Consider the following 113,953-nt stretch of genomic DNA (forward strand, 5'->3'; position numbering starts at 1 on the left):
GGTGGTCAGCAGCAGGCTGCCCACCGCCAGCAACACCATGGACAGCAGCGAAGGCGCTCCGGAATTCTGCAGCGGATGGGAGCGTCGCGGCAGCGACAGCCAGACGCACACCGCCACCAGCGCGCAGGCCAGCGCCGGCACCATGAAGATGGCGCGCCACTGATGACCTTCCAGCAATTCCGCGGTGGTGAAGGACGCGAGCGCACCACCCAGGGGCACGCCGGAGGCGAAGGCGCGGATCCCGGTCGGCAACTGCGGACCGGAGAAATACATCTGCACCAGTACCCGCGCCCCGGCAAAGAAGGTGGCGGCACCGGCGCCCATCAGTACTCGCCCGACGATGAAGGTCGGTAGATCGGTGGCCACCAGGCAGCACACCTGGCCGACCAGGTGGATGCCGACGGCGGTGAAGATCAGGTTGCGATAGCCCAGGCGCTGGGCGAACCACTGGTGCGGGGCGCTGGTGACGATGACCGCGGCGCTGTAGCAGGCCGTGGCCAGGGTGTAGCTGCGCGGGTCGATACCCAGGCCGCCGTAGACATAGCGGTTGGCCAGGGCGATTGACAGGTTGTCGAGAAAGTACACCAGCACCATCAGGGTGATGCTCAGCAGCAACAGGCCGCGGTGGTGAGGGCGATCGGTGTCGTCGGCGTACATGAAGACCCATGCTGGCACTAAGGGGGCCAGTCGTGGACCCTGCGTCCGGGCGGGGTTCAGAGACCGCGTTGTCGCAGCCTCCTTCAGGTGATACGGATCGCGTCCCGACTCAGCCGGGCAGCAGGGCCCGGACGTCGGCCAGGAGTTCGTCCGGCACCTCCACCCAGCCACGGGTGGTGTTACGAGTCCGTGCCTGATAGCGGCGCTGCGACGGCAGGCGGGCGCCCTGGGCCTCGATGCCGGCGAACAGCTGCTCGGCGCGCTGCTGATAGTCGGCTACCGCGGCGCCGAGAAAGCGCTGGGGATCGAAGGCCAGGATGAGTTCGCCGTGATAGGGCAACCCGCCCGCGCCGGCGTCGACCACGGAGGACTCCGGACTGGTGAGATCGCCGATCAGGGGACCGGCGAGCAATTCGATCATGGCCGACAGCGCCGAGCCCTTGTGGCCACCAAAGGTGAGCATGGCGCCCTCCTCCAGCACGGTGCGGGCATCGCTGCTGGGAGCACCCTCGGCATCCACCCCCCAGCCCTCGGGCAGGGCCTTGCCGGCGCGTCGATGCAATTCGATTTCGCCGCGGGCAACGGCGCTGGTGGCGAAGTCGAAGACGAAGGGCTGCCCTTCCGGCCGTGGCCAGCCGAAGGCGATGGGATTGGTACCGAACAGGGGACGACGCCCACCGGCCGGGGCGACATAGGCCTGGGTCGGATTGCAGGCCAAGGCCACCAGGCCCCTGGCGGTGAGGGCTTCCATCTCCACCCAGAGCGCCGAGAAGTGCACGCAGTTGTTGATCGCCAGGGCTGCCAGACCGCACTTGCGCGCCTTGGCTTCCAGCAGCGGCAGACCCGTATGAAAGGCCAGCGGCGAGAAGCCGCCCCCGGCATCGACCCGGACAATGGCCGGTGCCACCTCTTCGACGCGAGGCTCGGCATCTGCCACCACCTTGCCGGCCTTGAGCGTCTTGACGATGCCCAGGAGCCGATAGATGCCATGGGAGGCGCAGTCGTCACGCTGGCCGGCCACCATCATGGCGGCGATGGCCGCGCCCTGCGGCTGACTGAAGCCATGGGCCGCGAGCACCTCTTCGGCCAGGTGCTGCAGTTCTTCCGGGGTCATCTGGGCCATGGCGGCGCTCCGTCGGGAAAACCCCGACTATGCCGTAACCGGCCACGCCCCGCTCGCTCGACTTGGGACCGGTCGTGCCGATCCCGGCACAGTCAGCCTTGGTGGTAGCGCCCCGACAACTCGTGGACGGCTTCGATGAAGGCACCGGCATGGGCCGGATCCACCTCGGGGGTGATGCCATGGCCCAGGTTGAAGACGTGGCCGCTGCCCTGGCCGTAGCTTTCCAGGATGCGCCCAACCTCGGCGCGGATGGCCGACGGCTTGGCGTAGAGCACGCTGGGGTCCATGTTGCCTTGCAGGGCAACCTTGGCACCCACACGGCGGCGCGCTTCGCCGATGTCGCAGGTCCAGTCCAGGCCCAGGGCCTCGGCCCCGCTGTCGGCCAGGCTTTCCAGCCAGAGACCGCCATTCTTGGTGAAGAGGATCACCGGTACCTGGCGCCCTTCATGCTCGCGGATTAGCCCGGCGACGATCTTGCGCATGTAGGCCAGGGAAAATTCCTGGTAGGCCGCGGCGGACAGGTTGCCGCCCCAGGTATCGAAGATCTGCACCGCCTGGGCGCCGGCGCGGATCTGGCCGTTGAGGTAGGCGGTGACCGCCTGGGCCAGCTTGTCCAGCAGCAGGTGCAGGGCCTCGGGGGTGTCGTAGAGCATGGCCTTGGCCTTGCGGAAATCCTTGCTGGAGCCGCCTTCGATCATGTAGGTGGCGAGGGTCCAGGGGCTGCCGGAAAAGCCGATCAGGGGTACCCGGCCGTCCAGCGCCGTGCGGATGGTGCGCACGGCGTCCATCACATAGCCCAGGTCGGATTCGGCATCGGGGATCGGCAGCGCCTCGATGTCGGCAGGCGTGTCGATCACCTTGCGAAAGCGCGGCCCCTCGCCGGTCTCGAAATAGAGGCCCTGACCCATGGCGTCGGGATGGTGAGGATGTCGGAAAAGAGGATGGCGGCATCCAGCGGATAGCGCTCCAGCGGCTGCAGGGTCACCTCGCAGGCGAATTGTGGGTTCTTGCACAGACTCATGAAGTCCCCGGCGCGGGCCCGGCTGGCGCGGTACTCGGGCAGATAGCGCCCGGCCTGGCGCATCATCCACACCGGGGTGACGTCCACCGGCTGCTTGAGCAGGGCACGCAGGAAACGGTCGTTCTTCAGGGCAGTCATGGCGACATCCGGCAGCAAAAGTGCCGGCATTGTCGCAAAGCGGCTGGCAAAAGGCACGGCAGCGGGTCGTGCCTTTTGTCTATCGGGGCGATGGGGTGGCGGTTGTGACTGGCAAGGGATAGCCGCGTGGAAAACGCTGTGCGGTTTTCCACCCTACGCATCGGTGGCGGCGTGAAGCCGTAGGGTGGGTAACGGCGCGGCCTTACCCACCGTCGAGCCCAGCACATTACAGCCACCCTCGAGAGGACGGATTCAACGAGCTAATCGCGGCCATGCCGGTGCGCCGTAGCGACCGCTCCTACAAGAGCGTCATGCCAGGCAGGAGCGGTCGCATCGGCGAACCGCCATGGCCTCGATAATCTTTCAGCAACAAAAAAGCCGACCGGCTTCCACCGGTCGGCTCCTGTCCAGCGGCCTGGGCTCAGACGCCCAGGTAGTCGAGGATGCCCTCGGCGGCGTTGCGGCCTTCGAAGATGGCGGTCACCACCAGGTCGGAGCCACGCACCATGTCGCCACCGGCAAAGATCTTCGGATTGCTGGTCTGGTGCTTGAATTCGTGCAGCCCTGGCGCGACCACGCGCCCCTGGCTGTCGAGATCGATGCCGAACTGCTCGAACCAGGGCGCGGGACTCGGGCGGAAACCAAAGGCGATGACCACCGCATCGGCCGGCAGGATTTCCTCGGAACCGGGAATCGGCTCGGGACTGCGGCGACCACGGGCATCGGGCTCGCCCAGACGGGTCTCCACCACCTTGACGCCTTCCACCTTGTCTTCGCCGATGATGGCGATGGGCTGGCGGTTGAAGAGGAACTTCACGCCCTCTTCCTTGGCGTTCTTCACTTCCTTGCGCGAGCCCGGCATGTTGGCGGCGTCGCGGCGGTAGGCGCAGGTCACGCTCTTGGCGCCCTGGCGGATGGAGGTGCGGTTGCAGTCCATGGCGGTGTCACCACCGCCCAGGACCACCACGCGCTTGCCCTTCATGTCGACGAAGTCGGCCGCATCCTTTTCGAAACCCAGGTTGCGATTGACGTTGGCCACCAGGAAATCCAGGGCGTCGTGCACGCCGGGCAGATCTTCGCCGGGGAAGCCGCCCTTCATGTAGGTGTAGGTGCCCATGCCCAGGAAGACCGCATCGAATTCCTCGAGCAACTGGTCCATGGTCACGTCCTTGCCCACCTCGGTGTTGAGGCGGAATTCCACACCCATCCCGCCGAAGACCTCGCGGCGGCGGCTGAGCACGGTCTTTTCCAGCTTGAATTCGGGGATGCCGAAGGTCAGCAGGCCACCGATCTCGGGATGCTTGTCGAACACCACCGGGGTCACGCCGTTGCGTACCAGGATGTCGGCACAGCCCAGGCCGGCCGGACCGGCACCGATCACGGCGACGCGCTTGCCGGTCGGCTTGACCTTGGACATGTCCGGGCGCCAGCCCATGGCGAAGGCGGTGTCGGTGATGTATTTCTCCACCGAACCGATGGTCACCGCGCCGAAACCGTCATTGAGGGTACAGGCGCCCTCGCAGAGCCGATCCTGCGGGCAGACCCGGCCACAGACCTCGGGCAGGGTGTTGGTCTGGTGCGCCAGCTCCGCCGCCGCCAGGATGTTGCCTTCGGAGACCAGCTTGAGCCAGTTGGGAATGAAGTTGTGCACCGGGCACTTCCATTCGCAATAGGGGTTGCCGCAACCCAGGCAGCGGTGCGCCTGCTCGGCGGCCTGCTGGGGCTTGAAGGGATCGTGGATCTCGACGAATTCCTTCTTGCGCTGGCGCAGCAGCTTCTTCTTCGGATCCTTGCGACCGACCTCGATGAACTGGAAGTCGTTGTTCAGACGTTCAGCCATTTCCAAACCTCTTGAAGCGGCGCCCCTTCAGCAGGGCGCCACGAGCTATCACGGTGAAACCGGCGCCTTGCGGCGCCGGCATCGAAGTCGTTATTCCGGACGGGCGCGGGTGCTGACCAGCAGCGACGCCAGGCTGGCCGCCTTGGGCTTCACCAGCCAGAACTTGCGCAGGTAGTCGTCCAGATTCTCATGGAGATGGCTGCCCCAGGCACTGCCGGTCTCGCGCACGTATTCGGCCAGCACCCCTTCCAGGTGGCTGCGATAGGCTTCCATGGCCTCGCTGTTGATGCGCTGGATCTCCACCAGTTCGTGGTTGACCCGGTCATAGAAACCGTTGTCCAAGTCCAGCACATAGGCGAAGCCGCCGGTCATGCCCGAGCCGAAGTTGTAGCCGGTCTTGCCCAGCACGCAGACGAAGCCGCCGGTCATGTACTCGCAGCAGTGGTCGCCGGTGCCTTCCACCACCGTGTGGGCCCCGGAGTTGCGCACCCCGAAGCGCTCACCGGCGGTGCCGGCGGCGAACAGCTTGCCACCGGTGGCGCCATAGAGGCAGGTGTTGCCGATGATGGCCGATTCCTGGCTCTTGAAGCCCGCGCCCTGGGGCGGGGTGATGACCAGCTTGCCGCCGGTCATGCCCTTGCCCACATAGTCGTTGGCATCGCCTTCCAGATACATATGCAGGCCGCCGGCGTTCCAGACGCCGAAGCTCTGGCCAGCAGTGCCCTTGAAGCGGAAGGTCAGCGGCGCCTTGACCATGCCCTGGTTGCCGTGACGCCGGGCGATTTCACCGGAGACACGGGCACCGATGGAGCGGTCGCAGTTGCCGATGCTCAGGCTGAAGTCACCGCCTTCGAGCTTTTCGATCCCGGGCAGCGACAGGCGTACCATTTCCTCGGCCAGCAGGCCCTGGTCGAACGGCGGGTTCTTTTCCACCTGACAGTACTGCGGCTTCTCGGCCGGAATATGATCGCTACCCAACAGCGGGGTGAGATCCAGGTGCTGTTGCTTGGCGGTCTCGCCCGGCAGGATTTCCAGCAGATCGGTACGACCGATCAGCTCGCCCAGGCTGCGCACGCCCAGCCTGGCCAGCCACTCGCGGGTTTCCTCGGCGATAAAGGTGAAGAAATTCATCACCATCTCTACCGTACCGATGAAGTGTTCCTTGCGCAGGCGGTCGTTCTGGGTGGCGACGCCGGTGGCGCAGTTGTTCAGGTGGCAGATGCGCAGGTACTTGCAGCCCAGGGCGATCATCGGCGCAGTACCGAAGCCGAAGCTCTCGGCGCCGAGGATGGCCGCCTTGATCACGTCCAGGCCGGTCTTCAGACCGCCGTCGGTCTGCACCCGCACCTTGCCGCGCAGGTCGTTACCGCGCAGGGTCTGGTGCGCCTCGGCCAGGCCCAGTTCCCAGGGCGAACCGGCGTACTTGATGGAGGTCACCGGCGAAGCACCGGTGCCGCCGTCGTAGCCGGAGATGGTGATGAGGTCGGCATAGGCCTTGGCCACACCAGCCGCTACCGTCCCCACGCCGGGCTCGGACACCAGCTTGACCGATACCAGCGCCTTGGGGTTGACCTGCTTGAGGTCGAAGATCAGCTGCGACAGGTCTTCGATGGAATAGATGTCGTGGTGCGGCGGCGGCGAGATCAGGGTCACGCCGGGTACCGCATAGCGCAGCTTGGCGATCAGGCCGTTGACCTTGCCACCGGGCAGCTGGCCGCCCTCGCCCGGCTTGGCGCCCTGGGCCACCTTGATCTGCAGGACCTCGGCATTGACCAGGTACTCGGGGGTGACGCCAAAGCGGCCGGTGGCCACCTGCTTGATCTTGGAGCTCTTGATGGTGCCGTAGCGCGCCGGGTCCTCGCCGCCCTCACCGGAGTTGGAGCGCCCACCCAGGCGGTTCATGGCCTCGGCCAGGGCCTCGTGGGCCTCCGGCGAGAGAGCGCCCAGGGAGATGCCGGCCGCGTCGAAGCGGGTGAAGATGTTGGCCAGCGGCTCGATCTCGTCCAGCGCCAGGGGCTGGTCGCTGGTCTTGACCTTGAGCAGGTCGCGGATCATGGCCACCGGACGCTGGTCCACCAGCGCGGTGTATTCGCGGAACTTGGCGTAGTCGCCCTGTTGCACGGCGGCCTGCAGCAGATTGACCACGTCCGGGTTGTAGGCGTGGTACTCGCCGCCATAGACGAACTTGAGCAGGCCACCCGGCTGGATCGGCTTGCGGTTGTTCCAGGCCTCGCCGGCCAGCAGCTTCTGCTCGGCTTCCAGGTCGACGAAGCGCGCGCCCTTGATGCGGCTGGTGACCCCGGGGAAGCAGAGGTCGGTGACCTCGTCCGCCAGGCCCACGGCCTCGAACAGCTGGGCGCCGCGATAGGAGGCGACGGTGGAGATGCCCATCTTGGAGATCACCTTGAGCAGGCCCTTGGTGATGCCCTTGCGGTAGTACTTGAACACCTCGTAGAGATCGCCCAGCACCTCGCCGGTGCGGATCAGGTCGCCCAGCACCTCGTAGGCCAGGAACGGATAGACCGCGGTGGCGCCAAAGCCCAGCAGCACGGCGAAGTGGTGCGGATCGCGGGCGGTGGCGGTCTCCACCAGGATGTTGCTGCTGGTGCGCAGCCCCAGGTTGACCAGGTGATGGTGCACGGCGCCGGTGGCCAGCACCGCGTGTACCGGCAGCTTGCCCGGCTCGATGTGGCGGTCGGTCAGCACCAGCAGCACCTTGCCGGCGCGCACGGCCTCCTCGGCCTGCTCGACGATGTTGCGCAAGGCCGCCTCGAGGCCCATGGACTCGGGGTAGTTGAGGTCGATCTTGACATGCTCGAAGCCGGGCTTGGGCATGTTGAGGATGGTCCGCCACTTGGCCGGCGAGACCACCGGACTGCTCAGGATGGCGCGATCGGCGTGCTCGGCGGTTTCCTCGAAGACATTGCGCTCGGCGCCCAGGCAGGTCTCCAAGGACATGACGATGGACTCGCGCAGCGGGTCGATCGGCGGGTTGGTGACCTGGGCGAATTGCTGGCGGAAATAGTCGTAGGGGGAACGGATGCGCCGCGACAGCACCGCCATCGGGGTGTCGTCGCCCATGGAGCCCACGGCTTCCTGGCCCTGCTCGCCCAGCGGGCGCAGCACCTGATCACGCTCCTCGAAGGTGACCTGGAACATCTTCATGTACTGGCGCAGCTGATCTTGGTCGTAGAAGGCCGAACCGTGATCGTTGTCGTCCAGGGTCGCCTGGATGCGCATGGCGTTCTTGCGCAGCCACTGCTTGTACGGATGACGCGCCTTGAGGCGATTGTCGATGTCGTCGGTCTGCAGCACCTCGCCGGTCTCGGTGTCCACGGCGAGGATCTGGCCCGGGCCGACCCGACCCTTGGCGATGACGTCGTCGGGCTGGTAGTTCCAGACGCCGACTTCCGAGGCCAGGGTGATGTAACCGTTCTTGGTGGTCACCCAGCGCGCCGGGCGCAGGCCGTTGCGGTCGAGCAGGCAGACCGCGTAACGACCCTCGGTCAGGACCACGCCGGCCGGACCGTCCCAGGGCTCCATGTGCATGGAGTTGAATTCGTAGAAGGCGCGCAGATCGGCGTCCATGGTCTCGACGTTCTGCCAGGCCGGCGGAATGATCATGCGCACGGCGCGGAACAGATCCATGCCGCCGGTCACCAGCAGTTCCAGCATGTTGTCCATGCTGGAGGAGTCGGAACCGACGCGGTTGACCAGCGGACCGAGCTGATCGAGATCCGGGATCAGTTCGTTGACGAACTTGGTCCGCCGCGCCTGGGCCCAGTTGCGGTTGCCGGTGATGGTGTTGATCTCGCCGTTGTGGGCGAGATAGCGGAAGGGCTGCGCCAGCGGCCACTTCGGCAGGGTGTTGGTGGAGAAGCGCTGGTGGAAGACGCAGATGGCGGTGGCCAGACGCGGATCGCCGAGGTCCGGATAGAAGGCGGCGAGATCCGCCGGCATCATCAGGCCCTTGTAGACGATGACCCGGGACGACAGGCTGCAGATGTAGTGCTCGGCGTCCTCGGCGTTGCGCACCGAGGAACGGCGGCGGGCGGAGAACAGCTTGACGCCGAACTGCTGGTCGTCGAGACCCGGACCGGCGACGAACACCTGCTCGATGCGCGGCAGGCGGGCCAGGGCCAATTCACCCAGCACCAAGGTGTCGATGGGCACCTTGCGCCAGCCGACCAGGGTCAGGCCGGCGGCCTCGATCTCCAGGTTCATGTTGGCACGGGCCCGTTCGGCACGGGCCTCGTCCTGGTTGAAGAACACCACGCCGGCAGCGTACTGCTCGGGCAATTCGGCACCGAACTGCTCCTGGGCGATGGCGCGCAGGAAGGCGTCCGGCTTCTGCATGAGCAGACCGCAACCGTCACCGGTCTTGCCGTCCGCGTTGATACCGCCCCGGTGGGTCATGCAGGTCAGGGCTTCAATGGCCGTTTCCAGCAGGTCGTGGCTGGGCTCGCCCTGCATATGGGCGATCAGGCCGAAGCCGCAGTTGTCCTTGAAGCTATCGGGATTGAACAGGCCTGCTTTCATAGCGCTCTCACCGGCAATCAGGTTATTGCGAAGGCATCACAAAACGGTCCGCTTATTTGAACTTTTTTCGGACAGTCAAAGGCTGACCAGTGTAGCGAAAAAATCGCTTACGACAAACACTGATGACACCTGATGAAAATTTGGTGACGCAAAAAAGAAAGCCCCGGCATCACGCTCGTGATAGCGCCGGGGCTTTATTTGCATTTCAGGCAAGAATCAGCGACTGGTGGCGATGTCCTGCTGGATGCTGGCGAAGGTCCGCGGCCAGGGTTTGCTGGCCTGCACCTTGGCCGGCAGCTGCTTGACCGCCGCTTCCGCCGCCGCCCGATTGGCGAAGTTGCCGTAGGTCACCACATAGAGCGCCTTGCCCTGGTAGCTCTTCTTGAAATAGCGGAAGTTGCCACTGTCGGACTGGCCGGCGATGAAGTCCTGCGCGGCCTTTTCGGTGCTGGTGCCCACCACCTGCAAGGCGTATTTGCTACCGGACTGGCTGCCGTACCAGCCCGCCGCGGCACTGCCGGCGTGGGCAGGCGCCGCCGTCGGGGCCGGCTTGGCCGGTGCCGGCGCGGCGGTAGGCGCAGGCGCGGTATGCCGGGGCGCCGGGGCAGCCACTGCCGGCGCACTGGGCGCTGGCGTGCGTGCCGGTGTCCGGCTGGGCAGTTCGTCTTCGTCACTGACCGGCGGGGCCTCGGTGGTCACGGTCGGCGGCACGCCGCCAGCGCCCATGTCGTTACCGGCCGCGGTACCCGCCTGCCGGCCACCAGCCGCTTCCGCCAGGGGTTCACGGATGACCGGCTGCGACTCACCCACCAGCGGCAGGGGCAGCGGCTTGGAAGAGCCGTCGAACTGGATGGGCGCCCCTTGGGCGTCCTTGCCGGCAGAGGCGGTGTTCTGGCCACCCATGGGCAGGTCCTGTCCGGCCGTGCCGGTGGCCGGGGCCTCGCTCTTGCCGCCCTTCAGCGACAGCGCCGCGGCGCCGACTGCCAGCACCACCACCCCGAGAATGACCAGGTGCTTGCGCGGCAGCGCCGCCAGCAGATTGCGCGAGCCCTTCGCCGGTGCGGCGGCCTTCTTGCGCCGGGCGCTCATGCCCGCCACCAGGACATCCCGGGCTTCTTCGTTGAGCCGACCGGGCCAGCCGCCGGAGCGCTGGTGGATGGTCGCGAGTTGCTCGTCGGTAAAGATCTCCAGGCCCTGGCCGGCACCCTCCAGGCGCTGGGCCAGATATTCCTCGGCCTCGCTCTCGCTGTAGGGCAGCAACTCGATGGCGTGATAGCGCTCTTCGCCCTGGGCGATGTCTTCCAGGCGCATCACCACTTCCGCTTCGCCGAACAGGAAGACGTGCAGGCGCTCCTTTTCGCCGCCACCGGCCAGTTCCAGCAGGGCTTCCAGCGCGGGGGTGGCCAGCGCCTCGGCGTCATCCACCAGGATGTAGACCTCCTGCCCCGCCAGGCGCACTTCCGCCGCCTGCGCGAGAATGGCCGCCGGCGTCTGGCTGTCGGCGCCCACGCCCTTGGCGACCTGGGCCAGCACGGTACGGGCGTCGCCGCCGTTCTGCGCGGAAATCACCACGCAGTGCACGGCCTCCTTCTTGGTACTGGCCGCCAGCGCCTGGCGCAGCAGCGTCTTGCCACTGCCCTCAGGGCCGCTGACCACCAGCAGCAGCTGGCTGTAGCGGGCCAGATGATGCAACTGGCCCAGCACCGGCTTGCGCTGCGCCGGAAAGAATTTGAAACCGGGAACGCGGGCGGCGAACGGGTCGTGAGTGAACTGATAGTGACCGAGGAAGGCTTCGTCGGCGTGCAGATTGGACATGGGACTCTCTTGTTCTCCTTACTGGGCGGTCAGCGCTTGGTAATCGGTACGCAGCGTCTGCTCGAGAATGTCGCGGGCGAAGTCGGCGGTCACCACGGCCTGGCCCAGGTCACTGAGCAGTACCAGCCGGAGTTGTCCATCCAGGACCTTCTTGTCCACCGCCATGAGGCGTTCGAAATCGGCCGGCTGCATGTCCGCCGGCGGTACCACGGGAAGCCCCGCCCGGACCAGCAGGCGCAGGGCGCGGTCGCGCTGGGCAGCCGTGAGCCAGCCCAGCAGCAGGGACATCTGCAACGCCATGACCATGCCGGCGGAAACCGCCTCGCCATGCAGCCAGACGCCATAGCCCTGGTGGGTCTCGATGGCGTGACCGAAGGTATGGCCGAGATTGAGGATGGCACGCAGGCCCGACTCGCGCTCGTCGCTGCCGACCACCTGGGCCTTGGCCGCGCAGGAACGCTCGATGGCTTGGGTGAGGGCCTGCTGGTCCAGCGCCAGCAGCGCCTCGACATGCTCTTCGAGCCAGCCGAGGAAGGGTTCGTCGCAGATCAGGCCGTACTTGATGACCTCGGCCAGACCCGCCGACAGTTCGCGCGCCGGCAGGGTCGCCAGGCTGTCGGTGTCGATGACCACGGCCTTGGGCTGGTAGAAGGCGCCGATCATGTTCTTGCCCAGCGGGTGGTTGATGCCGGTCTTGCCACCCACCGAGGAATCGACCTGGGACAGCAGCGTGGTCGGCACCTGAATGAAGTCCACCCCGCGCTGATAGCAGGCCGCGGCGAATCCGCCCATGTCGCCGATCACCCCGCCACCGAGGGCGATGAGGGTGGTCTTGCGATCATGGCGATCCTGCAGCAGGCCGTCGAAGATCAGCTGCAGGGTTTCCCAGTTCTTGTGCGCCTCGCCATCGGGCAGCACGATCGAGCTGACCTGGCGGTCGCCCAGGGTGCGCAGCAGGCGCTCCAGATAGAGCGGCGCGATGGTTTCATTGGTGACGATCGCCACCTTGCGCCCGGCGAGATGGGGCAGGAAGCAGTCCCGCCGATCCAGAAGGCCCTGGCCGATGTAGATCGGGTAGCTGCGCTCACCGAGCTCGACGTGAAGAGTCCGCATGCCGTCACCTTGATTCAAAGGGCGCCTAGCATAGCGCAGAACGCTTGCGGCTTTAATGCGGCGCCAGGGCTTTCAGACGGTCGAGTATCTGCAGCACGACCAGCCGGGGTGGCCGCTCGTCGGTCTCGATGATGATATCGGCGATCTCGCGGTACAGCGGGTCGCGCATGGCCATGAGATTGCGCAGCACCGCCGCAGGATCGGCGGTCTGCAGGAGGGGACGGTTGCGATCGCGGGAGGTGCGTTCGATCTGCTGCTCGATGGAGGCATGCAGATAGATGACCCGTCCGCCGTGCTTGAGCGCCTGGCGATTGTCCTCGCGCAGCACGGCGCCCCCGCCGGTGGCCATTACCAGGCCGTTTTCCGCGCACAGCTCGGCGATCGCAGCGCGTTCGCGCTCGCGAAAGCCCTGCTCGCCTTCCACATCGAAGATCCAGGGGATGTCGGCACCGGTACGTTCTTCGATTACCTTGTCGGAATCCTTGAACGGCAGCCGCAATTCCTTCGCCAGGAGCCGGCCGATGGTGCTCTTGCCCGAGCCCATCGGTCCTACGAGAAACAGATTACGCACTTATGTCATCGACCAACCGCTATCGCCTGGTTGTTCATGATACGCGGCGTGAGGAAGATCAGCAGCTCGACTTTGCTGTCGGTGACCGAATCCCGGCGGAACAGTCGGCCGACATAGGGAATATCCCCCAGCATCGGCACCTTGGTGGTGGACTTGGTCTGGGTATTGGAGAACACCCCGCCCAGCACGATGGTCTCGCCATCGCTCACCAGCACCTTGGCATTGACCTCGTTCTTGCTGATCGGCGGCACGCCGTTGAGGGCATTCTGGTAGTCAGGGGCATCCTTGTTGACCTTGACCTCCATGATGATGCGGTTGTCCGGGGTGATCTGCGGTGTGACCTCCAGCGACAGGGCAGCCTGCTTGAAGCTGGTGCTGGTGGCACCGCTGGAGCTGGCTTCCTGGTAGGGGATCTCGGTACCGCGCAGGATCTTGGCGGTCTCCTTGTCCGAGGTCACCACCTTGGGCTGGGAGATGATTTCGCCATTGCCACTGGATTGCAGCGCGGACAGCTGCAGGTCGAGCATCTTGCCACCGACCATGAAGCCGACGCCGATGCCCGAGGTGCTGCCGGAAACGCCCATGTCGACGAAGGGCGTGGGCGCGACGCCGTTGGTAGAAGTGAAATTACCCACGGTACTGGTGCCCGGCAGGAAGGCCTGACCGGTAGTAGGATCGACCGTGGTGGCGCCGTCCTTGCCATAGACCGCGAAGTTGCCCGAACTGGCGTTACCGCCCCAGCGCACGCCCAGCTGCTTGCTGTAGTCGACGTTGGCCTCCACCAGCCGCGCCTCGATCATCACCTGGCGCACCGGGATGTCCAGCTGCGAGACGATGCGCCGGAGTTCGTCCAGGCGATTCTGGGTCTGGTAGGCAATGATGCTGTTGGTGCGCTCGTCCACCGAGATGGAGCCGCGCTCGTCGGCGGTCTTGTCGGCGCTGGTCACCGACTGGAACAGCTTGGCGATATCGGCGGCCTTGGCGTAGTTGACCTGGATCAGGTCGCGACGCAGCGGGGCCAGCTGCTGGATCTGCTTCTGGGATTCCAGCTCCTGACGCTCGCGGGCGGCGATCTCGTCGGCCGGTGCAACCAGCAGCACGTTGCCGATCTGGCGCTTGTCGAGACCCTTGGTCTTGAGGATCAGATCCAGCGCCTGGTCCCAGGGCACGTTCTGCAGGCGCAGGGTGATGTTGCCCTGCACGGTGTCGCTCGCCACCAGGTTGAGATTGGTGAAATCGGCGATCAGCTGCAGCACCGAGCGGACGTCGATGTCCTGGAAATTCAGCGACAGTTTTTCACCGGTATAGGTGAAGCGATCGGCTGCGCGCTTTTCCTTTTCCTCGGTGGTGAGCGGCTTGACGCTCAGGGTCAGACGATTGTTGGTCTGGTAGGCCAGGTAGTCGTAGGTCCCGGTCGGTTCGATGACGATGGACGCCCCGCCGCTGTCAGCGGAGGCGTTGACGAACTGCACGGGGGTGGCGAAGTCCTTGACGTCCAGGCGCACGCGCAGCTCTTCGGGCAGCTGGGTACCGGCGAAGGTCAGGCGGATCTTGCCGCCCTGCTCCTGGATGTCCGGGTTGATGCCGGTCTCGCTCAGGTCGATGACCACGTTGCCCTCGCCCTGGGGACCCCGCTGGAAATCGATATGGCGGATCGCCTTGCCGCGCAGTTGCGGCCGCGGCGCGGTCATGGCCGCTACGGTGGAAGTGGCCTGGGTCGGCGGCAGCGGCGTGCGGGCGACCGCACCGGGCAGGGGGGCGGACGAGGGTGCGGTCACGGTGGCCGGCGCGGCGGCGCGCGGCAGGTTGGGCGTCAGATTGGCCTGGGCGCTGGCAGTCTGGCGACCGGCGGTGCCGCCGATGGTGACGAACAGGTTGCGGCCGTCGGCCCGGGTGTCGTAGCTGGCCAGGTTGGTGAGGTTGATGATCAGGCGGGTGCGATTTCCCGCCTCGACCACCGTCACGCTGCGAGCATTGCCATTGCCCAGCTCGCGGCTCTTGGTACCCAGCTTGTTGGCCACGCCGGGCAGATCCAGGGCAATCCGCGCCGGCTGCTCGATGGTGTAGCCCTTGGGCACCGGCACCGGCTGATCGAAGGTCAGCTTGAGTTCGATACGATCCCCGGGCAGGGAGGCGACGTTCAAGGCCTGCAGATCGGCTGCCAGGGCCTGACCGGCCAGGCTGCTCAGCAGCAGGGCCAGTCCCAGTCGTCCCGCGATAGTAGTGTTCACAGTGCTCGCCCTGCCCATTTAAGTCTTTTCCTTCAAGGTGATGGTGCGCGGCCGTTCCAGCCAGCCACCCTCGCCATCCGGGACGATTTCGATCACGTCGATCTCGCCATCGGTAATCTTGGTGATGCGCCCATCGTTGCGCCCCAGGTAGTCCCCCACCTTGACGCGATGCACGCCCCCGGCACCGTTGACCAAAGCATAGCGGCCGCTGGCATTGGCCAGGATGCCGACCATGCTGAAGGTCTCGATGTTGAAGCCTTCGAGAAACTGCTTGGGCCGATTCGCGTCCGGCTTGATGTTGCCGGTTCCGCGCTGGCGCACCGTGGGATCGATGCGCACCGGCGCCTGGAAGGGGCTGCGCAGGGCCGCGGCGGCGTAGGTGAAGGGTTCGTAGGCGCGAAACTGCGGCAGCGGCTCGATGGAACCGCGCGGCTTGGCCCGGGTTTCGTCCATGAAGGCCTGCAGATCGCTGGTATCGCTGGAACCACAGCCGACCAGCACGCCGGTCAGCAGGCAAAGCAACAGGGGCGTCCTCATTTGCCGAGCCCCTTGTCGTTGTACCTGTAGGTCTTGGCCAGGACGTTCATGCGCAACTTGCCGCCGCCTCCGGAGACCGTACCGCCACCATTGGCATTCTTGTCGTCCACCGGCTTGAGATCGAAGTCGTGCAGGGTGACGATGCGCGGCAGGCTGGAGACGCTGCTGACGAAGGTCGCCAGGTCGTGATAGTTGCCCACCACGGTGATCTGGATCGGCAACTCGACGTAGAACTGCTGGGTGACTTCGGGCAGCAGCTTGATCTGCTCGAATTCCAGACCGCTGCCGAGACCGGTGCGGGTGATGTCTTCCAGCAGCGCCGGCACCTCGGTATCGCCGGGCAGTTGCCGCAGCAGGGCACCGAAGGACTCCTCCATCTCCACCATCTGCTGCTTGTAGGCATCCAGATTGGCGGCCTGGAAGGCCTTGCTGGCGTATTGCTGCTTGAGCGTCTCTTCCTGATTGCGCTGACTGTCCAGCTGGGCCTGCATGTCGCTGAGATGGAACTGATAGCCGAGCAGCAGCACCACCAGCATGATCAGCAGGCAGGCGATGACCTTGACCGGCTTGGGCCAGGAACCGAGGTTCTCCAGGCTGAGTTCGTTGATGTCAACCTTGCGCAGGCTGGCCAGGGAATCGGCGAGACTCATGGTTTGCCTCCCTTGGCGAGCGGGGCCGGGGCAACGGGGGCGCCGGGCTGGGTCTGCTTGACAGTGAGCTGGAAGGTGTTGGCCTGGTCCACCGCTCCGGCAGTGGTCGCCTTGACCTCGATCAGCGTAGGCGACGCGAACCAGTCGGAGGCATCCAGGTTACGCATCAGGTTGGAGACGCGGTTGTTGGATTCCGCCTCGCCGCTGATCGACAGGGTGTCGCCCTGCATCTTCAGCTCGCGGAAGTAGACGCCGTCCGGCAGGGTACGCACCAACTGGTCGAAGACGTGGCCGATGACCGGGCGGTTGCCTTGCAGGTCCTGGATGATCTTCATCCGCGCCAGCAGTTGCTGACGACGGGTCTTGAGTTCGCTGATCTCCTTGATGCGCACGTCCAGCTGGGCGATGTTCTGTTGGATGAAGGCGTTGCGCGCCTCCTGCCGGGCGATCTCGCCGGACAGGTACTGATCCCCGAGAAACACGGCGCCGCACGAGAGCACGAAGATACCGCCCAGGATCACCAGGAACTGCTTGCGCCTTTCTTCGCGCAGCTGCTCCCGCCAGGGCAAGAGGTTGATGCGGGCCATCTAGTCGAAACTCCTCATGGCCAGGCCGCAGGCGATCATCAGCGCCGGGGCGTCACCCGCCAGGGCTGCCGCATTGACCTTATTGCTGACGGTCATGTCGGCGAAGGGATTGGCCAGGACCGTGGGGGTGCCGATTTTCTGCTGGATCAAGCGGTCGAGTCCGGAAATTGACGCGGTTCCTCCAGCAAGCAAGATGTAGTCCACATCATTGTATTGCCCGGCGGCGAAAAAGAACTGCAGCGAACGCGCCACCTGCTGCACCACGGCCTCGCGGAAGGGCGTCAGCACCTCGCTCTGGTAGTCGTCCGGCAATCCACCCTGCTTCTTGGCCAGACCGGCCTCCTCCACCGAGAGGCCGTAGCGGCGCTGGATTTCCTCGGTGAGCTGACGACCGCCGAACAACTGCTCGCGGGTATAGATGGTCTTGCCGTTGTGCAGCACGCTCAGGGTGGTCATGGTGGCGCCGATGTCGACCACCGCCACGGTCAGGTCGTCGACATGGCCGCCGAGCTGGTTGGCCAGCAACTGGTAGGCGCGCTCCAAGGCATAGGCCTCGACGTCGACCACCTTGGCCGCGACACCGGCCAGCGCCAGGGCCGCCTCGCGAACCTCGACGTTTTCCTTCCGGCAGGCGGCCAGCAGCACCTCGACGCGCTCGGCGTTGCGCGGCGACGGCCCCTGCACCTCGAAGTCGATGGCGACCTCGTCCAGCGGATAGGGAATGTACTGGTCGGCTTCCAGCTTGATCTGGTTTTCCAGCTCGTCGTCGGTCAGGCCGGCATCCATCTCGATGGTCTTGGCGATCACCGCCGAGCCGGAGACGGCCACCGCAGCGCTGCGCGCGGAGCTGCGCGCCTTGACCAGCACCCGGCCGATGGCCAGGCCCACGCCTTCGAGTTCGGCGATGTTCTTTTCCACCACGGCATTGGCCGGCAGGGGCTCGACCGCATAGGCCTCCACCCGGTAGCGTCCGCCTGAACGGCTCAACTCGATGAGTTTCACGGATGTCGAACTGACGTCGATACCCAGCAGCGTATTCGCCTTCTTTCTGAATAGCCCTAGCACATCAGTTCCCTATGAGCGACGGTGGTCTTCCGCGGACGGGCATTAGATAACAGACTTGACACCCGAGCAAATAGCGGCCAACCGCCAAACGCGCCTATAATGGCGACGCCGTGTAGGCTGACCCTCACCTGTCGCCCTTTCCTTCTTTCCATTCGAAAAGTCTCTTGATGCGTGTTCTGAAATTTTTCTGGTGGTCGTTGGTCGCCCTGGTCTGCAGCCTTTTGCTGGGTCTCAGCGGTGCCTTCCTCTACCTCAGCCCCAGCCTGCCCTCCATCGACGCCCTGCGAAACGTGCAACTGCAGATCCCTCTGCGGGTGTACAGCGCGGACGGCAAACTCATCGCCGAATTCGGCGAAATGCGCCGCTCGCCGCTGCGGTTCAACGAGATACCGCCCAACTTCATCCATGCCCTGCTCTCCGCCGAGGATGACAACTTCGCCAATCACTATGGCGTGGATGTGAAAAGCCTGGCGCGCGCAGTGAGCCAGCTGGTCAAGACCGGACATATCCAGACCGGCGGCAGCACCATCACCATGCAGGTCGCCAAGAACTACTTCCTGACCAGCGAACGCAGCTTCTCGCGCAAATTCACCGAGATCCTCCTGGCGCTGCAAATCGAGCGCCAACTGAGCAAGGACGAGATCCTCGAGCTCTACGTCAACAAGATCTACCTGGGCAACCGCGCCTACGGTATCGAGGCCGCCGCCCAGGTCTACTACGGCAAGTCCATCAAGGACCTGACCGTCGCCCAGATGGCGATGATCGCCGGTCTGCCCAAGGCGCCGTCGCGCTACAACCCGGTCGCTAATCCTGAGCGTAGCCTGGAAAGACGCAACTGGATCCTCGAACGCATGTTCAAGCTCGGTTATATCGATCAGGCGGCCTACCAGGCCGGCATCGCCGAGCCGCTCGAGGCCTACCACCACGTCGCCGTGCCTGAACTCAACGCTCCCTACATCGCCGAAATGGCGCGGGCGGAAATGGTCGGGCGCTACGGCGGCGACGCCTATACCGACGGTTATCAGGTCTATACCACCATCGACAGCCGGCTGCAGACGGACGCCTTCAACGCCGTGCGCGACGGCCTGACCGACTATGACCGCCGCCATGGCTATCGCGGCCCCGAGGCCCAGTGGCCCAACCGCAGCCGCCCCGAGTGGACCGCGCTGATCCAGAAGCAGCGCATTGTCGGCGGCCAGGATCCGGCCATCGTCACCCAGGTGGAGAAGAGCGGCATCCTGGTCCTGACCCGCGAGGGCAAGGAAGAGGCGGTCTCCTGGGACTCGATGAAGTGGGCACGCCCCTACCTCAGCGCCAACAGCCTGGGGCCGCGCCCGAACGGTCCGGCCGACGTGGTCAAGGTCGGCGACCTGATCCGGGTGCAGCGCCAGGACGATGGCAGCCTGAAGTTCTCGCAGATCCCCAAGGCGCAGAGCGCCCTGGTGTCGCTTGATCCCCAGGATGGCGCCATCCGCGCCCTGATCGGTGGTTTCTCCTTCGAGCAAAGCAACTACAACCGCGCGACCCAGGCCCGCCGCCAGCCCGGCTCCAGCTTCAAGCCGTTCATCTATAGCGCGGCCCTGGAGAAGGGCTTCACCGCCGCCAGCCTGGTCAACGATGCGCCCATCGTCTTCATGGACGAGAATCCCGACGAAGCCTGGCGACCGAAGAACGACAACAACACCTTCCTCGGCCCCATCCGCCTGCGCGAGGCGCTGTATCGCTCGCGCAACCTGGTGTCCATCCGGGTGCTGCAGGCCATCGGCATCGACTATGCGCTGGATTACGTCAGTCGCTTCGGCTTCGAGCGCGATCAGTTGCCGCGCAACCTGTCCCTCGCCCTCGGCACCCCGGGCCTGACGCCGCTGGAGGTGGCCACCGGCTGGTCGGTGTTCGCCAACGAAGGCTACAAGGTGACGCCCTACGTGGTCGATCACGTGACCGATCGCGACGGCAAGGTGGTCTATCGCACTGCCGCGCCGCGGGTGCCCCAGCAGGTGCAGGCCAAGGCCGCAGCCGGCGTCGAGGTCACACCGGTGGCCGATACCACCGCTGCCGATCCGGCCAATCCGCCGCCGGTGTTCGCGCCCCAGGTCATCGACCCGCGCAACGCCTTCATCATGAACAGCATGCTGCAGGACGTGATCAAGCGCGGTACCGGGCGCAAGGCGCTGGAACTGGGTCGCAACGACCTGGCCGGCAAGACCGGCACCACCAACGAATCCAAGGACACCTGGTTCTCCGGCTACAACGGCGACTACGTGACCACGGTCTGGGCCGGCTTCGATCAGCCCGAGACCCTGGGTCGCCAGGAATTCGGTGGCACCGTGGCCCTGCCGATCTGGATGAGCTACATGGGCGCGGCGCTCAAGGACAAGCCGCCGCATCAGCTCAAGGAACCGGACGGCATCGTTTCCATCCGCGTCGATCCCACCACGGGTCGCGCCGCGCCGCCCGGCACGCCCAACGCCTATTTCGAGCTGTTCAAGAGCGAGGACACCCCGCCGAGCCTGGACGAGCTGCCGCCCGGCGTCGCGCCCGGCACGCCACTGCCCTCCAGCGAAAACGTGCCCATGGACATCTTCTGATCCGCGCCCAATAAAAAACCCCGCCTTGGCGGGGTTTTTTTTGCTTCGGGCCTTACTTGGCGAAGACGTCATCCACCGACTTCAGCGGATAGTTCGCCGGATAGGGCAGCGTGGCCACGCCGGTCTCGATGGCGGCCTTGGCCACGGCATCGGATACCAGGGTGATCAGGCGCGCGTCCATCGGCTTGGGAATGATGTACTCGCGACCGAAGCTCAGGCTGTCGACGTTGTAGGCGGCGCAGACTTCCTTGGGCACCGGCAGCTTGGCCAGATCACGCAGGGCCAGGGCCGCGGCGATCTTCATCTCTTCGTTGATCACCCGGGCGCGAACGTCCAGGGCACCGCGGAAGATGAAGGGGAAGCCCAGCACGTTGTTGACCTGGTTCGGATAGTCGGAGCGACCGGTGGCCATGATCACGTCGTCGCGGGTGGCGTGGGCCAGCTCGGGGGTGATTTCCGGATCCGGGTTGGAGCAGGCGAAGACGATGGGGTTGGCCGCCATGCGCTTGAGGCCTTCCGCCGACAACAGGTTCGGACCGGACAGACCGACGAAGACATCGGCGCCTTCGAGGGCGTCGTCCAGGGTGCGCTTGCTGGTCTCGGTGGCGAAGGCCGCCTTGTACTGGTTCAGGTCGCTGCGACCGCTGTGGACCACGCCCTGACGGTCGATCATGTAGATGTTCTCGACCTTGGCGCCCATGCTGGCCAGGAGGCGCATGCAGGAGATGGCGGCAGCGCCGGCACCCAGGCAGACGATCTTGGCGTCCTCCAGGCGCTTGCCGGCGATTTCCAGGGCGTTGAGCATGCCGGCGGCGGTGACGATGGCGGTGCCATGCTGGTCATCGTGGAAGACCGGGATGTCGCACTGCTCGATCAGGGCGCGCTCGATCTCGAAGCACTCGGGCGCCTTGATGTCTTCGAGGTTGATGCCGCCGAAGGTGATGGAGATGCGCTTGACGGTGTCGATGAAGGCCTGGGGGCTCTCGGCGTCCACCTCGATGTCGAAGACGTCCACACCGGCGAAGCGCTTGAACAGCACGCCCTTGCCTTCCATCACCGGCTTGGAGGCCAGCGGGCCGAGGTTGCCCAGGCCGAGGATGGCGGTACCGTCGGAGATCACGGCGACCAGGTTGCCCTTGCCGGTGTAACGGTAGGCCAGTTCGGGATCGCGACCGATCTCGCGGACCGGTTCGGCGACGCCGGGACTGTAGGCCAGGGACAGGTCACGGGCGGTCGCGGTGGGCTTGGTCAGCTCGACGCTGAGTTTGCCGGGGCGCGGTTGGGCGTGGTATTCGAGGGCGGCGGTTTTGAGATCAGACATTATTGGTATATCCGCGTGGTGTGGGTCTTGGGTCGGGCGAGAATACGCAAAGACTCAAGGTGCCACAAGCAATCGGCCATATGCCTGAAATCAATCGCAATACGACTTTCGGCTAAAACGATTCAACCCGCAAACCCAGCATGTGCGGGTCGCTCAGGGTCATCTGCCAGCGCCCGCGACCCGCTTCCTGGCGCCGACTGCGATCGACGATCCAGCCTCGGGCTTCGAGGTCGCGCCCTGTCCATTGGCGCAGCGGCACCTCGTCGAAGGCCGCGACGAAGCGCTCGGGGACATTGACCACCAGATCGCCTTCGAACTGCAGCCAGAGGCCGCCACGATTGCGCTCGACGTCCAGCAGACGCCCCCGCACCACGGCGAAACCACTCTCTTCCAAGCGGGTCGAGGCGATGGTCGGATCCTGCTTCCAGACGCCCCGTCGCGCCTTGCGCGCCTGGCTTTCCGCGGCGGCCTGACAGGCGGCCAGCCGGGTATTGGGCGCGATGGCGACGGCATAGCCGAAGCCCTCGGCTATCAGCCGGGCTTCCAGGTTGCCGCCCTGGCGATCATAGAGATGCGCCAGGGTGCGACCATAGTGGTCGGTCGCCTCGCTGCCCGGCACCAGCCGCAGGCGCTGGTCGCTGGCCGCGACCAGCTCAAGCAGCCGCCGACGCGCCGCCTCGGCATAGGGCTGGGCGGTACCGCCGGACGTGCCCAGCTCCGGAGCATTGACGCCGATCAGGCGCACCGAACGGCCGTCGACCAGGCGCAGGGTATCGCCGTCGACCACCTGGCGGACCACGACCTCCTGTCCGCCCGGCAGCAACGGACAGTCCGCCGCCTGGGCCACCGGGGCGCCAGCTAGGCCACAAACAAAAAAGGCGCCCCAGAGGGACGCCTTTTTCAGTGTCGAACCATGCAGAGATGGCCGACGGCAGCGCATTACTTGTTGCTGCCGAACACGCCGAAGCGCTGCTTGAAGCGATCGATACGGCCGCCAGCGTCCAGGACCTTCTGCTTGCCAGTGTAGAACGGGTGGCATTCGGAGCAGACGTCCAGGTGAATGTTCTTGCTCAGGGTCGAGCGGGTCTTGATGACGTTGCCGCAGCTGCAGGTGGCTTCGATGGCATCGTACTGCGGATGGATATCAGCTTTCATGGGACTATCCTCGGGGTCTAGCTGTGCCGCCACCCGGCGCCATTGCCGGATACCGCACAGATTTGGGCTGCAAATCATACCAGAGCAGATAGGAGGTGCAAGCAGCCCCCTCACCGCCCGTCTGCTACCATCGGGCTTTCCTCCTGCGAGCCCTGCCGTGCCCCTGATCCTGCGCCTGGCGCTGCCCTCCCCACTGCGCCGCCTGTTCGACTATCTGCCGCCCAAGGGAGTGGTCGAGGAGCAGTTGCGCCCGGGCGTGCGGCTGCGGGTACCCTTCGGTCGCCGCGAGGTGGTCGGGGTGCTGATCGAGGTGGCCCGGGAAACCGAGGTGCCGCCGGACAAGCTGCGCAAGGCACTGCAACTGCTCGACGAGCGTCCGCCGCTGCCCAGCGCGCTGTTCGAGCTCTGCCAGTGGTCTGCCCAGTACTATCAGCACAGCCTCGGCGACACCCTGAGCTGGGCACTTCCTGCCCTTTTGCGTCAGGGGGAGCCGGCCGAGCGACGACTGCAGCGCTTCTGGATCGCCCAGCCCGATGCGCGCCCGGAAGATCCACGCCTGGCCCGCGCGCCGCGCCAGCGCGAGGCACTCAAGACCCTGCGCCAGCACCCCCACGGGGTGCTGCACGAATTGCTCGGTCAGCTCGGCCTGGTCAAGGACAGTCTCGATCTGCTGCAGGCCAAGGGCCTGGTCACGGTGGAGACCCGCTATCACCAGCCGACGCGGCACCAGGGTTCCTGGCTGGCCCAGGCCGAGTTGCCACTCAACAGCGAGCAGCGCCTGGCCTACGAAGCGGTCCGCGCCGGCAGCGGCTTCCACTGCCATCTCCTGGAAGGGGTGACCGGCAGCGGCAAGACCGAGGTCTATCTGCAACTGATCCGCGCCACCCTGGAAGCGGGGCGCCAGGCGCTGCTACTGATCCCCGAGATCAACCTGGGCCCGCAGACCCTGGGGCGTTTCGAGCAGCGCTTCAATGCCCGCATCGCCCTGCTGCACTCGGCGCTGACCGATCGCGAGCGCATGGATATCTGGCTGGCCGCCCGCGATGGCGAACTGGACATCGTGGTCGGCACCCGCTCGGCGCTGTTCACCCCACTCAAACACCCTGGGCTGATCATCGTCGATGAGGAACACGACGCCTCCTATAAACAGCAGGAAGGCCTGAGGTACCACGCTCGCGACCTGGCGGTGGTTCGCGCGCGCTTCGAGAATCTGCCGGTGGTGCTGGGCTCGGCCACGCCCTCGCTGGAAAGCCTGCACAACGCCGACCAGGGGCGCTATGCCCACCTGCGCCTGTCGCTCCGTGCCGGTGGCGCCCAGCCGCCGCGCTTCGAGCGCCTGGACGTGCGCAGCCGTCCGCTGGACAGCGGCCTCTCCCAGCCACTGCTCAAGGCCATGGGCGCGACCCTGGAGCGCGGTCAGCAGGTGCTGGTGTTCCTCAATCGTCGCGGCTTCGCCCCCACCCTGCTCTGCCACGACTGCGGCTGGCTGGCCCAGTGCCCGCGCTGCGATGCGCGCATGACCTATCACCGCGGCTCCGGCGAATTGCGCTGCCACCACTGTGATCAGCGCCAGACGCCGCCGCGGCATTGCCCGTCCTGCGGCAAGCTCGACCTGCGCCCGGTGGGTGCCGGTACCGAACGCGCCGAGGAACGCCTGCAGCTGCTGTTTCCGGACGTCCCGGTGCTGCGCATCGACCGCGACACCACGGCACGCAAGGACGCCTTGGGCAAACTCCTGCGCACCATCCACAGTGGGGTGCCCTGCATCCTGGTCGGCACCCAGATGCTCGCCAAGGGGCACCACTTTCCAAAGGTGACCTTGGTGGCCGTGCTGGACGCCGACAGCGGGCTGTTTTCCGCCGACTTCCGCGCCAGCGAGCGCATGGCCCAGCAGATCGTCCAGGTGGCCGGTCGCGCCGGTCGCGCCGAGGAGCCGGGGCAGGTGCTGATCCAGACCCATCTGGCCGATCATCCGCTGATGGTGCAGCTGGCCGAGGAGGGTTATCCGGCCTTTGCCCGCCAGGCTCTGCAGGAGCGCCGCGCCGCCGGGCTGCCGCCCTTCGCCTATCTGGCGCTGCTGCGCGCCGATGCCCATCGCCAGGACCAGGTGGAGAATTTCCTGGAGGCGGCCTATCACGTCGCCGAGGGCCTGGCGGTCAATCTCGCCCTGCCTCAGGTGGAGTTGCTGGGGCCGGTACCGGCGCCGATGGAGCGCCGCGCCGGTCGCCACCGGGCCCAGTTGCTGCTGCAAAGCAGCAGCCGCGCGCCTCTGCATCGCCTGCTGGGCATCTGGGTCGTCCAGCTGGAAAGCCTGCCTGAAGCCCGTCAGGTGCGCTGGTCGCTGGACGTGGATCCCATCGATCTCTTCTAGTGGCATTGGCTTACCATTGGCAAGGCCGGGCTCGCCACGGATAATGCCGGGTTTTCATCGCAGTGCGCGCTCGGCGCACGCCGAAGGCCAATGATCATGAAAGACAGCATCCGCCAGCTCATCCAGCACGCCCTCGACCGCCTGATCGCCGACGGCACCCTGCCGGCCGACGTGGCTCCGGCCATCCAGGTCGAAAACACCAAGGACAAGAGCCACGGCGACTTCGCCAGCAACGTCGCCCTGCTGCTGGCCAAGCCGGCCCGCGCCAAGCCCCGCGACCTGGCCGAAAAGCTGCTCGCCGCCCTGCCCGCCGATCCGGCGGTCAGCAAGGTGGAAATCGCCGGCCCCGGCTTTCTCAATTTCTTCCAGAATCACGCGCAACTGGCCGCGCGCCTGGATGCGGCCTTCGCCGATCCGCACCTGGGGGTGCCCAGGCACGAGCCGCGTCAGCGCGTGGTGGTGGACCTCTCCTCGCCGAACCTGGCCAAGGAAATGCACGTCGGTCACCTGAGATCCACCATCATCGGGGACGCGGTGGCGCGGGTGCTGGAATTCCGCGGCGACGAAGTGATCCGCCAGAACCACGTGGGTGACTGGGGCACCCAGTTCGGCATGCTTCTGGCCTACATGGAAGAGCAGCCGCAAGCCGCCGAAGGCGAGCTGGCCGATCTCGAGGTGTTCTATCGCGCCGCCAAGGGTCGCTTCGACGCCTCGCCGGAATTCGCCGCCCGCGCGCGCGAACTGGTGGTGGCGCTGCAGGCCGGCGATGCCCACTGCCTGCGGCTCTGGGAACGCTTCAATGCCGTCTCCCTGTCCCATTGCCAGGAAGTCTACGACCGCCTCAACGTCTGCCTGACCCCGGCCGACGTCAAGGGCGAGAGCGCCTACAACGACGACCTGGCCCAGGTGGTGAGCGATCTGGACGCCGCCGGCCTGCTCACCGAGAGCGATGGCGCCCGCTGCGTCTTTCTCGACGAATTCAAGAACGCCGAGGGCAATCCGCTGCCGGTGATCGTGCAGAAGGCCGGTGGCGGCTATCTCTATTCCACCACCGACCTGGCCGCCATGCGCTACCGCAGCCGCCAGCTGCACGCCGATCGGGCGCTGTACTTCGTCGACCAGCGCCAGGCCCTGCACTTCCAGATGGCCTTCGAAGTGGCGCGCCGCGCCGGCTTCGTCGCGCCGACCATGCAACTCGAGCACATGGGCTTCGGCACCATGAACGGCGCCGACGGCCGTCCGTTCAAGACCCGTGACGGCGGTACCGTCAAGCTGGTCGACCTGCTCGACGAAGCCGAGGAACGTGCCTACCAGCTGGTCAAGGAGCGCAATGCCGGTCGCGCCGAGCGTGGCGAGGTACCCTTCAGCGAGGACGAACTGCGCCACATCGGCCGCGTGGTGGGCATCGCCTCGGTCAAGTACGCCGACCTGTCCAAGCACCGCACCAGCGACTACAGCTTCAACTTCGAGCAGATGCTCAGCTTCGAGGGCAATACCGCGCCCTATCTGCTGTACGCCTACACCCGCGTCGCCAGCGTGCTGCGCAAGGCCGAGCAGAGCGAACCCGCCGGCAGCATCCGCCTGGATGCCCCGCAGGAGCAGGATCTGGGCGGTCGCCTGGCGCAATTCGGCGAAATCCTCGCCAGCGTTGCCGACAAGGGCACCCCGCACCTGCTGTGCAGCTACCTCTATGATCTGGCCGGCCTGTTCTCCAGCTTCTACGAGAATTGTCCGATCCTGACCGCCGAGGACCCCGCGCTGCGCCAGAGCCGCCTGCGGCTGGCCGCCCTCACCGGGCGCACCCTCAAGCAGGGTCTGGAACTGCTCGGCCTGCACACCCTGGAACGCATGTAAGAGACGGATCACCGCCTGATGGCCACCAAGAAAGCCCCACCCAAGCGCGGCGCCAGTCGCAACACCTCGGCCCCCAAGAAACAGCCCCTGCCCGGCTGGGTCTGGCTCGCGTCGGGTCTGGCCATCGGGGCCTTCGTGGTGTTCCTGATGAAGCTCGAACCAGGCAACAAGGCGGTGCAGCGTGCCAAGCCGGAAGAGGGCCGCCCGGCCGCCACGGCGGGCAATGGCAAGTCGTCGACCGCTACCGGCAAGACCGAGGGCACGCCGCCCACGCCGATCAAGCCCAAGTACGACTTCTATACCCTGCTGCCCGAATCCGAGGTAATCGTGCCGCCGGACGCCGTGCCGCGCAATCCGGCCGCCAAGCCGACCACCCCGGCCAAAGCGGATGCCGCCGCGACCCCGGCGCAACCTGGCCAGCCGGCGACCGCGACGTCGGCCACGCCCGCGACCACCCCGGGCCAGCCGGCCGCCACGCCGCCCAAGGAAGCCACCACCAAGGCCCAGCCGCCGGTAACCCTGTTCTTCCTCCAGGCCGGCTCCTTCCGCACCCAGGCCGATGCCGACCGGGTCCGCGCCCAGATCATCATGCTCGGCCAGGACGTGCGCGTGGAATCGGGCAAGGTCAAGGACGACACCTGGTACCGGGTACTGGTCGGTCCCTACAGCGATCGCGACCAGCTGACCCAGGCGCAGAAACAGCTCGCCGGCAGCGGCTTCAAGAATCTGTTGCTGCAGCAGCGACGCGGTCACTAAAGAGTCTGCCCATGGCCTGCTGCGCGTCGGCCAAACAGCGCTGAAAATTCTCTCGGAATGCTCATTTACCACGCGTAAACTGCGCTTCCTCGAGAATTCTCGCCTGGTTTGGCGCTAGCTCGCGAGGCCGTGAACAGACTCTCACCTGCCGAATCCCCCCGCCGCGACGCTTGAAGGGCGCCGCGGCCATCCCCATATCTCCGCTTAACCGGGCCGACGCCCCAAGCAACGCGGAGAGATTCCCTTGACCACCATCGTTTCTGTACGCCGCAACGGCAAGGTCGTGATCGGCGGCGACGGCCAGGTTTCCCTGGGCAACACCGTCATGAAAGGCAACGCCAAGAAAGTCCGGCGGCTGTACCGGGGCGAGGTGCTGGCCGGTTTCGCCGGCGGTACCGCCGACGCCTTCACCCTTTTCGAGCGCTTTGAGGCGCAACTCGAGAAGCACCAGGGCCATCTGGTCCGCGCCGCCGTCGAGCTGGCCAAGGACTGGCGTACCGACCGTGCCCTGCGCCGTCTGGAAGCCATGCTGGCGGTCGCCAACAAGGACGCCTCCCTGATCATCACCGGCAACGGCGACGTGGTGGAACCCGAAGAAGGCCTGATCGCCATGGGCTCCGGTGGCGCCTATGCCCAGGCCGCCGCTCGCGCCCTGCTCATGCACACCGACCTCAGTGCCCGCGAGATCGCCGAGACCTCCCTGAATATCGCCGGTGACATCTGCGTGTTCACCAACCGCAACCTGACCATCGAGGAGCTGGACGCGCCCCAGGCGTGATCCGGTTTAGAGACTGCCCATGTCCATGACCCCCGCGAGATCGTCCACGAACTCAATCGCCACATCATCGGCCAGGACGACGCCAAGCGCGCCGTGGCCATCGCCCTGCGCAACCGCTGGCGGCGCATGCAGCTGCCCGTCGAGCTGCGTCCCGAGGTCACCCCCAAGAACATCCTGATGATAGGTCCCACGGGTGTGGGCAAGACCGAAATCGCCCGGCGCCTGGCCAAGCTGGCCAATGCGCCCTTCCTCAAGGTGGAAGCCACCAAGTTCACCGAGGTCGGCTATGTCGGCCGCGACGTCGAGTCCATCATCCGTGACCTCGCCGACGCCGCGGTGAAGATGCTGCGCGAACAGGAAATGGTGCGTAACCGCCATCGCGCCGAAGACGCCGCCGAAGAGCGCATCCTCGATGCCCTGCTGCCGCCGGCGCGGCCGTCGGTGGGCTTCAGCAACGAGCCCCAGCCGGCATCGACCGATAGCAACACCCGTCAGCTGTTCCGCAAGCGCCTGCGCGAAGGCCAGCTGGACGACAAGGAAATCGACATCGAGGTGGCCGATGCCCCGCTGGCGTCGAGATCATGACCCCGCCCGGCATGGAGGAGATGACCAGCCAGCTGCAGAATCTCTTCGCCGGCATGCACAAGGGCAAGACCAAGCAGCGCAAGCTCAAGGTCAAGGAAGCGCTCAAGCTGGTGCGCGACGAAGAAGCCGCGCGCCTGGTCAACGAGGAAGAACTCAAGGGCCGCGCCCTGGAAGCCGTCGAGCAGCACGGCATCGTCTTCATCGACGAGATCGACAAGGTCGCCAAGCGTGGCAACACCAGCGGTGCCGATGTCTCCCGCGAGGGTGTGCAGCGTGACCTGCTGCCGCTGATCGAAGGCTGCACCGTCAACACCAAGCTGGGCATGGTCAAGACCGACCATATCCTGTTCATCGCCTCGGGCGCCTTCCACCTGTCCAAGCCCAGCGATCTGGTGCCGGAGCTGCAGGGTCGTCTGCCGATTCGCGTCGAACTCAAGGCGCTGACGCCGCAGGACTTCGAGCGCATCCTCACCGAGCCGCATGCCTCCCTCACCGAGCAGTATCGCGAACTGCTCAAGACTGAGGGGCTGCTGGTGGAATTCGCCGCCGACGGCATCACCCGCATTGCCGAGATCGCCTGGCAGGTCAACGAGAAGACCGAGAACATCGGTGCCCGGCGCCTGCACACCCTGCTGGAACGCCTGCTGGAAGAGGTGTCCTTCAGCGCCGCCGACCTCGCTGGCCAGCAGAATGGCGAGCCCATCGTCATCGACGCGGCCTATGTGAACGGCCACCTGGGCGAACTGGCGCAGGACGAAGACCTGTCGCGCTATATACTGTAACGGTAGGTTTGGTGCATTCGTAATCGCGGCCATGGGCCGCTCCTACAGGGTTCGATGTCTCCTGTAGGAGCGGCCCATGGCCGCGATGGCCTCAGGCAAAGACTGCAAAACCGCTCAGAGAACCTCACCATGCGTACTCCCACCGCCATCCAGCTCCACAAGGCTTCCAAGACCCTCAGCGTCAGCTATGGCGCGGAAACCTTCGAGCTGCCCGCCGAATTCCTGCGGGTGCACTCGCCTTCGGCCGAGGTCCAGGGACACGGCAATCCGGTATTGCAGTGGGGCAAGCAGCAGGTCGGCATCAGCGCCGTCGAACCGGCGGGGCGCTACGCCATCAAGCTGACCTTCGATGACGGCCACGACAGTGGTCTGTTCAGCTGGGACTATCTCTATGAACTGGGCAGTCGCCGCGACGAACTCTGGGCCGACTACCTGGAACAGCTGGCCCGCGCCGGCAAGACGCGGGACCCACACGTCAGCGCGGTCAAGCTGATGCTCTAGCCCTGGCTCAGGCCGCCAGGGCCTTGTCCAGCTTGCGCTCGATCTCTTTCTCGATCTGGCCACTGAGCATCGAGAACATCATGCCCAGGGTCGCCAGCACCCGCACCCGGTCTTCACCGACCTCGATCCGTCCATCCACGCCGCTGCGCGTGAATGTCAGGGTATCGCCTTCCCAGGCGCAGGCCACCCCATAGTCACGCGTGAGTTTTTCGGCCAGTTGATCGGCCTTCTGGCGAACGCCTTCCAAGCCAAGCGAATGGCTGCGTTCGATGGTGATCTGGGACATCGGGGAACTCCGGATAAGGGGCCCTGACTATAGCGAGGGCCCGCCACGTCGCCAATCGCGAGAACCGAGCGGTCAGCCCCGGTTTTAGCCGGGCATGCCGGGCGATCGGCCTGCTAGAATGCCCTCTTGTCCCTGTCCCAGGTGTAGCCCCATGAGCGATCCGCGCAAAGGCCCCGAGGCCGAATCCCAGACCCACTTCGGCTACCAGAGCGTTCCGGAGAGCCAGAAGGCTTACAAGGTCGCGGAGGTCTTCCATTCGGTGGCGGCCAAGTACGATGTGATGAACGACCTGATGTCGGCGGGCATCCACCGGCTGTGGAAGAGATTCACCATCGAGCTCTCCGGCGTGCGCCGTGGCAACCGCGTACTGGACATCGCTGGCGGCACCGGCGACCTGACCAAGCAGTTCGCCCGTCTGGTCGGCCCCACCGGCGAGGTGGTCCTGGCCGACATCAACGATTCCATGCTCCGGGTCGGCCGCGACCGCCTGCTCGACGAAGGCGTCGCCAGCAATGTGCGCTTCGTCCAGGCGGATGCCGAGAAGCTGCCCTTCCCCGACAACCATTTCGACTGCATCACCATCGCCTTCGGCCTGCGCAACGTCACCCACAAGGACCAGGCCCTGGCTTCGATGCTGCGCGTGCTCAAGCCGGGTGGCCGGCTGCTGGTGCTGGAGTTCTCCAAGCCCACCAATCCGCTGGTGTCCAAGGCCTATGACGCCTACTCCTTCGGCTTCCTGCCCCTGATGGGCAAGCTGGTGGCCGGTGACGCCGAAAGCTATCGCTACCTGGCCGAATCCATCCGCATGCACCCCGATCAGCAGACCCTCAAGGCCATGATGGAAGAGACCGGTTTCGCCCGGGTCACCTTCCACAACATGACCGGCGGCGTGGTCGCCCTGCATCGCGGCATCAAGCCCTGATGGCCCTCGTCACCCAGGCATTGCTGGCCGCGCTGGAGCGTGGCCTGAATCCACTACTGGCGCTCGACCCCGTGGCCTTGCCGCGGCTGGCCGGCCTGACCGGCCGGGTGATCGCGGTGCAGACCCGGCAACCGGCGCTGCGCCTGTACGTCCTGCCCGCGGGTGACGGCCTGCATTTCGCCGCCCATCACGAAGGCGATATCGACTGCACCCTGAGTGCCCCGGCGACACGTCTGGCCGAACTGGCCCTGGCCCGTGACAAGCAGCGGGTGCTGCACCAGCCGGACGTGCGTCTGGAAGGCGACAGCACCCTGCTGATCGAGCTGGCCGACATCCTGCAGAAGCTGGAGCTGGACTGGCAGCACGAGGTCAGTCGCTGGCTCGGCCCGCTGCCGGCGGCGCTGCTGGGCGATCTGGCCCGGCGCGGCCAGGCGCTCGGTGAACAGAGCCGTGACAGCCTGCAACTGACGCTGTCCAACTGGCTGAACGAGGAGAGCCGCCAGCTGGTGGGTCGTCTCGAAGGTGAGGCCCGCTTCGCCGAGATCGATGCCCTGCGCCTGGACGTGGATCGTCTCGACGCCCGTCTCGCCCGCCTGGGCACCGCCCGCAACACCAGGGATAACCCCGACGAATGAAGCTGTTCGCTGCCCTCAACCGCCTGTTGCGGATCTTCTTCGTGGTCATCCGCTATCGGCTTGACGACATCGTCTATGCCCTGCCGCTGCCCTGGTACCTGCGTGCCACCCGCTACGTGCTGCCCTGGCGCTGGTTGCCACGTCCGAGCAAGACCCTGCCGCGCGGCGCCCGTCTGCGCCTGGCGCTGGAAGGTCTGGGACCGGTGTTCGTCAAATTCGGGCAGATCCTTTCCACCCGGCGCGACCTCATGCCGGAGGATATCGCCGACGAACTGATGTTCCTGCAGGACAAGGTCCCGCCCTTTCCGCCGGAAAAGGCCGTGGCGCTCATCGAGTCCCAGCTCGGCGTACCCATCAAGCAGGCCTTCGCCCGCTTCGATCACCAGCCGCTGGCCTCGGCCTCGGTGGCCCAGGTCCATGCCGCCCAGCTGCGGACTGGCGAAGAGGTGGTGGTCAAGGTGGTGCGCCCGGGGCTTAAGAACATCATCAGCCAGGACATCGCCTGGCTGTTCCTGCTGGCGCGCCTGGCCGAACGGCTGTCCGCCGAAGCCCGCCGCCTGCACCCGATGGACGTGGTCAGCGACTACGAGAAGACCATCTACGACGAGCTGGACCTTTTGCGCGAAGCGGCCAACTCCAGCCAGCTCAGACGCAATTTCGACGGCTCCGAGCGCCTCTATGTGCCCCAGGTGTACTGGGACTGGTGCCGCGAGCGGGTGCTGGTCATGGAGCGCATCTACGGCATCCCGGTAACCGACCTGGCCGCCCTGCGCGACCAGGGCACCGACTTCAAGCTGCTGGCCGAGCGAGGGGTGGAGATCTTCTTCACCCAGGTCTTCCGCGACAGCTTCTTCCACGCCGACATGCACCCGGGCAACATCTTCGTCAGCACCGCCAAGCCCTGGGATCCGCTCTACATCGCGGTGGACTGCGGCATCATCGGCAGCCTGACCCCCGAGGACCAGGACTATCTGGCGCGCAACCTCTGGGCCTTCTTCCAGCGCGACTACCGCAAGGTCGCGCAGTTGCACATCGACTCCGGCTGGGTACCGGCCAACACCCAGGTCAACGAACTGGAAGCGGCCATCCGCACCGTCTGCGAACCCATCTTCGAGAAGCCGCTCAAGGACATTTCCTTCGGCCAGCTGCTGTTGCGGCTGTTCCAGGTGGCGCGCCGCTTCAACATGGAGATCCAGCCGCAACTGGTGCTCCTGCAGAAGACCCTGCTCAACATCGAAGGCCTGGGCCGCCAGCTCTATCCGGACCTGGATCTCTGGTCCACCGCCAAGCCCTACCTGGAAAAGTGGATGCGCAAGCGGCTGAGTCCGCCGCAGGTCGCCCGCAATATCCAGCAGCAACTGGAGCAGATCCCCCATCTGGCGCAGATGGCGCGCGATACCCTGGAACGCATCACCCAGCCGCATCGCAAGGATCCGCCCAATCCCTGGGGCAGACGCAACGACGACTGGATCGTGCGGGTGGTCGGCGCGGTCCTGCTGGTGGGTGCGGCACAACTGGGTCTCGAACCCCAGCCCCACGCCTGGCCGGCCTGGGCCATGCTGGTCGGCGGCCTGGTTCTGGTGATCAGGCGCTGAACTCCTTAAGCTGTAACCGTCCTGTCATTTTTATCGGGCGAAATACACGCCCTCAGCCACTGGTGCCCTGCCGCTGTATTCGAGTTGCGTCTTGTGCGAGGCTAGGGCCTGTCTGAAAAGTCGCCGAGCGAAGGTCAGGCAAGGCGCAACGACCAACGGGAGTAACAGCCAAGGGCTGGCCCGAAGGGTGAGCGCCAGCGAATCAAATCCGTGAGGAAGCGGAGTTTACGAACGGTAAATGAGCATTCCGAACGGATTTTTAACGCCACATGACCGAGCGCAGGCAATTTTCGGACAGAGCCCAGTACCCTAATTCGTAGTATTGAACAGACTCATGAGCGACTGGTTAGACGAGATCCACTGGAACAGCGACGGCCTGGTACCGGCTATCGCCCAGGACCCCACCTCGGGGCGCATCCTGATGATGGCCTGGATGAACCGCGAATCCCTGGCCCTGACCGCCGCCGAAGGCCGTGCGGTCTACTGGTCGCGCTCGCGCAACCGCCTGTGGCGCAAGGGCGAGGAGTCCGGTCACGTACAGCGCGTCATCGAACTGCGCCTGGATTGCGACGCCGACGTGGTGGTGCTGCAGGTGGAGCAACTTGGCGGCATCGCCTGCCACACCGGTCGGGAGAGCTGCTTCTATCGCGTGCTGCGCGATGGCGAGTGGACGACCGTCGACCCGGTGGTCAAGGATCCCCAAGCCATCTATGCCGGAGGGCACGGCCATGACTGACACCCTGGCGCGTCTGGCGCAGGTACTGGAAGAACGCAAGCAGGCCGCCCCGGATTCCTCCTATGTGGCCAGCCTCTATCACAAGGGCCTGAACAAGATCCTGGAAAAGGTCGGCGAAGAAAGCGTCGAGACCATTCTCGCGGCGAAAGACGCCGCCATCAGCCAGCAGTACGACGACGTCATCTACGAGACCGCCGACCTCTGGTTCCACAGCCTGATCATGCTCTCGGCCCTCGGCCAGCATCCCCAGGCCGTGCTGGACGAACTGGATCGTCGTTTCGGCCTCTCCGGGCACGCCGAAAAGGCCGCCCGCACTCAATCCTGACCCCAAGCTTCGCAACGAGGAAAGACCATGGGTATCTTCGACTGGAAACACTGGATCGTCATCCTGCTCGTCGTGGTGATCGTCTTTGGCACCAAACGCCTGAAGCATCTGGGCTCCGACGTGGGCGAGGCCATCAAGGGCTTTCGCAAGGCCATGCACACCGACGAGGACGACAAGGCCGAACAGCCGACGCCTACCACCAGCACGGCCAACCCGAATGCTCCCCTGAATCGCCCCCAGACCTTCGACGCCGAGCACCGCAAGGTCGAAGAGCCGGTGGTACGCAAGGACTAAGGCCCCGCCATGTTCGGAATCAGCTTTCCCGAAATGATGCTGGTGGGGTTCGTCGCCCTGCTGGTGCTGGGCCCGGAACGCCTGCCGGGTGCCGCACGCACCGCGGGGCTGTGGATCGGTCGCCTGAGGCGCAGCTTCAACAGCATCCGCCAGGAAGTGGAGCGCGAGATCGGTGCTGACGAAATTCGCCAGCAATTGCGCAACGAGCATATCCTGTCCGTGGAACAGCGCGACAACCGGCCCAAGCCTGCCGCTTCCACGCCGGAAGTCCAGACACCGCCCGCCGCCGCTGCTCCGCCCATGCCCCAGGACGTGGTTGCCGAACGCCCGCAGGATCCGCCCCAGACGCCGCCAAGAGCACCATGAGCGACAAGCCCTCCGAACACGATGACCAGGAAATGCCCCTGGTCTCGCACCTCACCGAATTGCGCACCCGTATCCTCAGATGCGTGCTGGCGACCTTTCTGATCTTCCTCGGCCTGTTCTACTTCGCCCAGAAGATCTATGCCTTCGCTTCCGAGCCGATCCGCCGCGTCCTTCCCGAAGGCGCGACCATGATCTCCACGGACGTCACCTCGCCGTTCCTCGCACCCTTCAAGCTGACCCTGGTGGTGTCGCTGTTCATCGCCATGCCGGTGATCCTGCACCAGGTCTGGGGCTTCATCGCGCCGGGTCTTTATCGTCACGAGAAGAAGGTCGCCATCCCGCTGTTGATCTCCAGCATCGTGCTGTTCTACACCGGCATGGCCTTCGCCTACTTCCTGGTGTTCCCGATCATCTTCCACTTCTTCAGCAGCATCACGCCGGAAGGCGCTGTGATGATGCCGGATCTGAATGCCTACCTGGACTTCATCCTCACGCTGTTCTTCGCCTTTGGCGTGGCCTTCGAGATTCCGGTGGCCACCGTGCTGCTGATCTGGATCGGCGTGGTCGACGTCGCCTACCTGAAGAAGATCCGCCCCTACGTCATCATCGGCTGCTTCGTGGTCGGCATGATCCTGACCCCGCCGGATGTCTTCTCCCAGACCATGCTGGCCGTACCCATGTGGCTGCTGTTCGAGATCGGCCTGCTGTTCGGTCGCTTCGTGCAGAAGCGCGAGCGCCCGCTCAGCGACGAAGATGCCAGTCCCGACGTCCAGCCGCCCGCCGAACGCCCGTGAATCTGATCCTGCTCGAGGCGGCCGACTTCACGGCCGCTGACCGGGTCGTGCTGCGCGATCCGCGCCGTCTCGCCCATCTGCGCGAGGTCCACCAGGCGGCCGCCGGCGACCGGATGCGCGTTGGCCTGCTGAACGGCCTGATGGGTACCGGCCACATCGAATCCCTCGATGCCGGCCAGGCCTGCCTGATCGTCACCCTCGATCAGCCGCCGCCGGCCAAGCTCCCGCTCACCCTGCTGCTGGCCCTGCCCCGCCCCAAGATGCTGCGCCGGGTGTTGCAGACCGTATCCGCCATGGGCGTCGCGCGACTGGTACTGCTCAACAGCTATCGCGTGGAAAAGAGCTTCTGGCAGACGCCGTTCCTGGCGCCCGAGGCCATCGAGGAGCAACTGCGTCTCGGGCTGGAGCAGGCCCGGGACACTGTGCTGCCGGAGGTTTTGATCGAAAAGAGATTCAAGCCCTTCGTCGAGGATCGCCTGCCCGCACTCGCCGCCGGCACCCGTGGCCTGGTCGGGCATCCGGGCAGCTATCCCGCCTGCCCTCGTGCCCTCGAAGAGCCCGTGACGCTGGCGATCGGGCCCGAGGGTGGCTGGATACCCTACGAGGTCGAGAAGCTGCAGGAAGCGGGCCTGGCGCCCGTGCAGCTCGGTGAACGCATCCTGCGCGTCGAGAACGCGGTACCCGCCCTCCTCGCCCGTCTGTTCTAGCCGGATCACGTACAAGAAAAAGCCCCGGTGTCCTGCGACACCGGGGCTTTTTCGTGGGCGGAGCGCCTCCTCAGGAGGCGGGCCGCGGGATCATGCTGGCCGGACTGGCTGGGGCATCCGCAGCGGAATCGCTGTGGGAGCGTGGCCGCAGGGTGGCATAGGCTTCTCGCCAATTGCGGTGCTCTTCGGCCTTCCAGACCTGCAGGTGCAGTTGCGCCATGCCATCCGGATCGCTGAGCAGACGCCACTGGTCGTCGCCCTTGGTCTTCTCGGGACCGGCGGCCAGGACCCGCGCCACCCGCTCTTCGCGCAGCCGACGGGCCGGCTCCACCACCTTGCCATGGCGACCGCGGGCCATGCCGATGGCCAGGGCATTGAGCACCGGATCGACAGTGGCGCGCAGGAAGCCCTTGGTCAGGGCGTTGCGGTTGTTCAGGTGCAGGTACTCGTCGGTCGCCACCAGTTCGCGCGGCGGTGCGTACTCTTCCGGGATCAGGAACAGATGATGACGACGACTGCCCAGCCCTAGGTTGGTCCGACTGGAGATCACCGACACCGGCGCCGACAGGATCAGCGACACCACGATGGGCGACAGCCACCAGAGGAAGCGCGGGTCCAGCCAGGCCACGCCGGCGGTCCAGATCAGGCCGAGCAGCATCTGCGAACCATGGCGGCGGAAGGCTTCGCTCCAGGGCGTGTCGTTGTCGTCCCGCTGGGGCGAATTCCACTGCACCGACCAGCCGAGGAAGGCGGCCGTCACGAACACCGTGTGGAAGAGCATCCGTACCGGTGCCAGCAGCACCGAGAAGAGCATCTCCAGCATCATGGAGAGGAACAGCCGCAACCCACCGCCGAATTCCTTCGCGCCCTTGGCGATGATCAGCACCACGCTGAGCAGCTTGGGCAGGAACAGTAGGATCAAGGTGGTGGAGAACAGGGCTATGGCCTGCTCCGGATGCCACTGGGGCCAGACCGGAAACAGCTGGCGGGGCTGGAAGAAGTACTGGGGCTCCAGCAACTTGTGGATCGCCAGCAGCGCCGTGGACAGCACCAGGAAGAGGAACCACAGCGGCGCCGACAGATAGGACATCACCCCGGTGAGGAACACCGCACGATGCACCGGGTGCATGCCCTTGACCAGGAACAGCCGGAAGTTCATCAGGTTGCCATGGCACCAGCGGCGGTCACGCTTGAGTTCGTCCAGCAGGTTGGGCGGCAGTTCTTCGTAGCTACCCGGCAGGTCGTAGGCGATCCACACGCCCCAGCCGGAGCGCCGCATCAGGGCGGCTTCGACGAAGTCGTGGGAGAGAATCGCACCGGCGAACGAACCCGTGCCCGGCAGCGGAGCCAGGGCGCAATGGTCGATGAACGGCTTGACCCGGATGATGGCGTTGTGGCCCCAGTAGTGGGATTCACCGAGTTGCCAGAAGTGCAGACCGGCGGTGAACAGCGGTCCGTACACCCGGGTGGCGAACTGCTGCAGACGCGCGTACAGGGTATCCATGCCGGACGCCTTGGGCGCGGTCTGGATGATGCCGGCACGGGGATTGGCTTCCATCAGCCGGACCAGGCTGGACAGGCATTCGCCACTCATCACGCTGTCGGCGTCGAGCACTACCATGTACTTGTACTGGCTGCCCCAGCGACGGCAGAAGTCGTCGATGTTGCCGCTCTTGCGCTTCACCCGACGGCGGCGGCGGCGATAGAAGATGTGTCCGAAGCCGCCGACCTCGCGGCACAGCTCCAGCCAGGCCTTCTCTTCGGCCACGCATTTGTCGGGGTCGTTGCTGTCGCTGAGGATGAAGAAATCGAAGTGCTCCAGCTCGCCGCTGGCGCGGACCGACTCGTAGGTCGCGCGCAGACCGGCAAAGACCCGCGGCACGTCTTCGTTGGCGATGGGCATCACCAGGGCGGTACGCGACTGGGGATCGATCGGCTCGGTGCCGGTGGAGCTGGCCGAGATGCTGTACTTGTCACGTCCGCTGAGCAGTTGCCAGAAGCCCATCAGGGCGGTCCAGAAACCGGCGGAGACCCAGCAGAACAGCAGGGCGAAGAGCAACAGGATGCTGGTCTGCACCACATAGGGCAGCACCTGGCGGATGGACTCGCCCCAGCCCTGGCGGTAGACCTCGCTGAGATCGACCAGCGCCCAGCCCTGATAGGGCAGCACGGCCTTCATGTACCAGGTGGCGATACCGGTCTGCACCAGCATCAGGATGAGCAGGATGAAGCGCCGGAAGGAACCCACCTTGCGCCAGTGCGCATGGGCATCGGCTTCGGGATCGGGCTGCCAGCGACTGTGGTCCTTGCGGCCGAGCAGACGCTTCCAGCTCCGCGCCACGGGATTGGTGCGCCAGGGATCGGGCACCATCATGGAGCGGGTCATGGGCGGGGTGGCCTTGATGAAGACACGCCCCTGGGCATCACTGCCCAGCAGCTCGCCGTCGTCCAGCGTCTCGTCCCAACCGGCGGCCAGACGCGCCTCGGTGGAGGCGATCACCGCGTCGGCGCCCTGGGCGCCCTCGCCGCGGGCACCGGCCAGTTGCCGATGCAGCGACTCGACATCGGTCGTCTGGTCCAGCGCCTGCCGCTGCCCGGTGGGCAACGGCAGGTGTTCGAGGTAGTCGCCAGTGGCGGCGACCGAGGTATCGCGGGTGGTGTTATTCATTGGCAGGTAGCTGGTAAGTCCAGGTTTCGCTGAGCGGTTTGTCACCCTGGGCGAGGTTGGCGCGCATTTCCACCGGCTTGGTCTGATCCTTGACCTTGAGTCTCAAGGTCAGGCGATAGCCCTTGGTAACCGGGTTGTAGCGCACAGAGTTCTCGACCAGTTCACCGTTGGCGTCCAGGCTGACCTGGGAGCCGACCTGCGAATCCTCGGGCAGATCGTCGAGATTCGGCCCTTCGAAATCGATGATGTAGGCCAGGCTGCCATCGGTCTGACGGACCAGGTTGGACTGCCGCACATCGCCGGTGGACAGGCGCGTCTGAGCGACCCAGGCCAGGTCCTTGGTGTGCAGGTTGGGTTCGTCGGTGGTGAAGTGCAGGCGATAGCTGACATCGATCGGCTGGCCCTTCTCCGGCAGGGTGTCCGGCGTCCAGAAGGCCACGATGTTGTCGTTGGTCTCGTCCGGGGTGGGGATTTCCACCAGTTCGACATGACCCTTGCCCCAGTCGCCCTTGGGCTCGACCCAGCCACTGGGACGCTTGTCGTAACGCTCGTCCAGATCCTGGTACTTGTAGAACTCGTGACCGCGCTGCAGCAGACCGAAACCGCGCGGATTCTCGATGGTGTAGGTGCTGACCGAGAGCCGACGCGGGTTGTTCAGCGGACGCCACAGCCACTCGCCGTTGCCGGCGTGGATCGCCAGGCCATTGGAGTCGTGCAGGGCCGGACGATAGTTGACCTGGGCGCTCGGCTGGTTGGGACCGAACAGGTACATGCTGGTCAGCGGCGCGATGCCGAGCTTGTTGACGTTGTCGCGCAGGAACACCTTGGCTTCGACGTCGACGGTGCTGTCCTTGCCAGGCGTCAGCACGAAGCGATAGGCACCGGTGGCCCGCGGCGAATCGAGCAGTGCATAGATCACCAGGTTGCGACGATCCGACTGGGGTTGTTCGACCCAGAACTCGGTGAAGCGCGGGAACTCCTCGCCGGACGGCAGGGCGGTGTCGATGGCCAGACCACGGGCGGACAGGCCATAGACCTGGTTCTTGCCGATCACGCGGAAATAGCTGGCGCCGAGCATGGTCATCAGCTCGTCATGCTTGTCCGCCTTGTTCAGCGGATAGAGCACCTTGAATCCGGCGAAGCCGAGATCCTTGAGCTGGGCCTGATCGATCTGCAGATTGCCGAAGTTGAACATCGAGGGATCGTATTTGATCTCTTCGACGTTGTTGGCGGTGACCTCGTTGATCTTCACCGGCACGCTGTAGTGCATGCCCTCGTGATAGAAATTCAGCCGGAAGGGCGTCTTGGCGTCCTTCCAGTAGGCCTTGTCCTGATTGAAGGTGATCTGCTGATAGTCGGCATACTTCATGCCGCTGAAGGATGCGGGCAGGTTGCTCTTGGGCGCGACGAACTTCTGGCCGGAGAGTTCTTTGGCCTTGGCGGCCACGTCGTCCAGGCTGAAGGCCAGGGCCTGGGCACTGAACAGACCCAGTGCGACGGAGAGCCCGATCAGGGCGAAGCCCTGCTTGCCCGGCTTAACTTTGGAATGAGATAACACGCAGCCTCCTAAATCAGCGTACGAATACGTTTGGCGACGGGTAGTCGCGAAACGGATAGGCAGTGGTCCGACTCCCTCGGGGGTCAATGATTCCCCAGTTGGACGACCGTTCAAACTCGAACTGCGCAATCATAGACACTTGGCAGGGCGCTGTAAGGGGCGCCCTCACTAAATCGACAATAAAAATGTCACCGGTCCGTCGTTGACCAGGGAAACCTGCATGTCCGCACCGAAACGCCCGGTCTGGACCTCGGGCTGGAGATCACGGGCGAGGCCCACCAGGTGACCGAACAGCCGTTCGCCTTGGGCCGGAGGCGCGGCGGTGGAAAAGCTCGGCCGCCGCCCGCTGCGGGTATCGGCAGCGAGGGTGAACTGGGAGACCAGCAGCAGACCGCCGCCGACATCCTGCAGGGATAGATTCATGCGCTGTTCGCCGTCGGCGAATACCCGGTATTCCAGCAGCCGCTTGAGCATCCGAGCACAGGCCGCTTCGTCATCCGCGGGTTCGATGCCGACAAAGACCAGCAGCCCCGGGCCTATGGCGCCGACCGTCTCTCCCTCCACCTCGACGCTGGCGCTGATGACCCTTTGCAGCAGCGCCTTCACTCGGCCTCCTGGGGCAGATCGAGCAGTTCACGGGCGATCTGGTCGGTCGCCCGCACCAGGGCGTCGCAGATACCGGGCTCGCTGGCCGCATGACCGGCGTCGCGGATGATCTGCAATTCGCTGCCCGGCCAGGCGTGGTGCAGGGCCCAGGCATTGTCCAGGGGACAGACCATGTCATAGCGGCCGTGCACGATTACCGCCGGGATATGGGCGATCCTGGGCATGTCGCGCAAGAGCTGGTCGGGTTCGAGAAAGGCAGCGTTGATGAAGTAGTGGCACTCGATACGGGCAATGGCCAGGGCATGCTCGCTGAATTTCTCCAGCACGTCGGGATTGGGCCTCAGGGTCACCGTACGGCCCTCCCAGCAGGACCAGGCGCGGGCGGCGGACATCTGCGCCAGTTCGTCCGGGCCGGTCAGGCGGCGATAGTAGGCTTGAATGAGATTGCCGCGTTCTTCCTCGGCGATGGGATGCAGATAGTCCTGCCAGAAGTCGGGAAAGAGTCGGCTCGCGCCTTCCTGGTAGAACCAGTGCAGATCCACCGGGCGGCAGAGAAAGATGCCGCGCAGGACCATGGCCTTGACCCGCTCGGGATGGCGCTGGGCATAAGCCAGGGCCAGGGTGGAGCCCCAGGAGCCGCCGAACAGTACCCACTGCTCGATGCCCAGGTGCTCGCGCAGGCGCTCGATGTCCTCGACCAGGTGCCAGGTGGTGTTGTTCTCCAGGCTGGCATAGGGGATGGAGCGACCACAGCCGCGCTGATCGAAGGTGACGATGCGATAGAGATTGGGATCGAAGAAGCGCCGGCTCAGGCGATCGCATCCGGAGCCGGGTCCGCCATGGATGAACAGCACCGGCAGACCATCCGGCGAGCCACTTTCGTCGGCATAGAGCACATGGGGGGCTTCGACGGCCAGCTCGTGGCGGGCGTAAGGCTTGATTTCCGGGTACAGATTCAGCATGTCGCGCTCCGCGGGGCAGGGTCGGCCCCTTCATCATAGACCTGCACCTTACCGGGTTTCCACGCTGCCCGGGCTTGCCTCGCGTCCAGCGGCGCCCGCACCATCGACAGCCCGTCACCAAGGAGATCGCCATGCCCCATGCCAAGCTGCACTTGCTGCTGATCGATCCGCAAAACGATTTCTGCGACCTGCCGGGGGCAGCCCTGCCGGTGCCCGGCGCAGTAGCCGGGCTGCAGCGTGTCGCCGCCCTGATCGAACGCCTGGGTGCCCGACTCACCGCGGTCCGGGTGACCCTGGATTCCCACCAGCCGCTGCACATCGCCCACCCGCACGGCTGGCAGGATGCCCGGGGCGGGCCGCCGGCGCCCTTTACCCAGATCAGCGCGGACGACGTGGCCAGCGGTCGCTGGCAGACCCGCGATCCGGCCGAGCACACCCGTGCGCTGGCCTATGTGCAGGCCCTGGAGGCCGGGGGTCGCTATCGCCTGGTGATCTGGCCGGAGCACTGCCTGGTGGGTGGCTGGGGCCATGGCGTACACCAGGATGTGCACCAGGCGCTCAATGGCTGGGGACGGCAGCAGGGACGCCTGGTGGAATTCATCGCCAAGGGCGGCAATCCCCACACCGAACATTATTCGGCCCTGCGCGCCGAGGTCCTGGATCCGGCGGACCCGGGCACTGTAGTGGACGCCGGACTGATCGCCCGGTTGCAGTCCGCCGACACCCTGCTGGTGGCGGGCGAGGCGCTGTCACACTGCGTGGCCAGTACCCTGCGCGATCTGCTGGAATACTGGCCGCGGGAGCGGCGCCAGGACCTGGTGCTGCTCACCGACTGCAGTCATTCGGTGCCGGGCTTCGAAGCCCAGGGCGAGGCGTTCCTGGCCGAGATGCGTGCGGCAGGCATCCGTCTGGCGATCTCGACGGACGAGTTCTAGCCCGTCCGCCCGCTGCCTCACTTGATCTCGTAGAGACCGGTGTAGGTGGCCGAAGCCAGCTGGTTGAGGTGGATCATGAAGCGGCCGACCGCATTGGTGGCGTCCGCCGGCACCGGCAGCTGATCGACCTTGAGCGCATGCAACTGGAAGATATAGCGGTGCGGCTTGTCGCCCTTGGGCGGCGCCGCGCCACCAAAGCCACGGGTGCCGTAGTCGTTGATCAGCTGCAGCGCACCTGCGGGCAGGCCCGAACCATCGGCGCGACCGGCGTCTTCCGCCAGACCCCGGGTGCCGACCGGGATGTTGACCACCACCCAGTGCCAGAAACCGCTACCGGTAGGGGCATCGGGATCGTAAACGGTCAGCGCGAGGCTCTTGGTATCGGCGGGTAGATCGGCCCACTGCAAGGCGGGCGAGATGTTCTCTCCGTGGGCGCCGAAATCGGCCACGTCGAATTCGTGGCGCTTGGGCATGAAGGCGTTATCGGAAAAGGCGTCGGTCCAGAGTTTCACGGGGGTGCTCCTGAGGCCTAGGGCATGTGGGCGTCGGTCTCGCGCCAGACCAGACGATTGAGGTTGTAGCCTTTCTCGCGGGCGATACGCAGCAGCTTCTCGCTCTGCGCCGAGGAAATCTCGGGCTTGCGCGCCAGCAACCAGAGGTACTTGCGATCCGGGCTGCCGACCAGGGCGGTCTTGTAGTCGTCATCGACATAGAGGATCCAGTAGGGTCCCTTGGCCACATTGGGCAGCACGCCACTGAACCAGGTGTCGAAACGCACTTCCAGGCGATCGGTCACGCCCGGCTTGATCGGGGTGGCGGTACCCGTGGCTTCCTGGACCTTGCCGTCCAGGGTGCGGCAGCGATTGAACACGGCCACCGAGCCATCGGCCATGACGTGATAGTTGGCGTCGGACTGGGCGCACTTGCGCTGGAAGAACATCGGCAGCCGCGCGACCTCGTACCATTGGCCCTGGTAACGCTGCAGATCGACATTGCCCGCGGTGAGCGGCGGGACCTCGCGCGGACCGCTGGCGCAGGCCGCTAGCAGTCCGGCGGCGCCCGCCAGCAGTAGAATCTTGGTAGAGGTTTTCATCGCAGACCCTGCCCGGCGAACATCGCCACCTTGTCGTTGAGATACTGCACGCTGATGAAGGAGCCGCGATCGCCCCAGGTACAGGTGGTGACGCCCAGGGCGCCCGCGCATTCCGTGGGTGCACCCAGGACCTGCTCCACCTCGGCCTTGGTCTGGCCGGCCTTGAGCCGGGAATAGTTTTCCTGATTGACCTTGCCGCAGCCGGCCAGCAGCAGACCGCCCACCAACAACAGCGCCATGCGCCCCTTCATAACTGCCTCCTCTCATCCTGACGGCAAGGCTATAGAGCCCGCCCCGCCGCCAGGGTTCGCTTCGTCAGAAGCTGTTCACGATCTCGCGAGCTAGAGCCAAGCAAGACGAAAATGCCGGAGAAAGCGGAATTTACAGATAGTAAATGAGCATTTCGAAGGCATTTTCAACGCCGCTTGGCCGACGCGCAGCAGATCGTGAGCGGCTTCTTAGCTGGCGAGATAGGAGGAACGGGTCAGGCCCAGGCGCATGGCGTCGAGGAACTGGGTGCGTTCGCGCGCGGTGAGGCGCGCGCTGGCGACCTTGTCGCGGTAGTAGGTCATCAGTTCCTCGGGCGAGAGGTGCACGTACCTGAGCATGTCCTCGATGGTGTCGTGGGTCTCGATGCCGCCGTGGCGCACGCTGCCGTCGGCGTCCTGGTAGACGTTCACCGAGTCGGTGTCACCGAACAGGTTGTGCATGTCGCCGAGGATCTCCTGATAGGCGCCCACCAGGAACACCGCCAGCAGATAGTCCTCGCCTTCGCGCACCTCGTGCACCGGCAGGCTGGTCTCGATGCTCTGCTCGTCGACGTACTGCTTGATCTTGCCGTCCGAGTCGCAGGTCAGGTCCTGCAGCACGGCACGGCGCACCGGCTCCTCGTCCAGGCGGGTCAGGGGGACGATGGGCAGGATCTGGTCGATGGCCCAGGTATCGGGCAGGCTCTGGAACACCGAGAAGTTGCAGATGTACTTGTCGGCCAGCTTGTCGTTGAGCTCGTCGAGCACCTGGCGATGAGAGCGCTGGCGTGCCTTGAGCTGGTTGTAGAGGCGGCGACAGATGGCGAAGTAGCACTGCTCGGCCAGCGCCTTGTCGCTCAGGCTCAGGGTGCCGGAGGCGTACTGGGCGGCGGCTTCGCTGACGTACTGGGTGGCGCGCCAGTAGGTCTCGGTGACCATTTCCGGATCGGTGTCGCCCAGCAGTTCGGCCAGCCACTGCACCACCTCGGCCTTGCCTTCGAAGCGTTCGCTGGCCGGCACGCTGTCGTTGTGGCGCTCGACGTCGGTGACCTGCATCACCAGCATGGCGTGGTGCGCGGTCATGGCGCGGCCACTTTCCGAGAAGATGTTCGGATGCGGCAATTCCTGCTGGTCGCAGAATTCCTTGAGCATGCCGACCACGGTACCGGCGTAGTCGTCCATGTCGTAGTTGATCGAGCTGGCGTTGCGCGAATGGGTGCCGTCGTAGTCCACGCCCAGACCGCCACCGACATCGATGTGATCCAGCGGAAGGCCCAGGGCGCGCAGCTCGGCATAGTAGCGGATGGCTTCGCGGAAACCCTGGCGATAGTCGGCCAGGTTGGCGATCTGCGAACCCATGTGGAAATGCAGCAGGCGCACGCCTTGCTCCAGGCCGGCGGCGCGGAAGCGCTCGATCACCGACAGCAACTGGGCAGCGGAGAGACCGAATTTGGACTTCTCGCCACCGGTGTCGGCCCATTTGCTCGACGCCAGGGACGACAGCCGCACCCGCAGGCCGACCTGGGGCGTGACCTTGAGCTCGGCCGCCTCCTCGATCACCAGCGGGACCTCGGACTCCTTCTCGATGACGATGAAGACATTGTGGCCCAGTTTCTGGCCCATCAGCGCCAGGCGAATGAATTCGCGGTCCTTGTAGCCGTTGCAGACGATGGTGCCGCCCTTGGGCGCCAGCGCCAGCACCGCCATCAGCTCCGGCTTGGAACCGGCTTCCAGACCGATGGAGACGTCGCGGGTGGCGATGATGTTTTCCACCACCGCTTCCTGCTGGTTGACCTTGATCGGATAGAGGGCGGTGTAGCGGCCCTGGTAGTCGAGGCGCTCGATGTTGCGATCGAAGGCACCGGTCAGGTGGCGCACCTGGCCCTGGAGAATGTCGGGGAAACGCACCAGCAGCGGCAGCGACAGCCCCGCTTCGCGCAGCTGGCCGACCAGCACATGGAGGTCGATCGGCTGGCCGTCCGGGCCATGGGGGCGGACTTCGACGTTGCCGGCATCGCTGATGGCGAAGTAGCCGGCACCCCAGTGGCGAATACCATAGACGCTGCGGCTGTCCGCCACGGTCCACTGGCTGCCGTCATCTTTGCGCGTGCGTCGTGGGGACATTCGCGGGAATCTCCTGTAGGGAATCTTGCTTTGGATGGACCGCCGCCAGGGGCGGTAAGTTGTACGCGGAGGTTGGAAGGCCTGGCCTAGCCGCCCGACCGCCTGGTCTTGAAGCCGCGTTTTTCGAGTTCGCCGAGCAGCAGGTCGACATGGTCGCCCTGGATCTCGATGACGCCATCCTTGAGCGCCCCGCCGGTGCCGCAGCGGCGCTTGAGCGCGCTGGCCAGGTCCTTGAGTGCTTCCTCGTCCAGGGGGACGCCGCTGACCGTGGTCACCGTCTTGCCGCCACGGCCCTTGGTCTCGCGCCGGACCCGGGCGATGCCGTCGCCGGTCGGGACCGGTGCCGGGGGTTCTTCCGGGCGAATGCGGCCGACGTCGGTGGAGTACACCAGCCGGCTGAGATCCGCCAGCGACGAGGTTTTCTTGCTCAAGGGACGGTCCTCCCAGTCTGGTTCAGACGCCGGGCGCCTGGAGGAAACCTTGGATACAGCGCCGGCCGGCACGGGCCGCGCTGGTCCGGGGCCGCGCAATGTAGCAGCATCGCCCACGGATGCTAAGGCGCGAATGCGAGAAATTAAGGCAGGGATGCGACATCTGCCCGGCTGATGACCAGGCGCAGGGCCTCCAGCGAATCCGGGCAATAGGGCTGCTGACGAGCCTCGGCGAGAATCGCCGCCGGAGCCAGGAAGCGGGCCTCCAGTACCTCTTCCGGCTGCAGCCGCAGCGGGCCGTTCCAGTGGGCGCTGAACACGCCGCCCCAGAGGCGATTGCCCGGCTCCTCGAAATAGAAGGTGCCGTGCTCGCGCAGGGGGACGCCGCTGCCCCCCAGTTCCTCGGCCAGCTCCCGGGCCGCCGACTGCGCATAGCTCTCGCCCGGCGCCACCATGCCGCCGGCGGCCACGTCCCAGTAGCCCGGGTAGAGCGCCTTGCTCAGGGTGCGCCGGTGCACGCAGAGTTCGCCGCGGTCATTGAACAGCAGGATGAAGGTGCAGCGACCGATCAGGCCGCGGGCACGCAATTCCGCCCGTGGCACCTCACCCTGGATGCGGTCGTCGCGATCGACCCACACCACCAGCTCCCGGTCGGAGGCGGCGCGATGCGCCGCTTCGCGAGCGTCCGGCGTCATCAGCCCTGTTCCAGCAACTGGCGCAGGTCGATGATCGCGGCGTTGGCGCGGGAGATGTAGTTGGCGATCACCAGCGAATGGTTGGCCAGGATGCCGAAGCCGCTGCCGTTGAGGATCATCGGACTCCAGACCGGCTGCTGCGCCGCCTCAAGTTCGCGGATGATCTCGCGGACGTTGACCGTGGCGTTCTTCTTGGCCAGGGTGTCGGCGAAGTCCACCTCGATGGCGCGCAGGATGTGCGACAGCGCCCAGGCCTGACCGCGGGCCTCGTAGAAGACGTTGTCGATCTGCAGCCAGGGCGTCTCGACGCGCTGCTCGTGCACTTCCGGCACCTGGCCGGCGGGAATGTCCTGGTTCGGCCGTACCTCGGCGTCCAGGCGTACCCGGCCGACGCTGGCGGACAGCCGCTGGGACAGCGAACCCAGGCGGGTCTCGACGTCACCCAGCCAGTTGCGCAGGTTGTCCGAGCGCGAATAGAAGTAGGCGGTGGGCTGGCCCTGGGCATTCTGGCCACCCAGGCGCGCCAGGTAGCGATCCAGGGAAGCGATGCCGGCGCGGTATTCCGACTCCGACGAGGGCATGGCCCAGCTGTGGTTGTCGAAGTTGAAGCGCGGCTCGGCCTGGGCCAGGTCGACGTCCTCGGTGGACTGCGACTGGGAACGGGCGAAGTCCTTGCGCAGGGCGCGCGCCAGATCGCGGGTCTGCACCAGCACGCCGTATTCCCAGGACGGCATGTCGTCGAGCCAGAGGCCCGGCGGGAAGATGTCGTTGGAGAGATAGCCGCCCGGCTTGTCCAGCAGGGTGCCGGCCACCTGCTTGAGGGTCTCGACCGTGGTGTAGCCGAGCACCAGCTTGCGACCACTGGCCGTGGCCGCCTCCTGGGCATGCTGCTGCACCGGGAAGAAATCCGGTTCGCGACTCCAGTACCAGCCTATCGCCAGGGTGACCAGAAGGTAGAGCGCGATCAGCACTGCCACCAGCCGGAGCCATCCCGACCTCAAGTTCCACTCCCGCATGGGCAATTCCTTGCAATGATTTCAAAGATGTTGGCGCTTGGACCCCCGCCGGCGACGCCGGTTGCGCCGCCATCGCCGGCAGTGCGGGCACGACGCATCTGGACAGCCGCCTTCGAGACTAGGGTAACAGGCGACGGACGCTACTCCAGAAGCGACCGACAGTGTCCATGCGAGCGGCATAGCCGCCGCTAACCAGGGTACCGCCTCTCCCCTGCCAGCCAGCAATTGGTAGCATAGGGCCACCACCTCAAGAATGACGGAACAATTCGTGAGCGAACCAGATGATCCGAGCCGGGACCGCCTCAAGCTGCACTTCGCGCAACGGGTCATCCACCAGTCGCGCCAGATGCTGGAGATCTGGCAACGGCTGCAGCGAGACGAGTGGACGGCCGGCAGCCTGGTCGAGCTGACCGACGCCAACGCGCGCCTGCTGCAATATGCCAAGCGCTTCGAGCAGCAGGGCCATGCCGAACTCGCCGAGGCCATCGGTGCCTCCCTGGCCCAGGTCACCGCCAATCGCGGTCGCCTCAACAGCCAGGCCATCACCGAACTCAGCCAGGCCATGCAGAGCCTGTCGCGCACCGGGCTGCGCCAGGGCGACCAGCTGGAGACCACCAGCCTGCCGCCGCTGCGCAAGCCGATCTACATCGCCCTGCTCGACAGCGAGCGCGCCGAGCGGCTGGCGCAGCAGATGGAATACTTCGGCGTCACCATCCAGATCATCCATGGCGCCGACGACTTCCGCGCGATGATGGACAACCGTCACCCGGCGGTCATCGTCATGGACGTGGACTTCGGCGGCGCGGGCGCCGGCATCCAGCTGGCGCTGGAGGCCCAGAGCGGTCTGGAGCGCAAGCTGCCGGTACTGTTCTACAGCCACCAGGAAGCCGACACCCCCTTCCGCCTGGCCGCGGTGCGCGCCGGCGGTCAGGAGTTCTACACCGGCACCCTGGATTCGGCGCGGCTGCTGGAAAAGATCGAGACCCTCACCCGCACCGTCTACTACGACCCGATCCGCGCCCTGGTGGTAGACGACTCTCGCGCCCAGGCCATGGCCACGGAAATGGCGCTCAACAGCGCCGGGATCGTCACCCGCACCCTGATGCAGCCCGGCGCGGTGATGGCGCACCTGGCCGAATTCGTGCCCGACCTGATCATCCTCGACATGTACATGCCAGAGTGCACCGGCACCGAGCTGGCCAAGGTCATCCGTCAGCACGAACGCTATGTCAGCGTGCCCATCATCTATCTGTCGGCCGAGGACGACCTCGACAAGCAGCTGGACGCCATGAGCGAGGGCGGCGACGACTTCCTCACCAAGCCGATCAAGCCACGCCACCTGATCGCCACGGTGCGCACCCGCGCCGCCCGGGCGCGCAGCCTGCAGGCGCGCATCGTCCAGGACAGCCTCACCGGCCTGTACAACCACACCCACACCCTGCAGCTGCTCGAAGACGCCTGCTTCCGCGCGCGGCGCAGCCAGCGGCCGATCACCTTCGCCATGCTGGACATCGACCACTTCAAGCAGGTCAACGACCACTACGGCCACCCCATGGGCGATCGGGTGATCAAGAGCCTGGCGCTGTTCCTCAAGCAGCGCCTGCGCAAGTCCGACCATATCGGCCGCTATGGCGGCGAGGAATTCGCCATCGTGCTGCCCGATACCGACCTGGCCACCGCCACTCGCCTGATCGACGAGATCCGCCAGCGCTTCGCCGAGATCCACTATCCGGCGCCGCCCAAGGAACTCAGCTGCACCTTCAGTGCCGGCGTGGCGCAACTGCAGCCCGGACAGGAGATGCCCACGCTGGCCAAGCAGGCGGACGAAGCCCTCTATGCCGCCAAGCATGCGGGACGCAATTGCGTGCGCCAGTACGTCTAGCCAGACCAACCGGATGCCTCTGCTATGATCGGCCGCTGCCGATCGCCGAGAAGCCCATGCGTGTCCTGCTGTTCCTGCTCACCCTGCTGCTGACCCTGCCCGCCGCCGCCGGCCTGTTCGATGCGCCGCGCCCGACGGCCGCATTGGGCCTGGACGGTCAGCGTCCCAGTCAGCAATTCCTGCCGGTGGACCAGGCCTTTCGCCTGGAGCAGCGTCGCGACGCCGAGGGCCGCCCCCAGGTGCGCTTCATCATCGCCGAGGGTTATTACCTCTATCGGCAGCGCTTCGCCTTCGACGCCGACCCCGGCCTGCTGACCGCGCCGGTGGCCCTGCCACCTGGCGAGCCCAAGCACGACGAATGGTTCGGCGACGTCCAGGTCTATCACGCCGGCGTCGACATCCCCCTGCCCCTCGCGCCCGACCGCGGCGGCCGGATCCAGGTGACCTACCAGGGCTGCGCCGATCGCGGCCTCTGCTATCCGCCGGAAACCCGCACCCTGACTATCGCCGGCCCCGCGGCCGCCTCCGCGGCGAGCCCGGCGGTCGCCGCCCCGCCCCCTGACCAGGTGGGGTGGAACAGAATCCTGCTGGCCTTCCTCGCCGGCCTGGGACTGACCTTCACCCCCTGCGTCCTGCCGATGCTGCCCATCGTCTCGGCGGTGGTCCTGGCCGGCAAGGCGCGCCCGGGCCGTGGCCTGCTGCTGGCGCTGGCCTACGTGGTGCCCATGGCGCTGAGCTTCGCCGCCCTGGGCGCACTCATGGGCGTCTTTGGCGCCAGTCTCAACCTGCAGGCGCAATTGCAGTCGGCCTGGGTACTGATTCCCTTCGCCGCGCTGTTCGCGCTGTTCGCCCTGGCGATGTTCGGCCTCTTCGAACTGCGCCTGCCGGCGGCCCTGCGCGAGCGCCTGGAACAGCTCGCCAACGGTACCCGCGGCGGCTCCCTGGGCGGCGCGGCTACCCTCGGCGTGCTCTCCAGCCTGATCGTCTCGCCCTGCGTCTCGGCGCCCCTGGCGGGCCTCCTGCTCTATATCAGCAGCACCGCCGACTGGCTCGGCGGCGGCCTGGCACTGTTCGCCCTGGGCCTGGGCATGGGCGCCCCGCTGATCCTCATCGCCGCCGGCGGCGGCGCCCTGCTGCCACGCAGCGGCGCCTGGCTGGTGGGCATGCGCAATGCGTTCGGCGTACTGCTGCTGGCGGTAGCCCTGTGGCTGCTTGAGCGACTCCTTCCGGGCCCCCTGGCGCTGGCGGCCTGGGGCCTGCTGGCCGCCGGGGTCGGGCTGTTCCTCGGCGCCCTGGAATTTGTCCCCAAGCCGCCCCGCCAGCGCCTGTCACAACTGGCGGGCCTGGCCCTGGTGGTCTACGGCGCGGCCGCCGGCATCGGCGCCCTGCGCGGCGCCAGCGATCCCCTACGACCGCTGGGCGACGCCGCGGCACCCGCCGTGGCTGCCCGCGCGGAGGTCATGCGCAGCCTGAGCGATCCCACCGCCCTGGCGAGCAGCCTCGGCAGCGGGCGACCCCTGCTGGTGGACGTCTATGCCGACTGGTGCATCAGCTGCAAGCTGATCGAGCGCGAGGTCTTCGGCAATCCTGAGATCCAGGCGCAATTGCGCGACTTCACGCTGATCCGTTTCGATATGACGCAAAGCACCCGGGAACAGCGCCAGTGGCTGGAGCAGCACGGCCTGTTCGGCCCGCCGGCGATCCTGTTCTACGATGCCAGCGGCCAGGAGCAGGCCAAGGCGCGCATCGTCGGCGAAATCGATGCTGCGGGCTTTCTCGCCCGACTCGACGAAGCAAAAAGGCTTATCACCAGTGATTAAAAGAATTTCGCCCAACGTGCGGGCATTTCCGGCAAACGTCTAGCGACTGGACAGTCACCTCCGGTTGCGGCATAGTCCGCGGCCAATCTGGTTGCGAAATCGCGAGGCAAGTGGCTATGGCGCATCTGCTGGTACTGCACGGGCCCAACCTGAATCTGCTGGGTACCCGCGAACCGGGCGTCTACGGTGCCACCACCCTGGCCCAGATCAACGCCGACCTCGAAGCCCGCGCCACCGCGGCGGGGCATCGTCTGCAGTCGCTGCAGAGCAACGCCGAACACCTGCTGATCGAACGCATCCACGCCGCGCGCGACGAAGGGGTGGATTTCATCCTGATCAATCCGGCTGCCTTCACCCATACCAGTGTCGCCCTACGTGACGCCTTGCTCGCGGTGAGCATCCCATTCATCGAAGTGCACCTGTCGAACGTGCACAAGCGCGAAGCCTTCCGCCACCACTCCTATTTTTCCGATGTGGCGGTCGGTGTCATCTGCGGGCTCGGCGCCAGTGGCTATCGCCTGGCGCTGGAAGCCGCCTGCGAACAGCTCGCCGCACGCGGCTGAGCGCGACCCAATATCCAGAACATCACCTGAACCCGAGGGGAGAGCCAACGCCAATGGACATCCGTAAAGTCAAGAAACTGATCGAGTTGCTGGAAGAGTCCGGTATCGACGAGCTGGAAATCCGCGAAGGCGAAGAGTCCGTCCGCATCAGCCGCAACACCGGCCGCAACCAGGGCATGCAGACCGTCTACGCCGCCGCTCCCGCGCCGGTCGCCGCGCCGGCCCCGGCTGCCGCTCCGGCCGCTGCTGCGCCGGCTACCGAAGCCGCCGCTCCGCAACTGACCGGTAACGTGGCTCGCTCGCCCATGGTCGGCACCTTCTACCGCGCGTCCTCGCCCACCACTCCGGCCTTCGTCGAAGTCGGCCAGCAGGTGAAGAAAGGCGACATCCTGTGCATCGTCGAAGCCATGAAGATGATGAACCACATCGAAGCCGAAGCCAGCGGCACCATTGGCCAGGTGCTGGTCGAGAACGGTCAGCCCGTCGAATTCGACCAGCCGCTGTTCACCATTGTCTAAGCCCGTGGAGCCCACGATGCTGGAAAAAGTCCTGATCGCCAACCGCGGGGAAATCGCCCTGCGCGTGGTGCGTGCCTGCAAGGAGCTGGGCATCAAGACGGTGGCGGTTCATTCCACCGCCGACCGCGAACTGATGCATCTGTCCCTCGCCGACGAATCGGTGTGCATCGGCCCGGCCCCCTCGCCCCTGTCCTACCTGAACATCCCGGCCATCATCAGTGCCGCGGAAGTCACCGGCGCCACCGCCATCCACCCCGGCTACGGCTTTCTCGCCGAGAACGCCGACTTCGCCGAGCAGGTGGAGCAGTCCGGATTCGCCTTCGTCGGCCCCACCGCCGACGTGATTCGCCTGATGGGCGACAAGGTGTCCGCCAAGAACGCCATGAAGCAGGCCGGCGTGCCCACCGTACCGGGTTCCGACGGCGCCCTGCCGGATGACGAGGCCGAGTGCCTGCGCATCGGCCGCGAAGTCGGCTATCCGGTGATCATCAAGGCCGCCGGTGGCGGTGGTGGTCGCGGCATGCGCGTGGTCGAGGACGAGGCCGAGCTGATCAAGTCGATCAAGCTGACCCAGACCGAAGCCGGCGCCGCCTTTGGCAATTCCATGGTCTACATGGAGAAGTTCCTCGGCAATCCGCGTCACGTGGAAGTCCAGGTGCTCTCCGATGGCCAGGGCAATGCCGTGCATCTCTACGACCGCGATTGCTCGCTGCAGCGCCGGCACCAGAAGGTCATCGAGGAGGCGCCTGCGCCCCAGATCGACGAGAAGGCCCGCGAAGAGGTCCTGGCGCGCTGCGTCAAGGCCTGCATCGACATTGGCTACCGGGGCGCCGGCACCTTCGAGTTCCTCTACGAAGACGGCCGCTTCTACTTCATCGAGATGAACACCCGCGTGCAGGTGGAGCATCCGGTGACCGAGATGATCACTGGCGTCGACATCGTCAAGGAGATGCTCAGCATCGCCGCTGGCAACCCGCTGTCGATCAAGCAGGAAGACATCAAGATCACCGGCCACGCCATCGAGTGCCGGATCAACGCCGAAGACCCCAAGACCTTCATGCCCTCCCCGGGCCTGGTCAAGCACTACCATGCACCGGGCGGCAACGGCGTACGGGTGGATTCGCACCTGTACAGCGGCTACAAGGTTCCGCCGAACTACGATTCGCTGATCGCCAAGCTGATCACCTGGGGCAAGACCCGCGAAGAGGCCATGGCCCGGATGCGCAACGCCCTAGACGAGCTGATCGTCGACGGCATCAAGACCAACGCCGATCTGCATCGGATGCTGACCCGCGACCAGGCCTTCGGCCAGGGCGCGGTGAACATCCACTATCTGGAGAAGAAGCTCGGCATGCGCCACTAAGGACGTGACGGCTGCGCGTCGGCCAGGCTGCGTTGGAAATCGCCTGGATCGCCAGCCCGGCCTAGGCGGCCCCGTCGGAATGCCCATTTACCCTAGGGAGAATGGCCTCCTCGGCGATTTCCGCCTTGCCTGACCTGGCTCGCTCGCCCCGTCGGCTTCTTACCTAGCAAACGGGCTGCCCTCGGGCAGCCCGTTTTCATTTACCCTCCCCGCTTTGACCCGATTCAGGTAGCCCACCATGTCCTGGCTGCAAGTCCGCCTCGCCCTCACGCCCGCCCAGGCGGAAACCTACGAAGACCTCATGCTCGAACTGGGCGCCGTCTCGGTGACCTTCATGGACGCCGAGGACCAGCCGATCTTCGAACCGGATCTCGGCACCACCCCGCTGTGGTCCCAGACCCACCTGCTGGCGCTGTTCGAAGGCGATACCGACGCCGCCGCCCTGGAACAGCGCGTGCAACTGCTGGCCAACGGCCTGACCTACGAGGTGGAGCGCCTGGAAGACCAGGAGTGGGAACGCAGCTGGATGGACAACTTCCAACCCATGCGCTTCGGCCAGCGGCTGTGGATCGTCCCCAGCTGGCACGAGGCCCCGGAACCCGAAGCGGTCAATCTGCTGCTGGATCCGGGCCTGGCCTTTGGCACCGGCACCCATCCCACCACCTCGCTGTGCCTGCAGTGGCTGGACGGCGAACCGGTCGCCGGCCGGCAGGTGCTGGATTTCGGCTGCGGCTCGGGCATCCTCGCCATCGCCGCCCTGCTGCTGGGCGCCGAGCGCGCCGTGGGCACCGACATCGACGTCCAGGCCCTCGAAGCCTCGCGCGAGAACGCCAACCGCAACGGCATCGATCCGGCCCGCTTTCCGCTGTACCTGCCCGCTGATCTGCCAGGCGAGCAGGCCGACGTGGTGGTGGCCAACATCCTCGCCGGTCCGCTGGTCGGCCTGGCCGAGCAGATCACCCGCCTGACCCGCATCGGCGGTCGCCTGGCCCTCTCCGGCATCCTCGCCGAGCAGGCCGAGGACGTCCGCGCCGCCTACGCCGGCTGCTTCGACCTGGAACCCACCGCCACCCTCGACGGTTGGGTGCGCATCAGCGGGACCCGCCGCCACTGATGCGCAGCGGCGCCACCGGTCCGCTCACCCGGCGGCCCGGTGGAGGCCCTTCTTTCGCCAGGGCCTTCGGGTACACTAGCGCGCTTCACTCCCTGGCTGTCGCCTCGCCATGACCGAATCCCTCGTCGCCCAGTGTCCGCATTGCCATACCCGCTTCCGTGTCACCCAGGAACACCTGGCCGCCGCGGATGGCGACGTACGTTGTGGCGTCTGCCTGGAAGTGTTCAACGCCAGCAACCAGGCCGCGCCCCTGACGGCCCCTGAGCCCGCGCCCGCGCCACCCGTGGCCGCGCCGGTGCCCACGCCCAGCGAAGCGGCCTGGCCCCATGACGAACTGGACCTGAGCCACCTGGAGCTGGACGCCGAGGTCGCCCGCCTGGGCGCCCTGGAAGAACAGCGCCGCACGCCGGTCGCTCCCATGGCGCCTGCCGCCTTGGCCGCACCGCCCGCCGTGACCACGCCGCAGGAAGAGCCGGCACCGGCCCTGGGGCTGGCTGCCCGTCGTCCCCAGGACGACGAAGAGGCCTACGAGCTGCCGTCGCTCGGCGCCGTCTCCGCCGAGCGCGAACCCGAGCCGGAGTCGCTGCGACTGCGGGCCGCGCCCGAGGCGGAGCCTGAGTCCGAGCCCCTGTCCCTTACCGCCGCCGAGCCGGAACCGCGACTCGAACTCGAACCCGAACCCGAGCCGGCCTTCGCACCAGTGCCCGAGCCCGAGCCCGAGCCCGCCATCACCCCCTTGCCTGCCGTAGCGCCGGTGGCCCCGCTCGCGGCCGTGCGCGCCCCGCTGAAGCCCGCCCTGGCTACGCCGCCCGCGCCCCTCACCGCCGCGCCGGCCGAACGCCAGGAGCCCGCGCTCGGCCGGGTCGAAACCGACGACGACGAACGCGCCGAACCCGGCCTGGGCCGCCTCGACGACTGGCAGGAGCCGGCTGCCGAATCCCTCAGCGCCGCTCGCGACAGCGACGACGAGCCACCGCCGGCCAAGGCCGCGAGCGGCCTGCGCAGCGAGCCGGAATGGCAGGACGATCCGCTGCTGGACCTGCACGACGAACCGCTGCAGCTGGACAGCCACCCGCAGCGCCCGCGCTGGGGTCGCCGCCTACTGTGGATCCTGCTCTGCCTGCTGGCACTGCTCGGCCTGGCCAGCCAGTACGTCTATTACCACTTCGACGAACTGGCGCGGCAGGACAGCTATCGCCCGCTGTTCGTCCAGGCCTGTGCCAGCCTCGGCTGCAAGGTGCCGTCCAAGGTCGATGTGCAGCAGATCCGCAGCAGCAACCTGGTGGTGCGCAGCCACCCGCAATTTTCCGGGGCGCTGCGCGTCGATGCCATTCTCTACAACCGGGCACCCTTCTCGCAGCCCTTCCCGCTGCTGGAATTGCGCTTCGCCGACCTCAATGGCCAACTGCTCGCCAGCCGCCGCTTCAAGCCGGGCGAATACCTGAATGGCGAACTGAAAGGCCAGGACGAGATGCCGCCGCAGACGCCGATCCACATCGCCCTGGACATTCTCGACCCCGGCCCGCGAGCCGTGAATTACAGCCTGAGCTTCTTCTCGCCGGAGTAGCTCCAGGGGGAATTGCTCATAAACTAGCCAACTCGCGCTTTATCCGGAGGCGGTGAGCGGGTATCATTCCCAACCCTTTTCAAGCACAGCAGCCCCTGTCCGCGGCCGGTTTCCGGCGCAGGCGGAACAGGCGCCTATTCGCCAGGGAAAAAGATATGTCGATGGTACGCATCGGCCCTTATACCTTGCCCAATCCGCTGATTCTCGCGCCCATGGCCGGGGTCACCGACCTGCCCTTCCGTCGCCTGTGCCTGGCACTCGGCGCCGGCATGGCCGTGTCGGAAATGGTGACCAGTGACGTGCGGCTCTACGACAGCCGCAAGTCGCGGCTGCGCCTGATCCACGCCAGCGAGCAGGAACCGCGTTCGGTGCAGATCGCCGGCGGCGATCCGGCGATGCTGGCCGAGGCGGCCCGGCGCAATGTCGAACTGGGTGCCCAGATCATCGACATCAACATGGGCTGCCCGGCGAAAAAGGTCTGCAACAAGGCCGCCGGCTCCGCGCTGATGAAGGATGAGGCCCTGGTGGCCGAGATCCTCGCCGCCGTGGTGGCCGCCGTCGACGTCCCCGTGACCCTGAAGATCCGCACTGGCTGGAATCCCGACAATCGCAACGGCCTGCGCATCGCGCAGCTGGCCGAAGCCGCGGGCATCCAGGCCCTCGCCGTGCATGGCCGCACCCGGGACGACCGTTTTCTCGGCGCCGCCGAGTACGACACCATCGCCGCCATCAAGCAGGCGGTCGATATCCCGGTGTTCGCCAACGGCGACATCGACAGCCCGGAAAAGGCCCGCTGGGTGCTCGAACACACCGGCTGCGACGGCCTGCTGATCGGCCGCGCCGCCCAGGGGCGCCCCTGGATCTTCCGCGAGATCGCCCACTACCTGGCGACCGGCGAGCACCTGGCGGCGCCCGGTGATGCCGAGGTGGAGGCCATCCTGCTGGAACACCTCGACGCCCTGCATGCCTTCTACGGCGCGGAAATGGGCGTACGCATCGCCCGCAAGCACGTCGGCTGGTACCTGGCCGACCGGCCGGGCGCCGCGGAATCGCGCGCCCAGTTCAACCGACTGCAAGACACCCAAGCCCAGCACGCCAGCATTCGCGCGTTCTTCGCGCAGCCCCCGACCGGGAAGCAGGTGGCATGAATTCGATGACCGAGACTTTGACTGGAACAGCGCCTGTGAGTGACAACGGCGACCTCAAGCAGCACCTGACCGCTCCCCTGCAGGAGGGTCAGACGCTGCGCGACAGCGTGGAAAAGGCGCTGCGCAACTATTTCGCCCACCTCGATGGGCAGCCGGTGACCGACGTCTACAACATGGTGCTCTGCGAAGTGGAAGCACCCCTGCTCGAAAGCGTGATGAATTACGTCAAGGGCAACCAGACCAAGGCGTCGGAGATGCTCGGGCTCAATCGCGGCACCCTGCGCAAGAAGCTCAAGCAGTACGACCTGCTCTGATCCGCCTCATCGCCGGCGGCCCAGGGGCTTGACCGGCGGTCTTTCTCCTCCTGATGGACATGACCATGACCGACCAGACCTCTCGCCTCCCCGTCCGCCGTGCGCTGATCAGCGTGTCCGACAAGACGGGCGTCGTCGACTTCGCCCGCGAACTCGCGGCCATCGGCGTGGAAATCCTGTCCACCGGCGGTACCTACAAGCTGCTGCGCGATGAAGGCATCCCAGCGGTGGAAGTCGCCGACTACACCGGCTTCCCGGAGATGATGGACGGTCGCGTCAAGACCCTGCACCCGAAGATCCACGGCGGCATCCTCGGTCGTCGCGGCGTCGACCACGAGGTGATGAGCGAGCACGGCATCCGCCCGATCGACCTGGTCGCGGTCAACCTCTATCCCTTCGCCGCCACCGTGGCCAAGCCCGGCTGCAGCCTGGCCGACGCCATCGAGAACATCGACATCGGCGGCCCGACCATGGTCCGCAGCGCGGCGAAGAACCACAAGGACGTCGCCATCGTGGTCAATGCCAGTGACTACGCGGCCATCCTCGACGACCTCAAGGCCGGTGGCCTGACCTATGCCCAGCGCTTCGATCTGGCGCTCAAGGCCTTCGAGCACACCGCCGCCTACGACGGCATGATCGCCAACTACCTGGGCAGTATCGACCAGCAGGCCGAGACCCTGACCACCGACGGCCGCGCCGCCTTCCCGCGGACCTTCAGCGCCCAGTTCATCAAGGCGCAGGACATGAGATACGGCGAGAATCCGCACCAGCAGGCGGCCTTCTATGTCGAGCACGCCAGCGAAGCCTGCGTGGCCACCGCCACCCAGCTGCAGGGCAAGGAACTGTCCTTCAACAACGTCGCCGACACCGATGCCGCCCTGGAAACCGTGAAGAGCTACGGGGAACCGGCCTGCGTCATCGTCAAGCACGCCAACCCCTGCGGCGTGGCCGTCGCCGGCGACATCCGCCAGGCCTATGAACTGGCCTATGCCACCGACAGCGAATCGGCCTTCGGCGGCATCATCGCCTTCAACCGCGAACTGGACGCCGAAACCGCCCGCGCCATCGTCGAGCGCCAGTTCGTCGAGGTGATCATCGCCCCGCGCGTCAGTGCCGAAGCCCGCGACGTCGTCGCGGCCAAGGCCAACGTCCGCCTGCTGGAGTGCGGCGAGTGGCCCGCCGAGCGCAAGCCCGGCCTGGACCTCAAGCGCGTCAACGGTGGCCTGCTGGTGCAGAGCCGCGACATTGCCATGATCACCGCCGACGACCTCAAGGTGGTGACCCGCCGCGCGCCCAGCGAGCAGGAGCTGCAGGACCTGATCTTCGCCTGGAAGGTGGCCAAGTTCGTCAAATCCAATGCCATCGTCTACGCCAAGGGCCAGCAGACCGTGGGCATCGGCGCCGGCCAGATGAGTCGCGTCAACTCGGCGCGCATCGCCGCCATCAAGGCCGAGCACGCCGGTCTGGCCGTGGCCGGCGCGGTCATGGCCTCGGACGCCTTCTTCCCCTTCCGCGACGGCATCGACAACGCCGCGGCCAACGGCATTACCGCGGTGATCCAGCCGGGTGGCTCCATGCGCGACGCCGAGGTGATCGCCGCCGCCGACGAAGCCGGCATCGCCATGGTCTTCACCGGCATGCGCCACTTCCGCCACTAAGGCCCGCCACGGCGAGGGCCGCAGCCCTCACCGTCGACCCATTTGCGTGGCGGACGTGCCCAGCGTCCGCCCAGAGGAAAGCTTCATGAACGTACTCATCATCGGCAGCGGCGGTCGCGAACACGCCCTGGCCTGGAAGGTCGCCCAGGACACCCGGGTCACCAAGGTCTACGTCGCCCCCGGCAACGCCGGCACCGCCACCGAAGCCAAGTGCGAGAACGTCGCCCTCGACGTCCTGGCCCTGGAGCAACTGGCCGACTTCGCCGCCGCCAACGTCGAGCTGACCATCGTCGGTCCCGAGGCGCCGCTGGTGGCCGGCGTGGTCGACCTGTTCCGCAGCCGGGGCCTGCCCTGCTTCGGCCCCACCGCCGGCGCGGCGCAACTGGAAGGCTCCAAGGCCTTCACCAAGGATTTCCTCGCGCGCCATCAGATCCCCACCGCCGCCTACGCCAACTTCACCGAGGTGGAGCCGGCGCTGGCCTATCTGCGCGAGCAGGGTGCGCCCATCGTGATCAAGGCCGATGGCCTGGCCGCCGGCAAGGGCGTGATCGTCGCCATGACCCTGGCCGAAGCCGAGGACGCCGTGCGTGACATGCTCTCCGGCAATGCCTTCGGCGATGCCGGTGCGCGAGTGGTGATAGAGGAATTCCTCGATGGCGAGGAAGCCAGCTTCATCGTCATGGTGGATGGCAAGAACGTGCTGCCGATGGCCACCAGCCAGGACCACAAGCGCGTCGGCGACGGCGACAGCGGTCCCAACACCGGCGGCATGGGCGCCTACTCCCCGGCGCCGGTGGTGACCGCGGCGGTCCATGACCGGGTCATGCGCGAGATCATCGAACCCACCGTGGCCGGCATGGCCAGCGAAGGCAATGTCTACACCGGCTTCCTCTATGCCGGCCTGATGATCGACCAGAGTGGCGCACCCAAGGTCATCGAATTCAACTGCCGGTTCGGCGATCCCGAGACCCAGCCGGTGATGCTGCGCCTGCAGTCCAGCCTGGTGCTGCTGGCGGAGGCCGCCCTGGCCGAGGCCCTCGACAAGATCGAAGCCTGCTGGGATCCACGTCCGAGCCTGGGCATCGTCCTGGCCGCCGGCGGTTATCCGGGCGACTATGCCAAGGGTGACGCAATCGCCGGTCTCGAGGCCGCCGCAGCGCTGCCGGGCAAGGTGTTCCACGCCGGCACCGGCCTGCGCGACGGTCAGGTCGTCACCGCCGGCGGTCGGGTGCTGTGCGCCACGGCTCTGGGCGAAACGGTCTCCGCCGCCCAGCAGAACGCCGCTGCGCTGGCCCGGGAAATCTCCTGGCAGGGCTGCTTCTACCGCAGCGACATCGGCTACCGCGCCATCGCTCGCGAGCGACAGTGAAGCTCGCCTAAGGGATCAGCCTGTTACACTGTTACGTCAACAGACGTGACGGGCTGGTCTATACTCGACGTCCGCATTTGCGAAGGGAACTCTCGTGCACCGGCTCTGGATCGCCATAGGCTTTGTGGTCAGCTGGCTGCTGTTGCTGCTGGTGGCCAATTCCGTGCAAGCCGAGAATTCGCCGGATGCGGGCTGGGCGCAGTACGAGGACGTCACCGGCGAATTCTCGCTCGACGATGTCCGTGATCGGCTGTCCGCCTTCAAACCGCTGACCACCGCCAGGGCCCACCGCCCAGCCGGTTCCGGTGCGCTCTGGCTGCACACCCGCATCCAGCCCGACGCCCAGCAGCGGCTGCTGCGCATCATTTCGCCCAACGTCGGCTACCTGGATTTCTTCGCCTATCGCGATGACCAGTTGCTCAGCGAGATCCGCGATGGCCTGTCGCGGCCGCTGCTCAATCCGCAGCAACTCAGTCGCGACTTCGTCTTTCCGATTCCACAGAGCGATCAGCCGCTCGACCTCTTCCTGAGATTCGAATCGCCCCAGCCGATGCGGATCGCCCTGACCCTGAGCAGCAGTGCCGAAGCCGAGATCACCCATCGCCTGGTGATGTTCGGCGTGTTGCTCGGCTGCCTGGCCATGCTGGCGCTGTACAACGGCGCCCAGCTGCTCTACCACCGCAGTCGCGCCACCAGCGCCCTCACCCTGCTGCTGGTGATGCTGGTCTGCGTGGCCCTGAACATCTTCGGACTGAGCAAGTTCTTCCTGGGCACCTTCAAGGGCCAGACGCCGCTGCTGACCGATCTGTCGGTGCTGGCCTGCAGCGCCGCCGGGCTGAATCTCGTGGGCGCCTTCTTCGGCTGGCGACGGCTGCCGCTGTGGGTCCGCCGCACGCTGCGGGGTCTGCTGGCCCTGGTCGGCCTGGCCGCCGTGGTGCGTATCGCCGCCGGCGAATTCTATGTCGGCGACTGGCTGATGGCGGTCAATGGCCTGGCGCTGTGCGCCTGCCTGATCATCGCGCTGGAGCGCTGGCACCAGGGTGCCCGCTATGGGCGGCTGCTGGTGATGAGCTGCGCCCTGCTGGCCCTGGCCGGGCTGATCGCGCTGCCGATCCTGGCCGGCTACGCCAATCCACCGGTGTGGATGGGCCGCGGCCTAATCGCCAGCTGCATGCTCAGCGGCATCCTGCTGACCCTGGCCCTGGAGGAGCGGCGTCGCTATCTGCGCGAGGAACATTTCACCCGCACCCGCGACAGAGCCACGGACCATGCGGAGCTCAAGGGCAAGGCCGAATTTCTCTCGCGCATCAGTCACGAGATCCGCACGCCCATGAACGGCGTGCTGGGCATGACCGAATTGCTGCAGGGCACGGCGCTGTCGGCCAAGCAGCGCGACTATGTGCAGACCATCCACAGCGCCGGCGCCGAGCTGCTCAATCTGATCAACGAGATCATCGACATCACCCGCCTGGAAAGCGGCCAGATCGAACTCGAGGAGGTCACCTTCGACCTCAATGCCCTGCTCGACGACTGCCTGGACATCTTCCGGCCGCGTGCCGAGGAGCACCGGGTCGAATTGCTCAGCTTCATCCAGCCCCAGGTGCCGCGCCGCTTCATCGGCGACCCGACCCGCTTGCGCCAGATCCTGCTCAACCTGCTGGAAAACGCCTTCCAGCGCACCGAGGAGGGCGAGATCCTGCTGGTGATCTCCCTGGAAGAGGCCACCGGCCAGCCACCACGCCTGCGCATCTCGGTGCAGGACAGCGGCACGCCGCTGGACGCGGCGCTCAGTCGCCAGCTGCTGTCCACCCACCTCGACCGCCGCGACTTCCTCGCCAGCGATACCGACAGCCTGGATTTCGGCCTGATCATCGCCCGCCAGCTAGTGCTGCTGATGCAGGGCGACTTCGGCATCCAGAACAACGCCGAGGGCGGTTCCAGCTTCTGGATCAGCCTGCCCATCCCGGCTCAGGCGCTGGTCCTGTCGCGCGGCGACAGCGACTATCCGCTGCAGGACGTGCGGGTGCTGGTGGTCGATGACAACGAACTCTGCCGCAAGGTCCTGCAACAGCAGTGCAGCGCCTGGGGCATGCAGGCGGTCACCGCCGCCTCCGGGCGCGAGGCCCTGGCCCTGCTGCGTACCCAGTCGCACCTGCGGGAATACTTCGATGTGGTGCTGCTCGATCAGCAGATGCCGGGCATGACCGGCATGCAGCTCGCCGCGCGCATCAACGAAGACGAGAATCTCAACCACGATCTGCTGCTGATCATGCTCACCGGGCTGAGCAATGCGCCGAGCAAGGTCATCGCCCGCAACGCCGGTATCAAGCGGGTGCTGGCCAAGCCGGTGGCCGGCTATACCCTCAGAGCCACCCTGGCCGACGAACTGTCGCGCCGCGGCCAGCGGGTCAGCGAGCCCGAGCCCCAGGAACAGCCCAGCGGCATCCCCAGCGACTTCCGCGTGCTGGTGGCCGAGGACAACAGCATCTCGGTCAAGGTGATCCGCGGCATGCTGAAGAAGCTCGGCGTCGAACCCGATACCGTGAGCAACGGCCTGGAGGCCTTCGAAAAGCTCCAGCAGAACACCTACGACCTCATCCTGATGGATTGCGAGATGCCCCTGCTGGACGGCTTCGGCGCCACCCGCCGGCTACGTGCCTGGGAACAGCAGAATCATCGTTCGCGCACCCCGGTGGTGGCCCTGACCGCGCATATCCTCGCCGAGCACAAGGATCGCGCCCAGGAGGCCGGCATGGACGGCCACATGGGCAAGCCGATCGAACTCTCGCAACTGCGTGAATTGCTGCTCTACTGGGCCGAGCGGCGGCGCCTGGACGTGACCCGCGCCGGCCTCAAGGCGACTCCTTGAACCTGTCCTCGACATAGGTGATCCGGGTCTTGCCATGGGGTACCGGATTGCCTTCCTCGTCGAGATTGACGAAGACGATCTTGTCGATGGTGAGGATGCTCTTGCGGGTGATCTTGTTGCGCACCTCGCATCTCAGGGTGATGGAGGTACGCCCGAACTCGGTGGCGGTGATGCCCAGCTCGATGATGTCGCCCTGACGCGAGGCGCTGATGAAGTTGATCTCCGAGATGTACTTGGTCACCACCTTGGGATTTTCCAGCTGCACGATGGCGTAGATCGCCGCCTCCTCGTCGATCCATTTCAGCAGACTGCCGCCGAACAGGGTGCCATTGGCATTGAGGTCTTCGGGTTTCACCCACTTGCGGGTATGGAAGTTCATCAGGGCTCCTTGAATTTCCAGGGGGTTGAGGCATCAGATCAGGGTGCGCACGGTAGATTCCGGTCGACATGAGGCAGAGCGCCACCCTTTGGGTTTATCGCGATCCTCGTTATACTGCCCGCGCATCGCGGCCACCAGGCCGCCCCGCCTTCCGTTCGAGGGGCGCTGCAGCACGCTGCGTTATCCCATCCTAGCCGACCCGCCGCTGGCGCGGGCATCACGGCCGGCATGACGTCAGACGTTGTCAGGCTCGAACGGAGCGTTATCAGAACGCATCAACGGCGCCCATTCGCACCTAACGAATGGAGACTCTTCAATGAGCGCTGTCCTCACGCCTGCCGCTTTCAACGATTTCAAGGTCGCCGACATCTCCCTGGCCGACTGGGGTCGTCGCGAAGTCATCATCGCCGAATCGGAAATGCCCGCCCTCATGGCGCTGCGTGGCAAGTACGCCGGTGAGCAACCCCTGGCCGGTGCCAAGATCCTCGGCTGCATCCACATGACCATCCAGACCGCCGTGCTCATCGAGACCCTGGTGGCCCTGGGCGCCGAAGTGCGCTGGTCCAGCTGCAACATCTTCTCCACCCAGGACCAGGCCGCCGCCGCCATCGCCGCCGCCGGTATCCCGGTGTTCGCCTGGAAGGGCGAGACCGAAGCCGAATACGAGTGGTGCATCGAGCAGACCATCCTCAAGGACGGCCAGCCCTGGGACGCCAACATGGTGCTGGACGACGGCGGTGACCTGACCCAGATCCTGCACGACAAGTATCCGCAGGTGCTGGAGCGCGTCCACGGCATCACCGAAGAGACCACCACTGGCGTACACCGCCTGCTGGACATGCTCAAGGACGGCACCCTCAAGGTCCCGGCGATCAACGTCAACGACTCGGTCACCAAGAGCAAGAACGACAACAAGTACGGTTGCCGCCACAGCCTCAACGACGCCATCAAGCGCGCCACCGACCACCTGCTGTCCGGCAAGCAGGCGCTGGTGATCGGCTACGGCGACGTAGGCAAGGGCTCGGCCGCCTCGCTGCGTCAGGAAGGCATGATCGTCAAGGTCTCGGAAGTCGACCCGATCTGCGCCATGCAGGCCTGCATGGACGGCTACGAGCTGGTCTCGCCCTATGTCGATGGCCTGAACGACGGCACCGAAGCCTCGGTGGATCGCGCCCTGCTGGGCAAGATCGACCTGATCGTCACCACCACTGGCAACGTCAACGTCTGTGACGCCAACATGCTCAAGGCGCTGAAGAAGCGCGCCCTGGTGTGCAACATCGGTCACTTCGACAACGAGATCGACACCGCCTTCATGCGCCAGCACTGGGGCTGGGAAGAGGTGAAGCCGCAGGTGCACAAGATCCACCGCACCGGTCTGACCGTCGACTCGGCCAACGACGACTACCTGATTCTGCTGGCCGAAGGCCGCCTGGTGAACCTGGGCAACGCCACCGGCCACCCCAGCCGCATCATGGACGGCTCCTTCGCCAACCAGGTGCTGGCGCAGATTCACCTGTTCCAGGAGAAGTTCGCCGACCTGCCGGTCGCGGAGAAGACCGCCAACGTCACCGTCATGGTCCTGCCCAAGAAGCTCGACGAAGAAGTGGCGCTGGAAATGGTGAAGGGCTTCGGTGGCGTGGTGACCCGTCTGACCGAAGCTCAGGCCAAGTACATCGGCGTGACCCAGGAAGGCCCCTTCAAGCCCGACAGCTACCGCTACTGATGGCCAGGCCACCCGTTCCCCGGAGCGGGTGGCCGCCCACGAGAGAGACGACGTGAAACCCAGTCTGAGTTTCGAATTCTTTCCCTGCAAGACCGAAGCGGGCCACGAGAAGCTGATCGCCACGGCGCGGCAACTGGCAAGTCATGGGCCGGAGTTCTTTTCCTGCACCTATGGCGCCGGCGGTTCGACCCGCGACGGTACCTATCGCACCGTGCGCCAGCTCAACGACGAGGTCGGGGTGCCGACCGCACCGCACCTGTCGTGCGTCGGTGACAGCAAGGCCAAGCTGCGCGAGTTGCTGCAGCAGTACCGGGAAGCCGGCATCAACCGTATCGTCGCCCTGCGCGGCGACCTGCCGTCCGGCATGGGCCTGTCCGGCGGTGGCGAATTGCGCCACGCCAGCGATCTGGTCGCCTTCATCCGCGAGGAAACCGGTGATCACTTCCATATCGAAGTCGCCGCCTATCCGGAAACCCATCCGCAGGCGCGCAGCTTTACGGACGACGTGCGCAATTTCGTGTACAAGATGCAGGCCGGTGCTGACCGCGCGGTCACCCAGTACTTTTTCAACGCCGATTGCTACTTCCATTTTGTGGAACGTGTCCGCAAACTGGGAGTCGAAGCCCCAGTGATCCCTGGCATCATGCCGATCACCAACTACAGCAAGTTGGCGCGCTTCTCCGATGCCTGTGGCGCTGAACTGCCACGCTGGCTGCGGAAGCAACTGGAAGCCTACGGTGACGACACCCAGAGCATCCAGGCTTTTGGCGAAGAAGTCATGACCGACCTCTGCGAGCGACTGCTCGAAGGTGGGGCACCCGGTGTGCACTTCTATACCCTGAACCAAGCGGAGCCGTGTATCGCCATCTGGCGAAACCTCGGTTTTTGAAGTCGGCCAGGCGAACTGGCGGCGACTTTACCCAATCGTGATTACCGCTATCGGTCATCGTCCGACTCGTCATCCAGCGCAGGATGACGAGGGTGGGCGAGACGTCCCAAGCCTTTCGGACGTCAACCGGCAGCGCAACCGCGCCCCCACGTCGGCGGGACGCCGACAGAGACAGGAACCCCGCATGTCCTTCATTTCCCTCGGTCTCTCCGAGGCCCTTGCCCGCGCTGTGGAAGACGCTGGCTACACGAATCCCACGCCTGTTCAGCAACGCGCCATTCCGGCCGTCCTGCAGGGTCGCGATCTGATGGTGGCTGCCCAGACCGGCACCGGCAAGACCGGTGGCTTCGCGCTGCCGGTGCTCGAGCGCCTGTTTCCCAACGGTCATCCCGATGGTCACCACTATGTGGCCAAGCAGCCCCGCGTGCTGGTGCTGACGCCGACCCGTGAACTGGCGGCCCAGGTCCACGACAGCTTCAAGGTGTACGCCCGCGACCTGCCCATGCGCAGCGCCTGCGTCTTCGGTGGCGTCGGCCTCAAGCCGCAGGTCACCGCCCTGGCCAAGGGTGTCGACGTGCTCGTCGCCTGCCCGGGTCGCCTGCTGGACCTCGCCGGTCAGCAGAGCGTCGATCTGTCCGCCATCGAGGTCCTGGTGCTGGACGAAGCCGACCGCATGCTGGACATGGGCTTCATCCACGATGTGAAGAAGGTCCTGGCCCGTCTGCCGGCCCGCCGCCAGAACCTGCTGTTCTCGGCCACCTTCTCCAAGGACATTACCGACCTCGCCGGCAAGCTGCTGCAGGATCCCGAGCGGATCGAGGTCACCCCGCCGAACACCACCGTCGAGCGCATCGAGCAGCGGCTGTTCCGAATCCCCGCCAACCAGAAGCGCGCCCTACTCGCCCACCTGATCACCCTGGGTGCCTGGGAACAGGTGCTGGTGTTCACCCGGACCAAGCACGGTGCCAACCGCCTGGCCGAGTACCTGAACAAGCATGGCCTGCCATCGGCGCCGATCCATGGCAACAAGAGCCAGAACGCCCGCACCAAGGCCCTGGCCGACTTCAAGAGCAACGAGGTTCGTGTCCTCGTCGCCACCGACATCGCCGCTCGCGGCCTGGACATCGATCAGTTGCCCCACGTGGTCAACTTCGAGCTGCCCAATGTCGAGGAAGACTATGTCCACCGTATCGGCCGCACCGGTCGGGCCGGTCGCAGCGGCGAAGCCATTTCGCTGGTCTCCCCGGACGAAGAGAAGCTGCTCAAGGCCATCGAGCGCCTGACCAAGCAGAGCATCCAGGACGGCGACATGCAGGGCTTCGACCCGCAGTCCGTGCCGCCCGAGCAGCCGGAAGTCCGGGCACCCCGCGAACCGCGTGGCAAGCCGCAGCAGAATCGCCAGAAGAAGGCCGACAAGCAGGCGCGCAGCGAAGGCAGAGGCCAGGGTCAGGGTCAAGCCCAGAACCCGGGCAAGGCCGCCGGTGGCGAGCAGTCCGGCGCTCAGCCCCAGGGCGAGCGCAAGGGGCGTTCCCGCAATCGTCGCGACCGCCGCGATCGCGATGACGCCGGCCAGGACAAGGCCGCCGTGCAACCCGGCCAGGCCGTTGCCCAGCAGCCGCGCAATCGTGATCCGGAAGAATTTCTGGATGACGCCTACGACAACTTCGGCAACAGCGTCGACTACGTGAGTCCCTACCAGGGCAAGGGCCGCAAGGGTCCGCGCAGTGGCAACGGCGGCAGCGCGCCGCGCGCCGCCACGACCGGCGGCCAGGGCCAGCCCCGTCAGGGTCAAGGCCAGGGCCAGGGCGCTGCCCGCGGTCCGCGCAGCCAGCAACAGCAGCAGCCCGGCAAGCGGCGTGGTCAGAACGGTCAGCCCCGTGCCGCCCGGCCCTATGAAGCCGCGCCCAGCGAGCCGCGCGCCTATGCCACGGAAGAGCGGGCGTCGAACAAGCCGCAGCCGAAGATCGTGCACAAGCCGTCGCGTGCCGATCGCCTGCCGACCCTGGAGCAGTTGGAAGAGATGCCAAGCCGGCCGCGCAGCGAGAAGCCCGCGCTGCTGACCCGCAACCGCGACGCCTGATGGCCGACGGGCCGCTCAGGCGGCCCGTTCACCAGGCAAAAAGAAACCCCGCCATGGCGGGGTTTCTTTTTTATGCGGCCATTTAGGCGTGGGCGGCGCGCAGGGCGTCGATATAGGGCTCGGCCTGGCGATGACTACGGATCAGCTCGATGAAGTCTTCACCCTGGTCGTTACGGGCATCCAGGTCGTAGCCGGCCTCGACGAAGAAGCCGACGAAGCGCTCGAAGTCATCCGGGCGCAGGCCGCGATAGGCCTTGACCAGCTTGTGCAGAGACGCGGGGGTATCGTCCGCCGGCTCGACCGCGAGAAACAGCTTGATCTGCTCGTCGCTGATCTCTTCACCGATGACCTGCTTTTTATCCTTGCGCATCCTTTGGCTACCTGTGCTGGGGGGATTCTTTGGAGAAAAGGAGGACCGATTCTAACCCCGCCCCTCGCCTGCCCGCCAGTGACAAACCGTGGTGATACCGCGACCCTGGTCGAAAGTTCAATCGAATTGAGCGCGCATCCAGCTGCGATAGCGCTCGGCGTCGGGCGCGCCCTCCAGCGGGGCCCAGGCCGGTCGTTCACCCTCGCCCAGCGGCACGAAGGGCCCGGCCTTGCATTCGAAGAACAGGCAGTCGCCCTCCAGGGCAACCAGCGCATGGTAGTGCCCGGGGGCGAGATCGACGCCCGGGCAACCGGCGCGCTGGGACAGCTCGCGGCGCAGCAGCACCTGTCCGTCTTCGCCGAAGGTCAGCAACCCGAGCCGGCCCTGCAGCACCAGCAGGCTCTCGGCCTTGTGCGGATCCAGGTGGCGATGGGGCGGTATGTAGCTGTCCTCGCACATCCCCACCACCAGGCGATGGCAGGGCTCGTCCATGAGATGCAGGTTGTGATGGGCGCGCCGTCGCGGGCTGGCCGCCGCCTGCCGGAGCAGGTCGGCGAACAGCGCCTGATCGAACAGCCGCGTGGTCACAGCCCCTTCACGGCATAGATGCCGGGCGCGTTGCGCCAGTAGCCCTTATAGTCCATGCCGTAGCCGAAGATGTAGCGATCGATGCAGGGCAGGCCGACGTAGGTGGCTTCCAGGCCCTTGACCTTGCGGTCGTGGGTCTTGTCGATCAGCACCGCGGTGTGGACTTCGCGGGCGCCGGCATGGCGGCAGAAGTCGATGATGGCCTTGAGGGTGTGGCCCTCGTCGAAGATGTCGTCGACGATCAGCACATCGCGATCAATGAAGGACACCTCGGGCTTGGCCTTCCAGAACAGCTCGCCGCCGGTGGTCTCGTTGCGATAGCGGGTGGCGTGCAGGTAGGACATTTCCAGCGGGAAATGCAGCCGGGTGGCCAGCTTGCCGGTCAGGATCAGGCCGCCGTTCATCACGCAGAAGACCACCGGATTGCGCTCGGCGAGATCGGCGGTGATGGACGCGGCGATCCGGTCGATGGCCGCTTCGACCTGGGCTTCGTCATACAGGCAATCGGCTTCCTGCATGATCTGGCGGATGTGGGCGAGATCGGCGGACATGGGGCTTCTCCGGGGGACGGGCGCCTGCCTGATGGTTGGCGCGGATAAAAGGCGGCAAAGGTACAGACACCGCGAACCGATCTCAAGCGCCGCCAGGCGGCTACTATTGTCGCAGGGTACTGCCCACCTCGGGTCGGATGCTTTAATGTACCGCGGTTTTTTTGTGTGCCTGCCCTCCCCGCGGCAGGCCTTCGGGCCGCCGGTCGTACCGAAAACGTCCTCGATCCGCTGCCCTACCGTCTCTGGAGAATCCCATGCCCGTCCACGAAATCCGCCACCCGCTCATCCGTCACAAGCTCGGCCTGATGCGGCGCGCCGACATCAGCACCAAGAACTTTCGCGAACTGGCCCAGGAAGTCGGCGCCCTGCTGACCTACGAGGCGACCAAGGACCTGCCGGTGGAAGAGGTGGACATCGAAGGCTGGTGCGGCACCGTCAAGGTGGAAAAGATTTCCGGCAAGAAGGTCACCGTGGTGCCCATCCTGCGCGCCGGCATCGGCATGCTCGACGGCGTGCTCAGCCTGATCCCCAGCGCCCGGGTCAGCGTGGTGGGCCTCGCCCGCAACGAATCCACCCTGCAGGCCCACACCTACCTGGAAAAGCTGGTGGGTGAACTGGACCAGCGGATGGCCATGATCATCGACCCCATGCTGGCCACCGGCGGCTCCATGATCGCCACCATCGACCTGCTGAAGAAGGCCGGGGCCAAGGAAGTCCGTGCCCTGGTGCTGGTGGCGGCGCCCGAGGGCATCGCCGCGGTCGAGGAAGCCCATCCGGACGTGCGCCTCTACACCGCCTCCATCGACGAACGGCTCAACGAGCACGGCTACATCCTGCCGGGGCTGGGCGATGCCGGTGACAAGATCTTCGGCACCAAGCAGAAGGACGCCTGAGCGTGACCGCGCGGGAACCGCTCTGGCGGGAGATCCTGGTCGGCGCCCAGATGCTCTTCGTGGCCTTTGGCGCCCTGGTGCTGATGCCGCTGATCACCGGCATGGACCCCAATGTAGCCCTCTTCACCGCAGGCTTCGGCACCCTGCTGTTCCATCTCGTCACCGGCCGCCAGGTGCCGGTGTTCCTGGCGTCGAGCTTCGCCTTCATCGCCCCGATCATCGCCGCCAAGGCTGAATTCGGTCTGCCGGCGGTACTGGGCGGGGTGGTGGCGGCCGGCTTCGTCTACACCTTCCTGGGGCTGGCGGTGAAGGTGCGCGGCGTGGGCTTCATCGACCGCCTGCTGCCGCCGGTGGTGATCGCCCCGGTGATCATCTCCATCGGCCTGGGGCTGTCGCCGGTGGCGGCCAACATGGCCATGGGCAAGGCCGGGGACGGCAGCGCCCAGCTGGTGCCCTATGCCACGGCGATGATGATCTCCATGCCGGCACTGGTCACCACCCTGCTGGTGGCCATCTACGGCAAGGGCATGTTCCGCCTGGTGCCCATCCTCGCCGGGGTCTTCGTCGGCTACGCGCTGGCCTTCGTCTTCGGCATCGTCCATACCGAGGGCATGGCCGCCGCCCCCTGGCTGGCGATCCCGGCCTTCGTCGCGCCGGAATTCCACTGGGGCGCCATCCTGTTCATGGTGCCGGTGGCCCTGGCGCCGGCCATCGAGCACGTCGGCGGGGTGATCGCGGTGGGCGGCGTGACCGGCCAGAACTACCTCAAGCAGCCCGGGCTGCACCGCACCCTGCTGGGGGACGGCCTGGCCACCTCTTCCGCCGGGCTGTTCGGCGGGCCGCCGAACACCACCTATGCCGAGGTGACCGGCGCGGTGATGCTGACCAAGAACCACAATCCGCGAGTCATGCTGTGGGCCGCCGGCTTCGCCATGGTGCTGGCCTTCGTCGGCAAGTTCGGCGCGGCGCTGCAGACCATCCCGGTGCCGGTCATGGGCGGCATTCTCTGCCTGCTGTTCGGCTCCATCGCGGTGGTGGGGCTGAACATCCTGATCCGCCACCAGGTGGATCTGTCCGAGGCACGCAACCTGGTGATCGTCTCGGTGACCCTGGTGTTCGGCATCGGTGGCATCGTCTTCGGCAACGGCGAGATCGGCCTCAAGGGCATCTCTCTCTGCGGCCTGATCGCCATCGGCCTCAACCTGGTCCTGCCCGGGCACAACGCCTGGAAGAAGGACGCCGAACCGCCAGAGCGTCCGCTGCTCTGACGGCCAGCCCAGGATGCCGTTACGCCGGCATCCTGGGTTGTTCGATCGGCTGCGGCGGCAGTTCCGCCACTTCCTCGCACAACTCCACCAGCGCCCGGGCCCAGGCCGGGTCGTCGTTGACGCAGGGAATCAGCACCAGCTCCCGGCCACCGGCTTCGATGAACTGCTCGCGCCCGCGATCGCCGATCTCTTCCAGCGTCTCGATGCAGTCGGCGACGAACGCCGGGCACATCACCAGCAGGCGCTTGACCCCCGCCTTGGCCAGCGCGTCCAGCCGCGCCTCGGTGTAGGGTTCGATCCACTTGTCCTTGCCCAGCCGCGACTGGAAGGACACCGACCACTTGCCATCGGGAATGCCCAGGCGCCGGGCCACCAGTTCGGCGGTGCGCTGGCACTGGCTGCGGTAGCAGACGGCCAGGGCCTTGGCGGTGACCTTGCTGCTGTCGGGGGCGCGCAGGTCGTGCTTGCGATCCTTGACCAGCTTGCGGATATGCCGCTCGGGCAGGCCGTGGAAGGACAGCAGCAGGTGGTCGTAGGGCTCTTCGAGATAGGGCTCAACGCTGGCCGCCAGCGCCGCCTGGTATTCCGGACGGTCGTAGAACGGCGGCAGGATCTTCAGCGTCAGCGGCAGCTGGTGGGCCTCGATCACCCGCCGCGCCTCGACGATGGCGGTGGTGGTGGTGCTGTCGGCGAATTGCGGATAGAGCGGCGCATAGGTCACCTCGCGGATGCCCTGGCTGGCCAGGCGCTTGAGCACCGTTTCCACCGAGGGTTCGCCGTATCTCATGCACAACTCCACCGGACCGTGCCGCCAGAGTGGCCGTACGGCTTCCTGCAGCCGGCGGCTGAGCACGATCAATGGCGAGCCGTCGTCCCACCAGATCGACTCATAGGCCTCGGCCGAGGCGGCGGGTCGCTTGATCAGCACCAGGGATACCAGCAGCCGGCGCAGCGGCCAGGGCAGATCGACCACATAGGGGTCCATCAGGAACTGGTTCAGATAGCGCTTCACGTCGGGGACGTGGGGCGAATCGGGCGAACCCAGGTTGGCGAGCAGCAGAGCGTTGGTAGTCATCGTGAATCCTTGGCAGCGAGCAGGTCGGCCAGGGCCGCATCCAGCTCGGGATAGCGAAAGACATACCCGGCCGCGAGCAGGCGCTCGGGGCGGGCGCGCTGACCACCCAGCAGGAGGATGGACAGCTCTCCCATCAGGCGCAGGGCGAAGGCGGGAATCAGCAATCGCGCCGGGCGCCGCAAGGCCCGTCCCAGCGCTTCGGTGAATTCCCGGTTGCGGACCGGCTGGGGGGCACAGAGATTATAGGGACCCTGGGCATCGCTTCGGTTGAGAAGAAAATCGATGGCCCCGATTTGATCCTGCAAATGAATCCAGGGCATCCACTGGCGTCCATTGCCCAGGCGCGCGCCCAGCCCGAAACGGAAGGGCGGCAGCAGGCGCAGCAGGAAGCCGTCGTCGGCGGCCAGCACCAGGCCGGTGCGCAGGTTGACCGCGCGGATGCCCAGCTTCTCGGCTTCGTTGGCGACCTGCTCCCAGGCCAGGCACAACTCGCCGGCGAAGTCGGGACCGGCCAGGCTGTCCGCCTCGCTCACCGGCTTCTCGCCGCTGTCGCCATAGAAGCCGGTGGCCGAGCCGGACAGCAGGACCGCGGGTTTCTGCGGACGGCCACGCAGCCACTCGATCAGGTGCTCGGTGGTACCGATGCGGCTCTGCCAGAGTTCGGCCTTGCGACCTTGGGTCCAGGGCTTGTCGGCGATGGGGGCGCCGGCCAGGTTGACCACCGCATCCAGGTGTTCGTCGCCCAGCGCCTCCAGTTGGTCGATGCCGCGCACCCCGGGTCCGCATTCGCGCGCCACCCGCCCCGGGTCGCGACTGAGCACGGTGAGTTGGTGCCCGGCGGCCGCCCATTGGCGGCACAGCGCACGGCCGATCAATCCGGTGCCACCTGTCAGCAGGATATGCATGTCGTCACTTCCTTCTCGTATTGCCCTGCCGCCCGTATGCATCTGAACGAAGGGAAGAGGATTGTTTGGTATGGTCGTGGGTCGAAAGATCCAGAACGGTTGCCAGTCGTAGCCGTAGAGCCCTTGCGCGCGCAAACGTTCGACAAGGGCGAATCGTCAGACAAGCGAGGTCCATCATGACTGCCCCCATCGCCATCGTTGGCGCAGGAATAGCCGGACTTGCCGCGGCCCAGACGCTGATTCGCGCCGGGCAGCAGGTCCAGATCTTCGACAAGAGTCGCGGCAGCGGCGGCCGCATGGCCAGCAAGCGCAGCGAAGCCGGCGCCCTCGACCTGGGCGCCCAGTATTTCACCGCCCGCGACCGGCGCTTCATCGATGCCCTCAACGAGTGGCGTCGAGCCGGTTGCGCGGCCGAATGGAACCCGGCGCTCTACCAGTATCGCGACGGTCGCCTGAGTCCGTCCCAGGACGAGCAGCCGCGCTGGGTCGGGGTGCCGCGCATGAGCGCCATCACCCGCCACCTGCTGGCCGATCTGCCGGTCACCTTCGACTGCCGCATCACCGAGGTCTTTCGCGGGGCCCAGCACTGGCACCTGCTGGATGCCGGCGGCGAGACCCACGGGCCCTTCGCCCAGGTCATCGTCGCCATGCCGGCGCCCCAGGCCACGGCGCTGCTGTCCAGCGTGCCCAAGCTGGCGGCCACCGTGGCCGGTGTCAGCATGGAGCCGACCTGGTCGGTGGCCCTGGCCTTTCCCACGCCCCTGCAGACCCCGGTGGAAGGCTGTTTCGTGCAGGACAGCGAACTGGACTGGCTGGCGCGCAATCGCTGCAAGCCCGAGCGCGACACCACCCTGGACACCTGGGTCCTGCATGCCACCAGCGCCTGGAGCAAGGCGCACCTCGACGCCTCCAAGGACGAGGTGATCGAACGCCTGCATGGCGCCTTCGCCGAACTGATCGGCTGCCCGTTGCCGGCGCCGACCTTCAGCCTGGCCCATCGCTGGCTCTATGCCCGCCCGCGCAACCCCACCAGTGGGGCGCCCTGGGCGATCCCGACATGGGCGTCTTCGTCTGTGGCGACTGGTGCTCCAGCGGTCGGGTGGAAGGTGCCTGGTTGAGTGGTCATGAGGCCGCGCAGCAGCTCCTGGGCAGTCTGGATTAATCGACGAAGCGCACGCCGTCTGTAACCTGCAGCGAATCTTTTACCGCAGCCCCCTGTCGAAAGTTGCACCAAACTTGTACAAATAGGAAAACCTTGTACAAGAAAATACACGACAGGGGATCTCCATGGTTGCCAACGCCTCCTCCAGCCTGCCCCGCCCGCGCCTGGGTATCAGTGCCTGCCTGCTGGGTGACGAAGTCCGCTACAACGGTGGACACAAGGAATCCCGGCTCTGCAGCCAGACCTTCGCCGAGCACTTCGATTTCGTCCGGGTCTGCCCGGAAATGGCCATCGGTCTCGGCACGCCTCGCGAACCCATCCGTCTGGTGGGCGACTCCCAGGCGCCGCGCGCCGTGGGTACCGTCGACCCCAGCCTGGACGTGACCGCCGCCCTGACCGGCTACGGGGAAAAGATGGCAGGCGAGCTGACCGACCTGTCCGGCTTCATCTTTATGCAGAAATCGCCCTCCTGCGGCATGGAGCGCGTCAAGGTCTACCATGCCAACGGCCAGGGCAGCGAAACCGATGGTCGCGGTCTGTTCGCCGCCGCCATCATGCGTCTACAACCGGACCTGCCAGTGGAAGAAGCCGGCCGGCTGAACGATGCGGTGCTGCGGGAAAACTTCGTCACCCGCGTCTTCGCCCATGCCCACTGGCAGCAACTGCTGCAACAGGGTCTGACGGCGCGGGCGCTGCTGTCCTATCATTCGCGTTACAAGTACCAGCTCATGGCCCACGACGCCCATCGTGCGCGGGCCCTCGGTCAGCTGGTCGGCAGCATCGGCCAGCGCAACCTGGACGAGCTGGGGCAGGAGTATTTCAGCGGCCTGATGGCTGCCCTGAAGAAGTGCGCCACCCGTGGTACCCATTGCAATGTGCTCTATCATCTATTCGGTTATCTGCGTCGGGTCCTGAGCGACAGCGAGAAGCAGGAAATGCAGCAACTGATCGAGCAGTACCACGAGGGCATCGTGCCCCTGGTCGTGCCCCTGACGCTGCTCAAGCACCACTTCCGCCAGCATCCGGATCGTTATGTGAACGAGCAGGCCTATCTCCAACCGCACCCCGAACGTCTGAGTCTGCGAAATGCCATCTAGCGCCACCCCCTTGCCTTCGTCGTCGAACGGCGAAGATCAGGACTACCAGTCCGCTCTCCACGAGGGCTGGCTGCCCATCCGGGAAATCGCCCGGCGCACCGGTGTGAATGCCGTGACGCTGAGGGCCTGGGAGCGGCGCTATGGCTTGCTGGTCCCCAAGCGCACGCCCAAGGGCCATCGCCTGTACAGCGAGGCCCATGTGGTCCGCGTGCAGCAGGTCCTCGCCTGGATCGCCCGCGGTGTGGCGGTCAGCCAGGTCAAGGGGCTGCTCGACGAACAACGGCCCGCGGTGATCCCCAGCGATACGCCCTGGCAGGCCATTCACCAGGAGATGATTGACGCCATTGGCCGACTGGCCTCGCGTGCGCTGGACGAAGCCTACAACCGCGCCGCCTCGCTCTATCCACCGCGGGTGCTGCTGGACCAGTTGCTCTGGCCGCTGCTGCGGGAGCTGGAGCGCCTGAGCCAGGCGACCGACGATGGTCGCCTGCAACAGGTGTTCTTCCAGTCCTGGCTGCGCAGCAAGCTGGGTGCGCGGATCTACCACAGCCAGCACAGCCTCAGAGGCGCGCCCCTGGTGCTGCTGAATCTCGACGAGACCCCGATGAACACCTCGCTGTGGCTCTGCGCCTGGCTGATCAGCGCCGCGGAATGCCCGGTAGAACTGGTGGAGTGGTCGGTCCCCGCGGGCAATCTGGATCGCCTGGTCGAACAACTCGAACCCCGGGCACTGATCCTCTGTCGTGACAGCCGTCCCGACAGCGAGCTGCGGCGCCAGCTGCAGACCTTCGCCAATCGCCATGCGCGCCCCTGCCTGACGCTTGGTGCGCTGGGCGAATCCCTTACCGCCGATGCCGCGCCGGCGCGCAGCCCCGGCGAAGCCTTCGATCGCCTGCAGAGTGCCGGGCTGCTGCATCAGGAACGCCATGCATGAATCAGCTCGTCTGGTTTCGAACTGACCTGCGCACCCTCGATCATCCCGCTCTCCATGCCGCCACCGAACAGGGCCCGGTGGTCGCCGTCTTTCTGCTGAGTCCTGCCCAATGGCAGGAGCATGACGAGGCGGCGGTCAAGGTCGACTTCTGGCTGCGCAACCTTGCCGAACTGGGCAAGACGCTCAAGTCCCTCGGTATCCCCTTGCTGATCCGCAGTGCCGAGCACTGGGCGCAGGCCCCCCAGGTGCTGCTCGACCTGGCCCGGGAGCTGGGCGCCGAACACCTGCATTTCAATGACGAATACGGGATCAACGAAGCCGCCCGTGACGACGCCGTGGTCAAGGCCTTCGAAGACGCTGGCCTGGCGACCCATCGCTATCTGGACCAGACGCTGTTCGCGCCGGGGACGGTGCTGACCAAGAGCGGTGGCTACTTCAAGGTTTTCGGCCAGTTCAGGAAGACCTGCCTGGCCCGCCTGGAGACCGGTCTGCCGACGCCCCTGCCAGCCCCGGGCAAGCAGCGCAAGAGCCCGGTCCCTTCGGACAAGCTGCCCACCGCGGTCGAGGGTTTCGCAGCCACCGCCGCCGACCTGCAAGGGCTATGGCCGGCAGGGGAAGAGGAAGCACTGCAGCGTCTGGAAGCCTTCATCCGGGATGATCTGGAAGACTATCAGCGGGCGCGGGACATTCCCTCCGAACCCGGTACCAGCCAGTTGTCGGCCTATCTCAATGCCGGGGTGCTGACGCCTCGCCAGTGCCTGCAGGCGGCGGTCCGCGCCAACGATGGCCTGCTCAGCGGCGGCAAGCAGGGAGCGGCCACCTGGATCACCGAGTTGCTCTGGCGCGAATTCTATCGTCACGTGCTGGTGGGTTACCCCTGGGTTTCCCGGCACCAGCCATTCAACCGGGATCTGACCGCCCTGCCCTGGCGTGACGACCCCGAAGGCCTCGCAGCCTGGCAACAGGGGCGCACCGGGATTCCCATCATCGATGCCGCCATGCGCCAGCTCTTGCAGACCGGCTGGATGCACAATCGCATGCGCATGCTGACGGCCATGTTCCTGTGCAAGAACCTGCTGATCGACTGGCGCCAGGGTGAGCGCTGGTTCATGCGGCAGCTCATCGATGGCGACCTGGCCTCCAACAACGGCGGCTGGCAGTGGAGCGCCTCCACCGGTACCGATTCGGTGCCCTATTTCCGGGTATTCAACCCGCACACCCAGGCGTTGAAGATCGATGCCCGGGGCGACTATGTGCGGACCTGGATACCGGAATTGGCTGACCTCAAGGGCAAGGCCGTGCATACCCCGGGGGGCCGCTACCTGACGCCCCTGGTGGACCTGGGCGAGAGTCGTCAGCGCGCGCTGGCCGCCTACCGCGGCATGGCGCGGAAGAAGGACACGAAAAAGCCGGACTAGGTCCGGCTTTTTTCATATCAGCCCTGGATCAGAGAGTATGGCTGTAGAACAGCGCATAGGACTCGATGCCATCGTTGGGCTGCTTGATGCCGGCGTTGGAGTAGTGAGTCGCACGGATGCCGACGCGCTGGGTGTCGCCGATCTTCAGGCCCAGGCCGATACGGTCTTCGAAGTTGAAGGCAGAACCCAGGTCCTGCTCGCCAACCTTGGTGCTGGAGAAGACGGCGACGCCGATACCGGCTTCGACGAAGGGCTTCACCTGGCCCTGGCCGAATTCGTAGACGAACACCGGGGCGAAGGACAGCGAATGCTGGTCGGAAGACCGGCCGTTGTCACCTTCCCAGTAGGTGTAGCCCGCATCCCAGTAGCCGGTCAGGCGACCGGTGGAGCTCTGCCACCAGCTCCTGTCCCAATTCCAGCCGGCACCGATACGGTAGGTCATGCCGCTCTGGCTGGTGGCACCGACTGCCCCGGTGATTTCCACAGCCTGTGCCGATGCGATGCCACCCAGAGAAAGCGCGGCGGCTACTGCGAGGGAAAGCAATTTGTTCATGAGAGTGCCCTTATGGATGTTTCTAGTTTTTACGAACTGGGAGCATTGACCATCAAGACGTGAAGGTGTTCACAGCCCTGGATATCTTTACCTACAAGGTCGGATGCTAGTCGCTGGCCCGGCATTTGGCGAGTGAAACCCGGAGGGAAAAGTCAGACGAACGCCTTTACCTCGGCCCCTGCCGGCCAGAGCTGCGGCAACACGGCGCGAAGCTCGGCGGGGTCGCCCGAGGTCCAGAATCGCGTAGGGCCGGCCGGCCCTTCCGCCAGGCGTCCGTCCCGCGCCAGCAGACTGTGCAGGCGCCGCGCCACGGCGGCGCCGGTGTCCACCAGGATGACCTGCGGTGGCACCAGTTCGGCCAGCAAGGGACGCAGGAAGGGATAGTGGGTGCAGCCCAGGATCAGGGTGTCGCACTGCGCCGCCAGCAAGGGGGCGAGAAAGCCCTCCAGCAGGCGCCGGGTCTCGGGGCCGTGCAGATCGCCGCGCTCGACCTGTTCCACCAGTCCCGGACAGGGCTGGGTCAACACCTGGACGCCCAGGGCGAAGCGGTCCAGCAAGGCGGCGAACTTGGCGCTCTGCAGGGTACCGGTGGTCGCCAGCACCCCGACCCGGCCATTGCGGGTCGCCGCCGCGGCGGGCTTGACCGCGGGTTCCATGCCGACGATGGACCAGCGGGGATAGCGTTCGCGCAGATCGGCCACGGCCGCCACGGTGGCGGTGTTGCAGGCCACCACCAGGGCCTTGGCGCCCTGCGCGTGCAGCCGCGCCGCGATCAGCTGGCAGCGCTCGCGGATGAAGGCAGGGGTCTTTTCGCCATAGGGAATATGGCCGCAATCGGCGACGTAATGCAGGGTTTCCGCCGGCAGCAGCTGGCGGATCTCCGCCAGCACCGACAGGCCGCCGACGCCCGAGTCGAAGACCCCGACCGGCGCCTCGTCAGCCATGGCGGGCGCCGCACACCGGGCAACCCGGATCGCGCTTGACCCGCAATTCGCGGAAGCGACTGCCCGCCGCATCCACCAGCAGCAGCCGCCCCACCAGGGGCTCGCCGAAGCCGGCCAGGAGCTTGAGCGCTTCCAGCGCCTGCAGACTGCCCACCAGCCCCACCACCGGACCCAGCACCCCGGCTTCGCTGCAACTGAGCTCGGCTTCGCTGCCCTCGCCATAGAGACAGTGATAGCAGGGGCTGTCGGCGCGACGCGGATCGAAGACGCTGAGCTGGCCTTCCAGGCGAATGGCGGCGCCGCTCACCAGCGGGCGTCCCTGAGCCACGCAGGCGGCATTCACCGCCGCCCGGGTGGTGAAGTTGTCCGAGCAGTCCAGCACCAGATCCACCAGGGCGATGCGCGCCGCCAGGCTGTCGGCGTCCAGCGCTTCGCGCAGCGGCACCAGGCGCACCTCGGGATTGAGCGCCGCCAGCCGCTGCAGGGCGGAATCCACCTTGCCCTGGCCGATACGGCTTTCATCGTGCAGCACCTGGCGCTGCAGATTGCTCAGATCGACCTGGTCGAAGTCGGCCAAGTGCAATTCGCCGACGCCGGCGGCGGCCAGATAGAGCGCCACCGGCGAACCCAGACCGCCAAGGCCGACGATGAGCACCCTGGCGTCTTTCAGCCGCAATTGTCCGGCGATATCCACCTGGGCCAGCAGGATCTGCCGGCTGTAGCGCAGCAGTTCGCCGTCGCTCAGCATGGCCGACGTCCTCCGCTGATGCGTTCGTGACCACCCAGGTCCTGGCGACTCTCGACCTCGACGAAGCCCTGGCGAACCAGCAGATCGCGCACCGCGGCGGCCTGGTCGAAGCCGTGCTCCAGCCACAGCCAGCCATCCGGCTGCAGGTGCGCGGGCGCCGCCGCGACCAGTTCGCGGATATCGTCCAGGCCATCGACGCCGGCCACCAGGGCGCTGCGCGGCTCGAAACGCACGTCGCCCTCATCCAGATGGCGATCGCTGCCGGCGATATAGGGGGGATTGCTGACGATAAGGTCGAACCGCTGTCCGGCGAGGGCGCCGAACCAGTGACTCTGCTGAAAGACCGCATTGCCCAGGCGCAGGCGCTGGGCATTGCGTTGCGCCAGTTCCACCGCCGCCGCGATGCGATCCACGCCGCTGACCTGCCAGCGCGGCCGTTCATGGGCCAGGGCCAGGGCGATGGCACCGGTGCCGGTGCCCAGGTCCAGTACCCGCGCCTCGTCGGCCAGGGGCAATGCCAGGGCGGTTTCCACCAGCACCTCGGTATCGGGGCGGGGGATCAGGGTGTCGGGACTCACTTCCAGATCGAGCGACCAGAAGCCTTGCTGGCCAAGGATATAGGCCACCGGCTCACCCTGCCGGCGCCGTTCGAGATCGGCCCGAAAACGCGCCAGGGCCTCGCGCGGCACCAGCTTTTCCGGCCAGGTGCGCAGGTAGCTGCGCGGCTTGTCCAGGGCGGCGGCCAGCAGCAGTTCCACATCCAGGCGGGCGCTGGGCGAATCCGGTAGCTGGCTTTCGCGCAACAGGGCGCCGATGGTGGCCATGGCTCAGTCTCCCAGCGCCGCCAGCTGGTCGGCCTGGTATTCCTGCAGCAGCGGATCGATGATCTGCTGGACGTCGCCGTTGACCACCTCGCCCAGCGAATAGAGGGTCAGGTTGATGCGGTGATCGGTCACCCGGCCCTGGGGAAAGTTGTAGGTGCGGATGCGCTCGGAGCGGTCGCCCGACCCCACCAGCAGCCGGCGGGTATCGGACATTTCTTTATGCGCCGCCGCGTCCTGCTGGTCATTGAGCTTGGCCGACAGCCAGGCCATGGCCTTGGCGCGGTTCTTGTGCTGGGAGCGCTCTTCCTGGCACTCCACCACGATGCCGGTGGGCAGGTGGGTGATGCGCACCGCGGAGTCGGTCTTGTTGACGTGCTGACCGCCCGCGCCGGAGGAGCGATAGGTGTCGACGCGCAGATCGGCCGGATTGATCTCGATGGCCTGCTGTTCGTCCGGCTCCGGCAGCACCGCCACGGTGCAGGCCGAGGTGTGGATGCGGCCCTGGGATTCGGTCTCCGGGACCCGCTGCACCCGGTGCGCACCGGACTCGAACTTGAGCTTAGCGTAGACGCTGTCGCCTTCGACCCGGGCGATCACCTCCTTGAAGCCACCGTGCTCGCCCTCGTTCTCCGAGAGCACCTCAAGGCGCCAGCCCTGGCGCTCGGCATAGCGCGAATACATGCGGAACAGATCACCGGCAAAGATCGCCGCCTCGTCGCCGCCGGTACCGGCGCGGATTTCCAGGAAGACGTTGCGGCCATCATTGGGATCCCGCGGCAGCATCATGCGCTGCAGTTCGTCTTCCAGTTCCTGTAGCCGCGCCTTGGCGCTGGTCACCTCTTCCTCGGCCATCTCGCGCAGATCCGGATCGCTGTCCTTGAGCAGCGCCTGGGCGCCCTCCAGGTCGGCCTGCACCTTGCGGTATTCGGTGAACGCCTGGTTGACCGGCTCGAGTTCGGCGTATTCCTTGGAATAGGCGCGGAACTGGGTCTGGTCGCTGATGACTTCGGCGTCGCCCAACAGCGCGGTCAGCTCCTCGAAACGGTCCTGCAGACCGTCGAGCTTGTGCAACAGAGAGGTCTTCATGTCTTGTCCAAACCCTCGTCGAGGGCGAAGAGTTCCTGAGCCAAGGTCAGCGCATCGACGCGCCCCTCGGCGGATAGTTTCTTGAGCTGCACGCTCGGGGCGTGCATCAGCTTGTTGGTGAGGCTGCGTGCCAGGGCCGCCAGGGCTTCCTGGGGATCGACGCCATTGGCCAGCTGGCGCTGGGCGCGCGCCAGTTCGTCGTCGCGGATCTGCTCGCCCTGCTGGCGATAGGCGCGGACCACGTCCACCGCGGCGCGCTCGCGCAGCCGCTGCATGAAGTCCTCGACCCCGGCCAGCACCAGCTTCTCGGCCGCCTGGGCGGCGCCCTGGCGACTCTTGAGATTTTCCGCCACCACCTCGTGCAGGTCGTCCACCGTATAGAGGTAGACATCTTCCAGCTCGCTCACCTCCGGCTCGATGTCGCGCGGCACGGCGATGTCGACCATGAAGATGGGCTTGTGGCGACGCTGCTTGAGTGCGCGTTCCACCGCGCCCTTGCCGAGGATGGGCAACTGGCTGGCGGTGGAACTGATGACGATGTCGCTGTTGACCAGTTCGTCGGGAATGTCGGCCAGCAGCACGGTATGGGCGCCGAATTCTTCCGCCAGGTGGCTGGCGCGCTCCAGGGTGCGGTTGGCGACGACGATGCGCCGCACGCCCTGCTCGTGCAGATGGCGGGCGACCAGGGTGATGGTCTCGCCGGCGCCGATCAGCAGCGCCTGGCTGCGACTGAGGTCGCTGAAGATCTGCTTGGCCAGGCTGACCGCGGCGAAGGCCACCGACACCGGATTCTCGCCGATCGCCGTGTCGGTACGCACCGCCTTGGCAGTATTGAAGGTGGCCTGGAACAGCCGGCCCAGCAGCGGACCGACGGTGCCGGCCTCGCGCGCCACGGCATAGGCCGACTTGAGCTGGCCGAGGATCTGCGGCTCGCCCAGCACCATGGAATCCAGCCCCGCGGCCACCCGCATCATGTGGCGGACCGCAGCCTCGTCCTGGTGCAGATAGATGCTGGCGCGCAGGTCTTCCAGGGGCACCCGGTGATACTGGGCGAGCCAGGCCAGCACGGCTTCCGCCAGGCTGGGCTCCAGCTCCAGGTAGAGTTCGCTGCGATTGCAGGTGGACAGAATCGCCGCTTCGCGACTGTGGGTGGCCTGCTCCAGCTGGCGCAGGGCCTCGACCGTCTGCTCCGGAGTGAAGGCCACACGTTCGCGCACCTCAACCGAGGCGGTCTTGTGATTGATGCCGAGCGCGAGAAAGGCCATGGACGCAAGCAGTCGAACGGATTGGGGAAAGCCGAACATTGTCCTACGCGCGGGCGGTGGCGACAACCGGCAGCGACGAGACGTCGGACAATCGCCGTCATAGCCTGGGCGAATGAATCTTGCCGGGCAAAAGGCGTCAACAGCCTCGACCACCGCACTTCTCGGCCGGCCGCTGCGCATGCGCGACGCGGCCACGGCGACTCTTGTGGCATGATGGACCGACTGTAAAAAGGCCGCCTTGACCCTATGACCAGATACCTTGCGCTGCTGACGACCGCCCTGCTGCTCGCCGGCTGCCAGAACCTCGGCCGTCAGCCGACGCCCGCCGCCGCCATCCCGCCGCCCACCGCCAAGACCAGCACGCCGCAACCGGCCGGTTCCTTTCGCGAAGACACCCTCTATGACCTGCTGGTCGGCGAGCTGGCCGGGCAGCGCAACCGATTCGATATCGCCCTGACCAACTATGTCGAGCAGGCCAAGTCGACCCAGGACCCGGGAGTCGCCGAGCGCGCCTTCCGCATCGCCGAGTACCTGGGCGCCGATACCCCGGCGCTGGAAACCGCGCAGATCTGGGCGCGCAACGCCCCCGACAACCTGGATGCCCAGCGCGCCGCCGCCATCATGCTGGCCCGCGCCGGTCGCTATGACGAATCCATGGTCTACATGGAGCGCGTGCTCCAGGGCCAGGGCGACACCCATTTCGACTTCCTCGCCCTCTCGGCGGCGGAAACCGACGAGACCACCCGCGCCGGCCTGCTCAAGAGCTTCGACCGGCTGCTGGCCAAGTATCCGCACAATGGCCAGCTGCTGTTCGGCAAGGCGCTGCTGCTGCAGCAGGACGGCCGTGCCGACGAGGCCCTCAAGCTGCTGGAGCGCAATCCGGCGGCCAGGCGCGAAGTCGCGCCGCTGCTCCTGCGCGCCCGCCTGCTGCAGAGCCAGGACCGCAGCGCCGAGGCCTTGCCACTGCTCGAAGCCGGCATCCGCCAGCACCCGGAAGACCGCCGTCTGCGCCTGGCCCATGCCCGGCTGCTGGTGGAACTGGATCGCCTGGACCAGGCCAAGCGCGAATTCGCCGAGCTGGTCACCCAGTTCCCGGATGACGACGACCTGAGATTCTCCCTGGCGCTGGTCTGCCTGGAGGCCCAGGCCTGGCGCGAAGCCCAGATCTATCTCAAGGAACTGATCGACCGCGGCAGCCATGTGGACGCCGCGCACCTCAACCTGGGTCGCAGCTACGAAGAACTCGACCAGCCCGAGCAGGCGCTGGCCGAATACACCCAGGTCGGGCCGGGCACCGACTACCTGGCCGCCCAGCAGCGCCAGGCGGAAATCCTGCTGGGCAGCGGGCGCATCGCCGAGGCCCGTCAACGCCTGGCCGAGGCGCGCAAGCGCCAGAGCGAATACGCCGTGCCGCTCTATCTGCTGGAAGTCGAAGGCCTGGCCAGTGCCGACCAGACCGCCCTCGCCGACCAGACCGTGCAGCAGGCCCTGCAGCAGTATCCCAATGACCTCAACCTGCTCTATGTCCGCTCCATGCTGGCGGAAAAGCGCGGCGACCTCGGTCAGCTGGAAGGCGATCTGCGCTACATCATCGCCCACGACCCCGACAACGCCATGGCGCTCAACGCCCTCGGCTACACCCTGGCCGATCGCACCCCACGGCTGGCCGAGGCACGCCAGCTGATCGACAAGGCGCACCAGTTGAGCCCGGACGACCCGGCCATCCTCGACAGCATGGGCTGGATCCGCTATCGCCAGGGCCAGCTGGGCGACGCCGAACGCTATCTGCGCCAGGCCTACGAACGCTTCCCCGACGCCGAAGTGGCGGCCCACCTGGGCGAGGTGCTCTGGGCCCAGGGCAAGCGCAGCGAAGCGCGCAAGGTTTGGCGCGTGGGCCTCGACGCCGACGCCGATGACGCCATCCTGCGCAGTACCCTCAAACGCCTGACTGGAAGCGAAACCCTCCGATGATCCGCGTGCGTACCTTCGTCACCCTGTTGCTGCTCGCCCTGCTGGCCGGTTGCGCCAGCACCTCTCGCCAGGAGGCCGTGGAAGGCCAGGGCAATGCCGCCCAGTGGCAGGCTCATAAAAAACGTATCGCCGCCCTCGACGGCTGGCAGATCGACGGCAAGGTCGGCATCCGCGCCCCGCGCGATTCCGGCAGTGGCACCCTGTTCTGGCTGCAGCGCCAGGACTATTACGACATCCGCCTGGCCGGCCCCCTGGGCCGCGGCGCCACCCGACTCACCGGCCGTCCGGGCGCCGTCACCCTCGATGTCTCCGGCCAGGGCAGCTATCAGGCCGATTCCCCCGAAGCCCTGCTGGAACAGCAACTCGGCTGGCGCCTGCCGGTCTCGCACCTGCTCTGGTGGGTGCGCGGCCTGCCGGCGCCGGACAGTCGCAGCCAGCTGACCCTGGACGCCGACAGCCACCTGGCGCGTCTGGTACAGGACGGCTGGACCGTCGAATACACCCGCTACACCGAGCAGAACGGCTACACCCTGCCCGAGCGCCTCAAGCTCACCGGCAAGGACCTGGAAGTCATCCTGGTGGTGAAGACCTGGCAGCCGCGCGAGCTGGGCAAATGACCGCAGCGCCTGCCTTCACCCTGCCGGCACCGGCCAAGCTCAATCTGTTCCTGCACATCCTCGGCCGCCGCGCGGACGGTTATCACGAGCTGCAGACGCTGTTCCAGTTTCTCGACTGGGGCGACGACCTGGGCTTTGCCGGACGGGATGACGGCGAATTGCAACTGCACGACGGTCTGCCGGGCGTCGCCCCCGCGCAGAATCTCATCCTGCGCGCCGCCCGGCTGCTGCAGCAGGAAAGCGCCACGACCAAAGGCGCCGACCTCTGGCTGACCAAACGCCTGCCCATGGGCGGCGGTATCGGTGGCGGCAGTTCGGATGCCGCCACCACCCTGCTTGGCCTGAATCATCTCTGGGGCCTGGGCGCCAGCCTCGACGACCTGGCGGTGCTGGGGCTGCGTCTGGGCGCCGATGTGCCGGTATTCGTCCGCGGCCAGGCCGCCTTCGCCGAGGGCGTGGGGGAAAAGCTCACCCCGGTCACCCCCCCGGAACCCTGGTATCTCGTGGCCGTGCCGCAAGTCTCTGTAAGTACAGCAGAAATTTTTTCAGATCCGCTGTTGACACGGGACACTCCCGCCATTAAAGTTTGCGCCGTTCTCAAGTGGTCAGGTCGAAACGACTGCCAGAGTACGGTCGAAAGGCGTTACCCAGAAATTCGTAACGCTTTGATCTTGCTAAACAAATTTGTTTCAGCTAGATTAACCGGCACTGGAGGTTGCATATTTGGAAGCTTTCCAAATAAGACCGAAGCTGATACAGTAGCTAGCCAGCTACCAGCATCACTTCCAGGCTTCGTGGCCAAAGGTAGCAACACTTCCATGTTGCACCGGGCGCTGGCAAGCCTGACCAGAGAATGAGTACAGCTAGTACTCTGCAAGATACAGGGGCGTCGCCAAGCGGTAAGGCAGCAGGTTTTGATCCTGCCATGCGTTGGTTCGAATCCAGCCGCCCCTGCCATTTTCCTTCCAAGACCCACCTCAAGCCGCAGGAACTGCAGCGTGTCCAAGATGATGGTCTTCACGGGGAACGCCAACCCCGATCTGGCACGGCGCATCGTGCGCCAGCTGCATATCCCTCTCGGTGACGTCTCCGTCGGAAAATTCTCCGATGGCGAGATCAGCGTCGAAATCAACGAGAACGTGCGGGGCAAGGATGTCTTCATCATCCAGCCCACCTGCGAGCCGACCAACGACAACCTGATGGAACTGGTGGTGATGGCCGATGCCTTCCGCCGCTCCTCGGCCACTCGTATCACCGCAGTCATCCCCTATTTCGGTTATGCCCGCCAGGATCGCCGTCCGCGTTCCGCACGCGTCGCCATCACCGCCAAGGTCGTGGCCGACATGCTGACCGTGGTGGGCATCAATCGCGTGCTCACCGTCGATCTGCATGCCGACCAGATCCAGGGCTTCTTCGATATTCCCGTGGACAACATCTACGGCTCCCCCGCCCTGGTGGATGACATCGAAGACCAGCGTTTCGAAAATCTGATGATCGTCTCCCCGGACATCGGCGGCGTGGTGCGTGCGCGTGCCGTGGCCAAGAGTCTGGGTGTGGACCTGGCGATCATCGACAAGCGTCGTCCCAAGGCCAACCAGTCGGAAGTGATGCACATCATCGGTGACATCCAGGACCGCACCTGCGTGCTGGTCGACGACATGGTCGATACCGCCGGCACCCTGTGCCACGCGGCCAAGGCCCTGAAGGAACACGGCGCCGCCAAGGTCCTGGCCTACTGCACCCACCCGGTGCTGTCGGGTCGGGCCATCGAGAACATCGACAACTCCGTGCTGGACGAGCTGGTGGTGACCAACACCATTCCGCTGTCCGCCGCGGCTCAGGCCTGCAGCCGTATCCGCCAACTGGACATCGCGCCGGTGGTGGCCGAGGCGGTACGCCGGATCAGTAACGAAGAATCCATCAGCGCGATGTTCCGTTAAGGAACAGCCGCTCTGGAAGCGCCCTGGAAGGCCGTGACGGTCTACCGGGGCTTTTTAGTCGGTAGGGCCGTGGAACTGGTCGCAAGTCCCGGTCTGCCGATTCCTTATCCTGGAGATTCACAATGTCTGATTTCACTCTGAATGCCGAAGTGCGTTCCGACCTGGGGAAAGGTGCGAGCCGCCGCCTGCGTCGTAATGCCGGTAACGTTCCCGCCGTGATCTACGGTGGCGACAAGGCTCCGACGTCCATCACCCTGGTCGGCAAAGACCTGGCCAAGATGCTGGAAAGCGAAGCCGCCTTCGCCAGCGTCATCACCCTGAAGGTTGATGGCAGCAACGAAAGCGTGCTGGTCAAGGCCCTGCAGCGTCACCCCTCCAAGGGCTACGTCATGCACGCCGACTTCCTGCGCGTCATCGCCGGTCAGAAGCTGACCGCTCACGTGCCCCTGCACTTCATGAACCAGGAAACCTCCGTGGGCGTGAAGCAACAGGGTGGCGAGATCCTGCACACCATCAACGAAGTCGAAGTTTCCTGCCTGCCGAAAGACCTGCCGGAATTCATCGAAGTCGACATGGCCAAGGTCGCCCTGGACCAGATCGTTCACCTGAGCGACCTGAACGTCCCGGCTGGCGTCGAGCTGGTGTCCCTGGCCCACGGCAGCGATCTGCCGGTTGCCAGCATCCACATGCCGCGCATCCGTGAAGAAGCTGCTGACGGCGCTGCCGAAGAAGGCGCTGCCGAGTAAGTTCTCGCACGCCTGAAAGAGAAGGGCTCCTGACATGACTGCCGTCCAACTGATCGTCGGCCTGGGTAATCCGGGCCCCGAATACGACCAGACTCGGCACAATGCAGGGGCCCTTTTCGTTGAGCGACTGGCAGCCGCCCAGGGCGCGAGCCTGGCTGTCGACCGCAAGTATCATGGCCTGGTGGGGCGCTTCCGCCACGCGGGCAACGATGTTCGTCTACTCATCCCCACCACCTACATGAACCGCAGCGGCCAGGCCGTGGCGGCGCTCGCCGGCTTTTTCCGCATCCCGCCGGCAGCCATCCTGGTGGCCCACGATGAACTCGACCTGCCACCCGGCACAGCACGCCTCAAGACCGGCGGCGGCCATGGGGGGCACAACGGACTGCGCGACATCATCGCCCAGCTCGGCAATCAGAACGGCTTCCAGCGTCTGCGCCTGGGCATCGGCCATCCGGGGCATGCCAGCCTGGTCTCCAACTTCGTGCTGGGCCGCGCACCGCGCAGCGAGCAGGACCTGCTCGACACCAGCATCGATGCCGCCCTGGAGGTGGTTCCGGAGCTGCTGACCGGCGACCTGACCCGCGCCATGCAACGCCTGCACAGCCGCAAGGCCTGACCTACCCTACCCTCTTCCTTTTCTTCCGCGAGGACACACACCATGGGATTCAATTGCGGCATCGTCGGCCTGCCCAACGTCGGCAAGTCCACCCTGTTCAATGCCCTGACCCAATCTGGTATCGCGGCAGAAAACTTTCCCTTCTGCACCATCGAGCCCAACAGCGGCATCGTGCCCATGCCCGATGCGCGACTGAACGCCCTGGCGGAGATCGTCAAACCCGAGCGGGTGATCCCCACCACCATGGAGTTCGTCGACATCGCCGGGCTGGTGGCCGGCGCCTCCAAGGGTGAAGGTCTGGGCAACAAGTTTCTCGCCAACATCCGCGAGACCGACGCCATCGCCCACGTGGTGCGCTGCTTCGAAGATGAGAACGTCATCCACGTGTCGAATTCGGTGGATCCCAAGCGGGACATCGAGGTGATCGACCTGGAGCTGATCTTCGCCGACCTCGACAGCTGCGAGAAGCAGCTGCAACGCGTGACCCGCAACGCCAAGGGCGGTGACAAGGAAGCCCTGGCGCAGAAGGCCCTGCTGGAACAGCTGATTCCGCACTTCGAGGCCGGCAAGCCTGCCCGCAGCCTGCTGAAGGGCCTGGACGAGGAGCAGAAGCGCCTGGTGCGCAGCTTCCACCTGCTGACCAGCAAGCCGGTGATGTACATCGCCAACGTCGCCGAAGACGGCTTCGAGAACAACCCGCACCTGGATGTGGTCCGGGCCATCGCCGAAGAAGAAGGCGCCGTGGTGGTGCCGGTCTGCAACAAGATCGAGGCGGAAATCGCCGAACTGGACGACGACGAGGAAAAGCAGATGTTCCTCGAGTCCATGGGCATGGAAGAGCCGGGCCTGAACCGGGTGATCCGCGCCGGCTACGAACTGCTCAACCTGCAGACCTACTTCACCGCCGGGGTGAAGGAAGTCCGTGCCTGGACCGTCCGCGTCGGCGCCACCGCGCCCCAGTCGGCCGCCGCCATCCACACCGATTTCGAGAAGGGCTTCATCCGCGCCGAAGTGGTGGCCTATGCCGACTTCATCGCCTTCAAGGGCGAGAACGGCGCCAAGGAAGCCGGCAAGTGGCGTCTGGAAGGCAAGGAGTACATCGTCAAGGACGGTGACGTCATGCACTTCCGCTTCAACGTCTAAGCGACGGCAAACGCCAGAACCCCCTCCTCACCGCAAGGTGGCGAGGGGGTTTTCTTTTGCCCGTTCGCCAACGGCCTGGCTGACACCGGACGCCTGGCGATTTGGCACAATGACGGCGATCCGACCGCCGTCGAACGTCTCCCGCTGCCTGGATGCCGCCATGAATTTCGAAGACCTGCGCCTGTTCGTCACCACCCTGAACGAGGGCAGCTTCACCGCCGCCGCCGACAAGCTGGGGCTGTCCAAGCAATACGTCAGCCGGCGGACCCTGTTGCTGGAGGAAAGTCTTGGCGTGCGGTTGATCAACCGCACCACGCGGCGTCTGCAGGCGACCGAGCTGGGGATGCTGCTCTACGAGCGAGCGGTGAAGATCCTCGAAGACGTCAACGACACCGAGGAGTTGCTCTCCAGCCGGCGGACGGTGCCCCAGGGGGTGCTGAGAGTCAGTGCGCCCATGACCTTTGGCACCCTGCACCTGAGTCCCCTGCTGCCGGATTTTCTCTCGGCCTATCCGCAGATCCGCCTGGAGCTGGATCTCAATGACCGGGCGGTGGATCTGCTCGCCGAGGGCTACGACATGTCGATCCGCATCGGCACCCTGGCCGATTCCAGTCTGATCGCCAAGCGACTGACCGAGATGCAGCTGGTGACCTGTGCCAGTCCGGATTATCTAAAGAAGGCGCCGCCGCTGCTGCAACCGGAGGATCTGGCCGAGCACAGCTGTCTGCTCTATGGCCATGGTCGCCAGGTGGAATGGCGCTTTCAGCGCGGAGGCAAGCCGCTGGTGCTGCCCATGCAGGGTCAGCTCAGGGCCAACAACGGAGAGGTGGTGCGGGACGCGGCCATCGCCGGTCAGGGCATCGCGGTGCTGCCGACCTTCATCATCGGCGCGGCGCTGGCCTCAGGGGCGCTGGTGCAGGTGCTGGAAGACTTCGCCCTGCCCAGCGCGGCGGTCTATGCGGTCTATCCCCAGCATCGTCAGTCGGCGCGCATCGTCCAGCTGTTCTCGGACTATCTGCGCGACCGCCTGACGGTCGGGCCGACTCACGCTACGGCGCCGCGGGTCGGTTGACGCTGGGGCCACTGCTGGAGGGTTCGCTCGGCGCCGTCGGCAGCCAGGCGCTGGCCATCCAGACGCTGCTGCTGACGCTGGATCGCCGGCTGCAGACTGCGCTCGGCGCCGTTTTCAGCCAGGGCACGCTGCGGGTCGAGACGCTGCTGCTGGCGCTGGATCGACGGCTGCAGGCTGCGCTCGGTGCCGTTCTCGGCCAGGGTGCGATCCTGCTGCTGGTGCTTTTCGATCAGCGAACCCAGGGGGCGCAGGGCGCTTTCCTCGGCCTGGGCGGATTGGGCGATGGCGGTGGTGAGCAGAGTGGCGGCGAACAGAGCGGTGAGGGCTTTCATGGCGAGTACCTGTGTCGGGTGGGTGTGGACTCATTGTCGCCAGCCCACCCCGCGCCTAGAAATCGTCCCGCGGGATAGCGATCATCGACCGCGCTGATGATGGCGCTCAGGCCCGCGCCTGACGCTGGCGCAGCAGGAACAGGTACCAGACGGCCAGCGCCGTGGCGGCCAGCAGGCAGCCGGCCAGGCTGACGCCGGTCCAGCCAAAGTGCTCGTACAGCCGCGCCGACAGCAGCGAACCCAGGGAGCCGCCGAGGAAGTAGCCGGTCATGTAGCCGGCGTTGAGGCGACTACGGGCTTCCGGGCGCAGGCGATAGACCACGTTCTGGTTGCTGACGTGGCTGAGCTGCACGGCGAGATCCAGCACCAGGATGCCGACCAGCAGCGCCGCCAGCGACTGCTGGGCGAAGGCCAGGGGCAGCCAGGCCAGGGTCAGGGAAGCCAGCCCGATGCTGGTGGCGAGACCACCCTTGCCCTGGTCGGCCATGCGCCCGGCCAGGTTGGCGGCCAGGGCGCCCACCGCGCCGGCGAGACCGAACAGGCCGATGGTACCGTCGCTGAAGCCATAGGGTTCGGCGGCGAGCAGAAAGGCCAGGGGCGTCCAGAACACCGCGAAGACGGCGAAGCCCAGACAGCCCAGCAGGGTGCGCAGACGATGCAGGGGTTCGTCGCGCAAGAGCACGAACACCGAACCCAGCAGCCGTGGATAGCTCAGGCCCGCCGACTGCTGATAGCGCGGCAGCGCCAGGCGCAGGGCCAGGGCGGTGGCCAGCATCAGACCGGCCGCCACGGCATAGACGGTGCGCCAGTCGCCCAGGGACGAGAGCGCTCCGGCCACGGTGCGGGCCAGCAGGATGCCGAGGATGAGGCCGCTCATCACCGTGCCCACCGCCCTACCCCGCTGCTCCGGCGCGGCCAGGGTCGCGGCGAAGGGCACCAGCACCTGGGCCACCACCGAGAAGAGTCCGGTCATGGCGGTGCCCACTAGCAGCCAGGTCAGACTGGTGGCGGTGGCGCTCAGGGCCAGGCCGGCGGCGGCGATCACACTCATGGTGACGATCAGCCGGCGGCGCTCCAGCAGATCGCCCAGGGGCACCAGCAGCAGGAGCCCGGCGGCGTAGCTGAGCTGGGCGGTGGTGACGATGCTGCCGGCCTGGGTGTAGCTGAGGTCGAAGCGCTGGGCGATGGTGTGCAGCAACGGCTGGTTGTAGTAGTTGCTGGCCACCGCGATACCGGTGGCGACGGCCATGAGCAGGGTCAGCCAGCGGCTGAGAGGAGGCGTGGGGCTCGACATCCGCGAGGTCCGGCATGGGAAAGGCTGGTCAGTATCGGACAACGGCAGCCATCGGTTAAATGAATCGTTAAGATGGTTTCGATCTCATTTCAAGATAGCGCCATGAACCTCAAGCAACTGGAATTCGCCGTCGCCCTAGCCGAGGAGCGCCACTTCACCCGCGCCGCCGAGCGTTGTCATGTGGTGCAGTCGGCGCTCAGTCACCAGATCGCCCGCCTGGAAGCCGAACTGGGCGCTACCCTGTTCGAACGCCTGCCGCGGCAGGTGCGCCTCACCCCCGCCGGCGAAGCGCTGCTGGTCCAGGCGCGGCAGGCGCTGGCGGCGGTGGAAAGGCTGCAGCAGGACGTGGCCGCTGCGGTCGGCGCCATTCGCGGCACCCTGACACTGGGCCTGATCTCCTCGGTGCCCCGTCTGGATATCGTCGAGTTGCTGGCCACCTTCCATGCCCGCCATCCCCAGGTGGACATCCGGCTGCGCCAGGACAAGAGCGAGACGCTGCTGGCGGCGGTGCGCGAGCGACAACTGGATTTCGCCCTGATCGGCCTGTCGCGCCAGGTGGCCCTGGAGGCGGTGGCCAGCCGCCTGCTGCTCAGCGAGGAGCTGGTGGCGGTGCTGCCCGCTGCGCACGCCCTGGCGGGGCGGGAAAGGCTGTCGCTGCACGAGCTGGTGGATCTGCCGCTGGTGGACCTGCCCGCCGGCAGCGGCGCCCGGCGGCAGACCGACGAGGCCTTCGCCGCCCTGGGCCTGCCCCATCGGGTGGGTTTCGAGACGGGCAACATGCAGCTGCTGGAACGCTTCGTCCGCCGCGGTCTGGCCATCGGCCTGGTGCCCCAGAGTATCGCCAGCACCTTTGCCGGCCTGGCCCGGGTGCCGGTCAGCGATGCCCCGCAGCGCAACGTCCATGCCATCTGGTCGCCGCTGCCGACGCCGGCGACGCGGGAATTTCTCAAGGTCCTGGAAGAGGCCCTGGTGGATTAGCCCCACTTACCAGCGGGCCGTGCAGCCGTTGAGGTGATGCGCGGGCTACGTGCCGGAGTATGGTCCGGTGACGGCCCCCTGGGGCACGAGGCGCTTCTTGGTCCGCGATCCTGGTGGCCAGTCGATGCGACCGCGCCTACGGTCTATCGCAGCCATGGCCTGAGCCTTTTCCAGGGGTGACGTCGCTGTGTGTGGGGCGTGCCCTCACCCCAACCTTCTCCCGGAGGGAGAGGGGGTTGTTCGAGCAGGCATTCAGCTCTATCGGAGCCGTAGCCTGGAAAACGGCGCAGCCTTTTCCGGAAGTGACTTCAGTGTGCAGGGCGTGCCCTCACCCCAACCCTTTCCCGGAGGGAGAGGGGGTTATTCGAGCAGGCATTCAGCTCTATCGGAGCCGTAGTCTGGAAAACGGCGCAGCCTTTTCCGGGAGTGACTTCAGAGTGCGGGGCGCGCCCTCACCCCGCCCCTCTCCCGAGGGAGAGAGGGTTAACCGAGCAGGTGTTCAGCCGCCGTGAAACGCTCGACAGAGCCGTAGCCTGGAAAACGGCGCAGCCTTTTCCGGGAGTGACTTCAGTGTGCGGGGCGTGCCCTCACCCCAACCCTTTCCCGGAGGGAGAGGGGGTTATTCGAGCAGGCGTTCAGCTCTATCGGAGCCGTAGCCTGGAAAACGGCGCAGCCTTTTCCGGTAGTGACTTCAGTGTGCGGGGCGCGCCTTCACCCCAACCCTCTCATAGAGGGAGAGGAGAACCGAGCAGGTGTTCAGCCGCCGTGAAACGCTCGACAGCCTGCCGACCTGCCCTCAACCCTCGCTAACCGGCAGTCGGCGGACGAAGGTGCCCACCCGCCAGGCCAGCTGCTCGCCCTGGCACTGCACCAGCAGATTGCGTACCGGATAGGACTGGCCGGCAATGCTGGCCTCGGCTTCCGCCTCGCTGGCGCCGTCAAGGTGGTTGCGGGCCAGCACCCGGTAGCTGCCGGTGGCGCAACGCTCGGCAGCTTCGCCCGCGCAGCCGGACCAGCTGCCGAATACCCCGTTGCACTGCACCAGGTAGGCGGTGCGGCCATCCTGCAGGTAGGCGGTGTGGGAGCTGGCACAGCCGGCCAGCAGGGCGAGCGAGCCGGCGCAGGCCAGCAGGCGGAGGGTATTGCGAAGGGCGGCGAGGGACATGGGAGTGGCTCCAAACAATATGGAGCCATCGTAAGAAGCCAACGCCCTCGTCCATAAATCGTACCGGCGGATAGCGCTTATCGACGCGGCTGATGGTGCCCCCGGACGTCTCCGGTCAGGCGCGGACTTTTGTGATGCTCACCTTAAGGTTCTCGTAAGCGCTCCGGGGAGAGGCTAGCGATACAACCACTACAACCAAGGCTGCCTCCCCACTGACCCCGCGAGCCGCCAGGGCGTCGACAGCCCTTCGAGCAAGGAGATTGGCCATGTCTACCTGGACTTCTACACAGCGCAACGTGGCCTTCGCCACCTTTGCCAGCTGGACGATGGATGCATTCGACTTCTTCATCCTGGTCTTCGTCCTCAGCAACCTGTCGACGTATTTCCACAACTCGGTGACCGATGTCTCCCTGTCGATCATGCTGACCCTGGCGGTGCGTCCGATAGGCGCCCTGATCTTCGGGCGCCTGGCCGAGCGGCATGGGCGCCGGCCGATTTTGATGCTCAACATCGTGCTGTTCTCGGTGTTCGAGCTGCTGTCCGCCTGGTCGCCGACCTTCATGGCGTTCATGGCTTTCCGTCTTCTCTACGGCGTGGCCATGGGCGGGGTCTGGGGCGTGGCTTCGTCGCTGGCGATGGAAACCATCCCCGATCGCGCGCGCGGGCTGATGTCGGGGATCTTCCAGGCCGGCTATCCCTGCGGCTACCTGCTCGCCTCCATCGTCTTCGGCTTGTTCTTCACCACGGTGGGCTGGCGCGGCATGTTCCTGATCGGCGCCCTACCGGTCCTGCTGCTGCCCTTCATCTACTTCAAGGTGCCGGAGTCGCCGGTGTGGCTGGCCGCGCGCGAGCGCAAGGAGAGTACTGCCCTGCTGCCAATCCTGCGCCAGCACTGGAAGATCTGCCTGTACCTGGTGCTGCTGATGGCCTGCTTCAATTTCTTCAGCCACGGCACCCAGGACCTCTATCCCACCTTCCTCAAGGTACAGCACCAGTTCGATGCCCATACCGTGAGTCTGATCGCCATCGGCTACAACATCGCGGCGATGCTCGGCGGCGTGCTCTTCGGTTCGCTGTCGGAACGCATCGGCCGCAAGAAGGCGATCATGCTGGCCGCACTGCTGTCGTTACCGGTCCTGCCGCTGTGGGCCTTCTCCAGCGGCTCCTGGACGCTGGGCATCGGCGCCTTCCTGATGCAATTCATGGTGCAGGGCGCCTGGGGCGTGGTGCCCAGCTATCTCAACGAACTGGTGCCGGGCAATGTGCGCGCCGTGCTGCCGGGCTTCGTCTACCAGATGGGCAACCTGCTGGCCTCGGTCAACGCTACCCTGCAGGCGCATATCGCGGCGGCCCACGGCGGCAACTATGGCCTGGCCATGGCGCTGGTGGCAGGCACCGTGGCGCTGCTGATCATCCTCTTCGTGGCCTTCGGCAAGGAGACCCGTGGCATGCAGATTTCCGGAGCGGTGGCCGAGCAGCCGGCTGGGCTCACGCAGCCGGTTCGCCCATGAATCTGATGATCTCGCCGCGCAGCCAGCGCTCGCCCGGATCCTGGTCCTGGGCCGCGCGCCAGACCAGCGACAGCTTGGCCGGGACGATGGGAAACGGTGGTTCCTCGATGCGCAGGCCGCCGCCCGCAGCCAGCGCCCGGGCGGCGTAGTCGGGCACCGTGGCGAGCAATTCGCTGCCGGCCAGCAGGGCGCCGAGACCGTTGAAGTGGGGTACGCCCAGGGCCACCTTGCGACTGCGGCCGAGGCGCGCCAGGTCGTCGTCGATGTTGCCGCAGAGATCGCCGGACATCGACACCAGCACATGGGGCCGCGCGCAATAGTCATCCAGGGTCAGGGGCGCGGGATCGCGGTCGGCGCGCACCACCAGGGCGCGGATGTGCCTCAGGGTACGGCACCTGGCGTTGGCCGGCAGCTGGGTGGTGTAGCTGATGCCCAGGGAAACCTCGCCACTGGCCAGCAGGCCGGGCAGCAGCAGGAAGTTGGCGTTGCGCACCACCAGCACACAGTGCGGCGCCACCTCGCGCAGATGGGCCAGCAGCGGCGGCAGCAGGCCGCACTCGACGTCGTCGGACATGCCCAGGCGAAACACCGCGCGACTGGCGCCGGGGTCGAAGTCGTCGACCTCGCTCAAGGCATTGGACAGGCCGTCCAGCGCCGGGCGCAGCCGTTCGAGAATGGCCAGGGCCCGCGGCGTGGGCTCCATCGCCCGCCCACTGCGTACCAGCAGGGGGTCGTCGAAGAATTGCCGCAGGCGCACCAGGGCGGCACTGATGGCCGGCTGGCCGAGAAAGAGCTTTTCCGCGGTGCGGGTAAGGTTGCGCTCGTGCATCAGGCTTTCGAACACCACCAGCAGGTGCAGGTCGATGCGGCGCAGGTCGTTGCGGTTCACGGCATCCCTCCGCGAAGGTCTGGCAGGGATAGTCCGGCGCCGAGGGAGGCGCCGGACTATCGTTCCCCTTACTTGGCGGACAGCTTGGCGTAGCTGGTCATCAGGTTGCGGTAGTTGGGGATGTGGTTGGACAGCAGGGCACCCAGGCCCTCGATGTCGTTGCGCCAGTCGCGGTGCAGCTCGCAGGCCACGCTGAACCAGTTCATCAGTTGCACGCCGGCGGCGCTCATGCGCGCCCAGGCAGCCTGCTGCACGGTCTTGTCGAAGGTGCCGGAGGCATCGGTCACCACGAAGACGTCGAAGCCTTCGGCGATGGCCGCCAGGGCCGGGAAGGTCACGCAGACGTCGGTCACCACGCCGGCGATGATCAGCTGCTTGCGGCCGGTGGCCTTGATGGCGGCGACGAAGTCTTCGTTGTCCCAGGCGTTGATCTGGCCGGGGCGGGCGATGTACGGCGCCTCGGGGAACAGCTCGACCAGCTCGGGCACCAGCGGGCCGTTGGGGCCCTGCTCGAAGCTGGTGGTGAGGATGGTGGGCAGGCCGAAGAACTTGGCGCTGTTGGCCAGGGCCAGGACGTTGTTCTTGAAGTCGCTGGGGGTGAAATCCTGGACCAGCGAGATCAGACCGGCCTGGTGGTCGATCAGCAGGACGACGGCATCGTTCTTGTCGAGACGGTTGTAGGGCTTGCTCATGGTGGAGTCCTCAGGGAGTGGTTTGGGGGTTGCGGGTGAAGGGCGGCATCAGGCGCCGCCCAGGAGATGGCGAATGGCGACGGGTACGCCGGGGGTCTGGTACTGGCGCGCCGCCGCTTCCAGGCGCTGTTCGCCCTGGGTGACGCGGTGGTGGTGGCGCAGGTGTTCCAGCCAGGATTCGTCGCAGAAGAATTCCTGCCAGCGGCGCGGCTCGGCGCTGTCCTGCAGCAGGGCCCAGGAGAAGGCGCCGTTGCGCCGGCGCATGGCGCCCACCGCCTGCATGGCCTGGCGAAAGGCCGGACCATGCTCGGGGGCGATGTCGTACTCCAGGGTGACCATCACCGGGCCGCGCTCGCGATCCAGGGAATCGTCGAGGATCGGCGCCGGCCAGTGCAGCGAAGGGGCGATATCGGCGGCCGGGGTGACCGGCAGACGCAGGCGCCAGGTCAGCCCGATGCCGGCCAGCAGCACCCCGGCCGCCGCGCTCAGCGCCAGACTCAGGGAGAAGTGACTGGCCAGGGCACCCCAGAGCAAGCCGCCCAGGGCGCTGGTACCAAAGAACACCAGGATGTAGACGGCCAGGGCACGGGCGCGCACCCAGCCGGGCACGGCGGTCTGGGCCGCCACCTGCAGGCTGGAGAGCACGGCGATCCAGGCCAGGCCGCTGACCAGCATGACCGGCAGCAGCCAGGCGAAGTCGCGAATCCAGGCCAGGCCGAGCAGCACGCCGGCATAGAGCGTACTGGCACCCGCCACCAGCAGGTCGCTGGACAGCCGTTCGCGCAGCCGCGGCAGGAGCATGGCGCCGCCGATGGCACCCAGGCCGACGCACCCGAGCAGGATGCCGAAATCCAGGGCGGTGCCCTGCAGGGCCTGGCGCACCAGCAGTGGCAACAGGGCCATGCCGGCGCTGGCGCCGAGGAAAAACGCGGCGGTCCTGGCCAGCACCACCTGCAGCTGGAGCGAGCTGCGGGCATAGCGGAGGCCGACCCGGACGGCGCCCAGCAGGCGCTCCGCGGGCAGCACGGCGGCTGCAGGTTGGCGTCGCCAGGTCAGGAGCGCGACGATCACGGCAAGGAAGGAAACGGAATTGAGGGCGAAGGTCAGCCAGGGACCGGCCAGGCTGACCAGCACCCCGGCGAGCGCCGGGCCGAGGGCACGGGCCACGTTCATGCCCAGGCTGGACAGGGCGATGGCCGCGGGCAACTCGCTTTTATCGACCAGCTCGGGGGTCAGCGCCGACCAGGCCGGCAGCATCAGCGCCGTGCCCACGCCCATGGCCAGGGTCAGGCCCAGCAGCAGCGGCACGGTCATCCAGCCGGCCAGGGTCAGCCCGGCCAGAGCCAGGGCTACCGCGGCCATCCACAGCTGCACGCCGAGCAGGTAGCGCCGGCGGTCGACGATGTCGGCCAGGGCGCCGGCCGGCAGTGCCAGCAGGAACATCGGCAGCGCCCCCGCCACCTGGACCAGGGCCACCGCCAGGGGGCTGGCCGACAACGAGGTCATCAACCAGCCGGCGCCCACCTCGTGCATCCAGGTACCGATGTTGGAGGCGATGCTGGCCAGCCACAGCCAGCGGAAGGTGCGCTGACGCAGGGGCTGCCAGGGCGAGGCGGTGGTGGAAGTCAGGGCGGCGGCGGTCATGGCGGACGCTCCTCAGAAGCTGAAGCAGGAGCAGCCGAAGGCGCCCCAGAAGCCACTGAAGTCGCTGACCGGCACCCGGCTCTGGCGCGCCCGCTCATGGCCGTGGCCATGCACGGAACAGGCGCCGGCGCACTGGTGCACGGCGGCCTGCAGGGGCGCGCCGGGCTTCCAGTGGCCGGGCACCTTGACCACCGGCGACCAGTCCGGGGTGACCGGCAAGGGCGGCGGACCCAGGCGATCGAATTCCTCGGCGCCATGGACGATACGACCACCGACCACGGTCAGCACCGACTCCAGGTGCTTGATGGCCTCTTCCTCGACCGTGAAGAAGTCCGCCGAGAGCACCGCCACATCGGCCAGCTGGCCTACCCGCAGCTGGCCCTTCTTGCCCTGTTCCGAGGAGAACCAGGCGCTGCCCTGGGTGAACAGCTGCAGGGCGGTGGCCCGTGGCAGGCCTTCCTGGTAGAGCGCCAGGCCGCCGACGGTACGGCCGCTGACCAGCCAGTACAGCGAGGTCCAGGGGTTGTAGCTGGAGACGCGGGTGGCATCTGTCCCCGCCCCTACCGGTACGCCTTCGGCGAGCATCCGCTGGATCGGCGGGGTCTGCTCGGCGGCCTGGGCACCATAGCGGTCGACGAAGTATTCGCCTTGGAAGGCCATGCGGTCCTGGATGGCGATGCCGCCGCCGAGGGCCTTGACCCGCTCGATGTTGCGCGGACTGATGGTCTCGGCGTGGTCGAAGAACCAGGGCAGCCCGTTGAAGGGCACGTCGCGGTTGACCCGCTCGAAGACGTCGAGCATGCGCGAGATGGATTCGTCGTAGGTGGCGTGCAGGCGGAACGGCCAGCGCTGCTCCACCAGGTGACGCACCACCGGTTCCAGATCGGCCTCCATGGTGGGCGGCAGGTCCGGGCGCGGTTCGAGGAAGTCTTCGAAGTCGGCCGCGGAGAAGGCCAGCATCTCGCCGGCGCCGTTGTGGCGGAGGAAGTCGGTGCCCTGGTGCAGGGTGACGCTGCTGGTCCAGTTCCTGAAGTCGGTCAGCTCTTCCTTGGGCCGCTGGGTGAAGAGGTTGTAGGCGATGCGCACGGTGAGCTGGTCGGCATCGGCCAGTTCCTGGATCACCTGGTAGTCGTCCGGGTAGTTCTGGAAGCCGCCGCCGGCGTCGATGGCGCTGGTCAGGCCCAGGCGATTGAGCTCGCGCATGAACTGGCGGGTGGAGTTGACCTGGTATTCCAGCGGCAGCTTGGGCCCCTTGGCCAGGGTGGCGTAGAGGATCATGGCATTGGGCCGGGCGATGAGCATGCCGGTGGGCTCGCCGCGGGCATCGCGCTGGATCTCGCCACCTGGCGGATTGGGCGTGTCCTTGGTGTAGCCCACGACACGCAGGGCGGCGCGGTTGAGCAGTGCCCGGTCGTAGAGGTGGAGGATGAACACCGGGGTGTCCGGCGCGGCCTGGTTGAGCTCCTCCAGGGTCGGCAGCCGGCGCTCGGCGAACTGGAATTCGTTCCAGCCGCCCACCACCCGCACCCACTGGGGCGCCGGGGTGCGCTCGGCCTGGTCCTTGAGCATGCGCAGGGCATCGGCCAGCGAGGGCACGCCCTCCCAGCGCAGTTCCAGGTTGTAGTTGAGGCCGCCGCGGATCAGGTGCAGGTGGGAGTCGTTGAGGCCGGGGATGGCGCGGCGCCCGCGCAGGTCGACCACCTGGGTGCCCGGGCCGCGATGGGCCATGACGTCGCTGTCGCTGCCCACGGCAAGAAAGACGCCGTCCTTGATGGCGACCGCGGTCGCCTCGGGGCGCTCGGGATCGACGGTGTGGAGCTTGCCGTTGTGCAGAATCAGATCGGCGTGTTGCATGTGGCCTCCGGGACCAGGATCAGAAGTCCGGGCGCGAGGCGCCCGGGAAGGCTCAGCGGGCGACGAAGGCCAGCAGGTCGCGGTTCAACTGCTCGGCGTGAGTCACCGCGAAGCCGTGGGGGCGCCGGCGTACACCTTGAGCTCGGCGCCACGGATCAGCTCGGCGGCCAGCTTGCCGGTGGTCGCGAAGGGCACCACCTGGTCGGCGTCGCCGTGGATCACCAGGGTCGGCACGTCGATCTTGGCCATGTCCGGCCGGAAGTCGGTCTCGGAGAAGGCGGTGACGCAATCCAGGGTGCCTTTCAGCGAAGCCAGCAGGGCGATGTTGAGGGTCTGGGTGAAGACGCCCGCGGAGACCGTCTGGCCCTGGTTGGTGCCATAGAACACCGGGGCGAAGTCGGCGAGGAACTGGGCGCGGTCCTTCAGCAGACCACCGCGGATACCGTCGAAGACGCTCTGGTCGACGCCCTGGGGGAAGTCCTGCTGCTGCCCGAACAGCGGGGTGACGGCGCCGAGCAGCGCCAGCTTGGCGACCCACGCCGAGCCATGGCGCGCCAGGTAGCGGCTGACGTCGCCACCGCCCATGGAAAAGCCCACCAGGGTGACGTCGCGCAGGTCCAGGTGCTCGATCAGCTCCTTGATGTCATCGGCGAAGGTGTCGTAGTCATAGCCATTCCACGGCTGGCCGGAGCGCCCGAAGCCGCGGCGGTCGAAGGCGATGGCGCGATAGCCGTGGCTGGCCAGATGGTGCATCTGGTAGTCCCACATGTCGGCGTCCAGCGGCCAGCCGTGGCTGAACAGCACGGGCTTGCCGCTGCCCCAGTCCTTGAAATAGATCTCGACGCCGTCGCGGGTGGTGAAGGTGCTCATGGTTGCTCGCCTCTGTGGGTGGAAGGAGTGGAAAAGGCGCCCGAGCGGGCGTTGAGCCAGGGCGCGCACAGGCGGCTCACCCTCGGCATGATCAGGAATACCACCAGCGGCACGATGCACAGGGTGATCAGCAGGTTGCTCGGCACAGTGCCGGCCAGCAGCGGATAGCGCGCGAACAGCGGCTGCCACAGTGGTGGGATCAGCATCGTCAGGGGCGCGATGACCAGGTAGGTCAGCACCGCCTGCTTCCAGGCCGGCGGCGGGCGCACGCCGGGGCGCGGCGGGTTGAACCAGAATTCGGCGTCGGCATGCACCTCGGGCGCATCGGCCTCGCGCAGCAGCGGCGCCACCTCGGCGATCAGCGCCTGGCGTTCGGGCGAGGCCAGCCAGGCCTGGAGCTGGTCGACGTCGGCGAAGCGCACCAGGGTGGTGAAGGCGGCGCCCTCCTCCGCCGGCGGGATGACATCCACGCCCAGGTGGCCGCAGGCCGCGCGGGCGGCGGTGACCGCGCGCTGCAGCCAGCGCTGGTAGGCGTCCTGCTGGTCGGCCAGGGGCTGGTGGCGGATCACCAGGGTGACGATGCGGCTGTGGGCCTGCTGCAGGTCCTGCCCGAGTGCGGCACTCATGACAGCGCCCTCGCGAAACCACCCTGGGTGGCTTGACGCCTGGCCAGCCGCGCCTCCAGCGAATAGCGACCCGGCCCGGTGAGCGCCAGGGTGCCGAACAGCACCAGCAGCAGCCAGCCGAACTGGCCTTCTTCCAGGGACCACTGCGGATGCACCACCAGCAGCGCAATCAGCAGCACGCCGAGGATCGGCAGGCAGGCCAGGCGCGTCGCCCAGCCCAGGGCGATCAACAGCGGGCAGACGACCTCGGCGAAAACCGCGAAACCCAGGGTCGGCCAGGCACCCAGGTGCAACGGGTCCTCGATCAAGCCGAGTTGCTGGCGGAAATGCAGCGCCTTGGGCAGACCATGCACCGCCAGGAGCAGTCCGGCGCCACCCAGGCGCAGGAACAAGAGTCCCAGATCCAGTCGCAAGCGTTCCATGGCCCAGCCTCCCGCGAAAAGAATCGGCTGCGAGAAGACCCCGCGCCGTCGATGGAGCGGACTTTCACCCGGACGACGCTGGGCGGCCTTGGACGTCTGTGCTGGTTTTTGTACGCCTGTGCTGTGGCGTGCAGGTGAAAGGATTCAGGTCACAGTACGGATTAGTACGCCGGAAATAGTCAACTCTTGAGAGACTATGAAACGCGGAACGGCTACTTAATCGAATTCAGGGTGGACAGTAACCTGGCCCCATCGCATCCACACCGGATGCCGGACCTCACCAAGGACAGTCGACGATGAACACTCAAGCCCTCACCGCCACCACCGGCCGCCTGCTGCTCGCCAGCCTCTTCCTGTTCAGCGGCGTGGGCAAACTGCTCGCTCCGGCGGCCACCAAGGGCTACATCGCCGCCATGGGCCTGCCCTTCCCGGACCTTGCCTACCTCGGCGCCCTGGCGGTGGAGCTGGGACTCGCCAGCCTGCTGCTGATCGGCTATCGCACCCGGCCGGTGGCGCTGGCCATGGCCGCCTTCACCCTGGTGACTGCCCTGGTGTTCCACCACAACTTCGCCGACCAGAACCAGCTGATCCACTTCCTCAAGAATGTCGCCATCGCCGGTGGCCTGCTGCAGGTGGCCGCCTTCGGCGCCGGGGCCCTGAGCCTGGATGGCCGGCGGCCGGCGCGGTCGGCCCGCCTCGCCTGATCGCCCTCGCTCGATGCGCCCGCCCGATCCTTGCGTTCAGGCGGGCGCTGTCACATCCAGCATCCTGGCGCAGGCCTCGCGCACCAGTTCGAGAAACAGGCGCAGCCGCGCCGGGTAGACGCGGGCATAGGGATAGATGAGATAGAGCGGCAGGGGCGCGGCCTGCCACTCGGGGAGCAGATGGACCAGGCGCCCCGCAGCGACGTCCTCGCGCACCATCCAGTGCGACAGTGCCGCGCAGCCCAGGCCGCGCACCGCGGCATGCCGGGCGACAAAGAGGCTCTCGGTGGCCAGCCGTGGCCGCAAGGGGACCAGCCGGCTTTCGCCAGTGGCGCCCAGCTGCAGGCGCAGTTCGGTCTGGTAGAACTGGGTCATGGCGATCCAGGGCAGCGCCGTCAGCTCCTCGGGTGTCTGCAGGGCGCTCGCCAGCTCCGGCGCCGCCACCAGGATGCGCTGGACGTCGCCCAGGCGCACCGCCACGGTGTCCGGATCCTCCACCACCCCCACCCGGATGGCACAGTCGACGCCATCGGCGACGAAATTCGGTGCCCGGTCGCTGAGCACCCAGTCCACCTGCATCCCCGGATAGCGCCGCAGATAGGTCTCCAGCGGATCGAGCAACTGCTCCTGGCCGAAGGCATGGGGCATCACCACCCGCAGCCGTCCCTCGGGCTCGGCATGGGCGCCGTGCAGGGCGGCGGCGAAGGCCTGCCAATCGCCGAGCAGTTGCTGGGCCTGGCGATAGCAGCGCTGGCCGTCCTCGGTCAGGCGCAGGGCGTGGGTCGAGCGCTGCACCAGGCGCACCTGCAGCGCGGCCTCCAGCGCCTGCAGGCGCCGACTGACGGTGGGCTGCGTGGTACCGAGCTGGCGTGCAGCCGCCGACAGGCTCCCGGCCTCGACGATGCGCACGAAGGTTTCCAGCAGATCGAGACGATCATGGGTAAAGGTGGTGTTCATACGGTCTACGTATACCCCCTGTACCCGGCGTTCGGCTACAGGTGGCGATGGCTCTGGTGAAGAATGCGTTCATCGTCTTCCCACCGGATGAACCGCCATGACCGACATTCCACTCCCGCATAGCCACACCTCACCTCAAGTTGCCAGCCTGTCCCCTGCCCTGCTCGGCCTGCTGGCCACCGGCGCCGGCCTGAGCGTGGCCAACCTCTATTACAGCCAGCCGCTGCTCGGCATTCTCGCGGGCGCACTGCCAGCACCTGCCGCCGACGTGGGACTGATCCCTACCCTTACCCAGCTCGGCTATGCCCTGGGGCTGCTGCTGCTGGCGCCCCTGGGTGATCGCTTCGACCGCCGCCGCATCATCCTGGCCAAGCTGGCCGTGCTGCTGCTGGCGCTGCTGGGCGCCAGCCTGGCGCCGGGGCTGCACGGGCTGCTGCTGGCCAGCCTGGTGACCGGGCTGGCCGCCACCGTGGCCCAGGACCTGGTCCCTGCCGCCGCGACCCTGGCGCCGCCGGCCGCGCGCGGGCGCATCGTCGGCACGGTGATGACCGGCCTGCTGCTGGGCATCCTGCTGTCCCGGGTGGTCAGCGGCCTGGTGGGCGAGTGGTTTGGCTGGCGGGCGGTCTATCTGCTCGCCGCCCTGAGCATCGCCGCCATCGGCGTGGCGGTGTGGCGCGGCCTGCCCGCCTTCGCCGCCACCACCCGACTCAGCTATCCGGCCCTGCTCGGCTCCCTGGGCGCGCTCTGGCGCCGGCATGCCGCGCTGCGCCGGGCGACCCTGGCGCAAGGCCTGCTGTCGGTGGGCTTCAGTGCCTTCTGGTCGACCCTCGCCCTCTATCTGCACGCCGGGCCCTTCCAGCTGGGCAGCGCCGCCGCCGGCGCCTTCGGCCTGGCCGGTGCCGCCGGTGCCCTGGCCGCGCCCTGGGCCGGCCGCCTGGCGGATCGCCATGGCTCGGAATGGGTGACGCGGCTGGGCATCGGCCTGGCGGCCCTGGCCTTCGCCAGCCTGCTCCTGCTGCCCTGGTTGCCGGGCGTGGCCGGTCTGGTACTGCTGGCGCTGGCGACGGTGATCTTCGACCTGGGCGTCCAGGCCACCCTGATCGCCCACCAGGCCCAGGTCTACGGCCTGGAACCCGAGGCGCGCAGCCGGCTCAACGCGGTGCTCTTCACCGGCATGTTCATCGGCATGGCCAGCGGCGCGGCCCTGGGCAGCCTGCTGCTGGCGCGGCTGGGCTGGAGCGGCGTCGCCGGTCTGGCGCTGGCGACCGCGCTGCTGGCGCTGACCGTCCGGCTCTGGCCGGCCCGTCCGCGCCAGGTTCAATGAGCGCGGAGCAGCAGGTGACGCCAGCCAGGGGTATCGTCAACCAAAACAGGACGACCATTCTCCTTCCAGCTCGTTAATCAAACCCAGGCGCCACAGTAGGATGACTTCCATGGCGTCGGAACAGACCGCGCCCCACTCAGACAAGGAGCCTCATCATGCTGGCCATTCGTAAAGCTTCCGATCGCGGCGCCGCCAACCACGGCTGGCTCAAGTCCTTCCACACCTTTTCCTTCGCCAGCTATCGCAATCCGGCGGAGCAGGGCTTCTCCGACCTGCTGGTGATCAACGACGACACCGTGACCGGAGGCCAGGGCTTCGGCGAGCATCCGCACCGCGACATGGAGATCTTCTCCTATGTGCTCGAAGGCGCCCTGGAGCACCAGGACAGCCTGGGCACCGGCTCGGTGATTCGCCCTGGTGACGTCCAGCTGATGAGCGCCGGCAGCGGCGTCAGTCACAGCGAGTACAACCACTCGGAGCGCGAGAGCGTGCACTTCCTGCAGATCTGGATCGTGCCCAACGTGCGCCGCGCCGAACCGCGCTACCAGCAGCAGCACTTCAGCGCCGCGGCCAAGCGTGGCCGCCTGGCCCTGATCATCTCGCCGGACGGCGCCGAGGGTTCGCTGGAAGTGCGCCAGGACGCCCGGGTCTACGCCGGTCTGTTCGACGGCAGCGAAGGCGCCACTCTGCAACTGGCCCCCGAGCGCCATGCCTATGTGCACGTCGCCCGCGGCAGCCTGGAACTGAACGGCGTCCTGCTGCAGGCCGGTGACGGCGCCAGGCTGCGCGGCGAGCGCGAACTGCAGCTGGCCCACGGCACCGACGCCGAGGTGCTGGTGTTTGATCTGCGGCCCAACGAACTGCCGCAAATGCCCTGACTACGATTTGCTCGCGAAATCGTAGGCCCTGTTTGCGCTAGGAGGCCGCTCCAACGGCCTCCCCTTGCCGAGAACGCGCCATGAGCACCCAAGCCCTGACCTCCCTGGTGGCCGGTAACGCCACCCTCTGGCTGACGCTGAACGTCTTTGGCGAACAGCTGGGCCTGCCGGTACCGGCCTATCCGTCGCTGGTGGTGATGGGCGCCGCGGCCGATGAAGCCGAATTGCTCCTGGCGCTGCTGGCTACCGTGGCGGTCACCGGCGTGGCCGATCTGCTCTGGTACTGGGCCGGCCGGCGACATGGCGCCTGGCTGTTGCGCCACCTGCCTGGCCACGTCCCGGCGGCTACCCGCCTGCCCGGCCTGCTGCTGGTGGCCAAGTTCGTCCCCGGCGCCGCGGCCCTCGCCACCCTCAGCGCCGGTGCCAGCGCCATGCCCCTGCGGCGCTTCCTGGCCTACGACCTGGGCGGCGCCACCCTGTGGATCGGCTCCGGCCTGGTCCTGGGAAAGCTGTTCGAAGAACACATCCTGGCCCTGATCGACAGACTCCAGGCCTATGGTCCGGCGCCCCTGCTGCTCGCCGGACTGCTCGGCCTCGCCCTGCTGGGCTGGCACCTGCTGGCCCGGCGGCACCCTCGGCCAGCTCCGGCGCGACAGTATTGCGCCTAGAGCGTTGCCGCCTTAACGCTAATTAACGATAGGCAACTCGCACGTCAGACAACTGCAGGGAATCATTCTCATCCAGACGGTCGCGCGACGCGGCTGGTTTGATAGGGAGAGCGCCATGTCCATGACCGTCGATAGCACCCTGGCTCTATCCAGCACCCGACTGATCGGTTTGGCCGCCTGGCAGGAACGGCTGGCCAAGGAGGTCCTGCTGCAGCATCTGGAGCGCGGTATCAGCGTCAGTCAGGTCGCCTCCGTCTGCGGCCTGTCGCGCAGTCACTTCACCCGCCAGTTCAAGCTCAGTGCCGGGCTCGCTCCACTGGAATGGTTGCGGCAGCAGCGCATCCACCGCGCCCAGCAATTACTCGTCGAGCGCGAATTGCCCCTGGCGGCGATCGCCCTGGAATGCGGCTTCTTCGATCAGGCGCATCTGAGCCGGGTATTCACCCGCGCCATCGGGGTCCCGCCGCTGGCCTGGCAGCAGCAGGCCCTGGAGCGGCGGTTGCTGGCGGAACTGCCGCAGATGCAGCCGCAGCATGGCCAGCAGGCGGTAGCCTAGCGTCGCCCCGCTGCCTTCCACCAGGATCAGCGACTTCTCCACCAGTTGCCCCAGCAGGGGGATGAAGTGCGCCTCCTCCAGCCCGCGCTGCGCCGCCAGCGCCAGGGCCTCGCTGCGACTGAAGCGCTCGCCGGCCTCGGCCAGGGTCGCCAGCACCGCGAATTCCGACTCGCCCAGGCTGTGCAGACTCCAGTCCAGCATGGCGCCGAGACTGCGTTGCCGCTGCGCCGCGGTCCGCCGCCCCTGGACACTGAGGTAGTAGCCGCCTTCGAGTTGCGCCAGCACTCCGTTCAGGCCCTGGGCCGCCACCTGCTCGGCGAGGATCTCCAGCGCCAGGGGCACGCCCTCGCTGCGCCGACAGATCTCGCCGACCAGTTGCACGTCGGCCGGCTGCAGTCGCAGCCCCGGCAGCCGCGCCCGGGCGCGCCGGACGAACAACCGGAAGGCCGGTTCGCGCATGGCCTCGCGCAGGTGGCGCGAGGGTGGATTCGCGATCGGCAACGGTGCCAGGCGCAACACGGCCTCTCCCTCCACCCGCAGGGCCTCGCGACTGGTGACCAGCACCCTGAGCTGCGGACAGCCTTGCAGCAGATTTTCCACCAGCCAGGCCGCCGGCTCGACCAGCCGCTCGGCATTGTCCAGCACCAGCAGCAGGCGGCGCGTGGCCAGGGCTTCCTGCAGCGCCGGCAGACCGCTGCCGCTGGCGAGGCCCAGGTCGCTGGCGAGGCGCTCCACCAGCGCCATCATGTGGCCCAGTGCGGCGAGATCGAGACTCTGTATCCCGTCGGCAAAGTCCTCCGCCAGCACGGGCAGCAGATGCTGGACCAGCAGCGACTTGCCGACACCGCCGGTGCCCACCACCGACACCAGGCGGCGCTGGGCAAGCAACCGGCGCAGTTCGACCAGGCTGGTGTCGCGACCTTCCAGGGGCGTCAGCGGCGGTGACGTCTCGACCAGGGGTATCAGGTCGCCTTCGCCCAGCCGCTCCACCGGCGGCGCGAAGCCGTAGCCGCGCTGGCGGACGCTGAGGATGGGATCGTCGGCGCTGTAGGGGCGCAGCACCCGGCGCAGGGCCGAGATGTGCACCCGCAGATTGATGTCCTCGACGACGCTCCCGGGCCAGACCCTCGTCATCAGGATCTGCTTGTCGACCAGCTCCCCAGGGTGTTCCAGCAGCACCCGCAGGATGTCCAGCGCCCGCCCGCGCAGGGGCAGCACGCGCTCGCCATCGAGCAACAGGCGCCGTCGCGCATCCAGGACCAGGCCGCAGAAGCGGAAGGCACTGGCGTCTTCCAGGGACTTGAGCTCTTGCATGACCATGCCGCGCCACGCGCCATGGGTCGCCGGGGTACTCCTTCCCGGCGCCCGCGGGCGTCTGCGCCTCTCCTTAGCCGATAGGTAGGACCATTCTGGCCGCTGCCCAGGCAGGTTGTACGACGATCTACGGCCAGAAGCTGCCATCGATGGGCGTGATACCGCCATCAGCCGCCGATTTCAGCTGAATTGATAGCGGTACTGCGCCGGGGTCAGGCCCAGATGGCTCTGGAAGGCGGCGCGCATGCAGCGGTCGCTGGCGAAGCCGCTGCGAAAGGCCACCGTCTTCAGCGGCAGCTCGGAGGTCTCCAGCAATCCACGGGCGTGATCGATGCGCGCCCGCAGGACGAACTCCAGCGGCGTCATGCCGGTGTCGCGCTTGAACACCCGGGCGAAGTTGCGGGTGCCCATGGTCGCCAGCTCGGCGAGCCGGCTGATCGAATAGGCCTGGTCGATGTTCGCCACGACGTGGTGCTGCACCCGGGTGATGGCGGTGACCGCCTCCGGTTCGTCGAACAGCGGACTGAACTGGGCCTGCTTGCCCTGCCGCTGGGTCACCACCACCAGCACCTTGGCCACCTCCCGGGCGATGGCCTTGCCATGGTCCTCGGCCACCAGCGCCAGCGCCAGGTCGATGCCGGCGGTGACCCCGGCCG

General features: G+C 66.4%; 101 protein-coding genes, 1 tRNA gene, 5 pseudogenes and 1 riboswitch (2 of these 108 cut by a window edge). Of the genes and pseudogenes, 54 read left to right on the top strand and 53 right to left on the bottom strand.

Annotation, left to right across the window (positions count from 1 at the left end; all coding sequences use genetic code 11):
- From BGI51_RS04010 to BGI51_RS04070, 13 genes and pseudogenes are all read right to left on the bottom strand, one after another.
- A protein-coding gene (locus BGI51_RS04010) for an MFS transporter (RefSeq protein WP_187980373.1) crosses the window boundary here: on the bottom strand, window positions 1-657 show its start. 867 nt of this gene lie to the left of the window's left edge; the window shows 657 of its 1,524 coding nt (coding positions 1-657); the start codon lies at window positions 655-657; its stop codon lies beyond the left edge, outside the window.
- A gap of 109 nt (window positions 658-766) precedes the next feature.
- On the bottom strand, window positions 767-1,780 hold the full coding sequence (locus BGI51_RS04015) for an Ldh family oxidoreductase (protein ID WP_187980374.1): 1,014 nt from the start codon (window positions 1,778-1,780) through the stop codon (window positions 767-769).
- Between the two features lie 92 nt (window positions 1,781-1,872).
- Window positions 1,873-2,939, bottom strand: a pseudogene (hemE, locus tag BGI51_RS04020) (uroporphyrinogen decarboxylase).
- A 421-nt stretch (window positions 2,940-3,360) separates the two neighbouring features.
- Window positions 3,361-4,779, bottom strand: a complete 1,419-nt coding sequence (locus BGI51_RS04025) for an FAD-dependent oxidoreductase (RefSeq protein ID WP_133861485.1) — start codon at window positions 4,777-4,779, stop codon at window positions 3,361-3,363.
- Between the two features lie 90 nt (window positions 4,780-4,869).
- Complete coding sequence (gltB, locus tag BGI51_RS04030) at window positions 4,870-9,318, bottom strand: glutamate synthase large subunit (protein WP_187980375.1); 4,449 nt, start codon at window positions 9,316-9,318, stop codon at window positions 4,870-4,872.
- A gap of 216 nt (window positions 9,319-9,534) precedes the next feature.
- On the bottom strand, window positions 9,535-11,133 hold the full coding sequence (locus BGI51_RS04035) for an AAA family ATPase (RefSeq protein WP_187980376.1): 1,599 nt from the start codon (window positions 11,131-11,133) through the stop codon (window positions 9,535-9,537).
- A gap of 18 nt (window positions 11,134-11,151) precedes the next feature.
- Window positions 11,152-12,246 (bottom strand): 3-dehydroquinate synthase, encoded by a 1,095-nt coding sequence (gene aroB / locus BGI51_RS04040; protein WP_187980377.1) that lies wholly within the window; start codon window positions 12,244-12,246, stop codon window positions 11,152-11,154.
- A gap of 52 nt (window positions 12,247-12,298) precedes the next feature.
- The gene (aroK, locus tag BGI51_RS04045; RefSeq protein ID WP_133861489.1) at window positions 12,299-12,817 is read right to left on the bottom strand and encodes a shikimate kinase AroK; all 519 of its coding nucleotides are present in this window, start codon (window positions 12,815-12,817) and stop codon (window positions 12,299-12,301) included.
- A gap of 5 nt (window positions 12,818-12,822) precedes the next feature.
- Window positions 12,823-15,048, bottom strand: coding sequence for a type IV pilus secretin PilQ (gene pilQ / locus BGI51_RS04050; protein ID WP_187980378.1), 2,226 nt, complete (start codon window positions 15,046-15,048; stop codon window positions 12,823-12,825).
- An 18-nt stretch (window positions 15,049-15,066) separates the two neighbouring features.
- Window positions 15,067-15,585 (bottom strand): pilus assembly protein PilP, encoded by a 519-nt coding sequence (locus BGI51_RS04055; protein WP_133861491.1) that lies wholly within the window; start codon window positions 15,583-15,585, stop codon window positions 15,067-15,069.
- A complete protein-coding gene (gene pilO / locus BGI51_RS04060; RefSeq protein WP_187980379.1) occupies window positions 15,582-16,235 on the bottom strand; it encodes a type 4a pilus biogenesis protein PilO in 654 nt (217 codons plus the stop codon). The genes BGI51_RS04055 and pilO overlap by 4 nt, the downstream gene beginning before the upstream one ends.
- The gene (locus tag BGI51_RS04065; protein ID WP_158893530.1) at window positions 16,232-16,822 is read right to left on the bottom strand and encodes a PilN domain-containing protein; all 591 of its coding nucleotides are present in this window, start codon (window positions 16,820-16,822) and stop codon (window positions 16,232-16,234) included. Before BGI51_RS04065 ends, pilO begins: the two co-directional genes overlap by 4 nt.
- Window positions 16,823-17,887 (bottom strand): pilus assembly protein PilM, encoded by a 1,065-nt coding sequence (locus BGI51_RS04070; RefSeq protein ID WP_133861494.1) that lies wholly within the window; start codon window positions 17,885-17,887, stop codon window positions 16,823-16,825.
- 167 nt (window positions 17,888-18,054) lie between these two features.
- Here BGI51_RS04070 and BGI51_RS04075 point away from each other — a divergent pair, with 167 nt between their 5' ends.
- Window positions 18,055-20,475: a penicillin-binding protein 1A gene (locus BGI51_RS04075; protein ID WP_187980380.1), complete on the top strand. Its 2,421-nt coding sequence runs from the start codon at window positions 18,055-18,057 to the stop codon at window positions 20,473-20,475.
- Between the two features lie 52 nt (window positions 20,476-20,527).
- Here the strand turns inward: BGI51_RS04075 and BGI51_RS04080 are convergent, their stop codons facing one another.
- From BGI51_RS04080 to rpmE, 3 genes are all read right to left on the bottom strand, one after another.
- A complete protein-coding gene (locus BGI51_RS04080) occupies window positions 20,528-21,796 on the bottom strand; it encodes a malic enzyme-like NAD(P)-binding protein (protein ID WP_133861496.1) in 1,269 nt (422 codons plus the stop codon).
- Between the two features lie 112 nt (window positions 21,797-21,908).
- Window positions 21,909-22,736: a thermonuclease family protein gene (locus BGI51_RS04085; protein ID WP_187980381.1), complete on the bottom strand. Its 828-nt coding sequence runs from the start codon at window positions 22,734-22,736 to the stop codon at window positions 21,909-21,911.
- A complete protein-coding gene (gene rpmE, locus BGI51_RS04090) occupies window positions 22,736-22,951 on the bottom strand; it encodes a 50S ribosomal protein L31 (RefSeq protein ID WP_133861498.1) in 216 nt (71 codons plus the stop codon). Before rpmE ends, BGI51_RS04085 begins: the two co-directional genes overlap by 1 nt.
- A 157-nt stretch (window positions 22,952-23,108) precedes the next feature.
- Here rpmE and BGI51_RS04095 point away from each other — a divergent pair, with 157 nt between their 5' ends.
- The 6 genes and pseudogenes from BGI51_RS04095 to BGI51_RS04120 all read left to right on the top strand — a co-directional run bounded on the left by BGI51_RS04095 (window position 23,109) and on the right by BGI51_RS04120 (window position 30,578).
- A complete protein-coding gene (locus tag BGI51_RS04095; RefSeq protein WP_187980382.1) occupies window positions 23,109-25,322 on the top strand; it encodes a primosomal protein N' in 2,214 nt (737 codons plus the stop codon).
- A gap of 96 nt (window positions 25,323-25,418) precedes the next feature.
- Window positions 25,419-27,176, top strand: a complete 1,758-nt coding sequence (argS, locus tag BGI51_RS04100; protein WP_187980383.1) for an arginine--tRNA ligase — start codon at window positions 25,419-25,421, stop codon at window positions 27,174-27,176.
- 18 nt (window positions 27,177-27,194) lie between these two features.
- On the top strand, window positions 27,195-27,932 hold the full coding sequence (locus BGI51_RS04105) for an SPOR domain-containing protein (protein WP_187980384.1): 738 nt from the start codon (window positions 27,195-27,197) through the stop codon (window positions 27,930-27,932).
- Between the two features lie 244 nt (window positions 27,933-28,176).
- Window positions 28,177-28,710, top strand: a complete 534-nt coding sequence (gene hslV / locus BGI51_RS04110) for an ATP-dependent protease subunit HslV (protein WP_017641034.1) — start codon at window positions 28,177-28,179, stop codon at window positions 28,708-28,710.
- Between the two features lie 93 nt (window positions 28,711-28,803).
- Window positions 28,804-30,077, top strand: a pseudogene (gene hslU / locus BGI51_RS04115) (ATP-dependent protease ATPase subunit HslU).
- Between the two features lie 129 nt (window positions 30,078-30,206).
- Complete coding sequence (locus tag BGI51_RS04120) at window positions 30,207-30,578, top strand: gamma-butyrobetaine hydroxylase-like domain-containing protein (RefSeq protein ID WP_133861502.1); 372 nt, start codon at window positions 30,207-30,209, stop codon at window positions 30,576-30,578.
- 7 nt (window positions 30,579-30,585) lie between these two features.
- On the opposite strand, the gene BGI51_RS04125 is transcribed toward BGI51_RS04120, so the two are convergent.
- Window positions 30,586-30,864 (bottom strand): polyhydroxyalkanoic acid system family protein, encoded by a 279-nt coding sequence (locus tag BGI51_RS04125; protein ID WP_133861503.1) that lies wholly within the window; start codon window positions 30,862-30,864, stop codon window positions 30,586-30,588.
- 151 nt (window positions 30,865-31,015) lie between these two features.
- On the opposite strand from BGI51_RS04125, the gene ubiE reads away from it, so the two are divergent.
- From ubiE to BGI51_RS04170, 9 genes are all read left to right on the top strand, one after another.
- A complete protein-coding gene (ubiE, locus tag BGI51_RS04130) occupies window positions 31,016-31,786 on the top strand; it encodes a bifunctional demethylmenaquinone methyltransferase/2-methoxy-6-polyprenyl-1,4-benzoquinol methylase UbiE (RefSeq protein WP_017641038.1) in 771 nt (256 codons plus the stop codon).
- Window positions 31,786-32,421, top strand: coding sequence for a ubiquinone biosynthesis accessory factor UbiJ (locus BGI51_RS04135; protein WP_133861504.1), 636 nt, complete (start codon window positions 31,786-31,788; stop codon window positions 32,419-32,421). The genes ubiE and BGI51_RS04135 overlap by 1 nt, the downstream gene beginning before the upstream one ends.
- On the top strand, window positions 32,418-34,016 hold the full coding sequence (gene ubiB, locus BGI51_RS04140) for a ubiquinone biosynthesis regulatory protein kinase UbiB (protein ID WP_133861505.1): 1,599 nt from the start codon (window positions 32,418-32,420) through the stop codon (window positions 34,014-34,016). Before BGI51_RS04135 ends, ubiB begins: the two co-directional genes overlap by 4 nt.
- Window positions 34,017-34,350: 334 nt before the next feature.
- Window positions 34,351-34,752, top strand: a complete 402-nt coding sequence (hisI, locus tag BGI51_RS04145) for a phosphoribosyl-AMP cyclohydrolase (protein WP_133861506.1) — start codon at window positions 34,351-34,353, stop codon at window positions 34,750-34,752.
- Window positions 34,745-35,077: a phosphoribosyl-ATP diphosphatase gene (locus BGI51_RS04150; protein WP_007161606.1), complete on the top strand. Its 333-nt coding sequence runs from the start codon at window positions 34,745-34,747 to the stop codon at window positions 35,075-35,077. The genes hisI and BGI51_RS04150 overlap by 8 nt, the downstream gene beginning before the upstream one ends.
- 27 nt (window positions 35,078-35,104) lie before the next feature.
- Entirely contained in the window at window positions 35,105-35,371 is a 267-nt protein-coding gene (locus BGI51_RS04155) for a twin-arginine translocase TatA/TatE family subunit (protein WP_059230854.1), read from the top strand.
- Between the two features lie 9 nt (window positions 35,372-35,380).
- The gene (gene tatB / locus BGI51_RS04160) at window positions 35,381-35,737 is read left to right on the top strand and encodes a Sec-independent protein translocase protein TatB (protein WP_187980385.1); all 357 of its coding nucleotides are present in this window, start codon (window positions 35,381-35,383) and stop codon (window positions 35,735-35,737) included.
- Complete coding sequence (tatC, locus tag BGI51_RS04165) at window positions 35,734-36,531, top strand: twin-arginine translocase subunit TatC (RefSeq protein ID WP_187980386.1); 798 nt, start codon at window positions 35,734-35,736, stop codon at window positions 36,529-36,531. The genes tatB and tatC overlap by 4 nt, the downstream gene beginning before the upstream one ends.
- Window positions 36,528-37,238 carry a 16S rRNA (uracil(1498)-N(3))-methyltransferase gene (locus BGI51_RS04170; RefSeq protein ID WP_187980387.1) on the top strand — a complete coding sequence of 237 codons (711 nt, stop codon included), beginning with the start codon at window positions 36,528-36,530 and terminating at the stop codon, window positions 37,236-37,238. Before tatC ends, BGI51_RS04170 begins: the two co-directional genes overlap by 4 nt.
- A 70-nt stretch (window positions 37,239-37,308) precedes the next feature.
- Here BGI51_RS04170 and mdoH read toward each other — a convergent pair whose 3' ends face one another.
- The 4 genes from mdoH to pip all read right to left on the bottom strand — a co-directional run bounded on the left by mdoH (window position 37,309) and on the right by pip (window position 43,032).
- Entirely contained in the window at window positions 37,309-39,906 is a 2,598-nt protein-coding gene (gene mdoH, locus BGI51_RS04175) for a glucans biosynthesis glucosyltransferase MdoH (protein WP_187980388.1), read from the bottom strand.
- Window positions 39,899-41,419, bottom strand: coding sequence for a glucan biosynthesis protein G (locus BGI51_RS04180; protein WP_178121676.1), 1,521 nt, complete (start codon window positions 41,417-41,419; stop codon window positions 39,899-39,901). Before BGI51_RS04180 ends, mdoH begins: the two co-directional genes overlap by 8 nt.
- Before the next feature lie 213 nt (window positions 41,420-41,632).
- The gene (gene dtd / locus BGI51_RS04185) at window positions 41,633-42,070 is read right to left on the bottom strand and encodes a D-aminoacyl-tRNA deacylase (protein WP_187980389.1); all 438 of its coding nucleotides are present in this window, start codon (window positions 42,068-42,070) and stop codon (window positions 41,633-41,635) included.
- Complete coding sequence (pip, locus tag BGI51_RS04190; protein ID WP_187980390.1) at window positions 42,067-43,032, bottom strand: prolyl aminopeptidase; 966 nt, start codon at window positions 43,030-43,032, stop codon at window positions 42,067-42,069. Before pip ends, dtd begins: the two co-directional genes overlap by 4 nt.
- Window positions 43,033-43,163: 131 nt before the next feature.
- Between pip and BGI51_RS04195 the strand changes: the two genes are divergently transcribed.
- Window positions 43,164-43,967, top strand: coding sequence for a hypothetical protein (locus tag BGI51_RS04195; RefSeq protein ID WP_187980391.1), 804 nt, complete (start codon window positions 43,164-43,166; stop codon window positions 43,965-43,967).
- Between the two features lie 17 nt (window positions 43,968-43,984).
- On the opposite strand, the gene BGI51_RS04200 is transcribed toward BGI51_RS04195, so the two are convergent.
- The 7 genes from BGI51_RS04200 to BGI51_RS04230 form a co-directional block, all read right to left on the bottom strand.
- Window positions 43,985-44,479 (bottom strand): YbhB/YbcL family Raf kinase inhibitor-like protein, encoded by a 495-nt coding sequence (locus BGI51_RS04200; RefSeq protein ID WP_252977208.1) that lies wholly within the window; start codon window positions 44,477-44,479, stop codon window positions 43,985-43,987.
- Between the two features lie 17 nt (window positions 44,480-44,496).
- Entirely contained in the window at window positions 44,497-45,060 is a 564-nt protein-coding gene (locus BGI51_RS04205; protein ID WP_133861517.1) for a lipocalin family protein, read from the bottom strand.
- Entirely contained in the window at window positions 45,057-45,311 is a 255-nt protein-coding gene (locus BGI51_RS04210; protein WP_133861518.1) for a hypothetical protein, read from the bottom strand. The genes BGI51_RS04205 and BGI51_RS04210 overlap by 4 nt, the downstream gene beginning before the upstream one ends.
- Window positions 45,312-45,518: 207 nt before the next feature.
- Window positions 45,519-47,432 (bottom strand): arginine decarboxylase, encoded by a 1,914-nt coding sequence (speA, locus tag BGI51_RS04215; protein WP_187980392.1) that lies wholly within the window; start codon window positions 47,430-47,432, stop codon window positions 45,519-45,521.
- Between the two features lie 86 nt (window positions 47,433-47,518).
- Window positions 47,519-47,863, bottom strand: coding sequence for a translation initiation factor Sui1 (locus BGI51_RS04220; protein WP_187980393.1), 345 nt, complete (start codon window positions 47,861-47,863; stop codon window positions 47,519-47,521).
- Window positions 47,864-48,006: 143 nt separating this feature from the next.
- On the bottom strand, window positions 48,007-48,558 hold the full coding sequence (locus BGI51_RS04225; RefSeq protein ID WP_187980394.1) for an NUDIX hydrolase: 552 nt from the start codon (window positions 48,556-48,558) through the stop codon (window positions 48,007-48,009).
- A complete protein-coding gene (locus BGI51_RS04230; protein WP_133861522.1) occupies window positions 48,558-49,574 on the bottom strand; it encodes a DUF2333 family protein in 1,017 nt (338 codons plus the stop codon). The genes BGI51_RS04225 and BGI51_RS04230 overlap by 1 nt, the downstream gene beginning before the upstream one ends.
- A gap of 268 nt (window positions 49,575-49,842) precedes the next feature.
- On the opposite strand from BGI51_RS04230, the gene BGI51_RS04235 reads away from it, so the two are divergent.
- The 12 genes from BGI51_RS04235 (at window position 49,843) to BGI51_RS04290 (ending at window position 65,759) form a co-directional block, all read left to right on the top strand.
- A complete protein-coding gene (locus tag BGI51_RS04235; protein WP_187980395.1) occupies window positions 49,843-51,456 on the top strand; it encodes a response regulator in 1,614 nt (537 codons plus the stop codon).
- Window positions 51,457-51,512: 56 nt separating this feature from the next.
- Window positions 51,513-53,276, top strand: a complete 1,764-nt coding sequence (gene dsbD, locus BGI51_RS04240) for a protein-disulfide reductase DsbD (RefSeq protein WP_187980396.1) — start codon at window positions 51,513-51,515, stop codon at window positions 53,274-53,276.
- 116 nt (window positions 53,277-53,392) lie between these two features.
- Window positions 53,393-53,839, top strand: a complete 447-nt coding sequence (aroQ, locus tag BGI51_RS04245) for a type II 3-dehydroquinate dehydratase (RefSeq protein WP_017641056.1) — start codon at window positions 53,393-53,395, stop codon at window positions 53,837-53,839.
- Window positions 53,840-53,892: 53 nt separating this feature from the next.
- The gene (gene accB / locus BGI51_RS04250; protein ID WP_187980397.1) at window positions 53,893-54,357 is read left to right on the top strand and encodes an acetyl-CoA carboxylase biotin carboxyl carrier protein; all 465 of its coding nucleotides are present in this window, start codon (window positions 53,893-53,895) and stop codon (window positions 54,355-54,357) included.
- A gap of 16 nt (window positions 54,358-54,373) precedes the next feature.
- The gene (gene accC, locus BGI51_RS04255) at window positions 54,374-55,720 is read left to right on the top strand and encodes an acetyl-CoA carboxylase biotin carboxylase subunit (RefSeq protein WP_187980398.1); all 1,347 of its coding nucleotides are present in this window, start codon (window positions 54,374-54,376) and stop codon (window positions 55,718-55,720) included.
- Window positions 55,721-55,958: 238 nt separating this feature from the next.
- Window positions 55,959-56,834 (top strand): 50S ribosomal protein L11 methyltransferase, encoded by an 876-nt coding sequence (prmA, locus tag BGI51_RS04260; RefSeq protein ID WP_133861527.1) that lies wholly within the window; start codon window positions 55,959-55,961, stop codon window positions 56,832-56,834.
- A 109-nt stretch (window positions 56,835-56,943) separates the two neighbouring features.
- The gene (locus BGI51_RS04265; RefSeq protein WP_187980399.1) at window positions 56,944-58,401 is read left to right on the top strand and encodes a DUF3426 domain-containing protein; all 1,458 of its coding nucleotides are present in this window, start codon (window positions 56,944-56,946) and stop codon (window positions 58,399-58,401) included.
- 155 nt (window positions 58,402-58,556) lie between these two features.
- Window positions 58,557-59,549: a tRNA dihydrouridine synthase DusB gene (gene dusB, locus BGI51_RS04270; protein ID WP_187980400.1), complete on the top strand. Its 993-nt coding sequence runs from the start codon at window positions 58,557-58,559 to the stop codon at window positions 59,547-59,549.
- The gene (gene fis / locus BGI51_RS04275) at window positions 59,546-59,863 is read left to right on the top strand and encodes a DNA-binding transcriptional regulator Fis (protein WP_026083845.1); all 318 of its coding nucleotides are present in this window, start codon (window positions 59,546-59,548) and stop codon (window positions 59,861-59,863) included. The genes dusB and fis overlap by 4 nt, the downstream gene beginning before the upstream one ends.
- 65 nt (window positions 59,864-59,928) lie before the next feature.
- Entirely contained in the window at window positions 59,929-61,521 is a 1,593-nt protein-coding gene (gene purH, locus BGI51_RS04280) for a bifunctional phosphoribosylaminoimidazolecarboxamide formyltransferase/IMP cyclohydrolase (RefSeq protein WP_187980401.1), read from the top strand.
- Between the two features lie 85 nt (window positions 61,522-61,606).
- Entirely contained in the window at window positions 61,607-62,890 is a 1,284-nt protein-coding gene (purD, locus tag BGI51_RS04285; RefSeq protein ID WP_187980402.1) for a phosphoribosylamine--glycine ligase, read from the top strand.
- Between the two features lie 94 nt (window positions 62,891-62,984).
- Complete coding sequence (locus BGI51_RS04290; protein ID WP_187980403.1) at window positions 62,985-65,759, top strand: hybrid sensor histidine kinase/response regulator; 2,775 nt, start codon at window positions 62,985-62,987, stop codon at window positions 65,757-65,759.
- Here BGI51_RS04290 and BGI51_RS04295 read toward each other — a convergent pair.
- The gene (locus tag BGI51_RS04295; RefSeq protein WP_064309293.1) at window positions 65,743-66,138 is read right to left on the bottom strand and encodes an acyl-CoA thioesterase; all 396 of its coding nucleotides are present in this window, start codon (window positions 66,136-66,138) and stop codon (window positions 65,743-65,745) included. The genes BGI51_RS04290 and BGI51_RS04295 overlap by 17 nt on opposite strands.
- Before the next feature lie 151 nt (window positions 66,139-66,289).
- Window positions 66,290-66,432, top strand: a riboswitch (S-adenosyl-L-homocysteine riboswitch).
- Window positions 66,433-66,454: 22 nt separating this feature from the next.
- Here BGI51_RS04295 and ahcY point away from each other — a divergent pair.
- From ahcY to BGI51_RS04310, 3 genes are all read left to right on the top strand, one after another.
- Window positions 66,455-67,861 carry an adenosylhomocysteinase gene (ahcY, locus tag BGI51_RS04300; RefSeq protein ID WP_133861533.1) on the top strand — a complete coding sequence of 469 codons (1,407 nt, stop codon included), beginning with the start codon at window positions 66,455-66,457 and terminating at the stop codon, window positions 67,859-67,861.
- Between the two features lie 52 nt (window positions 67,862-67,913).
- Window positions 67,914-68,750: a methylenetetrahydrofolate reductase [NAD(P)H] gene (metF, locus tag BGI51_RS04305; RefSeq protein WP_133861534.1), complete on the top strand. Its 837-nt coding sequence runs from the start codon at window positions 67,914-67,916 to the stop codon at window positions 68,748-68,750.
- A gap of 184 nt (window positions 68,751-68,934) precedes the next feature.
- Window positions 68,935-70,830, top strand: a complete 1,896-nt coding sequence (locus BGI51_RS04310; protein ID WP_187980404.1) for a DEAD/DEAH box helicase — start codon at window positions 68,935-68,937, stop codon at window positions 70,828-70,830.
- A gap of 82 nt (window positions 70,831-70,912) precedes the next feature.
- Here BGI51_RS04310 and BGI51_RS04315 read toward each other — a convergent pair whose 3' ends face one another.
- The 3 genes from BGI51_RS04315 to BGI51_RS04325 all read right to left on the bottom strand — a co-directional run bounded on the left by BGI51_RS04315 (window position 70,913) and on the right by BGI51_RS04325 (window position 72,339).
- Window positions 70,913-71,200, bottom strand: coding sequence for a PA4642 family protein (locus BGI51_RS04315; RefSeq protein ID WP_007161573.1), 288 nt, complete (start codon window positions 71,198-71,200; stop codon window positions 70,913-70,915).
- A 117-nt stretch (window positions 71,201-71,317) separates the two neighbouring features.
- Complete coding sequence (locus tag BGI51_RS04320; RefSeq protein WP_133861536.1) at window positions 71,318-71,788, bottom strand: WbuC family cupin fold metalloprotein; 471 nt, start codon at window positions 71,786-71,788, stop codon at window positions 71,318-71,320.
- Window positions 71,785-72,339 (bottom strand): hypoxanthine-guanine phosphoribosyltransferase, encoded by a 555-nt coding sequence (locus tag BGI51_RS04325; protein ID WP_133861537.1) that lies wholly within the window; start codon window positions 72,337-72,339, stop codon window positions 71,785-71,787. Before BGI51_RS04325 ends, BGI51_RS04320 begins: the two co-directional genes overlap by 4 nt.
- A 254-nt stretch (window positions 72,340-72,593) precedes the next feature.
- On the opposite strand from BGI51_RS04325, the gene upp reads away from it, so the two are divergent.
- Entirely contained in the window at window positions 72,594-73,232 is a 639-nt protein-coding gene (upp, locus tag BGI51_RS04330; protein ID WP_187980405.1) for a uracil phosphoribosyltransferase, read from the top strand.
- On the top strand, window positions 73,229-74,500 hold the full coding sequence (locus tag BGI51_RS04335; protein WP_166655918.1) for a uracil-xanthine permease family protein: 1,272 nt from the start codon (window positions 73,229-73,231) through the stop codon (window positions 74,498-74,500). Before upp ends, BGI51_RS04335 begins: the two co-directional genes overlap by 4 nt.
- A gap of 19 nt (window positions 74,501-74,519) precedes the next feature.
- Here BGI51_RS04335 and BGI51_RS04340 read toward each other — a convergent pair whose 3' ends face one another.
- Both BGI51_RS04340 and BGI51_RS04345 read right to left on the bottom strand, forming a co-directional pair.
- Window positions 74,520-75,575, bottom strand: coding sequence for a ferrochelatase (locus BGI51_RS04340; RefSeq protein WP_187980406.1), 1,056 nt, complete (start codon window positions 75,573-75,575; stop codon window positions 74,520-74,522).
- Window positions 75,572-76,480 (bottom strand): TIGR01777 family oxidoreductase, encoded by a 909-nt coding sequence (locus tag BGI51_RS04345; protein ID WP_133861540.1) that lies wholly within the window; start codon window positions 76,478-76,480, stop codon window positions 75,572-75,574. Before BGI51_RS04345 ends, BGI51_RS04340 begins: the two co-directional genes overlap by 4 nt.
- Window positions 76,481-76,656: 176 nt before the next feature.
- On the opposite strand from BGI51_RS04345, the pseudogene BGI51_RS04350 reads away from it, so the two are divergent.
- The 4 genes and pseudogenes from BGI51_RS04350 (at window position 76,657) to BGI51_RS04365 (ending at window position 81,091) form a co-directional block, all read left to right on the top strand.
- Window positions 76,657-77,642 (top strand): annotated as a pseudogene (locus BGI51_RS04350) (NAD(P)/FAD-dependent oxidoreductase).
- A gap of 125 nt (window positions 77,643-77,767) precedes the next feature.
- Window positions 77,768-78,739 (top strand): YbgA family protein, encoded by a 972-nt coding sequence (locus tag BGI51_RS04355; protein ID WP_187980407.1) that lies wholly within the window; start codon window positions 77,768-77,770, stop codon window positions 78,737-78,739.
- Window positions 78,740-78,749: 10 nt separating this feature from the next.
- Window positions 78,750-79,673: a MerR family transcriptional regulator gene (locus tag BGI51_RS04360; protein ID WP_187980408.1), complete on the top strand. Its 924-nt coding sequence runs from the start codon at window positions 78,750-78,752 to the stop codon at window positions 79,671-79,673.
- Window positions 79,670-81,091 (top strand): cryptochrome/photolyase family protein, encoded by a 1,422-nt coding sequence (locus BGI51_RS04365; protein ID WP_187980409.1) that lies wholly within the window; start codon window positions 79,670-79,672, stop codon window positions 81,089-81,091. Before BGI51_RS04360 ends, BGI51_RS04365 begins: the two co-directional genes overlap by 4 nt.
- Before the next feature lie 28 nt (window positions 81,092-81,119).
- Here the strand turns inward: BGI51_RS04365 and BGI51_RS04370 are convergent, their stop codons facing one another.
- The 6 genes from BGI51_RS04370 to hemA all read right to left on the bottom strand — a co-directional run bounded on the left by BGI51_RS04370 (window position 81,120) and on the right by hemA (window position 86,511).
- Window positions 81,120-81,644, bottom strand: coding sequence for an acyloxyacyl hydrolase (locus tag BGI51_RS04370; RefSeq protein WP_133861545.1), 525 nt, complete (start codon window positions 81,642-81,644; stop codon window positions 81,120-81,122).
- 152 nt (window positions 81,645-81,796) lie between these two features.
- A complete protein-coding gene (gene murI, locus BGI51_RS04375; protein ID WP_133861546.1) occupies window positions 81,797-82,588 on the bottom strand; it encodes a glutamate racemase in 792 nt (263 codons plus the stop codon).
- Window positions 82,581-83,336, bottom strand: a complete 756-nt coding sequence (locus BGI51_RS04380) for a molybdopterin-synthase adenylyltransferase MoeB (RefSeq protein ID WP_133861547.1) — start codon at window positions 83,334-83,336, stop codon at window positions 82,581-82,583. Before BGI51_RS04380 ends, murI begins: the two co-directional genes overlap by 8 nt.
- Complete coding sequence (gene prmC, locus BGI51_RS04385) at window positions 83,330-84,160, bottom strand: peptide chain release factor N(5)-glutamine methyltransferase (protein ID WP_187980410.1); 831 nt, start codon at window positions 84,158-84,160, stop codon at window positions 83,330-83,332. The genes BGI51_RS04380 and prmC overlap by 7 nt, the downstream gene beginning before the upstream one ends.
- Before the next feature lie 3 nt (window positions 84,161-84,163).
- Entirely contained in the window at window positions 84,164-85,246 is a 1,083-nt protein-coding gene (gene prfA, locus BGI51_RS04390; RefSeq protein WP_187980411.1) for a peptide chain release factor 1, read from the bottom strand.
- On the bottom strand, window positions 85,243-86,511 hold the full coding sequence (gene hemA / locus BGI51_RS04395; RefSeq protein WP_133861550.1) for a glutamyl-tRNA reductase: 1,269 nt from the start codon (window positions 86,509-86,511) through the stop codon (window positions 85,243-85,245). The genes prfA and hemA overlap by 4 nt, the downstream gene beginning before the upstream one ends.
- Window positions 86,512-86,757: 246 nt before the next feature.
- Between hemA and BGI51_RS04400 the strand changes: the two genes are divergently transcribed.
- The 9 genes from BGI51_RS04400 (at window position 86,758) to BGI51_RS04440 (ending at window position 94,619) form a co-directional block, all read left to right on the top strand.
- Window positions 86,758-88,482, top strand: coding sequence for a tetratricopeptide repeat protein (locus BGI51_RS04400; RefSeq protein ID WP_187980412.1), 1,725 nt, complete (start codon window positions 86,758-86,760; stop codon window positions 88,480-88,482).
- Entirely contained in the window at window positions 88,479-89,099 is a 621-nt protein-coding gene (lolB, locus tag BGI51_RS04405) for a lipoprotein insertase outer membrane protein LolB (protein ID WP_133861552.1), read from the top strand. The genes BGI51_RS04400 and lolB overlap by 4 nt, the downstream gene beginning before the upstream one ends.
- A complete protein-coding gene (gene ispE / locus BGI51_RS04410) occupies window positions 89,096-89,956 on the top strand; it encodes a 4-(cytidine 5'-diphospho)-2-C-methyl-D-erythritol kinase (protein WP_187980413.1) in 861 nt (286 codons plus the stop codon). The genes lolB and ispE overlap by 4 nt, the downstream gene beginning before the upstream one ends.
- Window positions 89,957-89,981: 25 nt before the next feature.
- Window positions 89,982-90,056: transfer RNA gene (locus BGI51_RS04415), tRNA-Gln, on the top strand.
- Window positions 90,057-90,097: 41 nt separating this feature from the next.
- On the top strand, window positions 90,098-91,039 hold the full coding sequence (locus BGI51_RS04420; RefSeq protein WP_007161553.1) for a ribose-phosphate pyrophosphokinase: 942 nt from the start codon (window positions 90,098-90,100) through the stop codon (window positions 91,037-91,039).
- Window positions 91,040-91,161: 122 nt separating this feature from the next.
- A complete protein-coding gene (locus tag BGI51_RS04425; protein WP_133861554.1) occupies window positions 91,162-91,785 on the top strand; it encodes a 50S ribosomal protein L25/general stress protein Ctc in 624 nt (207 codons plus the stop codon).
- Window positions 91,786-91,819: 34 nt separating this feature from the next.
- Window positions 91,820-92,404: an aminoacyl-tRNA hydrolase gene (gene pth / locus BGI51_RS04430; protein WP_133861555.1), complete on the top strand. Its 585-nt coding sequence runs from the start codon at window positions 91,820-91,822 to the stop codon at window positions 92,402-92,404.
- A gap of 42 nt (window positions 92,405-92,446) precedes the next feature.
- Window positions 92,447-93,547, top strand: coding sequence for a redox-regulated ATPase YchF (ychF, locus tag BGI51_RS04435; protein WP_133861556.1), 1,101 nt, complete (start codon window positions 92,447-92,449; stop codon window positions 93,545-93,547).
- Between the two features lie 160 nt (window positions 93,548-93,707).
- Entirely contained in the window at window positions 93,708-94,619 is a 912-nt protein-coding gene (locus tag BGI51_RS04440) for a LysR family transcriptional regulator (RefSeq protein WP_187980414.1), read from the top strand.
- Here the strand turns inward: BGI51_RS04440 and BGI51_RS04445 are convergent.
- Together BGI51_RS04445 and BGI51_RS04450 are read right to left on the bottom strand one after the other, a co-directional pair.
- Window positions 94,592-94,951 carry a hypothetical protein gene (locus BGI51_RS04445; RefSeq protein WP_187980415.1) on the bottom strand — a complete coding sequence of 120 codons (360 nt, stop codon included), beginning with the start codon at window positions 94,949-94,951 and terminating at the stop codon, window positions 94,592-94,594. The two genes, BGI51_RS04440 and BGI51_RS04445, sit on opposite strands and share 28 nt — an antisense overlap.
- A gap of 106 nt (window positions 94,952-95,057) precedes the next feature.
- The gene (locus BGI51_RS04450; protein ID WP_187980416.1) at window positions 95,058-96,245 is read right to left on the bottom strand and encodes an MFS transporter; all 1,188 of its coding nucleotides are present in this window, start codon (window positions 96,243-96,245) and stop codon (window positions 95,058-95,060) included.
- Between the two features lie 102 nt (window positions 96,246-96,347).
- On the opposite strand from BGI51_RS04450, the gene BGI51_RS04455 reads away from it, so the two are divergent.
- Window positions 96,348-97,223, top strand: coding sequence for a LysR substrate-binding domain-containing protein (locus tag BGI51_RS04455; RefSeq protein ID WP_187980417.1), 876 nt, complete (start codon window positions 96,348-96,350; stop codon window positions 97,221-97,223).
- A 796-nt stretch (window positions 97,224-98,019) separates the two neighbouring features.
- Here BGI51_RS04455 and BGI51_RS04460 read toward each other — a convergent pair.
- On the bottom strand, window positions 98,020-98,388 hold the full coding sequence (locus tag BGI51_RS04460; RefSeq protein WP_187980418.1) for a hypothetical protein: 369 nt from the start codon (window positions 98,386-98,388) through the stop codon (window positions 98,020-98,022).
- Between the two features lie 266 nt (window positions 98,389-98,654).
- Between BGI51_RS04460 and BGI51_RS04465 the strand changes: the two genes are divergently transcribed.
- Window positions 98,655-99,899 carry an MFS transporter gene (locus BGI51_RS04465; protein WP_187980419.1) on the top strand — a complete coding sequence of 415 codons (1,245 nt, stop codon included), beginning with the start codon at window positions 98,655-98,657 and terminating at the stop codon, window positions 99,897-99,899.
- Here the strand turns inward: BGI51_RS04465 and BGI51_RS04470 are convergent.
- The 7 genes and pseudogenes from BGI51_RS04470 to BGI51_RS04500 form a co-directional block, all read right to left on the bottom strand.
- Window positions 99,877-100,788, bottom strand: a complete 912-nt coding sequence (locus BGI51_RS04470) for a LysR substrate-binding domain-containing protein (protein ID WP_158894809.1) — start codon at window positions 100,786-100,788, stop codon at window positions 99,877-99,879. The two genes, BGI51_RS04465 and BGI51_RS04470, sit on opposite strands and share 23 nt — an antisense overlap.
- A 68-nt stretch (window positions 100,789-100,856) precedes the next feature.
- On the bottom strand, window positions 100,857-101,480 hold the full coding sequence (gene ycaC / locus BGI51_RS04475; protein ID WP_017641105.1) for an isochorismate family cysteine hydrolase YcaC: 624 nt from the start codon (window positions 101,478-101,480) through the stop codon (window positions 100,857-100,859).
- Between the two features lie 48 nt (window positions 101,481-101,528).
- A complete protein-coding gene (locus BGI51_RS04480; protein WP_187980420.1) occupies window positions 101,529-103,124 on the bottom strand; it encodes an MFS transporter in 1,596 nt (531 codons plus the stop codon).
- 12 nt (window positions 103,125-103,136) lie between these two features.
- Window positions 103,137-104,978 (bottom strand): amidohydrolase, encoded by a 1,842-nt coding sequence (locus BGI51_RS04485; protein WP_187980421.1) that lies wholly within the window; start codon window positions 104,976-104,978, stop codon window positions 103,137-103,139.
- A gap of 52 nt (window positions 104,979-105,030) precedes the next feature.
- Window positions 105,031-105,848, bottom strand: a pseudogene (locus BGI51_RS04490) (alpha/beta fold hydrolase).
- Complete coding sequence (locus BGI51_RS04495; RefSeq protein ID WP_187980422.1) at window positions 105,845-106,474, bottom strand: antibiotic biosynthesis monooxygenase; 630 nt, start codon at window positions 106,472-106,474, stop codon at window positions 105,845-105,847. The pseudogene BGI51_RS04490 and the gene BGI51_RS04495 overlap by 4 nt, the downstream one beginning before the upstream one ends.
- Entirely contained in the window at window positions 106,471-106,896 is a 426-nt protein-coding gene (locus BGI51_RS04500) for a DoxX family protein (protein ID WP_187980423.1), read from the bottom strand. Before BGI51_RS04500 ends, BGI51_RS04495 begins: the two co-directional genes overlap by 4 nt.
- 296 nt (window positions 106,897-107,192) lie before the next feature.
- Between BGI51_RS04500 and BGI51_RS04505 the strand changes: the two genes are divergently transcribed.
- Complete coding sequence (locus BGI51_RS04505) at window positions 107,193-107,600, top strand: DoxX family protein (RefSeq protein WP_187980424.1); 408 nt, start codon at window positions 107,193-107,195, stop codon at window positions 107,598-107,600.
- A gap of 36 nt (window positions 107,601-107,636) precedes the next feature.
- On the opposite strand, the gene BGI51_RS04510 is transcribed toward BGI51_RS04505, so the two are convergent.
- A complete protein-coding gene (locus tag BGI51_RS04510; RefSeq protein WP_133861569.1) occupies window positions 107,637-108,557 on the bottom strand; it encodes a LysR family transcriptional regulator in 921 nt (306 codons plus the stop codon).
- A 97-nt stretch (window positions 108,558-108,654) separates the two neighbouring features.
- Between BGI51_RS04510 and BGI51_RS04515 the strand changes: the two genes are divergently transcribed.
- The 4 genes from BGI51_RS04515 to BGI51_RS04530 all read left to right on the top strand — a co-directional run bounded on the left by BGI51_RS04515 (window position 108,655) and on the right by BGI51_RS04530 (window position 111,983).
- Window positions 108,655-109,881: an MFS transporter gene (locus BGI51_RS04515; protein ID WP_187980425.1), complete on the top strand. Its 1,227-nt coding sequence runs from the start codon at window positions 108,655-108,657 to the stop codon at window positions 109,879-109,881.
- A 155-nt stretch (window positions 109,882-110,036) separates the two neighbouring features.
- Window positions 110,037-110,759 carry a pirin family protein gene (locus tag BGI51_RS04520; protein ID WP_133861571.1) on the top strand — a complete coding sequence of 241 codons (723 nt, stop codon included), beginning with the start codon at window positions 110,037-110,039 and terminating at the stop codon, window positions 110,757-110,759.
- Between the two features lie 80 nt (window positions 110,760-110,839).
- Window positions 110,840-111,427, top strand: coding sequence for a DedA family protein (locus BGI51_RS04525; protein WP_187980426.1), 588 nt, complete (start codon window positions 110,840-110,842; stop codon window positions 111,425-111,427).
- A 115-nt stretch (window positions 111,428-111,542) separates the two neighbouring features.
- Window positions 111,543-111,983: a helix-turn-helix domain-containing protein gene (locus BGI51_RS04530; protein WP_187980427.1), complete on the top strand. Its 441-nt coding sequence runs from the start codon at window positions 111,543-111,545 to the stop codon at window positions 111,981-111,983.
- 621 nt (window positions 111,984-112,604) lie between these two features.
- Here BGI51_RS04530 and BGI51_RS23840 read toward each other — a convergent pair.
- Together BGI51_RS23840 and BGI51_RS04535 are read right to left on the bottom strand one after the other, a co-directional pair.
- A pseudogene (locus tag BGI51_RS23840) lies at window positions 112,605-113,465 on the bottom strand (winged helix-turn-helix domain-containing protein); the annotation flags it as partial.
- A 12-nt stretch (window positions 113,466-113,477) separates the two neighbouring features.
- On the bottom strand, window positions 113,478-113,953 hold the end of the coding sequence (locus tag BGI51_RS04535) for a GlxA family transcriptional regulator (protein WP_187980428.1). 478 nt of this gene lie beyond the right edge of the window; the window shows 476 of its 954 coding nt (coding positions 479-954); the start codon falls outside the window, past its right edge; it ends in the stop codon at window positions 113,478-113,480.

Source organism: Pseudomonas oryzihabitans (assembly GCF_014522265.1).
Taxonomy (GTDB): Bacteria; Pseudomonadota; Gammaproteobacteria; order Pseudomonadales; family Pseudomonadaceae; genus Chryseomonas; species Chryseomonas aestiva.

Coding starts and splice junctions, on each gene's coding strand:
- ahcY (WP_133861533.1), top strand. CDS start 66,455: ATGAGCGCTGTCCTCACGCCTGCCGCTTTCAACGATTTCAAGGTCGCC.
- aroB (WP_187980377.1), bottom strand. CDS start 12,246: ATGCGGACTCTTCACGTCGAGCTCGGTGAGCGCAGCTACCCGATCTAC.
- murI (WP_133861546.1), bottom strand. CDS start 82,588: ATGGCTGACGAGGCGCCGGTCGGGGTCTTCGACTCGGGCGTCGGCGGC.
- BGI51_RS04460 (WP_187980418.1), bottom strand. CDS start 98,388: ATGTCCCTCGCCGCCCTTCGCAATACCCTCCGCCTGCTGGCCTGCGCC.
- BGI51_RS04520 (WP_133861571.1), top strand. CDS start 110,037: ATGCTGGCCATTCGTAAAGCTTCCGATCGCGGCGCCGCCAACCACGGC.
- BGI51_RS04510 (WP_133861569.1), bottom strand. CDS start 108,557: ATGAACACCACCTTTACCCATGATCGTCTCGATCTGCTGGAAACCTTC.
- BGI51_RS04365 (WP_187980409.1), top strand. CDS start 79,670: ATGAATCAGCTCGTCTGGTTTCGAACTGACCTGCGCACCCTCGATCAT.
- BGI51_RS04445 (WP_187980415.1), bottom strand. CDS start 94,951: ATGAAAGCCCTCACCGCTCTGTTCGCCGCCACTCTGCTCACCACCGCC.
- BGI51_RS04505 (WP_187980424.1), top strand. CDS start 107,193: ATGAACACTCAAGCCCTCACCGCCACCACCGGCCGCCTGCTGCTCGCC.
- BGI51_RS04500 (WP_187980423.1), bottom strand. CDS start 106,896: ATGGAACGCTTGCGACTGGATCTGGGACTCTTGTTCCTGCGCCTGGGT.
- dsbD (WP_187980396.1), top strand. CDS start 51,513: ATGCGTGTCCTGCTGTTCCTGCTCACCCTGCTGCTGACCCTGCCCGCC.
- speA (WP_187980392.1), bottom strand. CDS start 47,432: ATGTCCCCACGACGCACGCGCAAAGATGACGGCAGCCAGTGGACCGTG.
- BGI51_RS04450 (WP_187980416.1), bottom strand. CDS start 96,245: ATGTCGAGCCCCACGCCTCCTCTCAGCCGCTGGCTGACCCTGCTCATG.
- pilO (WP_187980379.1), bottom strand. CDS start 16,235: ATGAGTCTCGCCGATTCCCTGGCCAGCCTGCGCAAGGTTGACATCAAC.
- BGI51_RS04440 (WP_187980414.1), top strand. CDS start 93,708: ATGAATTTCGAAGACCTGCGCCTGTTCGTCACCACCCTGAACGAGGGC.
- BGI51_RS04355 (WP_187980407.1), top strand. CDS start 77,768: ATGGTTGCCAACGCCTCCTCCAGCCTGCCCCGCCCGCGCCTGGGTATC.
- BGI51_RS04015 (WP_187980374.1), bottom strand. CDS start 1,780: ATGGCCCAGATGACCCCGGAAGAACTGCAGCACCTGGCCGAAGAGGTG.
- prmC (WP_187980410.1), bottom strand. CDS start 84,160: ATGGCCACCATCGGCGCCCTGTTGCGCGAAAGCCAGCTACCGGATTCG.
- hisI (WP_133861506.1), top strand. CDS start 34,351: ATGAGCGACTGGTTAGACGAGATCCACTGGAACAGCGACGGCCTGGTA.
- BGI51_RS04080 (WP_133861496.1), bottom strand. CDS start 21,796: ATGTCTGATCTCAAAACCGCCGCCCTCGAATACCACGCCCAACCGCGC.
- pth (WP_133861555.1), top strand. CDS start 91,820: ATGACTGCCGTCCAACTGATCGTCGGCCTGGGTAATCCGGGCCCCGAA.
- fis (WP_026083845.1), top strand. CDS start 59,546: ATGAATTCGATGACCGAGACTTTGACTGGAACAGCGCCTGTGAGTGAC.
- BGI51_RS04150 (WP_007161606.1), top strand. CDS start 34,745: ATGACTGACACCCTGGCGCGTCTGGCGCAGGTACTGGAAGAACGCAAG.
- prmA (WP_133861527.1), top strand. CDS start 55,959: ATGTCCTGGCTGCAAGTCCGCCTCGCCCTCACGCCCGCCCAGGCGGAA.
- BGI51_RS04230 (WP_133861522.1), bottom strand. CDS start 49,574: ATGCGGGAGTGGAACTTGAGGTCGGGATGGCTCCGGCTGGTGGCAGTG.
- BGI51_RS04310 (WP_187980404.1), top strand. CDS start 68,935: ATGTCCTTCATTTCCCTCGGTCTCTCCGAGGCCCTTGCCCGCGCTGTG.
- ubiE (WP_017641038.1), top strand. CDS start 31,016: ATGAGCGATCCGCGCAAAGGCCCCGAGGCCGAATCCCAGACCCACTTC.
- BGI51_RS04465 (WP_187980419.1), top strand. CDS start 98,655: ATGTCTACCTGGACTTCTACACAGCGCAACGTGGCCTTCGCCACCTTT.
- BGI51_RS04065 (WP_158893530.1), bottom strand. CDS start 16,822: ATGGCCCGCATCAACCTCTTGCCCTGGCGGGAGCAGCTGCGCGAAGAA.
- BGI51_RS04055 (WP_133861491.1), bottom strand. CDS start 15,585: ATGAGGACGCCCCTGTTGCTTTGCCTGCTGACCGGCGTGCTGGTCGGC.
- BGI51_RS04125 (WP_133861503.1), bottom strand. CDS start 30,864: ATGTCCCAGATCACCATCGAACGCAGCCATTCGCTTGGCTTGGAAGGC.
- BGI51_RS04340 (WP_187980406.1), bottom strand. CDS start 75,575: ATGACTACCAACGCTCTGCTGCTCGCCAACCTGGGTTCGCCCGATTCG.
- BGI51_RS04035 (WP_187980376.1), bottom strand. CDS start 11,133: ATGTCCAATCTGCACGCCGACGAAGCCTTCCTCGGTCACTATCAGTTC.
- mdoH (WP_187980388.1), bottom strand. CDS start 39,906: ATGAATAACACCACCCGCGATACCTCGGTCGCCGCCACTGGCGACTAC.
- BGI51_RS04025 (WP_133861485.1), bottom strand. CDS start 4,779: ATGGCTGAACGTCTGAACAACGACTTCCAGTTCATCGAGGTCGGTCGC.
- accC (WP_187980398.1), top strand. CDS start 54,374: ATGCTGGAAAAAGTCCTGATCGCCAACCGCGGGGAAATCGCCCTGCGC.
- hemA (WP_133861550.1), bottom strand. CDS start 86,511: ATGGCCTTTCTCGCGCTCGGCATCAATCACAAGACCGCCTCGGTTGAG.
- BGI51_RS04455 (WP_187980417.1), top strand. CDS start 96,348: ATGAACCTCAAGCAACTGGAATTCGCCGTCGCCCTAGCCGAGGAGCGC.
- lolB (WP_133861552.1), top strand. CDS start 88,479: ATGATCCGCGTGCGTACCTTCGTCACCCTGTTGCTGCTCGCCCTGCTG.
- purH (WP_187980401.1), top strand. CDS start 59,929: ATGACCGACCAGACCTCTCGCCTCCCCGTCCGCCGTGCGCTGATCAGC.
- BGI51_RS04380 (WP_133861547.1), bottom strand. CDS start 83,336: ATGCTGAGCGACGGCGAACTGCTGCGCTACAGCCGGCAGATCCTGCTG.
- tatB (WP_187980385.1), top strand. CDS start 35,381: ATGTTCGGAATCAGCTTTCCCGAAATGATGCTGGTGGGGTTCGTCGCC.
- BGI51_RS04210 (WP_133861518.1), bottom strand. CDS start 45,311: ATGAAGGGGCGCATGGCGCTGTTGTTGGTGGGCGGTCTGCTGCTGGCC.
- BGI51_RS04225 (WP_187980394.1), bottom strand. CDS start 48,558: ATGACGCCGGACGCTCGCGAAGCGGCGCATCGCGCCGCCTCCGACCGG.
- BGI51_RS04495 (WP_187980422.1), bottom strand. CDS start 106,474: ATGAGTGCCGCACTCGGGCAGGACCTGCAGCAGGCCCACAGCCGCATC.
- purD (WP_187980402.1), top strand. CDS start 61,607: ATGAACGTACTCATCATCGGCAGCGGCGGTCGCGAACACGCCCTGGCC.
- gltB (WP_187980375.1), bottom strand. CDS start 9,318: ATGAAAGCAGGCCTGTTCAATCCCGATAGCTTCAAGGACAACTGCGGC.
- ispE (WP_187980413.1), top strand. CDS start 89,096: ATGACCGCAGCGCCTGCCTTCACCCTGCCGGCACCGGCCAAGCTCAAT.
- prfA (WP_187980411.1), bottom strand. CDS start 85,246: ATGAAGACCTCTCTGTTGCACAAGCTCGACGGTCTGCAGGACCGTTTC.
- BGI51_RS04135 (WP_133861504.1), top strand. CDS start 31,786: ATGGCCCTCGTCACCCAGGCATTGCTGGCCGCGCTGGAGCGTGGCCTG.
- BGI51_RS04205 (WP_133861517.1), bottom strand. CDS start 45,060: ATGAAAACCTCTACCAAGATTCTACTGCTGGCGGGCGCCGCCGGACTG.
- BGI51_RS04325 (WP_133861537.1), bottom strand. CDS start 72,339: ATGTCCGCCGATCTCGCCCACATCCGCCAGATCATGCAGGAAGCCGAT.
- BGI51_RS04155 (WP_059230854.1), top strand. CDS start 35,105: ATGGGTATCTTCGACTGGAAACACTGGATCGTCATCCTGCTCGTCGTG.
- argS (WP_187980383.1), top strand. CDS start 25,419: ATGAAAGACAGCATCCGCCAGCTCATCCAGCACGCCCTCGACCGCCTG.
- ycaC (WP_017641105.1), bottom strand. CDS start 101,480: ATGAGCAAGCCCTACAACCGTCTCGACAAGAACGATGCCGTCGTCCTG.
- rpmE (WP_133861498.1), bottom strand. CDS start 22,951: ATGAAAGCTGATATCCATCCGCAGTACGATGCCATCGAAGCCACCTGC.
- BGI51_RS04105 (WP_187980384.1), top strand. CDS start 27,195: ATGGCCACCAAGAAAGCCCCACCCAAGCGCGGCGCCAGTCGCAACACC.
- BGI51_RS04315 (WP_007161573.1), bottom strand. CDS start 71,200: ATGCGCAAGGATAAAAAGCAGGTCATCGGTGAAGAGATCAGCGACGAG.
- BGI51_RS04265 (WP_187980399.1), top strand. CDS start 56,944: ATGACCGAATCCCTCGTCGCCCAGTGTCCGCATTGCCATACCCGCTTC.
- BGI51_RS04485 (WP_187980421.1), bottom strand. CDS start 104,978: ATGCAACACGCCGATCTGATTCTGCACAACGGCAAGCTCCACACCGTC.
- ubiB (WP_133861505.1), top strand. CDS start 32,418: ATGAAGCTGTTCGCTGCCCTCAACCGCCTGTTGCGGATCTTCTTCGTG.
- ychF (WP_133861556.1), top strand. CDS start 92,447: ATGGGATTCAATTGCGGCATCGTCGGCCTGCCCAACGTCGGCAAGTCC.
- BGI51_RS04515 (WP_187980425.1), top strand. CDS start 108,655: ATGACCGACATTCCACTCCCGCATAGCCACACCTCACCTCAAGTTGCC.
- BGI51_RS04075 (WP_187980380.1), top strand. CDS start 18,055: ATGCGTGTTCTGAAATTTTTCTGGTGGTCGTTGGTCGCCCTGGTCTGC.
- BGI51_RS04530 (WP_187980427.1), top strand. CDS start 111,543: ATGTCCATGACCGTCGATAGCACCCTGGCTCTATCCAGCACCCGACTG.
- BGI51_RS04120 (WP_133861502.1), top strand. CDS start 30,207: ATGCGTACTCCCACCGCCATCCAGCTCCACAAGGCTTCCAAGACCCTC.
- BGI51_RS04295 (WP_064309293.1), bottom strand. CDS start 66,138: ATGAACTTCCATACCCGCAAGTGGGTGAAACCCGAAGACCTCAATGCC.
- BGI51_RS04480 (WP_187980420.1), bottom strand. CDS start 103,124: ATGACCGCCGCCGCCCTGACTTCCACCACCGCCTCGCCCTGGCAGCCC.
- BGI51_RS04370 (WP_133861545.1), bottom strand. CDS start 81,644: ATGAACAAATTGCTTTCCCTCGCAGTAGCCGCCGCGCTTTCTCTGGGT.
- BGI51_RS04085 (WP_187980381.1), bottom strand. CDS start 22,736: ATGCGCTGCCGTCGGCCATCTCTGCATGGTTCGACACTGAAAAAGGCG.
- dusB (WP_187980400.1), top strand. CDS start 58,557: ATGTCGATGGTACGCATCGGCCCTTATACCTTGCCCAATCCGCTGATT.
- BGI51_RS04425 (WP_133861554.1), top strand. CDS start 91,162: ATGTCTGATTTCACTCTGAATGCCGAAGTGCGTTCCGACCTGGGGAAA.
- BGI51_RS04525 (WP_187980426.1), top strand. CDS start 110,840: ATGAGCACCCAAGCCCTGACCTCCCTGGTGGCCGGTAACGCCACCCTC.
- BGI51_RS04345 (WP_133861540.1), bottom strand. CDS start 76,480: ATGCATATCCTGCTGACAGGTGGCACCGGATTGATCGGCCGTGCGCTG.
- accB (WP_187980397.1), top strand. CDS start 53,893: ATGGACATCCGTAAAGTCAAGAAACTGATCGAGTTGCTGGAAGAGTCC.
- upp (WP_187980405.1), top strand. CDS start 72,594: ATGCCCGTCCACGAAATCCGCCACCCGCTCATCCGTCACAAGCTCGGC.
- BGI51_RS04400 (WP_187980412.1), top strand. CDS start 86,758: ATGACCAGATACCTTGCGCTGCTGACGACCGCCCTGCTGCTCGCCGGC.
- aroQ (WP_017641056.1), top strand. CDS start 53,393: ATGGCGCATCTGCTGGTACTGCACGGGCCCAACCTGAATCTGCTGGGT.
- BGI51_RS04195 (WP_187980391.1), top strand. CDS start 43,164: ATGCCCCATGCCAAGCTGCACTTGCTGCTGATCGATCCGCAAAACGAT.
- pip (WP_187980390.1), bottom strand. CDS start 43,032: ATGCTGAATCTGTACCCGGAAATCAAGCCTTACGCCCGCCACGAGCTG.
- tatC (WP_187980386.1), top strand. CDS start 35,734: ATGAGCGACAAGCCCTCCGAACACGATGACCAGGAAATGCCCCTGGTC.